The 115,343-nt window shown below is 71.3% G+C and carries 106 protein-coding genes, 1 tRNA gene, 1 pseudogene and 1 riboswitch (2 of these 109 only partly in view); of the genes and pseudogenes, 49 read left to right on the top strand and 59 right to left on the bottom strand.

Annotated elements, in window-relative coordinates; genetic code table 11:
- From ABZ795_RS02220 to ABZ795_RS02260, 9 genes are all read left to right on the top strand, one after another.
- Positions 1-710: the 3' portion of a cyclase family protein gene (locus ABZ795_RS02220; protein WP_327025925.1), read on the top strand. It extends 154 nt beyond the left edge of the window; the window shows 710 of its 864 coding nt (coding positions 155-864); its start codon lies beyond the left edge, outside the window; its stop codon occupies positions 708-710.
- The gene (locus tag ABZ795_RS02225; protein WP_327025924.1) at positions 703-2,127 is read left to right on the top strand and encodes an MmgE/PrpD family protein; all 1,425 of its coding nucleotides are present in this window, start codon (positions 703-705) and stop codon (positions 2,125-2,127) included. Before ABZ795_RS02220 ends, ABZ795_RS02225 begins: the two co-directional genes overlap by 8 nt.
- Positions 2,128-2,185: 58 nt before the next feature.
- Entirely contained in the window at positions 2,186-3,631 is a 1,446-nt protein-coding gene (locus ABZ795_RS02230) for a dihydroorotase family protein (RefSeq protein ID WP_357528125.1), read from the top strand.
- On the top strand, positions 3,628-4,503 hold the full coding sequence (locus tag ABZ795_RS02235; RefSeq protein ID WP_357528127.1) for a CoA ester lyase: 876 nt from the start codon (positions 3,628-3,630) through the stop codon (positions 4,501-4,503). The genes ABZ795_RS02230 and ABZ795_RS02235 overlap by 4 nt, the downstream gene beginning before the upstream one ends.
- A 110-nt stretch (positions 4,504-4,613) precedes the next feature.
- Positions 4,614-5,480 (top strand): FAD:protein FMN transferase, encoded by an 867-nt coding sequence (locus ABZ795_RS02240; protein ID WP_357528128.1) that lies wholly within the window; start codon positions 4,614-4,616, stop codon positions 5,478-5,480.
- The gene (locus ABZ795_RS02245; protein WP_357528129.1) at positions 5,477-5,995 is read left to right on the top strand and encodes a flavin reductase family protein; all 519 of its coding nucleotides are present in this window, start codon (positions 5,477-5,479) and stop codon (positions 5,993-5,995) included. The genes ABZ795_RS02240 and ABZ795_RS02245 overlap by 4 nt, the downstream gene beginning before the upstream one ends.
- A 20-nt stretch (positions 5,996-6,015) precedes the next feature.
- Positions 6,016-6,861, top strand: a complete 846-nt coding sequence (locus ABZ795_RS02250; protein WP_357528131.1) for an alpha/beta fold hydrolase — start codon at positions 6,016-6,018, stop codon at positions 6,859-6,861.
- The gene (locus ABZ795_RS02255; protein WP_357528132.1) at positions 6,858-7,604 is read left to right on the top strand and encodes an alpha/beta hydrolase; all 747 of its coding nucleotides are present in this window, start codon (positions 6,858-6,860) and stop codon (positions 7,602-7,604) included. The genes ABZ795_RS02250 and ABZ795_RS02255 overlap by 4 nt, the downstream gene beginning before the upstream one ends.
- Positions 7,601-8,812: an LLM class flavin-dependent oxidoreductase gene (locus ABZ795_RS02260; protein ID WP_357528134.1), complete on the top strand. Its 1,212-nt coding sequence runs from the start codon at positions 7,601-7,603 to the stop codon at positions 8,810-8,812. Before ABZ795_RS02255 ends, ABZ795_RS02260 begins: the two co-directional genes overlap by 4 nt.
- A 7-nt stretch (positions 8,813-8,819) precedes the next feature.
- Here the strand turns inward: ABZ795_RS02260 and ABZ795_RS02265 are convergent, their stop codons facing one another.
- Positions 8,820-9,572 carry an FCD domain-containing protein gene (locus ABZ795_RS02265; protein WP_327025916.1) on the bottom strand — a complete coding sequence of 251 codons (753 nt, stop codon included), beginning with the start codon at positions 9,570-9,572 and terminating at the stop codon, positions 8,820-8,822.
- Between the two features lie 184 nt (positions 9,573-9,756).
- Here ABZ795_RS02265 and ABZ795_RS02270 point away from each other — a divergent pair, with 184 nt between their 5' ends.
- The 4 genes from ABZ795_RS02270 (at position 9,757) to ABZ795_RS02285 (ending at position 14,226) form a co-directional block, all read left to right on the top strand.
- Positions 9,757-10,158 carry a hypothetical protein gene (locus ABZ795_RS02270; RefSeq protein WP_357528135.1) on the top strand — a complete coding sequence of 134 codons (402 nt, stop codon included), beginning with the start codon at positions 9,757-9,759 and terminating at the stop codon, positions 10,156-10,158.
- Between the two features lie 228 nt (positions 10,159-10,386).
- Complete coding sequence (locus ABZ795_RS02275; RefSeq protein WP_357528137.1) at positions 10,387-10,914, top strand: SigE family RNA polymerase sigma factor; 528 nt, start codon at positions 10,387-10,389, stop codon at positions 10,912-10,914.
- Positions 10,911-12,311, top strand: coding sequence for a hypothetical protein (locus ABZ795_RS02280; protein ID WP_357528138.1), 1,401 nt, complete (start codon positions 10,911-10,913; stop codon positions 12,309-12,311). The genes ABZ795_RS02275 and ABZ795_RS02280 overlap by 4 nt, the downstream gene beginning before the upstream one ends.
- A 913-nt stretch (positions 12,312-13,224) precedes the next feature.
- Positions 13,225-14,226, top strand: coding sequence for a tyrosine-type recombinase/integrase (locus ABZ795_RS02285; protein ID WP_357528139.1), 1,002 nt, complete (start codon positions 13,225-13,227; stop codon positions 14,224-14,226).
- 158 nt (positions 14,227-14,384) lie between these two features.
- Here ABZ795_RS02285 and ABZ795_RS02290 read toward each other — a convergent pair whose 3' ends face one another.
- Together ABZ795_RS02290 and ABZ795_RS02295 are read right to left on the bottom strand one after the other, a co-directional pair.
- On the bottom strand, positions 14,385-14,705 hold the full coding sequence (locus tag ABZ795_RS02290) for a MerR family transcriptional regulator (protein ID WP_327025911.1): 321 nt from the start codon (positions 14,703-14,705) through the stop codon (positions 14,385-14,387).
- A gap of 771 nt (positions 14,706-15,476) precedes the next feature.
- A complete protein-coding gene (locus tag ABZ795_RS02295; RefSeq protein WP_327025910.1) occupies positions 15,477-16,250 on the bottom strand; it encodes an endonuclease/exonuclease/phosphatase family protein in 774 nt (257 codons plus the stop codon).
- A gap of 185 nt (positions 16,251-16,435) precedes the next feature.
- On the opposite strand from ABZ795_RS02295, the gene ABZ795_RS02300 reads away from it, so the two are divergent.
- Genes ABZ795_RS02300 through ABZ795_RS02310 form a run of 3 tightly spaced genes read left to right on the top strand, consistent with a single transcriptional unit; the run spans position 16,436 to position 18,612 of the window.
- Positions 16,436-17,215, top strand: coding sequence for a TSUP family transporter (locus tag ABZ795_RS02300; RefSeq protein ID WP_327025909.1), 780 nt, complete (start codon positions 16,436-16,438; stop codon positions 17,213-17,215).
- 12 nt (positions 17,216-17,227) lie between these two features.
- A complete protein-coding gene (locus tag ABZ795_RS02305; protein WP_357528141.1) occupies positions 17,228-17,998 on the top strand; it encodes a GNAT family N-acetyltransferase in 771 nt (256 codons plus the stop codon).
- Between the two features lie 47 nt (positions 17,999-18,045).
- Positions 18,046-18,612: a GNAT family N-acetyltransferase gene (locus tag ABZ795_RS02310; RefSeq protein WP_357528143.1), complete on the top strand. Its 567-nt coding sequence runs from the start codon at positions 18,046-18,048 to the stop codon at positions 18,610-18,612.
- Here the strand turns inward: ABZ795_RS02310 and def are convergent.
- Both def and ABZ795_RS02320 read right to left on the bottom strand, forming a co-directional pair.
- On the bottom strand, positions 18,598-19,101 hold the full coding sequence (gene def / locus ABZ795_RS02315) for a peptide deformylase (RefSeq protein ID WP_357528144.1): 504 nt from the start codon (positions 19,099-19,101) through the stop codon (positions 18,598-18,600). The genes ABZ795_RS02310 and def overlap by 15 nt on opposite strands.
- Before the next feature lie 32 nt (positions 19,102-19,133).
- Positions 19,134-20,345: a chorismate-binding protein gene (locus ABZ795_RS02320; RefSeq protein ID WP_357528146.1), complete on the bottom strand. Its 1,212-nt coding sequence runs from the start codon at positions 20,343-20,345 to the stop codon at positions 19,134-19,136.
- A 96-nt stretch (positions 20,346-20,441) separates the two neighbouring features.
- Here ABZ795_RS02320 and ABZ795_RS02325 point away from each other — a divergent pair, with 96 nt between their 5' ends.
- On the top strand, positions 20,442-20,642 hold the full coding sequence (locus ABZ795_RS02325) for a DUF5999 family protein (RefSeq protein ID WP_327025904.1): 201 nt from the start codon (positions 20,442-20,444) through the stop codon (positions 20,640-20,642).
- A 129-nt stretch (positions 20,643-20,771) separates the two neighbouring features.
- On the opposite strand, the gene gcvP is transcribed toward ABZ795_RS02325, so the two are convergent.
- The 12 genes from gcvP to ABZ795_RS02385 all read right to left on the bottom strand — a co-directional run bounded on the left by gcvP (position 20,772) and on the right by ABZ795_RS02385 (position 32,352).
- Positions 20,772-23,594: an aminomethyl-transferring glycine dehydrogenase gene (gcvP, locus tag ABZ795_RS02330; RefSeq protein ID WP_357528147.1), complete on the bottom strand. Its 2,823-nt coding sequence runs from the start codon at positions 23,592-23,594 to the stop codon at positions 20,772-20,774.
- Positions 23,595-23,674: 80 nt separating this feature from the next.
- Positions 23,675-23,773: riboswitch (glycine riboswitch) on the bottom strand.
- Between the two features lie 103 nt (positions 23,774-23,876).
- Positions 23,877-24,734, bottom strand: a complete 858-nt coding sequence (locus tag ABZ795_RS02335) for an NAD-dependent protein deacetylase (RefSeq protein WP_357528149.1) — start codon at positions 24,732-24,734, stop codon at positions 23,877-23,879.
- Between the two features lie 48 nt (positions 24,735-24,782).
- Positions 24,783-25,370, bottom strand: coding sequence for a MerR family transcriptional regulator (locus ABZ795_RS02340; protein WP_327025901.1), 588 nt, complete (start codon positions 25,368-25,370; stop codon positions 24,783-24,785).
- A gap of 195 nt (positions 25,371-25,565) precedes the next feature.
- Complete coding sequence (locus ABZ795_RS02345; protein ID WP_013733914.1) at positions 25,566-26,030, bottom strand: bifunctional nuclease family protein; 465 nt, start codon at positions 26,028-26,030, stop codon at positions 25,566-25,568.
- Positions 26,031-26,204: 174 nt separating this feature from the next.
- A complete protein-coding gene (locus ABZ795_RS02350) occupies positions 26,205-26,900 on the bottom strand; it encodes a MerR family transcriptional regulator (protein ID WP_357528328.1) in 696 nt (231 codons plus the stop codon).
- A gap of 50 nt (positions 26,901-26,950) precedes the next feature.
- On the bottom strand, positions 26,951-27,403 hold the full coding sequence (locus ABZ795_RS02355; RefSeq protein ID WP_013733916.1) for an FHA domain-containing protein: 453 nt from the start codon (positions 27,401-27,403) through the stop codon (positions 26,951-26,953).
- 216 nt (positions 27,404-27,619) lie between these two features.
- Positions 27,620-28,000, bottom strand: a complete 381-nt coding sequence (gene gcvH / locus ABZ795_RS02360) for a glycine cleavage system protein GcvH (protein ID WP_327025900.1) — start codon at positions 27,998-28,000, stop codon at positions 27,620-27,622.
- Positions 28,001-28,054: 54 nt separating this feature from the next.
- Positions 28,055-28,981: a DUF881 domain-containing protein gene (locus ABZ795_RS02365; RefSeq protein ID WP_357528151.1), complete on the bottom strand. Its 927-nt coding sequence runs from the start codon at positions 28,979-28,981 to the stop codon at positions 28,055-28,057.
- Between the two features lie 9 nt (positions 28,982-28,990).
- Positions 28,991-29,323 (bottom strand): small basic family protein, encoded by a 333-nt coding sequence (locus ABZ795_RS02370; protein WP_327025898.1) that lies wholly within the window; start codon positions 29,321-29,323, stop codon positions 28,991-28,993.
- Positions 29,320-30,255, bottom strand: a complete 936-nt coding sequence (locus ABZ795_RS02375; protein ID WP_327025897.1) for a DUF881 domain-containing protein — start codon at positions 30,253-30,255, stop codon at positions 29,320-29,322. The genes ABZ795_RS02370 and ABZ795_RS02375 overlap by 4 nt, the downstream gene beginning before the upstream one ends.
- Positions 30,252-30,878: a CDP-alcohol phosphatidyltransferase family protein gene (locus ABZ795_RS02380; protein ID WP_327025896.1), complete on the bottom strand. Its 627-nt coding sequence runs from the start codon at positions 30,876-30,878 to the stop codon at positions 30,252-30,254. The genes ABZ795_RS02375 and ABZ795_RS02380 overlap by 4 nt, the downstream gene beginning before the upstream one ends.
- A gap of 307 nt (positions 30,879-31,185) precedes the next feature.
- Positions 31,186-32,352: a PP2C family protein-serine/threonine phosphatase gene (locus tag ABZ795_RS02385; RefSeq protein ID WP_327025895.1), complete on the bottom strand. Its 1,167-nt coding sequence runs from the start codon at positions 32,350-32,352 to the stop codon at positions 31,186-31,188.
- A gap of 356 nt (positions 32,353-32,708) precedes the next feature.
- On the opposite strand from ABZ795_RS02385, the gene ABZ795_RS02390 reads away from it, so the two are divergent.
- The 3 genes from ABZ795_RS02390 to ABZ795_RS02400 all read left to right on the top strand — a co-directional run bounded on the left by ABZ795_RS02390 (position 32,709) and on the right by ABZ795_RS02400 (position 34,340).
- The gene (locus tag ABZ795_RS02390; protein WP_357528153.1) at positions 32,709-33,587 is read left to right on the top strand and encodes a universal stress protein; all 879 of its coding nucleotides are present in this window, start codon (positions 32,709-32,711) and stop codon (positions 33,585-33,587) included.
- Between the two features lie 70 nt (positions 33,588-33,657).
- The gene (locus ABZ795_RS02395) at positions 33,658-33,870 is read left to right on the top strand and encodes a phosphatidylethanolamine-binding protein (RefSeq protein WP_357528155.1); all 213 of its coding nucleotides are present in this window, start codon (positions 33,658-33,660) and stop codon (positions 33,868-33,870) included.
- A complete protein-coding gene (locus ABZ795_RS02400; RefSeq protein ID WP_357528157.1) occupies positions 33,867-34,340 on the top strand; it encodes a hypothetical protein in 474 nt (157 codons plus the stop codon). Before ABZ795_RS02395 ends, ABZ795_RS02400 begins: the two co-directional genes overlap by 4 nt.
- On the opposite strand, the gene ABZ795_RS02405 is transcribed toward ABZ795_RS02400, so the two are convergent.
- Entirely contained in the window at positions 34,337-34,543 is a 207-nt protein-coding gene (locus ABZ795_RS02405; RefSeq protein ID WP_327025891.1) for a hypothetical protein, read from the bottom strand. The genes ABZ795_RS02400 and ABZ795_RS02405 overlap by 4 nt on opposite strands.
- Before the next feature lie 127 nt (positions 34,544-34,670).
- On the opposite strand from ABZ795_RS02405, the gene ABZ795_RS02410 reads away from it, so the two are divergent.
- Positions 34,671-35,309 (top strand): hypothetical protein, encoded by a 639-nt coding sequence (locus ABZ795_RS02410; protein WP_357528158.1) that lies wholly within the window; start codon positions 34,671-34,673, stop codon positions 35,307-35,309.
- A 7-nt stretch (positions 35,310-35,316) separates the two neighbouring features.
- Here ABZ795_RS02410 and ABZ795_RS02415 read toward each other — a convergent pair whose 3' ends face one another.
- The 8 genes from ABZ795_RS02415 to fdh form a co-directional block, all read right to left on the bottom strand.
- Positions 35,317-35,502 carry a hypothetical protein gene (locus tag ABZ795_RS02415; RefSeq protein WP_327027482.1) on the bottom strand — a complete coding sequence of 62 codons (186 nt, stop codon included), beginning with the start codon at positions 35,500-35,502 and terminating at the stop codon, positions 35,317-35,319.
- 72 nt (positions 35,503-35,574) lie between these two features.
- Positions 35,575-35,772: a hypothetical protein gene (locus ABZ795_RS02420; protein WP_327025889.1), complete on the bottom strand. Its 198-nt coding sequence runs from the start codon at positions 35,770-35,772 to the stop codon at positions 35,575-35,577.
- A gap of 51 nt (positions 35,773-35,823) precedes the next feature.
- Positions 35,824-37,581, bottom strand: a complete 1,758-nt coding sequence (gene selB / locus ABZ795_RS02425) for a selenocysteine-specific translation elongation factor (protein WP_357528160.1) — start codon at positions 37,579-37,581, stop codon at positions 35,824-35,826.
- 2 nt (positions 37,582-37,583) lie between these two features.
- The gene (gene selA / locus ABZ795_RS02430) at positions 37,584-38,888 is read right to left on the bottom strand and encodes an L-seryl-tRNA(Sec) selenium transferase (protein ID WP_357528162.1); all 1,305 of its coding nucleotides are present in this window, start codon (positions 38,886-38,888) and stop codon (positions 37,584-37,586) included.
- A 21-nt stretch (positions 38,889-38,909) separates the two neighbouring features.
- Positions 38,910-39,005 (bottom strand) — tRNA-Sec (locus ABZ795_RS02435).
- Between the two features lie 53 nt (positions 39,006-39,058).
- A complete protein-coding gene (gene nrfD / locus ABZ795_RS02440) occupies positions 39,059-40,099 on the bottom strand; it encodes an NrfD/PsrC family molybdoenzyme membrane anchor subunit (protein WP_357528164.1) in 1,041 nt (346 codons plus the stop codon).
- Positions 40,096-41,013 (bottom strand): 4Fe-4S dicluster domain-containing protein, encoded by a 918-nt coding sequence (locus ABZ795_RS02445; RefSeq protein WP_357528165.1) that lies wholly within the window; start codon positions 41,011-41,013, stop codon positions 40,096-40,098. The genes nrfD and ABZ795_RS02445 overlap by 4 nt, the downstream gene beginning before the upstream one ends.
- Positions 41,013-44,345, bottom strand: a complete 3,333-nt coding sequence (gene fdh, locus ABZ795_RS02450; protein ID WP_357528330.1) for a formate dehydrogenase — start codon at positions 44,343-44,345, stop codon at positions 41,013-41,015. Before fdh ends, ABZ795_RS02445 begins: the two co-directional genes overlap by 1 nt.
- Before the next feature lie 678 nt (positions 44,346-45,023).
- Here fdh and ABZ795_RS02455 point away from each other — a divergent pair.
- The gene (locus tag ABZ795_RS02455) at positions 45,024-45,365 is read left to right on the top strand and encodes a hypothetical protein (protein ID WP_327025884.1); all 342 of its coding nucleotides are present in this window, start codon (positions 45,024-45,026) and stop codon (positions 45,363-45,365) included.
- Positions 45,362-46,021: a nucleotidyl transferase AbiEii/AbiGii toxin family protein gene (locus tag ABZ795_RS02460; RefSeq protein ID WP_357528167.1), complete on the top strand. Its 660-nt coding sequence runs from the start codon at positions 45,362-45,364 to the stop codon at positions 46,019-46,021. The genes ABZ795_RS02455 and ABZ795_RS02460 overlap by 4 nt, the downstream gene beginning before the upstream one ends.
- Before the next feature lie 86 nt (positions 46,022-46,107).
- Here ABZ795_RS02460 and ABZ795_RS02465 read toward each other — a convergent pair whose 3' ends face one another.
- Positions 46,108-47,010: an SDR family oxidoreductase gene (locus ABZ795_RS02465; RefSeq protein ID WP_357528169.1), complete on the bottom strand. Its 903-nt coding sequence runs from the start codon at positions 47,008-47,010 to the stop codon at positions 46,108-46,110.
- A gap of 145 nt (positions 47,011-47,155) precedes the next feature.
- Positions 47,156-48,301, bottom strand: coding sequence for a geranylgeranyl reductase family protein (locus tag ABZ795_RS02470; protein ID WP_357528170.1), 1,146 nt, complete (start codon positions 48,299-48,301; stop codon positions 47,156-47,158).
- 135 nt (positions 48,302-48,436) lie between these two features.
- On the opposite strand from ABZ795_RS02470, the gene ABZ795_RS02475 reads away from it, so the two are divergent.
- The 17 genes from ABZ795_RS02475 (at position 48,437) to ABZ795_RS02555 (ending at position 69,722) form a co-directional block, all read left to right on the top strand.
- Positions 48,437-48,673, top strand: coding sequence for a hypothetical protein (locus ABZ795_RS02475; protein WP_327025880.1), 237 nt, complete (start codon positions 48,437-48,439; stop codon positions 48,671-48,673).
- Positions 48,670-50,145, top strand: a complete 1,476-nt coding sequence (locus tag ABZ795_RS02480; RefSeq protein ID WP_357528173.1) for an MFS transporter — start codon at positions 48,670-48,672, stop codon at positions 50,143-50,145. Before ABZ795_RS02475 ends, ABZ795_RS02480 begins: the two co-directional genes overlap by 4 nt.
- 316 nt (positions 50,146-50,461) lie before the next feature.
- The gene (locus ABZ795_RS02485; protein WP_357528175.1) at positions 50,462-53,545 is read left to right on the top strand and encodes a BTAD domain-containing putative transcriptional regulator; all 3,084 of its coding nucleotides are present in this window, start codon (positions 50,462-50,464) and stop codon (positions 53,543-53,545) included.
- Between the two features lie 158 nt (positions 53,546-53,703).
- Positions 53,704-56,226 carry a RiPP maturation radical SAM C-methyltransferase gene (locus ABZ795_RS02490; protein WP_357528176.1) on the top strand — a complete coding sequence of 841 codons (2,523 nt, stop codon included), beginning with the start codon at positions 53,704-53,706 and terminating at the stop codon, positions 56,224-56,226.
- Between the two features lie 92 nt (positions 56,227-56,318).
- Positions 56,319-57,038, top strand: a complete 720-nt coding sequence (locus ABZ795_RS02495) for an SDR family oxidoreductase (RefSeq protein ID WP_327025877.1) — start codon at positions 56,319-56,321, stop codon at positions 57,036-57,038.
- Positions 57,035-58,006: a hypothetical protein gene (locus tag ABZ795_RS02500; protein ID WP_327025876.1), complete on the top strand. Its 972-nt coding sequence runs from the start codon at positions 57,035-57,037 to the stop codon at positions 58,004-58,006. The genes ABZ795_RS02495 and ABZ795_RS02500 overlap by 4 nt, the downstream gene beginning before the upstream one ends.
- Positions 58,003-59,124, top strand: coding sequence for an AMP-binding protein (locus tag ABZ795_RS02505; RefSeq protein ID WP_357528179.1), 1,122 nt, complete (start codon positions 58,003-58,005; stop codon positions 59,122-59,124). Before ABZ795_RS02500 ends, ABZ795_RS02505 begins: the two co-directional genes overlap by 4 nt.
- On the top strand, positions 59,121-60,473 hold the full coding sequence (locus ABZ795_RS02510) for a hypothetical protein (RefSeq protein WP_357528181.1): 1,353 nt from the start codon (positions 59,121-59,123) through the stop codon (positions 60,471-60,473). The genes ABZ795_RS02505 and ABZ795_RS02510 overlap by 4 nt, the downstream gene beginning before the upstream one ends.
- On the top strand, positions 60,473-61,774 hold the full coding sequence (locus ABZ795_RS02515) for a hypothetical protein (protein WP_357528183.1): 1,302 nt from the start codon (positions 60,473-60,475) through the stop codon (positions 61,772-61,774). Before ABZ795_RS02510 ends, ABZ795_RS02515 begins: the two co-directional genes overlap by 1 nt.
- Positions 61,771-63,438 (top strand): prenyltransferase/squalene oxidase repeat-containing protein, encoded by a 1,668-nt coding sequence (locus tag ABZ795_RS02520; protein WP_357528185.1) that lies wholly within the window; start codon positions 61,771-61,773, stop codon positions 63,436-63,438. Before ABZ795_RS02515 ends, ABZ795_RS02520 begins: the two co-directional genes overlap by 4 nt.
- Before the next feature lie 5 nt (positions 63,439-63,443).
- The gene (locus tag ABZ795_RS02525) at positions 63,444-63,830 is read left to right on the top strand and encodes a hypothetical protein (protein WP_357528187.1); all 387 of its coding nucleotides are present in this window, start codon (positions 63,444-63,446) and stop codon (positions 63,828-63,830) included.
- 14 nt (positions 63,831-63,844) lie between these two features.
- Positions 63,845-64,129 carry an acyl carrier protein gene (locus tag ABZ795_RS02530; protein ID WP_327025870.1) on the top strand — a complete coding sequence of 95 codons (285 nt, stop codon included), beginning with the start codon at positions 63,845-63,847 and terminating at the stop codon, positions 64,127-64,129.
- Complete coding sequence (locus ABZ795_RS02535; protein ID WP_357528189.1) at positions 64,126-65,142, top strand: class I adenylate-forming enzyme family protein; 1,017 nt, start codon at positions 64,126-64,128, stop codon at positions 65,140-65,142. The genes ABZ795_RS02530 and ABZ795_RS02535 overlap by 4 nt, the downstream gene beginning before the upstream one ends.
- Positions 65,132-66,355, top strand: a complete 1,224-nt coding sequence (locus ABZ795_RS02540; RefSeq protein WP_357528191.1) for a 3-deoxy-7-phosphoheptulonate synthase — start codon at positions 65,132-65,134, stop codon at positions 66,353-66,355. Before ABZ795_RS02535 ends, ABZ795_RS02540 begins: the two co-directional genes overlap by 11 nt.
- The gene (locus tag ABZ795_RS02545) at positions 66,352-67,629 is read left to right on the top strand and encodes an MFS transporter (RefSeq protein WP_327025867.1); all 1,278 of its coding nucleotides are present in this window, start codon (positions 66,352-66,354) and stop codon (positions 67,627-67,629) included. Before ABZ795_RS02540 ends, ABZ795_RS02545 begins: the two co-directional genes overlap by 4 nt.
- A 13-nt stretch (positions 67,630-67,642) precedes the next feature.
- Positions 67,643-68,974, top strand: coding sequence for an ATP-grasp domain-containing protein (locus ABZ795_RS02550; RefSeq protein WP_357528194.1), 1,332 nt, complete (start codon positions 67,643-67,645; stop codon positions 68,972-68,974).
- 7 nt (positions 68,975-68,981) lie between these two features.
- Positions 68,982-69,722, top strand: a complete 741-nt coding sequence (locus tag ABZ795_RS02555) for an MBL fold metallo-hydrolase (protein WP_327025865.1) — start codon at positions 68,982-68,984, stop codon at positions 69,720-69,722.
- 66 nt (positions 69,723-69,788) lie between these two features.
- Here ABZ795_RS02555 and ABZ795_RS02560 read toward each other — a convergent pair whose 3' ends face one another.
- The 11 genes from ABZ795_RS02560 to ABZ795_RS02610 form a co-directional block, all read right to left on the bottom strand.
- Entirely contained in the window at positions 69,789-70,478 is a 690-nt protein-coding gene (locus tag ABZ795_RS02560; RefSeq protein WP_357528196.1) for a hypothetical protein, read from the bottom strand.
- 255 nt (positions 70,479-70,733) lie between these two features.
- Positions 70,734-71,777, bottom strand: a complete 1,044-nt coding sequence (locus ABZ795_RS02565; RefSeq protein ID WP_357528331.1) for a DUF3626 domain-containing protein — start codon at positions 71,775-71,777, stop codon at positions 70,734-70,736.
- A gap of 180 nt (positions 71,778-71,957) precedes the next feature.
- On the bottom strand, positions 71,958-72,587 hold the full coding sequence (locus tag ABZ795_RS02570) for an MBL fold metallo-hydrolase (protein ID WP_357528198.1): 630 nt from the start codon (positions 72,585-72,587) through the stop codon (positions 71,958-71,960).
- Positions 72,587-73,672 (bottom strand): S-(hydroxymethyl)mycothiol dehydrogenase, encoded by a 1,086-nt coding sequence (locus ABZ795_RS02575; protein ID WP_327025862.1) that lies wholly within the window; start codon positions 73,670-73,672, stop codon positions 72,587-72,589. Before ABZ795_RS02575 ends, ABZ795_RS02570 begins: the two co-directional genes overlap by 1 nt.
- Positions 73,669-75,081 carry an MFS transporter gene (locus tag ABZ795_RS02580; protein ID WP_357528200.1) on the bottom strand — a complete coding sequence of 471 codons (1,413 nt, stop codon included), beginning with the start codon at positions 75,079-75,081 and terminating at the stop codon, positions 73,669-73,671. The genes ABZ795_RS02575 and ABZ795_RS02580 overlap by 4 nt, the downstream gene beginning before the upstream one ends.
- Positions 75,078-75,740 (bottom strand): GntR family transcriptional regulator, encoded by a 663-nt coding sequence (locus ABZ795_RS02585; RefSeq protein WP_357528202.1) that lies wholly within the window; start codon positions 75,738-75,740, stop codon positions 75,078-75,080. The genes ABZ795_RS02580 and ABZ795_RS02585 overlap by 4 nt, the downstream gene beginning before the upstream one ends.
- A gap of 50 nt (positions 75,741-75,790) precedes the next feature.
- On the bottom strand, positions 75,791-76,663 hold the full coding sequence (locus ABZ795_RS02590) for an SDR family oxidoreductase (RefSeq protein ID WP_357528204.1): 873 nt from the start codon (positions 76,661-76,663) through the stop codon (positions 75,791-75,793).
- Positions 76,656-78,143 carry an NAD(P)/FAD-dependent oxidoreductase gene (locus ABZ795_RS02595; protein ID WP_357528333.1) on the bottom strand — a complete coding sequence of 496 codons (1,488 nt, stop codon included), beginning with the start codon at positions 78,141-78,143 and terminating at the stop codon, positions 76,656-76,658. The genes ABZ795_RS02590 and ABZ795_RS02595 overlap by 8 nt, the downstream gene beginning before the upstream one ends.
- A 91-nt stretch (positions 78,144-78,234) precedes the next feature.
- Positions 78,235-79,101, bottom strand: a complete 867-nt coding sequence (gene ygiD / locus ABZ795_RS02600; RefSeq protein WP_357528206.1) for a 4,5-DOPA dioxygenase extradiol — start codon at positions 79,099-79,101, stop codon at positions 78,235-78,237.
- A 93-nt stretch (positions 79,102-79,194) separates the two neighbouring features.
- Positions 79,195-79,797 (bottom strand): MBL fold metallo-hydrolase, encoded by a 603-nt coding sequence (locus ABZ795_RS02605; protein WP_357528208.1) that lies wholly within the window; start codon positions 79,795-79,797, stop codon positions 79,195-79,197.
- Positions 79,798-79,807: 10 nt separating this feature from the next.
- Positions 79,808-80,377 (bottom strand): MarR family winged helix-turn-helix transcriptional regulator, encoded by a 570-nt coding sequence (locus tag ABZ795_RS02610; RefSeq protein ID WP_357528209.1) that lies wholly within the window; start codon positions 80,375-80,377, stop codon positions 79,808-79,810.
- A gap of 93 nt (positions 80,378-80,470) precedes the next feature.
- Here ABZ795_RS02610 and ABZ795_RS02615 point away from each other — a divergent pair, with 93 nt between their 5' ends.
- From ABZ795_RS02615 to ABZ795_RS02625, 3 genes are all read left to right on the top strand, one after another.
- Positions 80,471-81,364 (top strand): LLM class flavin-dependent oxidoreductase, encoded by an 894-nt coding sequence (locus tag ABZ795_RS02615; RefSeq protein WP_357528211.1) that lies wholly within the window; start codon positions 80,471-80,473, stop codon positions 81,362-81,364.
- 127 nt (positions 81,365-81,491) lie between these two features.
- Positions 81,492-82,070: a DUF1772 domain-containing protein gene (locus tag ABZ795_RS02620; RefSeq protein WP_357528213.1), complete on the top strand. Its 579-nt coding sequence runs from the start codon at positions 81,492-81,494 to the stop codon at positions 82,068-82,070.
- Between the two features lie 80 nt (positions 82,071-82,150).
- Positions 82,151-82,984, top strand: a complete 834-nt coding sequence (locus ABZ795_RS02625; RefSeq protein ID WP_357528215.1) for a pentapeptide repeat-containing protein — start codon at positions 82,151-82,153, stop codon at positions 82,982-82,984.
- 69 nt (positions 82,985-83,053) lie between these two features.
- Here the strand turns inward: ABZ795_RS02625 and rnhA are convergent, their stop codons facing one another.
- The 3 genes from rnhA to ABZ795_RS02640 all read right to left on the bottom strand — a co-directional run bounded on the left by rnhA (position 83,054) and on the right by ABZ795_RS02640 (position 85,739).
- Positions 83,054-83,521, bottom strand: a complete 468-nt coding sequence (rnhA, locus tag ABZ795_RS02630; protein WP_327025852.1) for a ribonuclease HI — start codon at positions 83,519-83,521, stop codon at positions 83,054-83,056.
- A gap of 52 nt (positions 83,522-83,573) precedes the next feature.
- On the bottom strand, positions 83,574-84,863 hold the full coding sequence (locus ABZ795_RS02635; RefSeq protein ID WP_357528334.1) for a lycopene cyclase family protein: 1,290 nt from the start codon (positions 84,861-84,863) through the stop codon (positions 83,574-83,576).
- Positions 84,864-85,151: 288 nt separating this feature from the next.
- The gene (locus ABZ795_RS02640) at positions 85,152-85,739 is read right to left on the bottom strand and encodes a hypothetical protein (RefSeq protein WP_357528217.1); all 588 of its coding nucleotides are present in this window, start codon (positions 85,737-85,739) and stop codon (positions 85,152-85,154) included.
- 901 nt (positions 85,740-86,640) lie between these two features.
- On the opposite strand from ABZ795_RS02640, the gene ABZ795_RS02645 reads away from it, so the two are divergent.
- Entirely contained in the window at positions 86,641-87,132 is a 492-nt protein-coding gene (locus ABZ795_RS02645) for a hypothetical protein (RefSeq protein ID WP_327025849.1), read from the top strand.
- Between the two features lie 91 nt (positions 87,133-87,223).
- A complete protein-coding gene (locus ABZ795_RS02650) occupies positions 87,224-87,643 on the top strand; it encodes a YchJ family protein (protein WP_327025848.1) in 420 nt (139 codons plus the stop codon).
- On the opposite strand, the gene ABZ795_RS02655 is transcribed toward ABZ795_RS02650, so the two are convergent.
- The gene (locus ABZ795_RS02655) at positions 87,619-88,887 is read right to left on the bottom strand and encodes an MFS transporter (RefSeq protein WP_357528220.1); all 1,269 of its coding nucleotides are present in this window, start codon (positions 88,885-88,887) and stop codon (positions 87,619-87,621) included. The genes ABZ795_RS02650 and ABZ795_RS02655 overlap by 25 nt on opposite strands.
- A 619-nt stretch (positions 88,888-89,506) precedes the next feature.
- Positions 89,507-90,223: pseudogene (locus ABZ795_RS02660) on the bottom strand (hypothetical protein); the annotation flags it as partial.
- Between the two features lie 127 nt (positions 90,224-90,350).
- On the opposite strand from ABZ795_RS02660, the gene ABZ795_RS02665 reads away from it, so the two are divergent.
- On the top strand, positions 90,351-91,925 hold the full coding sequence (locus tag ABZ795_RS02665) for an FMN-binding glutamate synthase family protein (RefSeq protein WP_357528222.1): 1,575 nt from the start codon (positions 90,351-90,353) through the stop codon (positions 91,923-91,925).
- A 3-nt stretch (positions 91,926-91,928) separates the two neighbouring features.
- Here ABZ795_RS02665 and ABZ795_RS02670 read toward each other — a convergent pair whose 3' ends face one another.
- The 11 genes from ABZ795_RS02670 to ABZ795_RS02720 are packed head-to-tail and all read right to left on the bottom strand — an operon-like array spanning position 91,929 to position 106,014.
- Positions 91,929-93,221, bottom strand: coding sequence for an MFS transporter (locus ABZ795_RS02670; protein ID WP_357528224.1), 1,293 nt, complete (start codon positions 93,219-93,221; stop codon positions 91,929-91,931).
- Positions 93,222-93,273: 52 nt separating this feature from the next.
- A complete protein-coding gene (locus ABZ795_RS02675; protein WP_357528226.1) occupies positions 93,274-93,624 on the bottom strand; it encodes a hypothetical protein in 351 nt (116 codons plus the stop codon).
- Positions 93,625-93,673: 49 nt separating this feature from the next.
- Positions 93,674-95,074, bottom strand: a complete 1,401-nt coding sequence (locus ABZ795_RS02680) for an FAD-binding oxidoreductase (RefSeq protein ID WP_357528228.1) — start codon at positions 95,072-95,074, stop codon at positions 93,674-93,676.
- Complete coding sequence (locus tag ABZ795_RS02685) at positions 95,071-95,832, bottom strand: alpha/beta hydrolase (protein WP_357528230.1); 762 nt, start codon at positions 95,830-95,832, stop codon at positions 95,071-95,073. Before ABZ795_RS02685 ends, ABZ795_RS02680 begins: the two co-directional genes overlap by 4 nt.
- A gap of 26 nt (positions 95,833-95,858) precedes the next feature.
- The gene (locus tag ABZ795_RS02690) at positions 95,859-99,203 is read right to left on the bottom strand and encodes an amino acid adenylation domain-containing protein (RefSeq protein ID WP_357528231.1); all 3,345 of its coding nucleotides are present in this window, start codon (positions 99,201-99,203) and stop codon (positions 95,859-95,861) included.
- On the bottom strand, positions 99,200-100,237 hold the full coding sequence (locus tag ABZ795_RS02695) for a methyltransferase (protein WP_357528232.1): 1,038 nt from the start codon (positions 100,235-100,237) through the stop codon (positions 99,200-99,202). Before ABZ795_RS02695 ends, ABZ795_RS02690 begins: the two co-directional genes overlap by 4 nt.
- Positions 100,234-101,583, bottom strand: a complete 1,350-nt coding sequence (locus ABZ795_RS02700) for an ATP-grasp domain-containing protein (RefSeq protein WP_357528234.1) — start codon at positions 101,581-101,583, stop codon at positions 100,234-100,236. Before ABZ795_RS02700 ends, ABZ795_RS02695 begins: the two co-directional genes overlap by 4 nt.
- Positions 101,580-102,737 (bottom strand): FAD-dependent oxidoreductase, encoded by a 1,158-nt coding sequence (locus ABZ795_RS02705; protein WP_357528236.1) that lies wholly within the window; start codon positions 102,735-102,737, stop codon positions 101,580-101,582. Before ABZ795_RS02705 ends, ABZ795_RS02700 begins: the two co-directional genes overlap by 4 nt.
- Before the next feature lies 1 nt (position 102,738).
- Complete coding sequence (locus ABZ795_RS02710; protein WP_357528237.1) at positions 102,739-104,361, bottom strand: class I tRNA ligase family protein; 1,623 nt, start codon at positions 104,359-104,361, stop codon at positions 102,739-102,741.
- 1 nt (position 104,362) lies between these two features.
- Positions 104,363-104,728, bottom strand: a complete 366-nt coding sequence (locus ABZ795_RS02715; protein WP_357528239.1) for a cupin domain-containing protein — start codon at positions 104,726-104,728, stop codon at positions 104,363-104,365.
- Positions 104,728-106,014, bottom strand: coding sequence for a SidA/IucD/PvdA family monooxygenase (locus ABZ795_RS02720; protein WP_357528240.1), 1,287 nt, complete (start codon positions 106,012-106,014; stop codon positions 104,728-104,730). The genes ABZ795_RS02715 and ABZ795_RS02720 overlap by 1 nt, the downstream gene beginning before the upstream one ends.
- A gap of 445 nt (positions 106,015-106,459) precedes the next feature.
- Between ABZ795_RS02720 and ABZ795_RS02725 the strand changes: the two genes are divergently transcribed.
- A complete protein-coding gene (locus ABZ795_RS02725) occupies positions 106,460-107,647 on the top strand; it encodes a GNAT family N-acetyltransferase (protein WP_357528242.1) in 1,188 nt (395 codons plus the stop codon).
- Between the two features lie 41 nt (positions 107,648-107,688).
- On the opposite strand, the gene ABZ795_RS02730 is transcribed toward ABZ795_RS02725, so the two are convergent.
- On the bottom strand, positions 107,689-108,654 hold the full coding sequence (locus ABZ795_RS02730; protein WP_357528244.1) for a LuxR C-terminal-related transcriptional regulator: 966 nt from the start codon (positions 108,652-108,654) through the stop codon (positions 107,689-107,691).
- Positions 108,655-108,853: 199 nt separating this feature from the next.
- Between ABZ795_RS02730 and ABZ795_RS02735 the strand changes: the two genes are divergently transcribed.
- Entirely contained in the window at positions 108,854-111,706 is a 2,853-nt protein-coding gene (locus tag ABZ795_RS02735) for a BTAD domain-containing putative transcriptional regulator (RefSeq protein WP_357528246.1), read from the top strand.
- 134 nt (positions 111,707-111,840) lie between these two features.
- Entirely contained in the window at positions 111,841-112,137 is a 297-nt protein-coding gene (locus ABZ795_RS02740; RefSeq protein ID WP_357528247.1) for a hypothetical protein, read from the top strand.
- Positions 112,138-112,149: 12 nt separating this feature from the next.
- Here ABZ795_RS02740 and ABZ795_RS02745 read toward each other — a convergent pair whose 3' ends face one another.
- From ABZ795_RS02745 to ABZ795_RS02755, 3 genes are all read right to left on the bottom strand, one after another.
- Positions 112,150-113,970, bottom strand: a complete 1,821-nt coding sequence (locus tag ABZ795_RS02745) for a RiPP maturation radical SAM C-methyltransferase (RefSeq protein ID WP_357528249.1) — start codon at positions 113,968-113,970, stop codon at positions 112,150-112,152.
- Between the two features lie 200 nt (positions 113,971-114,170).
- On the bottom strand, positions 114,171-114,824 hold the full coding sequence (locus ABZ795_RS02750; RefSeq protein ID WP_357528251.1) for a hypothetical protein: 654 nt from the start codon (positions 114,822-114,824) through the stop codon (positions 114,171-114,173).
- Between the two features lie 383 nt (positions 114,825-115,207).
- Positions 115,208-115,343: the final stretch of a M50 family metallopeptidase gene (locus ABZ795_RS02755; RefSeq protein WP_357528253.1), read on the bottom strand. It continues 1,052 nt past the right edge of the window; only the last 136 of its 1,188 coding nucleotides appear in the window; the start codon falls outside the window, past its right edge; it ends in the stop codon at positions 115,208-115,210.

Consider the following 115,343-nt stretch of genomic DNA (forward strand, 5'->3'; position numbering starts at 1 on the left):
TGCCCCGTCGTCACGGCGACAACGTGCGCGCCGACGGCGGTTCCGCCGCCAACGACATCATCACCATGGGCACCCACGTCGGCACCCACATCGACGCCTTCGCCCACGTCTCCCAGGACGGCCGGCTGGTCGACGGCTCCGACGCCGCCGTCGCCGGCCGCGGCGGACGCTTCGCCGAGCTGGGCGCGCACACCATCGCCCCGATGGTTCGCCGCGGTGTCCTGCTCGACGTCCCGGCCGCCCTGGGTCAGCCCGAGGGCTGCCCGGCCGGCTACGAGATCACCCCCGAGGACCTGGCGGCCACGGCGCAACGGCAGGGCACCCCGATCCGCCCCGGTGACGTGGTGCTGATCCGCAGCGGCTGGGGACGGTTGTTCGACCACGAGGACCGCACCCGCTACGTCGGCCACTCCAGCGGGGTGCCCGGGGTCGGCGAGGCCGGCGCCACCTGGCTGGCCGACGCCGGGATCCACGCCGCCGGCGCCGACACCATCGCCTTCGAGTGCCTGCGACCGGGCGCCGGACACAGCGTCCTGCCCGCCCACCGGGTGCTGCTGGTCGAACGCGGCGTCTACATCATCGAGACGATGGCGCTGGAGGAACTGGCCGCCGACGGCGTCCACGAGTTCCTGTTCATGCTCTCGCCGCTGGCCATCTTCGGCGCCACCGGCTCCCCGGTGCGCCCCCTGGCGGTGATCGCCAATGACTGAGCAGACCCTGGCCCGGCAACTCGCCGCCTTCGCCGCCGCCACCCGCGCCACCGAGCTGCCCGACCGGCTCGCCGCCAGCGTGCGCCAGCGGATCCTCGACATCCTCGGGCTGTGCGTGGCCGCGCACCGGCTGCCCACCAGCCACGCCGCCCTGGACTACGTCGCCGACCTGGGTGGACGCGCCCAGGCCCATGTCGTCGGGTTGCCCGACCGGGTCCCCGCCGCCCAGGCCGCCTTCGGTAACGGGGTGCTGGCCCACTCCCTGGACTACGACGACACCCACCTGCCCTCGGTGCTGCACCCCAGCGCCGCCGTGGTCCCGGCCGCCCTGGCCGCCGCCCAGGCCGCCGGCGCCGACGGCGCCGCCCTGACCAAGGCGGTCGCGGTCGGCATCGAGGTCACCGTACGGCTGGGCATGGCCGGTTTCGACCCGGTCCTGAACAACTCGGTGTTCTTCGAACACGGCCAGCACGCGACCTCCATCTGCGGTGCGATGGGTGGTGCGGTCGCCGCCGGCATGCTGCTCGGACTCGACTCAGACCAGCTCACCGACGTGCTCGGGGTGACCGCCTCGATGGCCGCCGGGCTGATCGAGGCCAACCGCACCGGCGGCACGGTCAAGCGGCTGCACTGCGGCTGGGCCGCGCACAGCGCCGTCACCGCCGCCGACTTGGTCCGCCGCGGCTTCACCGGGCCACCCACCGTGCTGGAGGGCCGGTTCGGTTTCTACACCGCCTTCCTGCGCGGGGAAGCCGACTACGACCAGATCACCGACGGACTCGGCGAACGCTGGTCGGTGCCGGACATCTTCTTCAAGCCGTACCCGGCCAACCACTTCACCCACGCGGGCATCGACGCCGGCCTGGCCCTGCGGGCCCAGGGTGTGCCGCTGGACCGGATCACCGCCATCGAACTGCGGGTACCCGCTGCGGTGATCCGCACCATCGGGGAACCGATCGCCACCAAGCGGACCCCCGAGACCGGCTACCAGGCACAGTTCAGCGGCCCGTACACCGTCGTCGCCGGACTGCTCGGCGGCGGTGGACTCGGTCTCGGCCTGGGCGACTTCACCGACGAGCTGGCCCGTGACCCGCAGCGCCGGGCCCTGATGGCCCTCGTCGAGGTGGTCCCCGACGACGAGTGCGACAAGATCTTCCCGTACCAGTTCCCGGCCATCGTCACCGTACGCACCGACGACGGCCGCACCTGGCGCGAGGAGGTGCTGGCCAACCGCGGCGGCCCGCAGCGACCGCTGTCCGACGCCGAACTGGCCATGAAGTTCCGGGACAACGTCGCCGGACGGCTCTCCCCGGAAACCGCCGACCAGGTGGTCTCCACCGTGCTCGGCCTCAACGAGGTCAACGACGTCAGCGACCTGCTGCGTCCCCTGACCCGCCTGCGTCCCGACGCCGACTGACAACGGCCCCGCTGCCCGCCAACCTCAGGAGCACATCGTGGAACCCTTCGATCTCGTAGTGACAAACGTCAGAGTGGTGCGGCACGACCAGCCCGAGCCGGCGGCGCTGGACATCGGTGTCCGCGACGGCCGGATCGCCGCCCTCGCGCCGCAGCTCGACACCACCGGCGCGAAGAGCGTCGTCGACGCCGGCGGCAAGCTCGCCTTCCCGGGGGTCGTCGACGCCCACCAGCACTGGGGCATCTACCACCCCCTCGCCGAGGACGCCGCCACCGAGAGCCGCGCCTGCGCGCAGGGCGGTGTCACCTCCGCGATCAACTACATCCGTACCGGGCAGTACTACCTCAACCGCGGCGGACCGTACCGCGAGTTCTTCCCCGAGGTGCACCGCGCCACCGACCAGAAGTCGTATGTCGACTTCGCCTTCCACGTGGCCCCGATGACCACCGAACACATCGACGAGATCCCCGAGCTGATCCGCGACCACGGCGTCACCTCGTTCAAGATCTTCATGTTCTACGGTGGTCACGGGCTGCACGGCCGCTCGGCCGACCAGAGTTCCTTCCTGATGATCCCGCCGGACGCCCGGTACGACTACGCCCACTTCGAGTTCGTGATGCGCGGGGTGCAGGCCGCCCGGGAGCAGTTCCCCGAGCTGGCCGACGAGATCTCCCTGTCCCTGCACTGCGAGACCGCGGAGATCATGCGGGCGTACACCCGGCTGGTCGAGGAGGACGGCAGCCTCAAGGGACTGGCCGCCTACAGCGCCTCCCGGCCCCCGCACTCCGAGGGCCTGGCGGTCACCATCGCCGCCTACCTGGCCCACGAGACCGGCCTGCCCACCATCAACCTGCTGCACCTGACCTCGGCCAAGGCGGTCGACGCGGCGCTGCGGATGGCCAAGGCCTTCCCGCACGTCGACTTCCGCCGCGAGGTCACCGTCGGTCACCTGCTGGCCGACATCGACACCGCCTACGGCCTCGGCGGCAAGGTCAACCCGCCGCTTCGTCCCCGCGAGGACGTCGAGGCCCTGTGGGGTCACCTGCTCGACGGCACCATCGACTGGGTGGTCAGCGACCACGCCTGCTGCAAGGCCGAGGTCAAGTTCGGTGAGCCGAAGGACGACATCTTCGTCGCCAAGTCCGGCTTCGGTGGCGCGGAGTACCTGCTGCCCGGCCTGATCAGCGAAGGCGTCAAGCGGGGCCTGTCCTACGGTCGGGTCGCCGAGCTGACCTCGTGGGCTCCCGCCCGCCGGTTCGGCCTGGCCACCAAGGGCGCCATCGCCGAAGGGCTGGACGCCGACTTCTGCCTCGTCGATGCGAACCACACCTGGACGGTGCGGGCGCAGGACTCGCTGTCGACCCAGGAGTACACCCCGTTCGAGGGCATGGAGCTGACCGCCAAGGTCACCGACACCTTCCTGCGCGGTGAGCAGATCCTGCGCGCCGGCAATGTGGTCGGCCAGCCCCGCGGCCGCTACCTGGCCCGGCCGACCCGGCCGTGACCGCCCTGGGACCCACCCCGGCCGCCGCCCGCAGCTACCTGTACGTGCCGGCGGACCAGCCGGACAAGCTGGCCCGGGCCGCGGCCCGGGGGGCCGACGCCTGCATCCTCGACCTCGAAGACGCGGTCGCGGCGACGCACAAGGCCGAGGCCCGCAAGGCCCTGGGCGGGTACCTCACCGACCCGGCCCAGGGCCCCCAGTGGTGGGTACGCATCAACGCCGACACCCCGGCCGCCGACATCGCCGCGGTGGCCGGGCCGCACCTGACCGGTGTGGTCGTACCGAAGGCCGACGTCGAGTCGGTGATCGAGGTGCACCGGCTGCTCGGCGAGGCCGAACGGCAGCACGACCTGCCGGCCGGTCACCTGGCGGTGTTCGCCCTGCTGGAGACGGCAGAAGGGGTCCTGCGCGCCGAGGCCGTGGCCGCCGCCCCCCGGGTGGTGCGCCTCGGCCTCGGCGAGGCCGACCTGGCCGCCGAGCTGTGTCTGCAACCCGGCCCGGACAAGATGGAACTGTGGCCGCTGCGTTCCCGGGTCGTGCTGGCCTGCGCGGCGGCCCGGATCGCCCCGCCGGTGGGCCCGACGGAGACCGCCCTGCGGGACCTGGAGCGGCTGGAGGCCACCAGCCGGCTGCTGCTGCGGCAGGGCTACCGCAGTCGCACCGCTATCCATCCCGCCCAGGTGCCCGTGGTCAACCGGGTGTTCTCACCGACGCCCGAGGAGGTCGCCGCGGCCCGGGACATCGTCGACCGGCTGACCGCCGCGGAACGCGACGGCTGCGGGGTGGCGGTCTCCGCCGACGGGCGGATGATCGACGCCGCGGTCGCCCGCAGCGCCCGGGAAGTGCTCGGCCGGGCCGTCACGGGCGACTGAAAGCCCAGGCCAGTCGGCCTGTCGGGCGGGTGAACCGGGTACGGTCAGACCCTTGCCGCTAAAACATCATCATGTTTAGCATGTTAAACCTGGTGGTGAAGGGAGACGGCATGAACCTCGCACCCGCCCGACAGCGACCCACCGTGCAACAGCACACCAGCCAGATGTTCACCTGCACGGTGACCCTGGCCAGCTACGGACCACCGGTCACCCCGTTCACCGAGGTCCAACGACGCCTCCACGCCCTGGACCGCCGCTTCTCCCGCTTCCGCCCCGACAGCGAACTCAGCGGACTCAACGCCGCCGCCGGGCACTGGCACCCCATCTCCGACCAACTGCACGCCATGCTGCGGCACGCCCTCACCGTCGCCACCGCCAGCACCGGCCTGGTCAACATCGCCGTACTGCCGCAACTGCTCGCCGCCGGCTACCGCCGATCCTGGGCCACCGGCACCCCCGCCACCTCTGCGGTGGCCGACCCGGTCGCGGCCGTGCCGCCCCTGGCCGACATCCTGGAACTCCGCGGCCACACCGCCCGCCTGGCCCCCGGCCACAGCCTCGACATCGGCGCCCTCGCCAAAGGCGCCTGGGCCGACGACATCGTCACCTGGCTAGGCCCCAACTCAGCAGCCAGCATCGGGGGAGACGTGGCCTGCCGCGGACCCGGCCCCGACGGCGACGGCTGGCCCGTCGAACTACCCCACGGCGAAACCCTGCACGTGCGCGACGGCGGCGTCGCCACCAGCGGCACCGGCAAACGCCGCTGGGGCACCGACGCCCACCACCTGATCGACCCCCGCACCGGACGCCCCGCCACCTCCGACATCACCCAGGTCACCGTCCACGCCACCACCGGCGCCACCGCCGACTGGGTCGCCTCCGCAGTGGTCATCGGCGGCCGACCGACAGCCCAACACCTCACCCACCGAGCCGACGTACACCACCTCTGGCTCAACCAGACCGGAGCGCCCCGATGACCCACCACACCGGCCCCGACCGCCTCGTCGAAACCGCCCGCTTCCGGGCCGCCTTCCGGCAGGTACCCGCACCGGTGGCGATCATCCTCGTCCCCGGCGGCCCCGCCGGAATCACCGGCCTCACCTGCACCTCCGCCACCTCACTGTCCGGCACACCCCCCATGGCCATGGTCGCCATCGACCGGAAAACCGGCCTGGCACCCCTGGCCGAACAAGCCGGCCGGTTCAGCATCAACTACCTCGCCGCCGACCGCGCCGCCTGGGCACAGGCCTTCGCCACCCGCGGCCGCCACCTCGACGAACTCGCCGCCGCCGTGGTCGCCGGACACACCACAGTGCCCACCCTCGCCACCGGCACCACCGCCGTACTCGAATGCCGCACCACCACCATCCACCCCGGCGGAGACCACCTGATCCTCTGCGGCGAGGTCCTGCACGCCCGCGCCCAGACCGACGCCCCACCCCTGCTCTACCTCGACGGCCGCTACGGCACCTTCCAACCCACCCCCCACTGACCGCACCCGGAGACCGCACCATGACCCCACCACGCCCACACACCATCAACGCCGGCGGATTCACCACCCGCTACTGGGAAGCCACCCCACCCGGACAACCACGAGGCACCGTCGTCCTCATCCACGACGGCGCCTTCGGCGGCGACGCCATCGGCAGCTGGTCTGAGGTCATGCCCCTGCTAGCCCAGCACTACCGGGTCCTCGCACCCGACCTGCTCGGCTACGGCGACACCGACAAAGTCATCTACCTAGACCGCTCGCCGTACTCCTTCCGCACCGCCCACCTCGCCGCCTTCTGCAAAGCCCTGAACGTCGACGCCGCACACTTCGCCGGCCAGTCCTTCGGCGGCTCCCTGCTGCTACGCGCCCTGGCCACCCCCAACCCCGAACTACCCGCCCTGTCCGGGGTCAGCATCTGCGGCACCGGCGGCCCCTGGCGCTCCACCAAAGGCCTCACCGAACTCGGCAACTTCGACGGCACCGAAGACGACATGCGCCGCCTGGTCGGCCTCATGACCGACGACCACCCCGGCTTCGAGGACACCGTCGCCCTGCGCTACGCCAACACCCGCAAACCCGGCCACGTCACCTCCTGCCTGGCCCCCCGGCTGCGCCACCCCAACCTCCCCAAGCCGGAAAACCGCGACGACTGGCCCACCCCACTGCGCGACAGCCCCGTCCCCGTACTCGTCGTCGAAGCCACCCGCGACGACCTGCTCGAACCCGACTGGGGCCACCACTTCGAAAACCTGGCACCCCAGATCCACGTCCACCGCATGGACGCCCGCCACGCACCCAACCTCGACCAACCCGAAGCCGTCGCCGACCTGCTGCTGACCTTCTTCGACCAGGGGAGCACACCATGAGCACCCTGCTGTTCCTCCACGACGCCGACGTACTCCCCGGCCCCGTCGGCGCCCTCAGCCGACTCGCCGACGACCACACCGTCGTCGTACCCCGCCACCCCGGCTTCGGCACCCCCCTGGACACCACCGCCGAAGACTGGGACAGCGTCGCCGACCTGGCCCAACACCACCTCACCGACACCCTCGCCAACCTGCCACCCGGCCCCGTACACCTGGCCGGCGCCGGCTTCGGCGGCTGGATCGCCCTGGAGATGGCGGTACGCGCACCCCACCGCTTCACCTCACTGCTGCTCGTCTCCCCGTACGGCGTCAAACTCTCCGGCCCCACCGAACCCGACTTCGCCGACATCCTCCTGCTCGACCCCACCGAAATCGTCGAACTCGGCTGGGCCGACCCCGCCGCCTGCCACGACCTGCGGATGCCCGGATTCCCCACCGGCCTGACCGACAGCGAATACGAACGAGCCTTCACCGACCGGGCCGCCCTGTCCCGCTACGCCTGGAAACCCTTCCTGCACGACCCACGCCTACGCCGCTGGCTGCACCTGGCCACCATGCCCACCCTGGTCCTCGCCGGCAGCCACAACCGACTCGTACCACCCCGCCACAGCGCCGCCCTGGCCGACCTGCTGCCCGCAGCCCACTTCGTCGAAATCCCCGACGCCGGCCACTACCCGTACCTGGAACGTCCCGACGAGTTCCACCGGATCGTCCGGTCCTTCCTGAACGGAGAGACCCCGTGAGGCTCTACCACTTCACCGAGATGCCCTACCCCTTCGTCTCACCCGAGGCGGAAGAGGCCAACCGGGGACTCAAGTACTTCATGCCCAACCAGTACTACGACCCCAAACTCGGCCACCAGCTCTACCAGCGCTACCTCGACGAGTACGAACTCGCCGACGAACTCGGCTTCGACCTCATGGTCAACGAACACCACCAGTCCGCCTCCACCCTCCAGGTGTCCGCCACCCTCAGCGCCGCCTCCGTACTGCACCGCACCCGACGCGGCCGCGTCCTCGTCCTGGGCACCCCACTACCGCACCGGGAAAGCCCCATCCGCGTCGCCGAGGAGATCGCCTACCTAGACTCCGTCAGCGGCGGACGCATCGACTGCGGCTTCGTCCGCGGCGTCCAAGGCGAAACCTTCCCCTCCAACCAGAACCCCGTCCACAACCTGGACATGTTCATCGAAGCCCACGACCTCATCAAAAAGGCGTGGACCCACGGCGACGTCTTCTCCTGGGAAGGCCGCCACTACCACTACCGCTACGTCAGCGTCTGGCCCCGCCCCTACCAGCAACCCCACCCGCCGATCTGGATCAGCGGCACCTCCACCCGCCTGGTCGAATGGACCGCCCGACACGGCTACACCCTGTGCAACCTGCTCGGCACCTACGAGGACACCGCAACCTCATTCCGGCTCTACCGCCGCACCGCCGTCGCCGACGGCCAACCCGAACCCGGCCCGGACCGCTTCGCCTACATGGCCCTGTGCCACGTGGCCCCCACCGAAGCCAAGGCCCGCGAGATCGGCCGCAAACTCATGTACTACCTCAAGCCCGGCAAACTCCGCCAAGGCGCCGCCAGCCCACCCGGCTACTTCCCACCCGCCGCCGCAGTCGCCGCACTGCGCGGCCGCCTCGGCGCCGTCCGCCGAATGAGCTACGAAGACCTCATCGACGCCGGCATCCTCCTCGTCGGCACCCCCGACCAGGTCACCGCACAAATCCGCCGACTCTACAAAGAGACCGGCGCCGGACACCTCATCCTGATGAACCACGCCGGCGACATGACCAGCAACGAGGTACGCGACCACCTCACCCTGTTCTCCCGCGAGGTCATGCCCGAGGTCTCCACCATCGGCGACGACTGGCGCGACCAGGACACCACCTGGCGCGTCGACCAGGACACCACACCCGTACGCCCCGTACTCTCCAGCGCACTGTCCTGACCCGACCTCACCACCAGCCGACCACCTCGTCGTGCAACCCCGCATAGTCACGATCGAGGTGGTCGGCCAGGGCCAGCATGTGCTCCCGCATCAACCGCTCCGCCAGCGCCCCGTCCCCATCCACGATCGCCGCGGCCACCGCCTGATGCTCACGCCGCACATCCTCCCACCGCTCCGGACGACGCTCCGCCGCCACCACCCGCTCGGTGTAGATCTCCTTCAACCCCCGACCGAACAGATCCAGCACCCCGTTGCCCGACAACCCCGCCACCACACCGTGGAACCGCTGCATGACCGCCAGATAACTGGCCTCGTCACGCTCCTCCAAGGTGCTGTGCTCCCGCATCGACTCGGCCAACTCCCGCAACCGCGCCGCATCCCGACGCTCCGCCGCCAGCCGAGCCATCAACGGCTCCATGACCACCCGGGCCTCGACCAGCTCACCGAACCGGGTCCGCCCCATCTGCAGAAACAACGCCATCGTCCGACCGAAGGTGTGCGGATCCACCGCCCCGACGATCGGCCCACCACCACGACCCGGCCGCACCCGTAGCAGACCGTTGTGCTCCAGAATCCGCAACGCCTCACGCAACGTGCCCCGACTGACCCCGTACGCCTGCAACATCTGCGCCTCGGTCGGCAACGCCGCACCAGGGGAGAGCCCCTGCTCGACGATGTCCTCCAGGATCTGCCGAGCCACCAGCTCACCCATCTTCGCCGCACGCTGACGAAACCGCGGAGTCGGCTGGGTCTCGGACATGACCCGAGTCTACGGGTGCCACGATCTTCGCCCCCGCGCCCTCAAAGCCAGCTCACCCCACCCGAACCCGGCAGGCGAGGGGAGTGGTGAACAACCCCCACCCATCGACGGCATTGCCTGTCCCACACCACGGATGCCACAGTGTGGCGGCGAAACCGACAGCCGGACCGAACAGGTGGGAGCGATGGGCACCATTCACCACGAAGCGAAACTCACGGTGCCGGCCGACGTGGCCTGGGACTTCCTGGACCGCTACACCCGCGCCGAGGTCCACATCTTCTCCGCCTGCGTCAGCGAACGCCGCAAGGACGACCACCGGGTCGTCACCCTCATCGACGGCACCGAACTCTGGGAACGCAACGTCACCGTCGACCCGACCCGCAGACGAGCCGTCTACGCGATACCCGGCTTCCCCGGAGCAGAGCACCACCAGGCCGAAATGCGGATACTCACCGACGACGAAGGCACCGCGACCCTGCTCTGGACCACCGACCTCCTGCCGCACGAACTGGCCACCCACCTCACCGACACCTACGCGGTCATGTTCAGCGAACTACTCGCGGCGGTCAACGACCACCGCACATGACTCAATCCGGCGGCATCGGCGGTACCCCACTCGCATCGACCGTCCGACGCCGTCACCCGGTACCGACCGCCGTCCAACGGCTCAACCCAGGGACAATCATCGCGGTACGGGGAGCCGGCCGTTCTCCTGAAGCTCAACAGCAACTCGCCGCCACCGCTCAACCTGCCCCCGGCAAGAAGCGTCTACCTTCCATGCGAACAGGAAAACGGTGGACGATATGGGCAACTCATGCCGGATGACGACGAGGAACGATTCCGCGAGTTCGTGTTGCAGCAGTGGGGACCGTTGACCCGAACGGCATATCTGCTCACCGGTGACCGGGGCGTCGCCGAAGACCTGGTGCAATCAGCGCTGGAGAAGACCCACCGGCGGTGGAGTCGGATTCTCCGCAAGGACGCGCCCGGGGCATACGTCCGCCGCGCGATGATCAACACCGCGGTGTCGTGGCGACGACGCCGCCGACCAATCGAGGTACCACTACTCGACGCCGACACCATCGCCACCCCCGACGCCTATCAGCACGCGGAGAACCGGCATCAGTTGCTGGGGGCGCTGCGCCGCCTCCCGCCACGAATGCGGGCCGTGCTCGTCCTGCGGTACTTCGAGGATCTCAGCGAGGCTGACATCGCCCGACTACTCGACTGTTCACCTGGAACGGTCAAGAGCCAGGCGTCACGAGGACTGGCCCGGCTACGAACTGACCTGGAGCCGCCGCCCACGATCATCGAGACCAGCCTCCAGGAGGATCCAGCATGACCGAGAACGTGGAAACCAGACTCCGGGAAGCCCTCCGCAGCGAGGCTGACACCATGACAGTGACGGCGGATCCCTGGCCACGGTTCACCCGGCGGGAGGCAGGTCACCGCCGCGCACGTCGGGTCCGTACCGGTGTGATCGCCGCTTTCCTGGCCGCCGCCGTCGCCATTCAGACCAACCTGATTCCCCTGCCCGGTTGGGTACCCGGCATCGCCGTCGCCTCGTCGCCGTCACCGCTCGCGGACGGACCCGCACGGGGCGATCTCGCCGCCGACCGCAACTGGACGGACGGCCTGCTCAGGCAGGTTGTCGACCTGCAGAATCCGGGGGAATGGTGGAGGATCACCGACCGCAGCGACATCCGGATCGTGTACGCCGACGACATACCCGGTCGCCGAATCGCGCTGCTCTTCGTCCCTCTGCGTCTGGGCCTGCTCACCGACTCGACGCTTGTCTGGTTCAGCGGCCCACCCGGAGCCGAACCGGAACAGATGCAACAGGGCGGCAACGAAACCGCCGACACCGCAGTGGCGACCTGGATGGAAAGCGACGCCGAAAACGGGGGTGCGGCAGTGGTCATCGGCCCCGCGGGTTCCACCGTGACGATCAATGGGTTCTCGGGCTATTCCGCAACGGGCGTCGTCGAAAACCACCAGCTCTCCTCATCCCTCGGTACGGGCATCGGCGTCACCTCGCTGCCACCCACCGATCTGGTCGGAGGGCCCGCGCTCGCCGCCCGGGTCACCAACGGCGACACCCTCATCTACGAAGGTCCCGTATACGGCGGGTGGAGCGGGTCAGACACCGGCCGCCAGGAGCTGACCGACGAGATGCTCACTGCCGCCCTCCGCCACACCCGAGGAGCCGTCATAGACCGAGCCGTCCTCGCACGGTTCATCGGTCACGCGTTGCGAGACAGCCGACTGTCCGCCCAGGACGTCACGATCCGGGTGCGCTGGTGCGGCACCATCAACGACAAACCCGCCGCACTGTTCACCATCCAACCCACGGACGGCGGAGTCATCGCCTACGCCATCCACGGCGACACCACCGGCTGGCGAACCGACCTACGGCTGCTGCTGCCCGCGGACGGTGCTGAGCAACGCCCCATCGCATGGCGGATGCGCGCCGAGGGTGGGGACGCCCGGACGGACCGCGTCAACCTGGTAGCCCCACCGGGAGCAGCCACCGCAGCCGTCACCGCCCTGGACAACACCCCGACCCCGGTCGCCCTGGACACCTCCGGCTTCGGCAGCACCACCATCCCGCAGGACATGCCCGCGACCGTCAGCGCCAGCACCGCCGACGGGACCACTTTCAGCACACCCGTGCCGGCCTTCGAAGCCAACAGCGGCGGTCTACCCGGTGCCTCCCGGAACACCCGAATCACCGACTGACACCTGAACAGCCGTGGGGATCCGGGGAAGGGGCCGGATCCCCACGGCTGTTCAGGCGCACGCCAGCGGGCACGCCGTCATGACGCATGGGTGCGCGGACGTGTTCGACTGCCGTACCCGTGCGTGTGCGACGGTGGCTCACCGCGACCGCACGCCGTCGAGGTGACGGGTGCGCCGTTGAGCGGGTCCTGCCCGCAAAAGGAGCACCCGCTGGAACCCGGAGTCCGATTCGATAATTGACATTATGTAAAGTTCAGTCTGAGCGGGGCTCCCCGACAGGGCGAGCGGGTCCGTCGCCGCCACCGGCGGCACACCACTGCGAGGTACCGTCCGTACGCCGACAGCCCACGGGCGGCTCGCAGCGGGTCGCCGCGCAGGGGTCGACCCCGGATGCATCGGCGGCTGCGGGGCGGGCCGCGTCATGGCAGCCTGCCCAGCACCGGCACAGGTCGACACCGATGGCGGCAAACGGAAGCTCGCCATCGCCGCGCGGGCGCCACCACAGGTGGGCGCGTTTGTCCTGATCGCGCCTCACGCGACCTCGGGCACGCCCCCCCGAAACACCCTGTTGATCATGAGGTTGGCGGCACCGTTGAGATCAGCGACTGCCGTCAACCTCATGATCAACAGGGTGGAGGCACCTCGGGCATGCACTCGCTGCGCGGCCCGGTTCCCGGGCTGCACCGAGCGGCGATGGTCGGGCCGCCCCGCCCTCAGGCTGCGTTGATCACGCTTCGACGGAGGCAGGGACGGGCGTCAACCGCTCGCCGCGCCCCGGTGCGGTCGCACCGGTTTCCTGACGGGCACCTTCTGACTGCCAGCTGGGATCCCCGCTAGGCACCTGGCTGTTCTTCCAGGGGCTACTCCCCCTTTGACTTGCCAGTCAATGCGAAGAACATGCATAATATGCCTTATGCATGACAAATCGGGCGGCAGGGTTGTGGGGCTGATCGAGGCGTTTCTGACGGCACGGGCCACCCGCAAGCCTTCTGCCCACACTCAGGCCGCGTACCGGCGGGATCTGATCGCAGTGGCGGGTCTCGTCGCGGAGCTGGCCACCCCTCCCCTCCCCCTCGCCGAGCTGCGGATCGGTGCCCTCTCCCCCGGCCTGCTGCGGGCGGCCTTCGCCCGGTTCGCCGCCGACCGGGCCGCCGCCTCGGTGGGTCGGGCCTGGTCCACCTGGAACAGCTTCTTCAACTTCCTGGTGGCCGAGCAGGTGGTGCCGGGCAACCCGATGCCGGCGGTGGGTCGTCCTCGCACCCCGCTCCCCCAGCCGAAGCCGCTGCGGGGTGAGGACACCCCGGAGCAGTTGCTGGCCTCGATGGCGCGGGGTGAGGGGCGGCAGCGTGACCCCTGGCCGGAGCGGGACGTGGCGGTGCTGGCGCTGGCGTTGTGTGCGGGGTTGCGGTTGTCGGAGCTGTTGGCTCTGCGGGTCGGTTCCCTGGGGGGTAGGCCCGGTGAGCGTCGGGTGGAGGTGGCCGGCAAGGGTGGGCGGCCTCGGGTGTTGCCGGTGGAGCCGGGCCTGGACGAGGTGCTGTCGGCCTACCTGGACAGCCGGGTACGTCGTTTCGGTGCGCGTACGGTGCGCCCGGATGCGCCGTTGTTGGTGGACCGGCGGGGTGAGCCGCTGCGCCGGGGTGGTCTGCAGTATCTGGTGGAGTCCTGTTACCGGCGGGCCGGGATCGGTGACCGGGTGCCGCGTGGGGCGCGGTTGCACGCGTTGCGGCACACCTTCGCCACCCGTCTGGCGGAGGACGGTGCCGGGGCGGCGGAGATCATGCGGTTGCTGGGACATGCCTCGTTGGCGTCGTCGCAGACCTACATCGAGGTGACCGCGGCCCAGCAGCGGGAGGCGGTACGGGCCAACCGCACGAATCGGGCCCTGGTCGGGTTGGTGCGGTCTCAGGCAGGTTGAGTGGTCAGGATCGCCGGCAGGACGGTGGCGGTGCTCGGGGTCTCCGACGCGCTCGACGGACTGTTGGGCACCGAGACGCACCTACCGATACTCACGGGGTGATCCGGGCACGACAAACGGTCCCCCTCAATGACAGAGAAGGACCGTGAGGCGTGGGGTCAGGCGGCGCCGGATTGCCGACGGCGCTGGTGGTTCCGGTTCTGCTGGAGGGCTTCTTCCAGCTGGTCTTCGAGGATGATGATCCGGCATGCGGCTTCGAGGGCCGTGCCGTGGTCGACCATCTCCCGGGCTCGTGCGGCCAAGCGCAGTTGGTAGCGGGAGTAGCGGCGGTGTCCGCCGGCGGAGCGGAACGGGATGATCAGCTTTGCCTCGTCGAGGCGGCGCAGGAAGTCCTGCGAGGTGCCCACGATCTCCGCAGCGCGGCCCATGGTGTAGGCGGGGTAGTTGTCGTCGTCGAGCACGTCGTCGGGTTGGGCCATGCATACCTCTCCATGACGAGGGCCCCGGCGAGGGAATCGCCGGGGCCCGGGGTTACGGGTTGAATACACCATCTACCGACGAGTTCGTCGGGTTCTCGTTTCCGCACCGTGCGACTGTCAGCGACAGGCGGTGCGAGGATCGCATAAGCGTGACCGGAGACCACCTCACATTCGATGGGACTACGGTGTCCGCCGCAGAACTGCGACTGCATCCTGGCGGCGGGCGATCCAACGGCGTCCAGCCCTCCCTTTCCTCTTCTTCCGATACCTGTGGTGCTGTCCGCCGGTGTCGGAGCCCACGCAACTACACGGCCCAGACACGGACGGCGGATCTTTTCTGCGTCAGGCGGAGCCCTGAACCTGCATCGGCCCTGCTTGCGGTTGCCTTGACCTGGAGTTACGTCAAGGTCTTGACCTGCACCTACCTTGCTGTGTGCGGTGATGTGTTTCCACCGCTGGTGCCGAGCGAGCCGCGAGAAGTTCCGGGCCCTGCTTGATGCTCGGTCTGTTTCGTCGGCGTCTTTAACCGATCTTCGTTGTCAACGAGGCAAACCTTACCCAACCCCACCGGGAATATCTAGCTACTTGGGACCAGATTTTCTCGGTGAGCCGACCAAGGCTCAGTAGAGGCGGTGGTGTCCTCGGCTTCGGCGGGTTACGGCGGCGCGGTAGGCGCCTCTGCGGACGGTGGCGACCATCGGCTGATTCCCCAGTTCCGTGAGCAGGTGGGCTCCGGGTCCGATGACGTCTGTGCGGTCACCTGCAGGTGGGTCAGCCGAGGTCGACCAGCAGGGGCCGGTGGTCGGAGATGGTCGACAGTGGGGTGCGTACCGCGGTGACCGGGGGCAGGTGGGTGAAGCCGCGCCGGTCGGCGATGGCGTGGTCGAGTTGGACGCGGGGTGCGGCGGCCGGGTAGGTGGGTCGGCGGCCGAGCAGGTGCCAGCCGGTGGTGAGTCGGGTGGCCCAGGCGGGCAGGTTGAGGTCGCCGAGCAGGATTCGGGGGGCGGGCAGGGTGCGTAGGGCGCGGACGACCTGGCGGAGTTGGTGGATGTTCCAGCCGGGGACGAAGGACAGGTGGGTGGCGGCGACGGTGAGTTGTCCGTGGGGGGTGTCCAGGACGGCGGCGAGCAGGACGCGGGGTTCGTCGCGGAGCAGGATGAGGCCGGGGCCGGGTGCGTAGACCGGGGAGCGTACGGGGGCGGCTCGTAGGCGGGTGACCTGCCAGGTGGTGACGGGGTGGCGGGAGATCAGGCCGACGCCGTAGCAGGGTTCGCCGTGGCCGTCGTCGTCGTGGGTGAGGGGGCGGAAGGCGATGCCGGGGGTGCCGACGACGGCGGCGGCGAAGCGGTGTTCGTCGGCGTTGAGGGCTTGGGCGGCGATGGCGGTGAGGTCCAGGTTGCCGCTGCGGGACTGGTCGCGGTCGACTTCCTGGAGGGCGAGGACGTCGGCGTCGAGGGCGGTGACGGCGGCGGCCAGGCGGTTCGGGTCGACCAGTCCGTCGGTCAGTGATCGGCCGTGCAGCAGGTTGAACGTGGCCAGGCGCACGGTGTCACCTTAGCTACGGGGGTGGCACATTTTGGAGATGGCGAGGGGTCTGTTCTGTTCGATGGTGGTTTTTGTGGTCGTGGGGGTGCTGGGGGTGCTGGGGGTGTGGGTGCGCAGGTGGCGGGGCCGGTGAGGCTGGCCACAGGTGCCCACGTCAGGGGGGTTGTGGTGGGCAGAATGCGCGCGTGGAGCTTGATCCTTTGACCGTGTCGATCCTGCTGACGGCTGCTGCGTTGGCCGGGTGGGTGGATGCGGTGGTCGGTGGCGGTGGGTTGTTGCTGTTGCCGGCGTTGTTGGTGGCGGCGCCGGGGATGCCGCCGGCTACCGCGTTGGGGACGAACAAGTTGGCGGCGATCGCGGGTACGGCGACGGCGGCGTTGACCTTCGCCCGCCGTACGAAGATCGACTGGGCGGTGGCGGGTCCGGCGGCGGCGGTGGCGGTGGTGTGTGCGGGGGTGGGTGCGGCGTTGGCGGGTGCGGTGCCGCCGTCTGCGTACCGGCCGGTGGTGTTGGTGGTGTTGTTGCTGGTGGCGTTGTTCGTGTTGTTGCGGCCCCGGTTGGGGGTGGTGGCGGTGCCGCAGCGGCGGACCCGTAAGCGGATCGTGGTGGCGGTGTTGGTGGCGGGGTTGGGTATCGCCACCTATGACGGGTTGATCGGTCCGGGTACGGGGACGTTTCTGGTGTTGGCGTTCACCACGTTGGTGGGGGCGGATTTCCTGCAGGGTTCGGCGATGGCGAAGGTGGTGAACGCGGGTACGAACGCGGGGGCTCTGGCGGTGTTCGCGGTGACCGGGAACGTGTGGTGGTTGTTGGGTGCGGCGATGGCGGTGTGCAACATCGCGGGGGCGATGGTGGGGGCGCGGATGGCGGTGCGGCGGGGTGCCGGGTTCGTGCGGGTGGTGTTGCTGGTGGTGGTGGTGGCGTTGGTGGCGAAGTTGGGGTACGACCAGTGGCTGGCCGGCTGAGGGTGGGTGCGGGTGCGCGCGGAGCATGATCGCCGGGTGTTGGCGGGGTTGTTGGGTCGGGATCCGCGGCTGCACGCCTACGAGTTGGGTGACCTGGACGAGTTCTTCTGGCCGTACACCTCGTGGTATCGGCGGGGTGAGGCGGTGGCGTTGCTGTATCACGGGGCGCGTCCGCCGACGTTGGTGGTGTTGGCCCGGCCGGAGGGGGTCGGGGAGTCGGCGGCGTTGGTGGCGGAGTTGGCGCCGGTGTTGCCGGCCCGGGTGTGGGCGCACCTGTCCCCCGGTGTGGAGCAGGGGTTGGCGGGTGCCTTCCGGGTGGTGTCCTCTGGTGCGCATCTGAAGATGGCGTTGACGGAGCCTGACGGGTTGGCGGGGGTGGTGGCGGCCGGTGAGGTGTTGGGTCGTGGGCATCTGCCGGCGTTGCGCGAGTTGTACGAGGTGGCGTATCCGGGGAACTGGTTCGATCCGCGGATGGTGGACACCGGCAGGTATGTGGGGGTGTGGGCCGAGGGCGCTCTGGTGGCGGTGGCGGGGGTGCACGTGTACTCCCCCGCTTTTCAGGTGGCGGCGTTGGGCAATGTGACCACTCATCCGGCCTGGCGTGGTCGGGGGTTGGCCTCGGCGGTGGTGGCCCGGTTGTGTGGGTTGCTGCGGGCCGAGGTGGAGCATGTGACGTTGAACGTGAAGGCGGACAACGGTGCCGCGGTGCGGTTGTATGAGCGGCTGGGTTTCCGTCGGGTGGCCGAGTACGGGGAGTTCGATCTGCGGGCGGTCGGCTGCTGAGGGGTTTTCGGTAGCGTCGGCGGCCCGGGGGTGGGCAGAATGCGCCGGTGACTCAGGCGATGTTGCGGACGGCCCGGTTGGTGTTGGTGCCGTTGGCGGATGAGCATCTGGCCGGTGAGATCGAGTTGGACGCCGATGCGGAGGTGATGCGGTTCCTGGGGCCGGTGCGCTCGGCCGAGCAGGTGCGTGAGGTGCATCGGCGGCGGTTGGCGGTGGCCGGGCAGGTGCCGGGGTTGGGGTTCTGGGCCGGTCTGGTCGAGGGTGAATTCGTGGGCTGGTGGTTGTTGGAGCCGCCGCAGCGGGCCGATCAGGGGCCGGTGGCCGGGCAGGCGGAGCTGGGTTACCGGTTGGCGCGTCGGTGGTGGCGGCGGGGGTTGGCCAGTGAGGGTGCCCGGGAGTTGATCCGGCACGGTTTCGTGGAGCTGGGGTTGTCGCGGGTGTTCGCGGAGACGATGGCGGTGAATGTGGCGTCGCGGGCGACGATGGCGGCGGTGGGGATGCGGTATGTGCGGACCTTCCACCAGTCGTGGCCGGATCCGTTGCCGGGTTCGGAGCGGGGTGAGGTGGAGTACGAGATCACCCGCCGGCAGTGGGAGGCGTCAGCGGCGGGGTGAGTGGAAGCGTCCGGCGCGGATCTCGCGTAGGGCGCGGCGGCGGGTTTCGCCGTGCAGGGTGTCGACGTAGAGGCGACCGTGCAGGTGGTCGGTTTCGTGTTGCAGGGCGCGGGCGAGGAAGCCGCTGCCGGCGATGGTGAGGGGTTCGCCGTGCTGGTCGTAGCCGTGGGCGGTGGCGTGCAGGGCGCGGGGGGTCGGGAAGTAGAGGCCGGGGATGGACAGGCAGCCCTCGTCGTCGTCCTGGAGTTCGTCGGACAGTTCGAGGGTGGGGTTGATCATGTGGCCGCGGTGGCCGTCGGCGTCGTAGACGAAGACCTGGGCGTTGACGCCGATCTGGGGGGCGGCGACGCCGGCGCGGCCGGGTTTGCCGAGCAGGGTGTCCATCAGGTCGGTGACCAGGGCGCGTAGTTCGGTGTCGAAGCTGGTGACCGGTTCGCTGGGGGTGCGGAGTACCGGGTCGCCGATGATGCGGATGTCGCGCAGGGTCATGGGCGAAAGGCTAGTCGGTGGGTGCCGGCTGGTCAGTGCAGGGCGGCGCGTACGGGGGTGGTCTTGGCGGCGGCTTCGGCGACTTCGGCGTGGGGGTCGCTGTCTGCGGTGATGCCGCCGCCGGCCCAGACGTGGACGGCTTCGCGGTCGACGGCGGCGGTGCGGATGGTCAGGCCGAGGTCGATGTGTCCGGGGCTGATCCAGCCGAGGCCGCCCATGCTGGCGCCGCGGCCGACGGGTTCCAGGGTGGCGATCTGTTGCAGGGCGGCGAGTTTCGGGGCGCCGGTGACGGAGCCGCCGGGGCAGACGGCGCGGAGCAGGTCGGCGAGGCTGAGGCCGTCGGCGGCTTGGGCGCGGATGGTGGATTCGGCTTGCCACAGGTCGCACCAGCGGCGTACGGCGAACAGGTCGTCGACGCGGACGCTGCCGGTGGCGGCGATGCGGGCCAGGTCGTTGCGTTCCAGGTCGACGATCATGATGTGTTCGGCGCGTTCTTTTGCGGAGGCGAGCAGGTCGGCCCGGCCGGCGCGGGTGGCGGGGCGGGTGCCTTTGATGGGGCGGGTGGTGAGGGTGCCGTGGTGGACTTCGATGAGGGTTTCCGGGCTGGCGCAGCCGATGGCCCAGTCGGGGCCGGTGAGGACTCCGCCGTAGCGGGCGCCGGGTAGTCGGCCGAGGCGGGCCAGGGCGGGTAGGGGGTTGCCGGCGTAGGGGGCGGCGGCGTGGCCGACGAGGTTGACCTGGTAGACGTCGCCGCGGGCGATGGCGTGGCGGACCTGTTCGACGGCGGTGGCGTGTTGATGTGGGGTCCAGCTTTCGGTCCAGGGGCCGCGCCACCAGCCGGTGGTGGGGGTGGCCGCCGGTGGTGGGGTGTCGGTGTGGCTGTAGACGACGACGGCGATGTCGGGTAGGTCGGCGGGGCTGGGTGGCCCGGGGGTGCCGCCGATCATGAGGGTGCCGGCGGTGGCGGAGACGTAGAGGGCGGCGCCGCAGACGGTGTGGCTGTGGCGGCCGGGTGTGGGGCGGGCGAGGTCGTGCAGGGGTAGGCCGTGGTCGGTGAGGAAGTCCTGGATTCCGGTGGCGGGGTCGCCACCGTCGGCGGGTCGCCACTGCCAGCGGGCACGTTCGGTGAGGTGGCCGCGACAGGCGGTGGGGGCGGCCGGTGGATCGATGACCATGCGTGGGAGCGCTTCCACGACGTCCGGGTGAGGGGTGTTCATCCGTTCAGTGGATTTCCCACGCACCACGCGGAGATCTGCTCGATACCGCATGCTTTCGCTTGGTACTGTGCGTCACTGGTCATGTGAACCATGACACAGTGCCCCCACAGTCCGGAGAACCCGATGTGCCAGCACCAACCCACCTGCCCCTCCGCCGAAGCCACCGACCGGGAAGCCGCCAAGGCCATCGCCGGTTTTCCTGAACAGGGCTGGAGCCTGCTCTGCAACGGCGTCATCGTCTTCGAGGACACCGGCGAACTACTGCCCGACGGCAGCAGCATCGCACCGCACCGCGGCCCCGCCCGACACGCCCTCGCCGCCTGAACCGACCACGATCCGTCACGACCTTTCCCGCGTCGCCCCAGGCTAGTCCCCCACCCCGGCGCCGGTCACAACCAGGTCGGCGTACCGCCGGGGGCGGCACCAGCCCGCCCCCGGAGCACACCCCGCCCGTCAGTCCTCGTAGGCCTGCGGTGACGGGCACGAGCAGACCAGGTTCCGGTCGCCGTAGCCGCCGTCCACCCGACGCACCGGCGGCCAGTACTTAGCCACCCGGTCCACCCCGGCCGGATAGCCGCCCACCGACCGCGGGTACGGATGCGGCCACTGGTCACCTGCGACCATCGCCGCCGTGTGCGGCGCGTTGACCAGCGGATTGTCACCGGCCGGCCACTGCCCCGCCGCCACCGCGTCGACTTCCGCCCGGATGGCGATCATCGCCTCGCAGAACCGGTCCAGCTCGGCCAGATCCTCACTCTCCGTCGGCTCCACCATCAAGGTGCCGGCCACCGGGAACGACATCGTCGGGGCGTGGAACCCGTAGTCGATCAGCCGCTTGGCCACATCGTCGACACTGATCCCGGCCGCCTTCGTCAACGGCCGCAGATCCAGGATGCACTCGTGCGCCACCAGCCCCTTGTTGCCGGCGTACAGCACCGGGAAGTGTGCCCGCAGCCGCGCCGCCACATAGTTGGCCGCCAGTACCGCCATCCCGGTCGCCCGGGCCAGCCCCTGCGCGCCCATCATCCGCAGGTACACCCACGGAATCGGCAGGATCCCCGCCGACCCGTACCGGGCCGCCGAGATCACCGGCCGCCCCGGCACCGGCTCACCGACCGGATCACCGGGCAGGAACGGCGCCAGATGCGCCCGTACCGCCACCGGACCCACCCCCGGGCCACCCCCGCCGTGCGGAATGCAGAAGGTCTTGTGCAGGTTCAGGTGCGACACGTCCGCCCCGAACCGGCCCGGCTTGGCGAACCCGACCAAGGCGTTCAGGTTCGCCCCGTCGACGTACACCTGACCGCCGGCGTCGTGAACCTTCGCGCACAGCGACGCGATGCCGGTCTCGTACACCCCGTGGGTCGACGGGTACGTCACCATGATCGCCGCCAGGGTGTCGGCGTGGGCCTCGATCTTCGCGTCCAGGTCGACCAGGTCGACGTTGCCGTCGGCGTCGCAGCCGACCACCACCACCCGCATCCCGGCCATCACCGCGCTGGCGGCGTTGGTGCCGTGCGCCGACGACGGGATCAGACACACCTCGCGGTGCCCCTGGCCCCGGCTGTGGTGGTAGGCGCGGATCGCCAACAGGCCCGCCAACTCCCCCTGCGAACCGGCGTTGGGTTGCACACTGACCGCGTCGTAGCCGGTGACCTCCGCCAACCAGCCCTCCAACTGGGCGATCATCGTCCGGTAGCCGGTGGTCTGCTCCGCCGGGGCGAACGGATGCAGATGCGCGAACTCCGCCCAGCTGATCGGCTCCATCTCCGTGGTCGCGTTGAGTTTCATGGTGCACGAACCCAACGGGATCATGCCCCGGTCCAGGGCGTAGTCCAGGTCGGCCAGACGCCGCAGATACCGCAGCATCGCCGTCTCCGAATGGTGGCTGCGGAACACCGGATGGGTCAGGAAATCGGAGGTACGGGCCAACCCGGCCGGCAACGCCGTGGCCACCTCACCCTCGACGCCGGGCACCCCGAACGCCGCCCACACCTGCGCCAGATGCGCCTCGGTGGTGGTCTCGTCGCAGGCAATCCCCACCCGGTCCGCGTCGACCAGCCGCAGGTTCACCCCCCGCTCGGCCGCCGCCGCGACCACCCGCCCCGCCCCACCCGGCACCGTAGCGGTGACCGTGTCGAAGAACGGCACCTCGGCCACCTCGACCCCACCGGCACGCAGACCAGCCGCCATCCGGGCGGCCATCTCATGGGTACGCCCCGCTATGCGCCGCAGCCCGTCCGGGCCGTGGTAGACGGCGTACATGCCGGCCATCACCGCCAGCAGCACCTGCGCGGTGCAGATGTTGCTGGTCGCCTTCTCCCGCCGGATGTGCTGCTCACGGGTCTGCAACGCCAACCGGAACGCCGGAGCCCCGGCGACGTCCCGGGACACCCCGACCAGCCGGCCCGGCAACATCCGCTCCAGACCCCGCCGGACCGCCAGATACCCGGCGTGCGGCCCACCGAAGCCCATCGGCACCCCGAACCGTTGGGTGGTGCCCGCGGCGATGTCCACCCCGATCTCCCCCGGCGGACGCAGCAGCGTCAACGCCAGCAAATCCGCCGCGACGGTCACCAACGCCCCCACCGCATGGGCGGCCTCCACCAGCCCGGCATGATCACGCACCGCCCCGGAGGCCCCCGGATACTGCAGGTGCAGGCCGAAGAACTCCGCCGGCAACTCGTCCCGATCCACATCGACGATCCGCACCTCGATACCGAGCGGCTGCGCCCGGCCGAGGATCACCGCGATGGTCTGCGGCAGGGTGTCGGCGTCCACCACGTACACGGCACTGCGACTCTTCGACGCCCGCCGCGCCAAGGTCATCGCCTCCGCCGCCGCGGTGCCCTCATCCAGCATGGAAGCGTTCGCGGTCGCCAGACCGGTCAGGTCCGACACCATCGTCTGGAAGTTCAGCAGCGCCTCCAACCGGCCCTGACTGATCTCCGGCTGATACGGGGTGTACGCGGTGTACCAGGCCGGGTTCTCCAGCACGTTACGGCGGATCACCGCCGGGGTGTGGGTACCGTGATACCCCAACCCGATCATCGACACGGCGACCGTGTTGCCGGCCGCCAGGGCCCGCAGCTCGGCCAGGGCCTCCGGTTCGCTGGCCGGCTCCGGCAGATCCAACCGGCCATGCCAGCGGATCACCTCCGGAATCGCCGCGTCCATCAACTCGTCGATCGAGGCGTACCCGACGGTCTCCAACATCCGGCGCTCGTCGTCCGGGCCGGGACCGATGTGACGGTCGGCGAACAGGTCCGTGGTCATGGGTGAGGCTCCCGCACAGGTGGGGGGTCGACAGGGCGGCCCTCCCCCTCTGTCGCACCCACGGGGCGCTCCACAGTGCCTGTCCCGACGCGGTCCTTTTGCCTGAGAGGTTCCGGGGAGGATTTGCCCCTTCGGCGCCGACCCGGCCACGCCAGGACGGTCTCTCCCACGCGGGTACTACGGCACGATCAACGCTACCAGCGCCCTCCTCACCCGCACACACCGGCGGGATCGGTCAGCCGCAGGCCACCGCCACCGGCGGCACCGTCACCGGCGGCACCGTCAACCCGGCAGCGTCACCCCGGCGCCGGCGGCCAGCCGATCGGCCAGGGCCGGCAATACCCGCCCCAGCGGGGCGTCCACCCGCAGCAGGGCCAGCCCGTCGCCGCGCGTCGCCCCCTGGTTGACGATCACCACCGGGATGCCGGCCCGCGCCGCCGCAGTGACGAACCGACGCCCCGACAGCACCGTCAACGACGAGCCCAACACCAGCAGCAGCCGGGCCTGCGCCACCATCGCGAAACACCGCCGCACCCGCCCCACCGGCACGGTCTCCCCGAAGAACACCACGTCGGGCTTGAGCAACCCACCACAGGTCACACAGTCGACCGTACGGAACCCGGCCACCTGCGCATCATCGAGATCCACATCACCGTCGGGGTTGATCGCGGCAGCCCGGCCGGCGAAGTCCGGATTCACCCGACGCAGCCGAGCATCCAACTCCTGCCGGGTACTGCGGTCCCCACACCCCAGGCAGATCACCGCGTCGAGCCGCCCGTGCAACTCCACCACGTCCTGACCACCAGCCGCAGTGTGCAGCCCGTCCACATTCTGGGTGATGATCCCGCTGACCAGACCGGCCTGCTGGAGGCGGGCCACCGCCCGGTGACCGTCGTTCGGCGCGGCCTGCGTCATCAACCGCCACCCCAGATGACTACGCGCCCAGTAGCGGCGCCGAGCCTCCGGGTCGCCGACGAACATCTGGTAGGTCATCGGGGTGTGCCGCCGGGCCACCCCACTGGGCCCCCGATAGTCCGGAATACCTGACTCGGTGGACAACCCGGCCCCGCTGAGCACCACCGCCCCGCCGCCGGACACCAGCCGGGCCACCGGGTCGATCACATCCTCCACCCGACCCATGCTGCCCCAGACCGGCAGGCCACGACCAGCCGCCGCCCCCGGAAGGGGTCAGCCGGCCCGTCGGCGTGCCCGCCGGGCCGCCAACTCGTCACCCACCGCCGGTTCCTGCGGCTGCTCCGGCTCCACGGCCACCCCGGCCGGCTCCGCCGGCAGATGCGACAACGAACCCTGGATCTCCTTGAACGCGCCACCGATCGCGATGCCGAACACCCCCTGGCCGCCCTGCAACAGGTCGACCACCTCCTCCGGCGACCGGCACTCGTACACCGTCGTCCCGTCGGAGATCAAGGTGATGCCCGCCAGATCCTCCACCCCACGCGACCGCAACGCCTCGATCGCCTTACGGATGTTCTGCAACGACACCCCGGCGTCCAACAGCCGCTTCACGACCTTCAACACCACCAGGTCCCGGAACGAGTACAACCGCTGCGTGCCCGAACCCGAAGCGTCCCGCACACTGGGCACCACAAGCGTCGTACGCGCCCAGTAATCCAACTGCCGGTAGCTGATGCCCACCGCGTGGCACGCCGTCACACCCCGGTACCCCACCGCACCGTCACTGTCAGTCGCCGAACCGGGCGTCCCACCCGACTCGTCCAGCCCCGTAACCGGATCGGAATCCTGCGGCTCGTGCATCCGGACAACCTCCCCGTCAGTGCGGCGACACGCCTTCCTAGACGCGCGCCCCTCGACACGGGCAACCCTATAGCGACCTTCCAGGGTTACCACGGAGAAACCATCGCGACACGCCGCGCATCGACAGCGATCAGCGTCACCATCACCGACAGTCACCAGGATTGGCCGTCAACGGCACCACCGGCGAAGGGGCACTCAGCCGGCGAAATCCTCCGGACGAACCTGCTCCAGGAACTCCCGGAACTTCTCCACCTCGTCCTCCTGCTCATCGGGAATCACGATCCCCGCCTCACTGAGGACCTGCTCCGCACAACGAATCGGCGCACCGACCCGCAACGCCAAAGCGATCGAATCACTCGGCCGCGCCGAGACCCGCACCCCGTCACCGATCAACAGATCAGCGAAGAACACGTTCTCCTTCAGCTCAGTGATCTCCACCGCCCGCAACGGCGCCTTCAACGCCGCCAACACATCCCGCAGAAGATCGTGGGTCAACGGCCGGGCCGGCTTGACACCCTGCTGCTCGTAAGCGATCGCCGTCGCCTCGACCGCGCCGATCCAAATCGGCAGATAGCGGTCCCCCTCGACCTCCCTGAGCAGGACGATCGGCTGGTTGCTGGGCAGCTCCACCCGAACCCCGACCACGCTCAGCTCGCGCACCGCCGCCTCCGTGTCGTTGTCACCTACGCCGCACCGCGCCCTTCCTAGCACGGTACACGGACCGCGACACGGCCGTCCCGTGCGCTTCCCGCACCAACAACCGCGCCAGAAGAGGGGTTACCCCCGCAAGCCTACGCCACGCACGGCCAACCGATCCGGCCCCACACGGCCACCTCAACGCCCCAACGTCGAACGCAACCCCACCCGCACCAACGCCGCATGCAACTGCTGAGACAACGCCACCAACTCCCGCGCCGTCTCCGCCGCCCGCGCCCGCGCCGCCGGATCACTCTGCCGCACCAACGGCGTCACCAACTGCGCGAACAGACCGACCTCCCGATCCGCCGCCGTCCGATAACCCCGCAGATGCCGCGGCTGGAACCCGTACGCCGACAACCCCGCCACCGCACTCGCGATGATCAACGCATCGCCGTCGTACCAACCCGGCGGATCCGACACCACCAGCCCCAGCCGCTCCAACTCCCCCAACGTCGCCTCGTCGATCCCGCTGCGCGACACCAACTCCGACCGGCCCAGCCGCACCTGACCCGACTCGTGACCAGCCTCCCGACCCGGCAACTCACCATCCGGGCCCACCGCCACCAAGGCCGGCCGGGACCGCTCCGGAAACTCCCCCGAAGCCTCCCAACCCGCCAACTGCTCACGGATCACCCGCAACGGCAGATACTGGTCCCGCTGCGCCGTCAACACGAACCGCAGCCGCGCGACATCGTCCCAGCTGTACTTCCGGTAACCCGACGCCGTCCGCTGCGGCTCCACCAGGCCCTCAGCCTCAAGAAACCGCAACTTCGAAATGGTCACATCGGGAAAATCCACCCGCAGCTGCGCCAACACCTCGCCGATACTCATCAACGGCTGGGCGCGACCCGCCCCGGACGGCGTCGAGGCCGCAGGCTCGTTCACCCCCGGCCGGCCTCGCCCTCAGGGCGCGGACCGGCGATGAACACCACCCGGAACTTGCCGATCTGCACCTCGTCACCGTTGGTCAGCGTCGCCGCCTCGACCCGCTCCCGGTTCACATACGTGCCGTTGAGACTGCCCACGTCCCGCACCGTGAACGTCCCACCATCCCGGTGGAACTCCGCATGCCGACGCGACACCGTCACATCATCGAGAAAAATGTCACTGTCCGGGTGCCGCCCACTGGTCGTCACATCGTGATCCAGCAGGAACCGCGCACCCGCATTCGGACCCCGACGAACCACCAGCAGCGCCATCCCCGGCGGCAACGAACCGGACATCCGGCTCGGCACCACATCGGTGTCCGGCCCCTCCAACGCTTCTTCGAGCGAACCGAGATTGAGCGTCGACGTGACGTCGAGCGGGGGGAACTCGTCGCCTGGGCGAGTCATTGGACCACCTCACGGATCAGTTTCGGTCGGCGTCGGGGAAACGGCGGGTCTGGCCGCCGGGCGTACACCCACCCGGCGGCTGGCTCTCCGTGCCCCTGAAGGCTTGTCCACGACGCACGACACATGGATTCTCGGTCGACTGGGCGAGCCTAGCCAGCGCCGAAAAACAGGGCAACCGGACGCGCGGCACACATACCAACCCGCCGGCACAGCAACTCAGCTCTCCGTCAACTCGCGATACGCGTCCGCGGTGAGCAGCCCGTCGACCGCCGCCGGATCCGCCACGATGATCTCCACCAACCAACCCGACCCGTACGGATCCGTGTTGATCACCTCCGGGGTGTCGACCAACGCCTCATTACGCGCCGACACCGTCCCAGCCACCGGGGCGTACAACTCCGACACACTCTTGGTCGACTCGATCTCACCCAACGACTCACCGGCCGCCACCGTCGCACCCGGCTCCGGCAACTGCACATACACGATGTCGCCCAACGCATCCTGCGCGAAATGAGTGATGCCGACCCGCAAGGCCCCACCCTCGACGGCAGCGACCCACTCGTGCTCAGCGGTGTAACGCAGATCCTCAGGAATCACCAGCGTCCTCATCCATCGCGACACCGGACCTCACCGATGCCGGCCCACCGACCGCTAACCGACCGGACGGGCGTGTTCCAGCCTTGCGGGTACGTGCAGCGCCGAAACCTCGGCAACCTCACGATCCTCAACGATCACGTTACCGCCGTCCTGCGCCACCGACGCCACCACCCCACCAGGAATGTTCAGCCCCGTACGCATCGTCGCCGGATCACCGATCACCGTGATCGTGAAAGGACCCGCCAACGGACGTCCGTCCACGATCAACGAACCGTTCTCCCCGTCCAGGAAGTACGTCGAGGCCACGATCCGCACCGACGCCCGATCCCCACCGGAGATCTGCATCGCCTCCGCGCCCGCACCCCGCAACTCCTGCACCGCGTCCAACACCCGGATCGCCGAGATCGGCTTGGCCCCCGCCTGGAACCGCACCGCCAGACCCGGCCCCCGCGCCGGCAGAGTCCCCGCCAGGATCCCCAGCTCATCCGCCCGCCGGGTGGCCTCCTCCAACGCCGCCTGACGCCCCTGCTCACCCGAACGCAACTGCCGCTGACTCTCCTCCAACGCCGAGATGTCCTGCCGCAGCCGGATGTCCCGCGCCTCCAGGTCGTACAGAATCCGGACCAGGTCCTCCTGACGGGCCGCCGCCAACGACGAATCCGTCGAGGTGGTCTTCAACTGCACCGCCAGGGTGAACCCCAGCAACCCCAGCAACACACCGATCATCACCGTCGCGGACCCGAATCGCCGCCAACCCGCCGCCGCCACCGCACCCGAAGGCTGCTCGCCGTCGACCGGCCCCTCATCCCCGGCCGGCCCCGGCACCTCCTCGGGCGGCTGACCCTGCGGCGACAACGGACTCAGCTCATCCGGATCCGGCGCATCAGGCCGCGGATCCGGCTCACCCGCCGGACCATCCGGCCGCCCCGGACCCGCCGGCCTCGGCCACCCCGTACCAGTCTCGGTGTGCTCGTCACTCACGCCACAAACCTACGCCCGGAACAGGTGCCGGCGGATCGCCGCCACGTTACTGAAAATCCGCACACCCAACACGACCACCACACCGGTCGACAACTGCCCACCCACACCCAACTGATCACCCAGATACACGATCAACGCGGCCACCAGCACATTCGAGATGAACGACACCACGAACTGCTTGTCATCGAAGATCCGGTCCAGCTTCGCCCGGACCCCACCGAACACCGCGTCCAGCGCCGCCACCACCGCGATCGGCAGATACGGCTGCAACGCCGCCGGCACCGTCGGGTCCAACCACAGACCGAGCACCACACCGGCCAGCAGAGCCAGCACCGCGATCATCGACCACCTCCGGAGGGACTGGGGGACGTACCCGAGCCGGACGACCCGTCACCCGACGGCGAGGAACTCGAACTCGGACTCACCGCAGGCTCCGCGTAGCGTAGCCGCGGCTCCGGCGCCGCCGGCAACGTGAGGTCATCGACCTCCCGCACCCCGAACGACAACCCGGTGTCCTGCGCCACCTTGCGCATCGTCAACGCGCTGCGACTGGACTCGTACTGCCTACGCATCGACCCCGGACCGATAGCCGACACCTCGTACGGCCCGGTCACCGGCCGGAAATCCACCAGAATCGCCTGACCCGCGTTGCGGATCGTCGAGGTCGCCGTCAACCGCTGCCCGTTGATCGCGATCGCCTCCGCCCCGGCACCCCACAGATCGTTGGCCACCCCCTGCAGGTCGCTGTAGAGCACCTGCGACGGACCCACATTGGCCCCGCTCAACGAATCCTGACCAGCCGGCCCGTCCGCCAACCGCACCACCAGACCATCCCCGCGCACCCGCCCCAGGCCCGTACTGGCCTCCAGGTTGCGCAGCCGCGCCGCCCGCGAACCACCCAGCGCCGCCTCCCGCTGCCGGTTCACCTCCTCGCGCAACTGGTCGGCCCGCAGCGACAACGCATCCGTGTCGGCCTGCCGCTGCTTGATCTGCGCCACCAACCCGGAACGGGCCTGCGCCCGACCCGGCTCCTCGGCCGTGGTCTGCCGGTACGCCACCGCGAAGAGAAACCCCAGCAGCACGACCACCACCAGACTGACCGGCCCCACCCGCCAGCCGGGCCGGGCCGCACGCCCACTGCGCGCCCGGGCCGCCGCCGCATCCGCGTAGCCCGCGTCCAGCGGGTTACGGAACAGCTCGGTGAGGAAGTCGGGAGTGAAGGTCCGCACGCCGCGCTGACCGGAGCCGGCGTCGTCACCCACGCGTTCGCTCATGCCTCTCCTCGACCACGTACCGCCCGCACCAACTGCCGCGCCTGGATCACATAGAAGGCGCCGGCCACCCAGTAGAGCACCAGACCCCACCACGCCAGGCCCCAGCCCACCGGGCCGGCGACCGCCGTGGTGGCCGACACGGTCGCGGCCAGCAGCAGGATCGGGAAGGCCGCCAGCAGCAGGAAGGTGGCGGTCTTGCCGACGTAGTGCACCGGCGGCGGCCCGTAGCCGTGCCGACGCAGCACCCCCAGCGACACCAGCAGCAGCAGCTCCCGGGCCAGCAGGGCGGCGGTGAACTGCCAGGGCACCACGTCCCGGACGGTGAAGGCCACCAGGATGGCGAGGATGTACAGCCGGTCGGCGAGCGGGTCCAGCAGCTCACCCAGGCGGCTGACCTGACGCAGCCGGCGGGCGATCCAACCGTCGACCCAGTCGCTGGTGCCGCCCACGGCCAGCACCACGATCGCGGCCACGTCCGCCCGGGCCACCAGGAACAGGTAGAGGAACAGCGGGACGCCGAGCAACCGGGCGAAGCTGATCAGATTCGGCACGGTCAGCACACGGTGCTCACCACCGGGTTCGGCGGCCTGGAGTTGCTCCGTCTGAGCGGGCCGACGCGACACCGAACCTCCCCTGTGCGGCACACCCGGCCACCGCGGGCCCTCTGGTCCGCCGGCAGTCGTGCGTGCTGTCGGCGTCGGCTGACGCCGCCGCCCCCTGCGATCCCGGATCGGGATCTCCCCTGGTCCTGCCGCCCGTCCTCGATGATCACGGGCCGGCTGAATGCGCTGCCACTATATCGGGCCCCGGTGGCCGTCCTGCTGTGTAGCGGCCGCGGGGTGGGCGCCTGGTGTCGGTGTGAGGGTGGTCACCACCCGTGGTGCATCCTAGGATGATGGGATGACAGGGTGGGTGGACGGCAGAGCTGGCTCAGGCGTCGGCACCGTGCCAGTCCAGGCACACCACGACCGCGTCGTCGCGCAGATCCGTGTCGGCGTGGAAGGCCTGCAACTCGCGCATCACCGTGCCGACCGCCTCCCCCGGAGGCTGCAACCGGGTGGCCCGCATGGACCGGGCCATCGCCCGCTGCCCGTAGCTCTCCCGGCCACTAGGGTCGGCGCCCCACACCCCGTCGGAGACCACGAACAGCCGGTCCCCCGGGTCCAGGTCGAACTCCTGCAGGTCGTACCGGGTCTCGGCGAACATGCCCAGCGGCAGCTGCTGCTCCAGGTCCAGCCGGGTGATCGCACCACCCCGCAGCCGCACCAGGTGCGGCGAACCCGCGTCGACCGCCCGGACCCGGCCCGTCACCCAGTCCAGTTCCAGCAGCACGGTGGCCACGTGCCGATGCCCCCGATGCTGGTAGTAGACCGTGTCGGAGGCCAGTTCGGCCTGCTCCACCAGTCCACCGCCGGAGCGGCGGGCGTTACGCATGGCGTTGACCGTCACCGCGGTCAGCAAGGCGGCGGCCAACCCGATGCTGTCGCCGTTGAGCACGGTGACGGTCAGCCGGTCGTCGTTCAACGACCAGTCGAAGTGGTCGCCGCTGACCGTGTACGCCGGTTCGAGCTGGCCGGCCAGCTGGAACGCCTCGTGGCGCAGCCCCCGCCCGGGCAGCAGCTCCCACTGCAACTCGGCCGCCATGCTCAACCGCTCCCGGCGGCGGGCCCGCCGGTAACGGTCGGTCTCCCGGTCGGCCGCCCGCAGGGCCATGGCCACCTCACCGGCGATGTCCACCGCCCCGGCCAGGACCTCCTCCACCGGGGTCTGCGGCAGTTCGACCATCAGCACCCCCAGCCGCTCCCCCCACACCGTCAACGGCAGATAGAGCTGGCAGCGGCCCTCGGGGTCACCGCCGCGTACCGGCTGCTGACTGCGGAAGCAGCGCCGCAGCAGGCCCTGCCCGGCGTGCCCCGCCACCTGTGGCTGTCGGGAGTCGAACACCGGCCACAGACCCTCGATCCGGTAGTCGGCGACGAAGACCGCGGTGGCGCAGGCGCCGAGCACGGACCGGATTGCCCGGTCGGCGGCCTCGACCACCCGGTCGGGCGGAGCCTCGCGCAGGGCGCGGGTGATCCCCGTGAGCGCATCCGCCATGACCATCCTCCGAAACTACTTGCCTTGGGGCAAGCATCATACGGAGGTGGGGGGTGCCGCAGTCACCCGGCCGACCACACCCGCATCGACAGAAGGGATCCCGGCCGCCGGTGGAAGACACCGCGGGGATCCGATGTGGACCCGCGCCGACGACGGCCCGGGTCCATGATGGCCGGGGCAGGAGGTGAGGCCCGCGCGTCGATCGGCCACGGGCGTACCCGGTCGGGCTGTGCCATCGACAACCCTGCTCCCCCGGGAGTCGCGGTCAGCGTAGTGGACGACGGGCCTTTGACCCGTATCGCCGCCTCGACCGGCGGCGGCCCGCGATACTGGCGGAGACCAGCACGCGGACGGGGGTGGCGGTGGACTCGGTCGGCTCGGCGGTGGTGGTCGGCGTGGACGGCTCGGAGTCCGCCCTGGCCGCGGTGCGTCTGGCCGCCGCGGAGGCGGCCCGCTGGCACCGGCCCTTGCGGGTGGTGCACGCCTTCATCTGGCCCACCCTGCACTCCCCCGTCACACCGGGCACCGAGGGACCGGCCGACGGCGGGCTTCGCGGCCAGGCACGACAACTCGTCACGGCCGCGGTCGACCAGGCGCAGGCCGTCGCACCGGGACTGGAGGTGACCGGTGAGATCGTCGACGGGGCCCCGGCCGCGGTCCTGCTGGACGCGAGCACCGACGCCGCGCTGGTCGTGCTCGGCGACCGGGGAATGGGTGGCTTCACCGCCCTGGTGGTCGGTTCCGTCGCGGTCACCGTGGCGGCGTACGCCCGATGTCCGGTGCTGGTGGCCCGCGGCGCGGTGGATCCGCACGGGCCGATCGTGGTCGGGGTGGACGGCTCCGAGGTGTCCCGCCGGGCGGTGGAGTTCGCGGTGCGGACCGCGGCCCGCCGCGGGGCCACGGTGCTGGCCCTGCACGCCTACCGGCACCCGGTCTCCACCGGTCCGGGCGACATGCAACCCCTGGTGTACGACGAGTCCCAGCTGCACGAGGAGGAACAGCGGGCCCTGGCCGAGTCCGTCACCGGGCTGACCGCCCGCTACCCGGAGGTGTCCATCCGCCGCGAGTCCGTGCACGCCCGCGCCCCGAAGGCCCTCACCGAGGCCTCCCGAACGGCTCAACTGCTGGTCGTGGGGGGCCAGGGCCGCGGCGAGCTGACCGGGCTGCTGCTGGGCTCGGTCAGCCGGTCGATGCTGCACCACAGCCACTGCCCGGTGGCGGTGGTCCGGGCCTGAGCGGGGTTGGCGCCCGTGCAGGCGGGTAGACGGGGCGCGTACGTGACCGCGACCACCAGAGGAGACAGCGATGCCTGGACCCAGGCCCGGCAGCAACGCCTACGACAAGCAACGCGCCCGCCTGCGCAACGCCCTGGACAACTCCGGTCGGGGCGTCACGGACGATCGGGCCGACGAGGCCGCCAACCGGATCCTGCAGGACGAACGGGGTCAGCGCGGCGTCGCCCGGGGCGACCGCACCTACGGCCCGAAGGGCAACCGGGAACCCGGAGATCCCAAGTGAGGGGCGCCGCGCTGGCCGACGGGCTGATCGCCGGGGCGGTGGGCAGCACCGCCCTCAACGTCGCCACCTACCTGGACATGGTGGTGCGGGCCCGGCCGGCCAGCCAGAGCCCACAGGAGAGCGCCGAGCGGGTCGCCGAGGTGACCCATCTTGATCTGGGGGCCCAGGAGCGGGCGGCCAACCGCCGCTCCGGCCTGGGCGCCCTGATGGGGTACGGGCTGGGGGTGGCCGCGGCGGTGGGTTTCGCGGCCCTGACCCGGGGTCGGCGGCAGCCGGTGCTGCGGGCCGCCGCGCTGCTCGGCGGCGGAGCGATGACCCTCTCCGACGGGGCGCTGACCGTGCTCGGGGTCACCGACCCGCGCACCTGGCGGCGCACCGACTGGCTGGCCGACCTGCTGCCGCATCTGGCATACGGGCTGACGGCCGCAGCCACCTGGAACCGGCTGCGGCCGTCAGCGAGGCAGGGCTAGTCCTGGTCGCTGCTCTCGTCCTGGGCGACCGACTGCCCGGTCGGGCCGTACGGTGACACCTGACCTCGGGGCACCGGACGTCCGGCGTCCGCCCGGGAGGTGCCCCGGTTACGCGGATGACCGGCCGGGCCGGGTCCCTTGTTGTCCTGACTGGTGGCGCCCAGGGCGTTGCGGCGCAACTCCTGCTGCTGCGGGTTGGTCACGGTCGTCTCCCCTCTGTCAGGGTGACGCGGCAGTCGACCACGTCCACCGGTCGGCTTACCCGCCGCCGGCGGCGGCATTCCGCCCCGGCCGGGGACTGGTGGGGCCCAGGCTGGGTATCACCGGAGGATGGGTGACCAACGGGCTGTCGCGCGGGCCCTGCTGACCCGCCGCACGTACGCCGAGGAGGCCGGGATCTCCCTGGCCGACCGGCCCGCACCGCTGTACCAGTTGCTGGTGCTGGTGACGCTGCTCAGCACCCGGATCCGGGCCCAGGTGGCGGTGGCCGCCGCCCGGGAGTTGTTCGCCGCCGGGTACCGCACCCCGGCCGCGATGGAGGCGGCTGGCTGGCAGCAGCGGGTCGACGCCCTGGGTCGCGGCCACTACCGCCGCTACGACGAGCGGACCGCCACCATGCTCGGCACCGGGGCCCGGCTGTGTCTGGACCGGTGGCACGGGGACCTGCGTCGGCTGCACCGACAGGCCGACGGGGATCGGAAGCGGCTGCGGGAACTGCTCGTCGAGTTTCCCGGCATCGGCCCCACCGGCGCGGACATCTTCCTGCGCGAGGTGCAGACGGTGTGGTCGCAGGTGCGCCCGTACGCCGACCGGCGCACCGTGGCCGGAGCCAGGCGACTGGGCCTGCCGGCCACCCCGGACCGGTTGGCCGGGCTGGTCGAGGAGGCGGAGTTCGGTCGACTGGCCTCGGCGCTGGTGCGGGTGGCCCTGGGTGAGGAGTCGGCGGAGCAGATCTCCCGCGCCGGCTGAGACCCCTTCACTTGGCCGCATCGCCGCCTGGCTTGGTCAGGTGCCACACCAGCAGCGCCGCGAGCAGCGCCAGCACCACCAGCCCACCGGAGAGTCCACTGCCCTCTTCGGGGGACCGGCCGGTGGTGCCGAAGTAAATCACCGCCAGGCCCGCCAGCACGGCGGCCAGCTTCCGGATGCCTCGGTCCTTCACAGCTCGCACCGTAAGCCGCAAAATGGAGTCATCACGGCAAACCGCGCGCTGTCCCTCGACCGGGCGACCGGATCAGTCGGACTCCAGGTCATCCAACGAGATCTTGTGGCTCATCAGCCACCGGGCCAACGCGGACATGCCGAACAACCACAGCGGCGCCGACTCAGTGGTTCCGTTGGTGGCGAAGACGGCGAACCGCAGATCCGGAGCCCGGTACGCCTCGATCCGCCACCGGTGCTGCCGGTCCCGCCAGACCGCACTCGGGTCCATGCCGTCACGGTAGGCGCTGCACCGGCCCGACGGCCCACGGATGGCGTCAACTCAGGGGCCGACCACCATCCGGGTGTCATCCGGCAGCCGCCGGGTGGCCCCCTGCCGATCCAGCAACTCCAGCAGCGGCACCGCCACCCGACGGGTGGTGTCCAGGGCCTGCCGGGCCGCGCTGAGGGTGAACGGTTGCGGCAGGGTGGCCAGCACCCGCACGGCCTGCTGCGGGGCGCCTGCCGGCAGCAGCACGTTGCCGGTCAGCCGCAGCAGCACCCCGGCGCGTACCGCGGCACCGATCTCCCGGTCACCCAACCCGACCGCGGCCAGCCGATCGGCCTCCGGGGCCCGGAAGGGGCGGGCGGTGAACTCCTCCCGCAGCAGGGCCACCGCCCGGGCCACCGGCTCGGGCACCGGGTCGAGGTCGGCGGCGGCCACCCTACCGGCGACCAGCCGCAGGGGGGCGGCCACCAGCGCCTCCACCAGGGCCCGCTCCGGCAGGCCGAGACGTTGACGCAGCACCCCCACCGGGGCCCCCGGCTCCAACGGATGGGTACGGGCGTACTCGGTGACCGCCTCGACCAGCCGAGCGCCCAACCGTCGCCAGTGATCCGGATCGGCCAACCAGTCCCCGCACACCGGCGACCCGGTCACCGGCACCCCCGCCCGACGCAGGTCGGCGGCGCGGACCAGGCCCCGACGGCGCAGCTCACCGGCCAGATCCGGCCGCCCGTCCATGGTGGCCAGGACGGCCGCGCGGGCGGCGGCGGCACCACGGCGGCGCAGCGGCGGCGGAGCCACATCCAGCACGCTCACCCCACCGGCGATGTGGTGGCGGCCGGGATCCCGCAGCAGGGCCCGGTCACCGACGAGCAGCGGCAGGGGCCGGGCCAGTCGCAGCCGCACAGTGTCGACCCCCAGCGGACGGACCCGCACCGGCACCGCGGCCGCACCGACATGCAGGGTCAGGGTCGCCGGCAGGTCGGCCACCGGGTCACCGGCCAGCCGCACGTCCACCAGGTCGACCATGCCGAACCGGCCCTCGGTGAGCAGGGCATCCCCGCGGGCGATCCGGTCCCGGGCCACCCCCCGCAGGTTCACCGCCACCCGGGCCACCGGCTCCACCTCCCGGCAGGGCTGACCCAGCCGGTGCAGGCCCCGTACCCGCACCGGCTCACCGCTGTCGGCCAGCACCAGTTCGTCGCCGACCCGCAGCCGACCGGACCCCAGGGTGCCGGTGACCACCGTGCCGCTGCCCCGCACGGTGAAGCTACGGTCCACCCACAGCCGTACCGGGTCCTCGGCCGAGGGGGTGGGCAGCCCGGCGGCCAGCCGATCCAACGCGGCCCGCAACTCCGGCAGCCCGGCACCGGTGACCGCGCTGACCGCCACCGCCTCCACCGCCCACAGGGAGGTCGCCGTCAACTCGGCGCGGGCCCGGTGCAGGGCGGGCCCGGGGTCGGCCAGGTCCGCCCGGGTCACCACCAGCAACCCGTGGCCGACCCCCAGGGCGTCCAAGGCGGCCAGGTGCTCGGCGGACTGCGGCATCCAGCCCTCGTCGGCGGCGACCACCACCACGGCGGCGGGCACCGGACCGACACCGGCGAGCATGTTCGGTACGAACCGTTCGTGGCCCGGCACGTCGACGAAGGCGACCGTGGCGCCGGAGGGCAGGGTCGTCCAGGCGAAGCCCAGGTCGATCGTCATGCCCCGTTGCCGTTCCTGCGCCCACCGGTCGGGTTCCATCCCGGTCAGGGTCCGCACCAGGGTGGACTTGCCGTGGTCGACATGCCCGGCGGTGGCCACCACCAGCATGGTCAGTCCTCTTCCGGCACAGCCAGCACGGCGGCCCGTACGGCCTCGTCGGCGTGCGGCGGCACACACCGCAGATCCAGCAGCAGGCGTCCCTGGGCGACCCGGCCGAGCACCGGCGGCACCCCGGTGCGCAGCGGCCGAGCGTAGCGTTCCGGCAGGCTCAACGCCCACGAGTCCAACTCGACCCCGGGAGCACCCCCACCGCCGACGACCGCCACCGACGGCACCACCTCGGCCTTGTGGCCGTCGGCCGCGATGGCCTCCCGTAGCCGCTCGGTGCGCTCCCGCAGGCCGGCCGGGTCGGTGTGCAGGGCGGCGCGGGTGGGAGTGTGCGGGTCCCCCAGGGTGGCCGCCAACCCGGCCAGGGTCAGTTTGTCCACCCGCAGCGCCCGGGCCAGGGGATGCCGGCGCAGCCGCTCGATCAGCCCGGCGCGGCCCAGCAGCAACCCGGCCTGCGGCCCGCCGAGCAGCTTGTCCCCGCTGGCGGTGACCAGGTCCGCCCCGGCGGCCAGGGTGCTCGCCGCGTCCGGCTCCTCCGGCAGCAGCGGATCCGGGGCCAGCAACCCGGAGCCGATGTCGACGACCACCGGCACCCCCAGGCCGGCCAGATCCCGCACCGGCACCGCCGAGGTGAAGCCGGTGACCCGGAAGTTGGAGGGGTGCACCTTGAGCACGAAGGCGGTGTCCGGGCCGATCGCGGCGGCGTAGTCGGCCAGGGTGGTGCGGTTGGTGGTGCCGACCTCCCGCAGCCGGGCCCCGGTGCTGACGATCAGGTCCGGCAACCGGAACCCGTCACCGATCTCCACCAGCTCGCCTCGGCTGATCACGATCTCCGCGTCGACGGCCAGGGCGGCGGCCGCCAGCAGCAGGGCGGCGGCCCCGTTGTTGACCACATGCACCGCCTCGGCCTGCGGCACGGCCGCGGCCAGGGCCTCCATGGCCTCCCGGCCACGCCGGGCCCGACGCCCGGTCACCAGGTCCAGTTCCACATCGGTGTGCCCGGCGGCGGCGACCACCGCGGCCACGGTCGGCTCCGACAGGGCGGCCCGTCCCAGGTTGGTGTGCAGCACCACCCCGGTGGCGTTCAGCACGGCCCGCGGTGTCGCCTGCGGCAGGGCGGCCAGCGCGGTGTCGCGTACCTGATCGGGGTCGATCTCGCCGCGACGGGCCTGCTCCTGGGCCTGCCGGACGGCGGCCTTGACCCGGTCCCGGCCGAGGATGAGCATCGCGGTGGCCAGCCGCGGCTCGGCCAGCAGCGCATCGGTGCGCGGCACCCGGCGCCGTGGGTCAGCGCAACCGTCACCCATCGGGTCATCCCCTCGCCAGATTGGCGGAGACGGACGGGAATCGAACCCGCCTGGCCCGGATACCGGACCACACCGGTTTTGAAGACCGGGAGGGGCACCAGCCACCTGAACGCCTCCACCGAGCATTTGATCACAGCTGGTCGGCGGCCACGTCGGGAGGTGCCGCACCGCTACCGGTCCGCGGGCTCCCCGCCGCCGCGTCGGGCCAGGCGCTCCCGCTGCGGCAGCACCGTGTAGCGGGGGTCGCGGGCGGAGGCGACCCCGGCGTGGAAGACCCCGAACCGGGTGGCCACCGAGGCGGCCAGCAACGCCGCACCGGACAGCGCGGCCACGATCCGGTTCCGGCCGCCCAGCACCGCACCGGCCACCCCCACGGCGGTCAGCCCCCGCCCGGCCCGCAACAGCCGACCCGCCCGACCGGTCCGGTACGGCTCACTGAGCAGACCCAGGGAGCTCTCCACCTGATGGGCGCCGTACAACTCCAGGGCGGCCCCGGCCACCGCCATCCGACGGGCCGGGCCGTTCTGGGTCGGCGGCACGGCGATCAGCCCCACCCCGGCGCCGCTGGCCAGGGCACTGCCCGCGAACACCACCGGCAGATGGGGGTACGCCTCATGCCACGACGGCACGGCCGTGTCGGCCAGCAGCACCGCGGTGTACGTCCCCAGGGCCGGTGCGGTGGCCGCCGCCGCCAACCCGGCGACCTGCCCCACCGGCGGCAGCACCCGACGGGCCCACCCCAGCGGACCCCGGCGGGGCAGCAGGGGCGCCGCCTCGGCGATGGCCGCCAGCCCGGCCAGCGGGCCGTAGGCGGTCAGGATCCAGGTGCCCACCGACATCGGGGAGGTCGGCTTGGCCACCCGCAGCATGTGGTGGAACCGCTCCGGTCGACCCAGGTCCTTGACCAGCAGCCCGGCGCTGGCCGTCACCGCGGCCAGGGCGGCGACCCGCCCGGCGCGGCGCAACGCCGGCCGGCCGGTGAGCTGCCCACCGGCGGCCAGCAACGACGACCCGGCGGCCATCCCACCGGTGGCCAGGTAGGCGGCGATCTCCCAGGTCCACACCGGCGGCTTCAGGATGGGCCGCCCGTAGTACGAGGTGAACTCGGCCGGCGGCACCGCCAGCCCGGCCTCCCGACGGTCCCGGCCGCCCTCCCTACGGTCCCGGAAGCGGCGGAACCGCTCCCCCGTTGGCGGACGCTGACTGCTCACCGTTTTCCTCCGAGGAACGCCACGACCGCCCCGGCCGCCATGGCCAACGCGGCCACCCCGGCCCGTTTCCACATCTTCGGCAGGTCCCGGGTGGGCACCTGCGGATCCGGCGGCAGACCGTACACCTCCGGCTCGTCGAGCAGGAGGAAGAAGGCACCGTCACCCCCGACCCCGTCGGTCGGGTCGTGGCCGTACAGCCGGGCCTGCGGCACCCCCCGCTCGTGCAGGGTGGCGACCCGGGCGGCGGCCCGCTCCCGCAACTCCTCCAGGGGGCCGTACTGGATCGACTCGGTCGGGCAGGCCTGCGCGCAGGCCGGGGTCAGGCCCGCGCCGATCCGGTCGTAACACAGGGTGCACTTCCACACCCGGCCGTCGTCGACCCGCCGGTCGATCACCCCGTACGGGCAGGCCGACACGCAGTAGCCGCAGCCGTTGCAGATGTCCTCCTGCACCACCACCGTGCCGAACTCGGTGCGGAACAGCGCCCCGGTCGGGCAGACGTCCAGACAACCGGCCCGGGTGCAGTGCTTGCACACGTCCGACATCATCAGCCAGCGGAAATCGCTGCGCCCCTCGGCCGTGCCGGTGCGCCCCGGCGGCCCGGACTGCGGCATCCCCAGAAACTGGGTGCTGGTGTCGGGCTGCTCGATTTCCTGGGTCGGCCGGGGCTGCTCGATGAAGGCGACATGCCGCCACGAGTTCGCGGTCAACGCCCCGGTGTTGTCGTACGACATGCCGAGCAGGTCCAGCCCGGAGGTGGGCACCCCGTTCCACTCCTTGCAGGCCACCTCGCAGGCCTTGCAGCCGATGCAGACGCTGGTGTCGGTGAAGAACCCCATCCGCGGTGGCGCGTCGACCCAACCGGCACCCGAGGCCGGATCCGGCGGCGCGGACCGGTCATCCCCGTCGACCATCACCGGTCCTCCTCCGCCTCGCCGGACCGCTCGGCCGCCGCCTGGTCGGACCGCTCGGCCGCTGTCTCGCCGGGCCGTTCGACCGGCACACCGGGGGTGAGCGCCGACGGCACCGTGCCGGCCACGATGCCGGCCCGGGTACGGTACTCCGCCACCAGCCGCCGCAACGCCGGTCCGGTGGGGCGCCGTCCCGGCCGCACATCACAGGTGCCGATCTTGCTCTCCTGGATCAGCACGTTCGGGTCCAGGGTGATGCCGAACAGGTCGTTGGCCGAATCACCGGTGACCAACCCCTCGAACCCGAAGTGGTACGGCAACCACAGCTGGTGGATCACCCGACCCTCCACCCGCAACGGCACCAGCCGGTCGGTCACCAGCACCTTCGCCTCGATCACCGCCCGGGCGCTGACCAGATGCGCCCACCCCAGATGAGTCAACCCGGCCAGGGCCGCCAACTGCGGAGACACCTCGACGAACATCTCCGGTTGCAGCTCCGCCAACGGCGCCACCGTACGACTCATCCCACCGGCGGTGTGATGCTCGGTCAACCGGCTGACCGTGAACACGTACGGAAACACCTGACTGTGCTGCTGCGGCGGACTCGGATTCACCGAGTTCACCGGATGCCGGTAGATCTTGCGGGTCGGGTTGCCCTGCTGGCCGTAGAACGAGTTGCGCACCGGCGACTCCGCCGGCTCGTAGTGGGTCGGCAACGGCCCGTCCAACACCCCGCTGGGCGCGAACAGCCACCCCTTGCCGTCGGACTGCATCACGAAGGGGTCATCACCGGCCAACGCCGCCGGACCGGTGGCACCCTCCGGAGGCCGATACGACGGGGCCTTGGTCACCTCGAAGTCCGGCACGTCGTGGCCGGTCCACCGGCCCGCCGCCTCGTCCCACCACATGTAGCGTTTACGTTCGCTCCACGGCCGGCCCTGCGGATCGGCCGAGGCCCGGTTGTAGAGCATCCGCCGATTCGCCGGCCACGCCCAACCCCACTCGGCGGCCACCCAGTCCTGCTCGTGGCCGGGACGACGCCGCGCCGCCTGGTTCACCCCGTCGGCGTACACCCCGGTGTAGATCCAGCAGCCGATGGCGGTCGTACCGTCGTCGCGGGCCTCGGCGAACCCGGCGAGGGGGCGGCCGGTGGCCACCTCGTACCCGTTGATCTCCCGCAGCACCGCCTCGGCGTCCGGCTCCGCGTGCGGACCGTGGGTGGGATAGTCCCAGGCCAGGTCCAACAGCGCCCGGTCACGCGGCAGGGTCGACCCGGCCAGCTTCTCCCGCAGCCTGAGCCCCAGGTGGTAGAAGAACCACAACTCCGAACGGGCGTCGCCCGGCGGATCCACGGCCTTCTCCCGCCACTGGAGCACCCGCTGGGTCTGGGTGAAGGTGCCCTCCTTCTCCACATGCGAGGCCGCCGGCAGGAAGAACACCTCCGTACGACACTGCTGCGGCACGATCTCACCGGTGGCCACCTCGGGGCCACGCTGCCAGAAGGTCGCACTCTCGATCATGAACAGGTCCCGGACCACCAGCCAGTCCAGGTTGGCCATGCCGAGCCGCTGCGCCCTGCCGTGCGCCGAGCCGACCGCCGGATTCTGACCGAGCAGGAAATAGCCCTTGATCTTCCCGTCGATCATGTCGAGGACCTGCTGATAGGTGCCGTGGTCCCCGGTCAACCGAGGCAGATAGTCGTAGCAGAAGTCGTTGTCCGGGGTGGCCGCCTCCCCCCAGTACGCCTTCAGCAGACTCGCCGCGTACGCCCGGGCATTGCCCCAGAAACCCTTCTGGCCGGGGTGCCGGATGGCGTCCACCCAGTCGTCGAAGGTCGGATGCTTCGCGTGGTGCGGCATCGGCAGATAGCCCGGCAGCAGGTTGAACAGGGTGGGGATGTCCGTGGACCCCTGGATGCTGGCATGCCCCCGCAGCGCCAACACCCCACCACCGGGCCGCCCCACGTTGCCCAGCAACAACTGGATGATCGCGCCGGTGCGGATGTACTGCACCCCGACGCTGTGCTGGGTCCAACCCACCGAATAGATCAGACACCCGGTCCGCTCCCGGCCCGAATTCTGCGTCCAGGCCCGAGCCAACTCCAGGAACCTCTCCTGCGGCAGACCACAGACCCGCTCCACCATCACCGGGGTGTAGCGGGCGAAGTGCCGCTTGAGGATCTGGTAGACGCAGCGCGGATGCTGCAACGTCTCGTCCCGCTCGACCCGCCCCGACACCGGGGCACCGTGCGACTCGTGCCGCAACCCGGCGGCCGTCTCCCGCTCCATGGCCGTGTGACCGCTGCCGGAATCCCGCTCGTGCCCGGCGTACTGCCAACTGTCCTGCACGTACGCGCCGGTGGCCGGATCGAACCCGGAGAACAGGCCGTCGGCGTCCTCCGCGTCGACGTAATCCTCGCTGACGATCGTCGCCGCGTTGGTGTACGCCAGCACGTACTCCCGGAAGTCCAACTCGTTGCTCAGGATGTAGTTGACCACCCCGCCGAGCAGTGCGATGTCCGTACCCGCCCGAATCGGCAGATAGGTGTCAGCCGAGGCGCTGGTACGGGTGAACCGGGGATCGACATGGAACACCTTCGCCCCACGCCTACGCGCCTCCATCACCCACTGGAAGCCCACCGGGTGGGCCTCGGCCATGTTCGACCCCTGGATGACGATGACGTCAGCGTTCGCCACGTCCTGTTGGAAGACCGTCGCGCCGCCGCGACCGAAGCTGGCCCCCAGACCGGGGACGGTGGCGGAGTGTCAAATGCGCGCCTGGTTCTCGATCTGAATCGCCCCCATCGCCGTGAACAGCTTCTTGATGAGGTAGTTCTCCTCGTTGTCCAGCGTCGCCCCGCCGAGACTGGAGATGCCCAGGGTGCGGTTCAGCGGACGCCCCTCGGCGTCGACGTCCTCCCAGGTCTGCGCGCGGGCGGCCAGGATCCGGTCGGCGATCATGTCCAACGCCGTGTCGAGGTCCAGGTCCTCCCACTCGGTGGCGTACGGCCGCCGGTAGCGCACCTTCGTCTGCCGCAGCGGACTGGTCACCAGACTCTTGCTCGCCGAACCCTTGGGACACAGCCGACCACGGGAGATCGGGCTGTCCGGGTCGCCCTCGATCTGAGTCACCCGGTTGTCGGAGACGAAGACCCGCTGCCCACAACCGACCGCACAGTACGGGCAGACGGAACGGGCCACCCGGTCGGCGTCCTCCGTGCGGGGGGTCAGCCCGGCCGAACGGGCGGACTGCGCCGCCGCACCCCGGCCCAGCGGATCGGTGCCGGTGAGCTGACGGTAGACCGGCCAGCCCAGCAACACGTCCCGCAGCCCCACGCTCGTCACCTCCGCCCTTGATCCTTCCCCCTGACCTTAGGGCAGCCGGGCGTCGTCGGACAGCCGGGCCTGCAGAACTCCGGAAACAGCACACCGCCCCCAGCCCGTTGTCGGGGCCGAGGGCGGTGCGTGGGTGTCGGTGTGCAGGTCGCCTCTCGGCGAGTGGCGCGACGCGGCTCCAGCCGGACGGTATTCCGCGACGGCGAAATTAGGTGAGGCCCGGGGACACTGGATCACACCGACGCTCGGTACAACCGACCCACGGTCGTCCTTGTTCCCACTTGGCCTCGGCTCACTCCCACTGATTTTGGTTGCGGTCCGGGGTTGGGCGATCGTGCTCGGTTGTGGGTGGTCGCGGTTGAGGGCTGGGGCGACCGTGCCCGGCTTCGGGCGGTCAGGCTTGATCCCTACGCCGGGCACGGTCGCCCCAGCCTGACCTGGTCGGTCTTCGTCTACCCGGTCGGCACGTCGGAAGGCGGGCGGGGTGTAGACGGCCGTTGGCCGGCGCCCGGGGTTCGGGTGCCGGCCGTTACGGCGGAACGGTGGGGTTCGGGGTGGTGGGAAACCGCCACTTCGGCGTGATGGAGTCGATGTTTGCGGTCGGGGGGTGGGGGTGGATTTGGGTGGGGTGGATTGGGGAGAGTCCGGTTCCGGGGGGTGTGGGGTTACCCTGGCAGGATGCAGGCCGTCTTCGGAGTCACTACCGGTGTGGCGCACCTCGCCCGGCCGGGGCGGCCCGCCGTGGTGGCCCGGACGTTGAGCGAGCTGCGTGGGCCCACTCGTGGGGTGGTGGAGCTGCCGGTACGACTGATGTGGTGCAGCGACCGCGCCTTCGATCTGGCCGACCCCGACCAGCTGCTCTGGATGTACGAGAACGTGCTGCGGGAGTCCACCAGCCTCGACGACCTGCGTCGGTTGGTCAACGGCCGGACCCTGCCCCGGGTGTGGCGGCTGCTGAACCTGCCCCGAGGCGTACGCGCCGCCTGGGAGAGTCGGCACCGGGGTCTCCGGTCGGCGTGACCCAGCCCCATCCGCACGACTTCTACCGCGAGGTGGCCCGGGTCGCGTTGACCGTGGCCGGGCCGTACCGTTTCGTGCTCGGTGGCGGGGTCGCGTGGGCCGCGCACGGGTTGGTGACCCGGCCCACCGAGGACGTCGATCTCTTCGCCGACGTGGAGGGTGCCGCCGCCGCGGCGGCCGCCGGAGTACGCGACGCCCTTCAGGCGGCCGGGTTCGAGGTGACCGACGCGGACCAGGACAGTGACCTCGGCGACCTGTTCGACGGCTTCCACGCGGACATGCGGGACTTCGTGGTCGCCCGGGACGGCCGGCAGATCCGGCTCAGTCTGGCCCGACTCGACCGGCACCGCAGCCCGGTGGTGATGGACCTCGGGCCGGTCATGGACGTCCGCGACCTGATCGCCAACAAGACCGCCGCCCTGGTCAACCGGCGCGAGGTACGCGACTACATCGACGTGGCCGCCGCCCTGGCCGACCGGTCGGTGGCCGAACTGCTGGAGCTGGCCCGGCAGCTCGATCCGGCATTGGAGGACGAGGACGTCCGGGCCGCCGGCCGCTACCTCGACCGGATCCCCGACGGTCGCTTCGCCCGCTACGGCCTCGACCCCGCCGACATCACCCGGGTCCGTCGGCAACTGGCGGCCTGGCCCCGCTGAGCACCGGCAGACAACCCGTGGGGGTACGTGTTAACAAGGGACCCCTCCTCTACCGGAGGCGTTAAGAAGGGGCCCCTCCTTGCAGGTCATTTGGTGAAGCGGCCGCCGGTGACGCCGAGCACCTCGCCGGTGATGAAGCTCGACTCCTGCGAGGCGAAGAAGACGTAGGCGGGGGCCAGTTCGGCGGGCTGACCCGGCCGACCGACCGGGGTGTCCGTACCGAACTGCTCGACCTTCTTCTCCGGCATGGTGGCCGGGATCAGGGGGGTCCAGATCGGGCCGGGGGCCACCGCGTTGACCCGGATGCCTTTGTCGACCAGGTCGGCGGCGAGGGACTTGGTGAAGTTCGCGATCCCCGCCTTGGTGGTGGCGTAGTCCAGCAGCTGCGGCGAGGGGTCGAAGGCCTGGATCGACGAGGTGTTGATGATCGCCGACCCTTCCTTGAGGTGCGGCAGGGCCGCCTTGCACAGCCAGAACATGGCGTACAGGTTGGTCTTGAGCACCCGGTCGAACTGTTCGGTGCTGATCCCGGCGATGCCCTTGTCCTGGGCCATCTGGTAGGCCGCGTTGTTCACCAGGATGTCGATGCCGCCCAGGTCGGACAGCGCCCGGTCGATCAGCTCCTGGCAGGTGGCCTCGTCGGTGATGTCGCCGCGCACCGCGACGCCCTTGCGGCCGGCGGCCTCGATCAGCCGTACGGTGTCCTGCGCGTCGGCGTCCTCCTCCTCGCTCAGGTAGGAGATCAGCACGTCGGCACCCTCCCGGGCGTAGGCGATGGCCACCGCCCGACCGATGCCGGAGTCACCGCCGGTGATCAGGGCCTTCTTGCCCTCGAGTTTGCCGGCGCCCTGGTAGGTGTCCTCGCCGTGGTCGGGCCTCGGGTTCATGTCCTCCGTACGCCCCGGTGGGGTCTGCTGCTGGGCCGGCTGTCCGGACTGCTGGCCGTACTGCTCGGTGGGGTCCTGCTGGGTGTGCTGGTCGTGGCTCACGGGGGTCTCCTTCGTCGGTGGGATGTGGTCCCGGAAGGCCCTACCCCGACCGGCTGTGGGGAAACAGGCCGTGACCTGCCGCACCACCCGTAGGGCATCCTAGGATACTGGGTGGCAGCGGGAGGGCCGGACGACAGCGGACGGGTCAGGGGCGGTGGGTGCGGGGGCCGGGCAGGTGGGCGGCCAGGGCCAGGGCGGCGCGTACCGGCAGCCCGTCGACCAGTTGGCCGAAGTCGCCGTGGCCCTGGCAGAACCGGGTGAAGGCCCGCCAGCCCGGCGGGGTACCGACCGTCAGGTGCAGGATCTCCGGCCGCCGGGAGAAGACCTCCAACAGCCGGTACCCGGCCCGGATGGAGGGCACCAGTCGCTGCTGCACCGCCCGTTCGTAGCCGGCCAGGTCGGCCTCGGCGACCGCCTCACCGGCCAGTTCACCGGAGCGCAGGGCGTAGCTGATCCCCTCCCGGCTCCAGGGTTCCAGCAGGCCGGCGGCGTCCCCGGCGACCAGGACCCGGCCCCGGCGCAGCGGTGAATCCTCGGCCCGGCAGCGGGTCAGATGCCCGGTGTCGTGGGTCGCCGGCAACCCGGCCAGGCCCAGCCGCTGGACGAACCCCCGCAGATAGTCCCGGGTCCGCTCCCCCTCACCCCGAGCGGCGATCACCCCCACGGTCAGCCGGTCGCCCTTGGGGAAGACCCAGGCGTACGAGCCCGGCAGGGGTCCCCAGTCGAGCAGCATCCGCCGCCGCCACCGGGCCTGCTGCTCCGGCGGCACCGGCAGTTCCAGTTCCAACCCCAGATCCACCTGCCGGTACCGCACCCCGACATGGCGGGCGCTGACCCCGGAGGAGCCGTCCGCGCCGACGACCGTCCGCGCCAGGACCGTGGTGGCGTCGGCCAGCCGCAGTCGTACGCCGTCGGGGGTCTGCTCCAGGGCCCGCACCGTGACCCGCTCGCGGACCTCGGCTCCGGCGGCCACCGCGGCGGCGCGCAGCCGATCGTCGAACTCGTCCCGGCGCACCATGCTGACCAGCCGACCGGGCCGGTGCCGCCGGGTGATCGGACGGCGCCCGCGCAGGGTGAAGGTGACCTGGTCGACCACGTCCTGCACGGGCACCTCGATCCGGGTGGCCACGGCCGCCACGGAGGTACCGGTCAATCCGCCACCGCAGGTCTTGTAGCGCGGATGGGCGGCCCGTTCCAGGACCAGGGTGCGCACCCCCCGCCGGGCGGCGGCGTAGGCGGCCGACAGTCCGGCGGGACCACCACCGATCACTGCGAGTTCCCAGACGGTCACCGAAGCAGCGTAGGTCACCGTGGGTGGTCGCGGGGACGGCGAACCACCGGCCGGAGTGGGGGCATCATCGGTCCCGCAGCGGGTATCCGCGCGGCGCACACCGCCTGGCAGGCGGATCGGCGTGAGGAGGACACCATGCAGCAGGTGCAGCTGTCGGACGTCGAGGCTCGGGTGTACGACGCGGTGGCGGCCCTGGAGGCACGCGGACAGGTCCCGTACCCGGACATGATCGCTGCGGAGTGCGGCCTGACCGAGGAGCAGTTGCAGACCCCCCTGCATCTGCTCACCGAGAAGAACCTGCTGCACCGGGAGGATTCGCCGATGGCCGGATTGGACTTCGGTCCCCGGTTCTGCGCCCAGCAACTGAGGTGACCGAGGCCGTCGGAGGGCACCATCGGCGGGCCGGGTCCGACCGGCCTTCGACGGTTGAGGAGTCGTACCAGGGGCCCCGGCGTTGGCAGGCCCTCGGGGTCGGACTGGTCGCGGCCTTCATGACGCTGCTGGACGTCAGCATCGTCAACGTGGCCCTGCCCTCGCTGGACCGGGCCCTGAACGCCAGCCCGGCCGACCTGCAATGGGTGCTGTCCGGGTACGCCCTGACCTTCGGCCTGGTGCTGGTGCCGGCGGGCCGGTTCGGCGACGTGCACGGCCGCCGCACCGCCTTCGTGTTCGGCATCGCCCTGTTCACGGCGACCAGCGCGGTGGCCGGGCTGGCCCAGTCCCCCACCTGGCTGGTGATCGCCCGACTCCTCCAGGGGGCCGCTGCGGGTCTGGTCAACCCGCAGGTGACCGGCATGATCCAGCAGCTGTTCCAGGGACCGGAACGGGCCCGGCCCTTCGGCCTGCTCGGGGCCACCATCGGCATCTCCACCGCGGTGGGTCCCCTGCTCGGCGGCCTGTTGATCGCCGCCGGTGGGCCTCAGCACGGCTGGCGGTGGGTCTTCTTCGTCAACGTCCCGGTCGGGGTCATCGCGATGATCCTGGGCTGGCGGCTGATCCCGCACCGGCCGGTCGGCCAAGCGGTCCGCCGGCGGGCGGACCCGGTCGGGGTACTGCTGCTCGGCACCGGGGTGACCCTGGTGCTGCTGCCGTTGGTGCAGCGGGAGCAGTGGCGGGGGGCGGCCACCTGGCTGCTGCTGCCCGCCGGCCTGGTCACCCTGGCCGGCTTCGCCCTCTGGGAGCGCAGGTACGCCCGGCAGGGCCCGCCGCTGTTCGACGTGGGCCTGTACCAGGTCCGGTCGTACGCCCTGGGCTCGCTGATCGCCCTGCTCTACTTCGGTGGGTTCACCGCGATCTTCTTCATCTTCACCCTGTACCTGCAGACCGGGCTCGGCTACAGCGCCCTGGTCGCCGGTCTGGCCATCACCCCCTTCGCCCTGGGCTCGGCCGCGGCTTCGGCGATCGGGGGTCGGATCGTCAACCGGTTCGGCCGGCCCCTGGTCGCCACCGGGCTGCTCGCCGTGGTGGTCGGGCTGGCCCTGGTGGCGCTGGTGATCGAGCTGGCCCCCCGAGCCCCGGTGCCCTGGGTGACGGCCGCTCCCCTGCTGCTGGCCGGGCTCGGCAGCGGCCTGGTGATCGCCCCCAACCAGACCTTGACCCTGTCCCAGGTGCCGGTGGCGCAGGCCGGCAGCGGGGCGGGGATGCTGCAGACCGGTCAGCGCATCGGAGCGGCGGCCGGCATCGCCGTTGTCGGGGCGGTCTTCTTCTCGGTCGTGGGCAGCGACGACGCCTGGGCGACGGCCTTCGAACGCTCCTTGTTGGTCTCCGCCGGGATCATCCTGTTGGCTCTGCTGGCCGCCCTGGTCGACATCTTCCGCCACCACCGCCGGGGCCCGGTCAGATGACGCAGTGCCTCCTGACCCGGCCGGGCGGTCGACGAGTTGTTGAAGTGCGGGCGACAATTGTCAGGCAGTAAGTTGAAATCTGGCGGTACTCCCGACTAATGCGATATCGCCGGTTGATCGGCTCGTGTCGTGGCGCCACAGTCGACCCACTCAGCAATGCACTAAGGGTACCCAGGCATTATGTGCGGCAACTCGTCGTACATTGGACACGTTGAATTGCTGACTGTAGAGTCGCCAACAGGTCCAGTAGCGCCGCCGCCCGGGGCATGCATATCCAGACTGACGGTCATCCATTATGTCTCGGAACGCAGGGGAAATGCTCGAATTCCGTGTGCTCGGCCCCGTAGAAGTATGGCGTGACGGTGAGGCGGTAGAGCTTAGCGGCCGCAAGATGCGGGCCATGCTGGCCACCCTGCTGCTGTCCGCCAACAAGGTGGTGGTGACGGAGCGGCTGGTCGCCATGCTCTGGGGCGAGCGACCCCCGCCCACCGCCGTCGCCCAGCTGCACAAATACGTCTCCCAGCTACGCACGAAGCTCGGCCCGGAGTGCGTGGTGCGCCATGGCGCCGGTTATCAACTGCGCATCGGGCAGAACGTGCTCGACCTGCACGTCTTCGAGCGTCTGGTACGCACGGCGCGGGCGGCGCTGGAGGCCGGTCGGCCGGCGGAGGCGGCCGGGGAGATCGGTGCCGCACTGGCCCTGTGGCGCGGTGAGCCGATCGCCGACGTCACCGAACATCTGATCGGCGCCGAAGCGGCAGCCCTGGCCGAGAAACGGCTGGCCGCCATGATGGACAAGATTGAAATCGACCTGGCCCAGGGACGGCACGCCGAGGTGATCGGCGAGTTGCAGTCGCTGTTGCCCCGGCATCCGCTCAACGAGAACCTGCGCCGATATCTGATTCTGGCCCTCTACCGGGCCGGTCGGGTCGGTGAGGCGCTATCGGCCTACCATGAGGCGCGCACCTGCCTGGCCGAGGAGTTGGGCCTGGATCCGGGGCCGGAACTTCAGGCGTTGCACGAGGCCATGCTGATCGGGGACTCGGGGCTGCACCAGGCCGGCCGGGTGACACGGCCCGCTGCCGCCGCCTCCCCGGCACAGTTGCCGCTGTCGATAGCGGACTTCACCGGCCGGGCGGACACCCTGCGACAGATCTGCCGACAGCTCACCACGGGCGACGACGAGGCCGTGGTGATCGTCGCGGTCAGCGGCAAGGGTGGTGTCGGCAAGACCACGGTGGCCGTGCAGGCGGCACGCAAGATCGTCGACTCGTACCCGGACGGTCAGCTCTACCTGTGGCTGCGCGGCACCGACCCCCGTCCCCTGGAGCCACTGTCCGCCCTCCAGCGGTTCCTGCGGGCCCTCGGGGTGGAGGACTGGACCATCCCCGACACGGTCGACGAGTGCGCCGAGATGTACCGCAGTTGCCTGGCCGGCCGACGGGTGCTCATCGTGCTCGACGACGCTGCGGACGAGGCACAGATCCGCCCGCTGCTACCCGGCTCACCCACCTGCGCGGTGCTGGTGACCAGCCGGCCCCGGCTGGTCGGCCTGGAGGGGGCGCACTTCCACAACCTGGACGTGTTCACCGCCGCCGAATCGGTGGAACTGCTCACCCGCATAGCGGGTGAGCAACGACTGGGCGAGGACCATCGGACCGTACGACGGATCACCGCGCTCTGCGGCCACCTGCCGCTGGCGGTACGGATCGCCGCCGCCCGCATCGCCCAGAACGGACACGGTGATCTGACCCGGTTCGCCCGGCGGCTGGCCGACCGCCGCCGCCGGCTCGACGTGCTCGTGGTCGGCGATCTGGAGGTACGCGCCAGCCTGGCGATCGGATACCAGGGGCTGGGCCCCGCGGAGAAGAAGGCCTTCAGCCTGCTCGGCCTGCTCGACGCTCCGGACTTCGCGGCCTGGGTGGTCGCACCCCTGCTCGGGGTCACCCTCGACGAGGCCGAGGACCTCGTCGAGGAACTGGTCAACAGCCAGTTGCTGGACATCGTCGGCTACGACGCCGCCGGTCAGATCCGCTACCGATACCACGACCTGGTGCGGTTGTACGCCCGCGAACGGGCCGAGGCCGACCTACCGGACGAACAACGCAAGGTGGCCCTGTCGCGGGCCCTGGGGGCCTGGCTCACCCTGGTCGCCGAAGCCGACGAACGCTTCCACGGCACCCGGTTCCGGGGCTGGTCACCACGCCCCTTCGCGGACACGGCGTACCACGACCCCTTCGACCCGGGGTACATCGACCAGTTGCTGGCCGACCCGTTGGCCTGGTTCGAGACCGAGCGGGCGGCGCTGGTCGCCGGGGTGGCGCAGGCACACCTGGCCGGGCTCAGCCCGCTGGCCTGGGCGTTGGCCGAGTGCATGACGGAGTTCCTGGAACTGCGCCATCAGTACGCCGACTGGGAATCGGTGCACAGTCGAGCGCTGGACGCCTGCGTCGCGCAGGGCAACGAGATCGGCACCGCGATCACCCTGATGCGCCTGGCCCGGCTGCGCTTCATCCGCATGGACCGGCCCACCGCCATCACGCTGGTGCAACGGGCCGGCGGGATCCTGCAACGCATCGGGCACAAGGCGATCGAGGCGGAGGCCCATGTCATCCATGCCGCCGTCCGGCGGGCCAGTGGTGATCACGAAGACGCGCTGGACCTGGTGGAGCAGGCCATCGAACTGGCCCGGGCCGCCGACAACGCGGTGGCCGAGGCCCGCGCCACCCGGGAACTGGGCGAGATCCACTACGAGCTGAGTCACTGGGACGAGGCCGCCGAGGCCTTCCGGGTGGCGATCAAACTGGCCCGCCGCCTGGACAATCGGCGGGAGGAGGCGCTGTCCCTGCGCTGCCTCGCGATCGTCCTGCGTCATCGCGGGGAGTTGGAGGCCGCCCGGCGTACCGCCGAGGCGGCGCTGACCATCTTCCACGAGCTGGGCGACCGACCGTACGAGGCGTTCAGTTGTCTCACCCTGGGGTTGGTCCTGCTGCGGATGGGTGATCCCTCGGCGCGGCGCATCATCAGCGGGGGTCGGCGCCTGCTCGGCGAGATGAATCTGGGGTTCGGGTCCGGGGAGGCCCTCTGCGCCCAGGCCGCGCTGGACCTCGCCGACGGGCGTACGGCCGAGGGCCTGGACCGGCTGATCGAGTCGATCTCGATCCTGCGCAACGATCCCGTGCATCACGTACTGATCTCCGCCGTCGGCCTGCTCGGCCAGGCACTGGAGCGGATCGGTGAGGTCGAGACGGCGGCGGTCATCCGGCGCCGGGCCGAGGAACTGCCCGCCATGATCGGCGAACGGATACCGGCCGGGATCCTGGAGGTCGGCGCGTTACGTCCCCAGGAACGAGGGGGAAGCGCAGCGGAAGAATTCAGGGAAGCGGCGCACCTAGGGTGAGCCGACCAGCCAGTGGACCCAGGAGGCAGGCATGAAGAAGAAGACGATCCTGATCGACTACCGAGCCCGAGCCCGGGCCCGGCAGAGCCCGATGGCGATCATCGCCATCCAGACGGAGCGCAAGACCAAGTAGTCGTACGGCCGAAAGCACCTGGCGGATGGATCTTCTGCTCGTCACCATGCCGTGGGCGGCTCTCGACACCCCGTCGCTGGCCCTGGGGATTCTTCAGGTCGCGGCCCGGGACGCGGGGGCGACCGTCCACACCCGCTACGCCAACCTCGACTTCTTCGACTGGGCCGCACAGACCCTCGGACTGGACACCGAGGTCTACGACCAGTTGGCCACCCATTCCTACTTCGAGGGACACGGCGACTGGGTGTTCTCCGCCGTGCTGCACGACCGCCCGCACCATCGGGTGGCCGAGTTCCTGCGCCACGCGGAGGATCTGGACCAGCGGCAGCGGGACCTCGCCGTCGAGCTGCACCGGCGCAGCGGCGACTTCCTCGACGACCTGGCCGACGACATCGCCGCCAGCGGGCCTGCGGTGGTCGGTCTGACCACGACCTTTCAGCAGAACACCGCCTCCCTGGCGCTCGCCCGGCGGCTCAAGGCACGGGCACCGGAGATCACCATCGTGTTCGGGGGTGCCAACTGCGACGGCCGGCAGGGTGCGGCCCTGCACCGCAACTTCCCCTACGTGGACTACGTCGTGCGGGGGGAGGGCGATCGGGCCCTGCCCCTGTTGCTCGAGGTGATCGGCGGCACCGGTGACCCGGCCGGGGTGCCGGGGCTGTGCTGGCGCGATCGTGACGGGGCCAGCCGGGCAAACCCGCAGGCCCGGGTCCCGTTGCCCGCCCATCAGCTACCCGACCCGGAGTTCACGGCCTACTTCGACCGGCTGGAACACTCGGCGGTGCGACACCACATCGAGCCCAAGCTGGTGCTCGAAGGCTCCCGCGGCTGCTGGTGGGGCGAGAAGCACCACTGCACCTTCTGCGGACTCAACGGCTCCCTGATGCAGTTCCGCAGCAAGGATGCCGAGCGGTTCCTGCGGGAGATCCTCGACCAGGCCCGGCGACATCACCTGCTCGACGTGGTGGCGGTCGACAACATCCTGGACATGGGCTTCCTCCAGACCCTGCTGCCCGCCCTCGGCGACCACGACTACGACCTGCGCATCCACTACGAGATCAAGTCCAACCTCAGCTACCGCCAGCTACGGCTGCTAGCCGAGGCCGGTCTGGTGCAGGTGCAGCCCGGCGTCGAGAGTCTCAGCACCCGGGTGCTCAAGCTGATGGACAAGGGGGTGACCGGCTGCCAGAACGTCCGGCACCTGCGGGACGCGCAGTCGGCCGGGATCTGGGTGTCCTGGAACTACCTGTATGGCTTCCCCGGGGAGCACGAGAACGACTACCACCAGGTGATCGACCAGCTGCCGGCCCTGCATCACCTCGTGCCGCCGGAGGCGGTAACCCGGCTGGCGATCGAACGGTTCAGCCCGTACTTCGACCAGCCCGATCTGGGGTTCAGCGAGCCACGTCCGGCCGGGCACTACGCCCGGGTGTACGACCTGCCCGAGGCCGAGCTGCACGACCTGGCGTACCTGTTCGACGCCGCGCCCGCCGGCATCGCCGAGCCGACGGTCGAGCGGCTGCACCAGGCTGTCGCGCAGTGGCGCGCGGCGCACGACAGTGGACGGTTCACCCACTGCGACCTGGGACACAAGATCGTGCTGGTCAGCCGGCGGCCCGGTTTCGACTGGTCGGTGCACACCATCCACAACCCGGTCGAACTGGCCGCGTTCCGGCTGCTGGCCGATCCTCGCAGCGTCGCCTCGCTGGCCCGTCGCCTCACCGCCCAGGTCGGCGCGACCGTCACCGAGAGCCGGGTGGAACGACTGCTGGCGGACTGGCGGGAGGCCGGCATCGTCTACCACGACGCCGACCGCTGGGTCCATGTCGCCACCCTGGCCACCAACGGGGAACTGACCCGGCTGGCGCACCGCTCCCCCGGCCTGGTCCCGGCCGGCGTAGCCCCCGGGTCGGCGCCGGCCGGTACAGGCATCACCCTGCACCGGTGGCGCGACTACCACGGCCGGGCCGGGCGGCTGCCCGGCATGGACCTGGGCCGGATCCGGATCACCGGCAACGCTGCGGCGGAAGCGGCCGAGCTGTACCGGTCCGGGGTGCGGCGGGTGGCCCTGGTCGAGACGACCGACCTGACCGCGCAGGCCGATCCGGCGACGGCGGTACTCGCGCTGGAACTGGTGCGGGAGCTGACCGCCTGGGGCGTGGTGGTCGACTGGCGGCTGCACCTGGACCCGGGCGGACCACCGGCCGCGCTCACCCATCTGCATCCCCCGGCGGAGATCGTCGGCGCCGCCACCGAGCAGCGTGTGAGCTGGGTAGACGGCTTCTTCCTCGGCCGGCTCTCCTACCGGCAGGGGCCGGGCTTCCTGGAGATCCGCGACCATCGCGAGGGGGTGCTCAACCGCATCATCGTCGACGATCCGGCCTACCTCGACGCCATCGGCAGGCTGGTGCGTGACCCGGCCGCCCGGGTGTCCGCCCCAATCCTGTCCGAGCTGGCCGCCGAGTCCCTGATTCTGGCCGTCGGTGACCGGCACTGGTGGGCGCCGTACCGGCCGCGCCGCTGGCCACAGCCGCCCTTCCAGGTCTGATCCGCGCCCGGAAGCGGACCGGAAGGTTCTGGGAAGCGCCCCTCACAAGCCTGGTTCCCGACACCAGCGATGACCGGTGAAGGGATTCGGGGATGCCCAGGGTTGTGGTAGTGAGCGGCGGCGGTACCGGCATCGGGCGGGCGATCGCCAGCCGGTTCGCCGCGGACGGTGACGAGGTGTACGTGCTCGGCCGCCGCCGGGAACCGCTCGAGAAGCTGGCCGCGGAACACCCCAACGTGCGTGCCGTACCGGTGGACCTGACCGTGGCGGCCGACCTGCTGGAGGCCGCCCGGACCATGCCCACCGCGGTCGACGTTCTGGTCAACAACGCCGGTGGCATCGTCGACGACCCGGGGCCCGGTACCGAGGGGGTGTTCGCCGGCTACCAGCTGACCATCGAGGCCAACCTGCTGTCCGCGATGATGCTCACCGACGCGTTGTGGCCGGCGCTGCGCCGCCCCGGCGGCCGAGTCGTCAACATCAGTTCGATCGCCGCCCACCGGGGTGGCGGGGACGCCTACGCCGCGGCCAAGGCCGGGCTGCTCGGCTGGGGCTTCGGGCTGGCCCGCAAGGGCGGCCCGGACGGCATCACCGTCAACGCGGTGGTGCCCGGCTACGTGCAGGACACCGAGTTCTTCAACGAACGCGGTCGCTCCGCCCGACACGACCAACTGGTCGCGGAGACCCTGCTGGGCCGGGCCGGCACCCCGGAGGACATCGCCGCCGCCGTACGATTCCTGGCCGGCTCCGAGGCCTCCTGGATCACCGGGCAGGTCCTCGGGGTCAACGGCGGCGCCCTGTTCGGGCGATGAGCATGATCCGCAAGCGGATCCTCTACCTGTTTCCGGACCGTTCCTCCGCCCAGGCCCGGCGCTGGGAACACGAGGAATTCTGGCCCACCTACCGACGGGCCGCCGCCGAGGCCGGCATGGACTTCGCGGTGGCCGACCCGGAACACGTACTGATCGCCGGCGACACGGCGTACTGGCGGGACGAGCCGCTGGACCCGGCCCGGGACATCGTGGTCTACGACGCCCGTACCGAGCCGGTGCACGAGCCGGCGTTGTGGTGGGGGCTCAGCCTCACCCGCTGCCTGCAGGCCCTCGGCTTCTGGCTGGCCATCCCCCTGGACCAGGCGGTGCTCACCAACGACAAGTTCGCCACCGCCCGGGAACTGGCCGACTCCCCCGTGCCGGTCATCCCCTCCGTGCGGGTCAACACCGGTCGTGACGTGGATCGGCTAGGGCACCAGAACCTGGTGCCGGACTCCTGGTTCCCGGTCTTCGTCAAACCGGTGTCCTGGGGGCGGGGCCTGGGCTGTGTCCGCTGCCCGGACCGGGCCACCCTGGACGCGGTGCTCGGACTGGCCTCCGGCAGCGCGGCGAGCATGCTGGTGCAGCCGTCGGTCGGCACGGTCGTCGCCGACCTGCGGGTGGTCGCCGTGGAGGGCGAGATCGTCGCCATGTACGACCGCATCCCCGGTTCGGACTCCCATGTCGCCAATGTCAGTCGCGGGGCCCGGGTCCAGGAACGCGACACCGTCGAGCAGTCCGTGCACGACCTCGTCGCCCTGGTGCACCGCAGGTTCGACCTCGCGTACGTCTGTGTCGACCTGCTCCGCACCGACTCCGGTCAGCTCTGGTTCTCCGAGCTGGAGGCCGACGGGGCGGTCACCGGCCTGTTCGGCGACCCCGAGGCGATCAAGCGGGTCGTCGGTGGGCGGTTCCGGGCCTACGCCGCACGTCATGACCGTCACTACCGCCAAGGAGCTGTCAGGTGACCCCGATCGGCAATTCACCCGTCGCCCTCACCGGCGACGACTCCCCGTGGACCCACACCGAGTTGGCCGCGCAGGCCGCAGCCCGGGCCCGGCGCGACGGCGGCCTGCTGGTGTGCAGCGGCGGCACCACCGGCACTCCCAAGATCACGGCCCTCTCCCCCGACCTCGGGGTGACCCGGGTGCTCGCCAGTTGGCAGCCGCTGGGCCCGGGTGACGTGCTGCTCAACCTGTTCTCGGTCGGCAAGATGTGGGGCGCCCAGTACTTCTACAACGCCTTCGCCCTGCGAAGTCGGGCCGTGGTGGCGCCGATGGGTGCGCTCAACCCCGCCGAGGTACGGCAATGGGCACCGGATCTGATCAACATGGGGGTCACCGCGATCGCCGGTGCCCCGAACGTGCTGGCCCACTTCGCCGACGCGGTGCGGGAGATCGGACTGTCCCTGCCGGTACGCGCGGCCCTGTGGTCCGGTGAGCCGATGACCGCCGCCCGGCAGCGGGCCATCCGCGCCGCCTTCCCCCAGGTCGGCTTCTGGGGGAACTACGGCTCGATCGAGACCTTCGTGATCGCCACCAGCGGCCCCCGATGCCGCCTCGGCGCGATGCACCTGTTGCCCGATCAGGTCATCGAGCCCGACGAGGGGGGCGCCCTGCTGACCCGCCACGGGGAGGGCTGGCCGACCGACGCCCGCCGGTTCCGGCTCGGCGACCGGATCGCCGCCACCGGTTGCCCCTGCGGGGAGGCCGATGCCATCGAGGTGCTGGGCCGGGCCGACGACAACTTCAAGCTGGGCGGCGGCATGATCTCGGCCGGGGTGCTGCTGCGCAACGCCGCCGGCCTGGACGGTGTGGAGGACGTCCAACTGGTGCTGTACCGCGATCCCCGGGTGCCGGCCGCCGTGGTCGGCCTCCGGCTGCGCTACACCGGCCCCAACCCCGACGCCGAGGGCATCCGTGAGCAGCTCGTTCAGGGGTACGAGGACCTGGAGGTGGTGAACCGGCACAGCCCGGAGGCGGTGGTCGTCGAACGGGTGAGCGCGGTGACGCGGCATCCCGCCACCGACAAGGTGGTGCCGGTGCTCTGGGAGAACGCCGAGGATCTGGCCGGGGTGGCGTCGTGATCGACAATGCGCCGACCCGGGCCTTCCTGGCTCCGCACCGGGGGGCCAGCCGCGCCCTGGACACCGAACTGCCCGGCTACCAGCGCTTCCGATCGTGGTTCACCCGGCCCCTGCTGACCCGACCGGTCTTCCTGGACGCCGAACAGACCCGCACCCTCGATCACGACCTGCGCACCCTGCTGAGTGCCCTGCATGCGCTGCCTCAGCGACTGTTCGACGGCGACGAGACGGCCTTCGCCCGGGCGCTGGGCTGGCAGCAGCCCGGCGCGGCGCAGGCCCTGGCCTGCCTGTCCGGTCCGCCGGTGCCACTGGGCCGCGCCGACCTGGTGCGTACCCCGGAGGGTTTTCAGCTGGTGGAGTTCAACACCTCCAGCTCGCTGGGGTCCTTCGAGTTCGGCGAGCTGTGCCGGGCCACCCTCAGCGACCCCTCCTTCCAGGACTTCGCCGCGGACGAGCTGTACTACCTGGACCCCTTGGTCGAGATGAGCGACACCCTGACCCGGCTGGCCGGGCTGAGCCTCGCCGACCGACCCACGGTGGCCCTGGTCGACTGGGTCACCTCCCCGGTGGCCGTGAACGCCTCGCTCTTCATCGACCTGATGGTCGACCGGGGTTTCCGGGTGCTCAGCTGCACGGTGGACGACCTGGAGCTGACCTCGGCAGGGTTGACCGCGCGGGGTGAGCGCATCGACGTGGTCTACCGCACCTTCCTGCTCAAGACCGCCGCCGAGGATCCGGAGGCCGGGCGGCGGCTGGCCGTGCTGGAGCAGGCCGTACGCACCGGCGCGGTCACCGTCTTCACCCCGCTGAACGCGGACCTCTACGGCGCCAAGGCGGCCCTGGCGATGCTCGGCGACCCGGTCCACGCCGACCGGTTCACCGATGCCGAGCGGGAGGTGATCGACCGGGTACTGCCCTGGACCCGGTCGATGACCGACGCCGAGAAGACTCCGGCCCCGGATTCGGGTTCGCTGGCGGACTTCGTCCGCAAGCACCGCGGGGACCTGGTGCTCAAGCCGAGCATCGGGCACGCCGGGCAGGGGGTGGTGGCCGGTTGGCTGGTGTCGCAGGAGCAGTGGGAGTCCCTGGTGGAGACCGCCGACGCCGGTGACTACATCGTGCAGCGTAAGGCGGAGTCGGTGGCCGAGTTGTTCTATCCCAGGTCCGCCGAGGGCGATCCGTCGACCTGTCACCTGCACTGGGGCATGTTCGTCACCGGTTCCGGGCTCAGCGGCGGGTTCGTCAAGGGCCTGCTGGACCGGCCACAGGACATCCGGTTCCTCGGTGACGGCTCGCATGTCGGATGCATCTTCCATGCCACCTCGCACACAACCGGAGCCTCCTCATGATGATCAATTCGGAACAGCGGCTGGCCACGGTGCTGACGGCCACCCGCGAGCTACGCGAGCGGGGTGGGACCATCCCGGGAGCCGACTTCTACAGCGACAAGATCGCGGCGGTGTGGACCCGGGCACGCAACGCCCCGGCGTACGCCAAGCTCGGCGACTTCAGCTGGGAGGCCTTCACCGCCCTGGAGGTCACCCCGAAGAACCGGCTGAAGGAGGACCCCTGGGAGTTCTTCGCCGCCACGGTCGACGACGGCATCAAGTACTACGAGACCACCGGCACCACCGGGCAGGCCACCCCGACCCCCCGGCTGGTCGACGACCTGGTGTGGAACACCGTGTCGGTCGCCCAGGCCTGGCAGGGCATGTTGCGCGAGGACGATCGGGTGCTCAGCCTGCTGCCCTCGGACATCGTTCCGGTCGGCGACCTGGTCGCCACCGTCTGCGAACACCTCGACCTGCTGCACGCCCGGGCCTACCCCTTCGCCACCGGGATCTCCGACTGGGACCGGCTGGCCAGTCTGTGGACCACCCTCCGACCCACCGTGCTGTTCCTCGCACCCGGGGTGGCGTTGCAGCTCACCCGGCTGTTCAAGCAGCGCGGGCTGCTGACCGAACTGCGCGCCTCGGTACGCACCATCATGCTGCTCGGCGAGGTCAGCGTGCCGGCCATGCGGGCCCGGCTGGGCCAGTGGTGGGGTGCCACCGCGTACAACGCCAGCTACGGCAGCACCGAGACCGGCACCCTGGCCGCCGCCTGCCGGCACGATCGGCTGCACCTGCTGACCGCGGCCAACTACTGCGAACTGCTCACCGCCGAGGGCCTGACCGACGCGCACCGACCGGGCACCGGTCGGCTGGTGGTCACCCCACTGAACCTGCACGCCCGCCCCCTGCTGCGCTACGACACCGGCGACGACGTGGTGATCGGCACCGACTGCCCGTGCGGCACGGCCACCCCGGACGTGACCGTGCTCGGGCGGGGCACCGACGGCATACAGATCCGGGACGTCACCATCACCCCGCACCTCGTGGAGCAGGTCGTGTACGGCCAGACCACGGCGACGGGCTACCTGCTGGAGGTGGCGCCCGACCGGCTCCGCCTGCTGCTGGAACGGGACGTCGACGCCGACCGGGAGACCGAGCCGGAGCGGGCCGCCGCCGTACGCGAGGCCTTCCGGGACCGGTTCGGACTCGACGACACCGAGGTGCTGTTCCTCAACTCGCTACCCAGCACCACCAAGAGCGGCGGATCCCAGAAGAGCTGGAAACGCTCCAACATCCGGATCCTGGAGGCCTCGTGACCGCCCCCGCGACCACCTGGGCCCCGCCGGTGACCGGCGACCCCGACCTGTGGTGCACGTACGCCGCCGTACGCACCCTGGCCTGGCTGGGGCGGGCCGGACAGACCCCCGCAGCGGCGGGCACCGCCGACTTCGTACGCGCACGCCGCAACCCGGACGGCGGCTACGGGTGGAGCAAGGGGATGCCCTCGGACGCCTGGGCCACCTTCTACTGCACCTCCACCCTGACCGATCTGGGCCAGCCCCTGCCGGAGATGGCCGACACCGCGCGCTGGCTGACCGGCACCTGGTCCGGGGAGGCGTACGCGATGACCCCCGGGCAGGAACCGGAGGCGTGGGCCACCCACTTCTCGACCCGTACCGCCATCGAGGTCTGTGGCGGCGTGCCGGACGCCCGGCGCCTGCTGTCCTGGCTGGCTGCCCTGCAGACCCGCGACGGAGGGCTGGGCTGGACCCCGGGGCACGCCGCGGCGGGTGAGGCCGACGTGCGGGCCGTCTACTACGGGGTGGCCGCCTGGCGGGCGCTGCACACCCGACACCCGAACCCACCACCGTGGGATGTGCCGGCCCTGCTGAACTGGCTGCAGCGGCGGCAGTCCCCCTCCGGGGCCTTCCGGTTCGACGCCGAAGCGGACACCGACTGCATGTGGGCGACCTACCGGGCGGTCGCGGCGCTGGGCATGCTCGACGCCCGTCCGAGGATCGACCCGGTCGGCTGGATCACCGGTCAGCGGCTGCCGGACGGGGCCTTCACCCGGTGGCCCGGCTACCCGGTGGCGGACGTCTGGGCCTCCTTCTGCGCGGTCGGTGCCCTGCGCCAACTCGGCCCCGTGCCACCCGGGACGGCCGAGGCGGTGCACCGACGTATCGCGGAACTGAGCTGCCCCGGCGGCGGCTTCACCTACCGGGAGCCGCGCCTCGCCGCGGACGCGTTGACCGTCGCGGCGACCGCACTGACCACGGACGACGACGCCGACGCCGCCGAGCTGCGCCGGTGGTTGGAGAGCTGCCGACTGCCCAATGAGGGCGGCATCATGTACATGCCCGGCCGAGGGGCGGAGATCCGCTGCACCATGTGGGCCCTGGCGGCCGGCGCCTTCGCCGAGGACCCGGTCACCCGCACCCGGATCGGGGACTGGCTGGCCGGCCTGCAGAACCCCGACGGTGGATTCGGATTCTGGCACGGACGCGGCTCCGACCTGGTCTCCACGGCCGCCGCGGTGGGCATCGCCGAACTGACCGGCGCCGGCCGGGTGTCGGTCGAACGGGTCGCGGGGTACGCCGCCGCGGCACCGGCGCAAGGGCTGCGTCCGGGGTTGCAGCAGGCCCGCATCCTGGCCTGGGCCGGGCACCCCGAGCCGCACCGGGTCCAGGCGCTGCTGGACACCCACCGGGTACGCGGGGGCGGCTGGGCCGGGCAGGGCAACCGGATGCCGGACCTGCTCTCCACCTACGAGGCGGTCCTCACCGCCGGGCGGTTCGGTATCGGGGTGGACCCCGGGCCGCTGGCCGCCTTCCTGGACCGCACCACCAGCGCCGCCGGGGTGGCCTGGAGTCCACTGGCCCCACCCGGACCGGACCCCTTGGCCCGCTGCCTGCACGGGTTGCTCCGCCGCCGGCTGGCCGATCCGGGGTTCCGCCTGCCCGCCCTCACCCTGTCGTAGCCGACATGCCGACCATCATCATCGACACCCCGGCCACCGAGGTCGCCGCCCGCCGCTCGGTAGCGATCCGGTTGACCCGCTGGTTCGCCCAGCGGGGAGTGACACCGGCCCATGTGGTGCTGCGATTCACCCAGACCCCGCCCGGCACCGTGTTCAGTGGCGGCCTCCCGGTGGAGGCGCTGCCCGCCGAGGAGGGACCCTTCCGGCACGCCGCGGTGACCTGCTGTCTGGGTCCGGAGCGTGACGACGACTTCCGGACGGACCTGGCCACCGAGATAGCCGCGGCCCTGGGCCCGGTGTCCTTCCTGTACATCGAGTTCCGCCCGACCTCCCCCAGTCACGTATTCGTCCAGCGTGCCGGGCAGTTGACCCGTGCCGACCGGGCGTCCTAGCGAGAGAAGGTCCGATGAACACCGACGAGTTGCAGCAACAGATTCGGGCGGTCCTGCGGCGGACCATCGGCGAGCCGGTCGACAACCTGGGCCCGGACGACGACCTGGCCACCGCCCTGGGTAGCCGCTACGACAGCCTCACCGCCCTGGAGTGCATCAGCGCCATCGAGAGCAGCTTCGACATCGAGGTCGACTTCGTCGGCCAGGACGTCCGCTACTGGTTCGCCACCCTCGGCCGGATGACCACCTTCGTCCGTGACCAGTTGGAGGATCGGGCGTCACTGGGCGGTGTGAGATGACCACCGCCGCGGTGCCGCAGACGGCCTTCGCCACCTCCGGGCAGTCCGGGCAGCCGGGCGTCTGGTGGCGTACCCAGGAGCAGTTGCAGGCCGAGGTGGAGCTGCTGGCCCAGGTCATCGGCGCACCGTTCGACCGGGTGGTCACCTACGCCCCGACGGAACACCTCTACGGTCACCTCTTCGGGGTCCTGCTGCCGCAGCACCTGGGGGTACCGGTGCGGCACCTGTGGCAGAACCCCCTGGAACCCCCGAGCCTCGCCGACGACGAGCGGACCCTGCTGGTCTGTCTGCCCGCCACCTGGGTGCTGCTGCGCAGCCTGGTCGGGCGGCTGCGGGCCGCTCCGGCGGTGACCGCGGTGCACAGCAGCGGACCGATCACCCGGCACACCCGGCAGGTGCTGCGCGAGGTGGCGGGCGGCGCCTTCCAGGCGGTGGAGATCCTCGGCTCCACCGAGACCGGCGGGGTGGCCCACCGACGGCTCGCCCCCCGGCCGGCCACCCCCACCACCTGGACCCTGTTCGACGACGTCACCCTGGTCGGTGCGGGGACCGGAGAGCAGCCCCTGCGGGTGGCCAGCCCTCGGCTGGCTCGAACCCCCGCACAGACCCGGCCGCCGGCAACGCACACCATGGAGGATCTGGTGCGCCCGGTGGGAAGCCGACAGTTCGACCTGGTGGGCCGCGCCAGCCGCATGATCAAGGTGAACGGTCGGCGGGTCCGGCTGGAGGAGATCGAGAACAGCCTGCGGTCCGAGCTACCCACCACCGAGGTGGTCTGCGTACCCCGGGTCGACGACGTGCGGGCCGAACACTACGACCTGTACTACGCCGGCGGCTCCAGCCCGGAGACGGTGCACTCCGCGCTGCGTGCCGCGCTGCCCGGGGTGCCGCCGCCGCGGCTGGTGCAGGCGGTCGGACACATCCCGCGCGGCGTCACCGGCAAGGTCCGCCTGGACCGGCTGCTGGCCGAGGCCCGCAAGGAACCAGCGATTGGACGACCCGATGACCGATGAGCCCGGCACCTCGCTGCTCGAGGCGCCTCGCCCTCTCCCCGCTCAGCAGCCGCCCTGGGATCCCGGCACCGGGCTGCCCGCCGTACTGGACCGGTTGCGCGCCGAGGCTCCCCTGGTCACCTCGGCCTCCTGCTGTTCGCTGCACCGCGAGCTGGGTCGGGTGGCCGCCGGGGAGGCCCTGGTCCTCCAGGCCGGCGACTGCGCGGAACGGTTCGCCGACGCCACCGAGGAGCGGACCGCCGCCCGGATCGACCTGGTGGCGGCCCTGGCGGACATCATCGAGTACGGCACCGGCCGCCCGGTGGTCCGGATCGGACGGATGGCCGGCCAGTACGCCAAGCCCCGCTCCCAGGACTGGGAGCGCACCCCCGACGGGCAGTTGCTGCCGGTCTACCGGGGTGACGCGGTCAACTCACCGGAGCCGACCCCGGCCGCCCGGGTCAGTGACGCCCGTCGGCTGCTGGCCGCGTACGAGCACGCCGCCCGCACCCTGGACCACCTGTTCCTGGCCGATCTTCTGCCTACCCTGGGCGACGCCGACAGCGCCTTCTCCCTGACCTACACCGGGCACGAGGCGCTGCTGCTCGACTACGAGCAGGCCCTGGTCCGCGACGACGACCACCGTGGCGGCAGGTACGCCTCCTCCGGCCATTTCCTCTGGATCGGCGAGCGCACCCGACAGGCCACCGGGGCGCACATAGAGTTCGCCGAACAGATCAGCAATCCGGTCGGGGTCAAGGTGGGCCCGGACGCCGCCGGTACGGAGATCGCCGCCCTGACGGCACGACTCACCCGGGGACACGACCCGGGTCGGCTCAGTCTCATCGTCCGAATGGGCGACCGGGTCGGCACGGAACTGCCCCGCCTGTTGAAGGTGCTCGGCCCCGCCGCAGAGCGGGTGCTGTGGGTCTGCGACCCGATGCACGGCAACACCCGACGCAACCGGCACGGGCAGAAGACCCGGGTGGTGGCGGAGGTGATCCACGAGGTGCGGACCTTCCTCACCGTGCTGGGCGAGCACCGGCTGACCATGTCCGGGCTCCACCTGGAGACCACCCCGGAGCCGGTGGGCGAATGCGTCGACTCCGCCACCGAACTGGACGGGTACCTCGACCGGTACACCTCGGCCTGTGATCCCCGGCTGAACCCGAGTCAGGCCGAGCGGGTGGTCAGCGCCGCCGTCGAGGCCGGTTGGGGAAGGGGGGCGCGGTGACCAGCACCCTGCTCAACCCGCCCACTCCCAAGGGTGGCGGGCTGTGGCGGCACGCCGACTTCCGCAGGTACTGGGTGAGCCAGACCGTGTCGCGTACCGGCACCAATGTCGCCGAACTGGTGCTGCCGCTGGCGGCCATCACGATGTTCGACGCCAGTGCTCAGCAGCTCGGCTGGATCAACAGCGCCGCATTCGCGCCGTACCTGCTGATCTCCCTGTGGGCCGGGGTGTGGATCGACCGGCGGCGCAAGCGGTCCCTGCTGGTCACCGCCGAGATCGGCCGGGTCCTGGCGCTGGCCGCCATCCCGGCGCTGGCCCTGGCCGGACTGCTCCAGGTCAACATGCTGATCGTCGTAGCCTTCCTGCTGGGCGTCTGCGCCGTGCTGTTCGACGTGTCCGGATCGGCCTACCTGCCCTCCCTGGTCGGCCGGGACCAACTGCTCGACGGCAACAGCAAGCTCCAGGCCAGCATCGTGGTGACCAACTCCGGTGGGCCGGCCCTGGGCGGTGTGCTGGTACAGGTCCTGGCCGCACCGGTCGTGCTGGCGATGAGCGCGGTGGCCAGTCTGGTGTCGCTGGGCGCCCTGGCCGGCATCCGGCAGACCGAGCAGGCCCCGGCCAACCCGGAGGGCAGGCGCCGGACCCTGGCGGAGATCGGCGAGGCGTTGCGGTTCATCGCCCGCGACCGCTACCTGCGCTTCCTCACCGTACGGTCCGGGGTGAACAACCTGTTCTTCATCGCCCGCAACACCCTGCTGCCGCTGTTCATCATCCAGGTCCTGGATCTGGGCAGCGCCGTGCTCGGCCTGATCCTCGGGGTCGGCGCGATCGGTGCGCTGATCGGCGCCGGCCTGGCCAAGCGGCTCGCCGACCGGCTGGGCCCGGGACGGGTGATCGCGGTCGGCTACGGCGTGGCCTCGGTGGTGCAGATCCTGTTGCCGGCCGCCGGCGGCCCACCGGTGGTGGCGTTGGCCATCCTGCTGCCGATGTTCTTCGTCAGCGGCATGTTCATGACCGTCGGCAACACCAATGTGGCCACCCTTCAGCAGATGCTCATCCCGCGTCGCCAACTCGGTCGGGTGATCGCCGGGATGCGGACCGTGACCTGGGGCAGCATGCCGATCGGTGCGCTGCTCGGCGGCACCCTGGGCACCCTCATCGGGATCCGCGAGACCTTGATCATCACCGCCGTCGGCTTCTGCCTGTCCGCCCTCTGGATCGCCCTGTCCCCGATCGCCAAGCTGCGCGAGATGCCCGCCGCACCTCAAGACTGAATGGAGAGCCACCATGCCGCCGACGCGCCCCCTGTCGCCGCGCGCCTTCGTGCTCACCGGAGCGTTCCGGGTCATCTGCCGCAACCACCGTCTCCTGACCGAACTGGCCCGGCGGGACCTGCGCATCCTCGTGCTCTGCCCGGACACCTCGCGGGCGCAGGTCGAGGCGGTGCTCAGCCGGCCGGGCCCGGCCGCCGACCTGATCACCGAGGTCGCCTACGCGGCCGGGGCCATGGACCGGGAGTCCTCCTTCAACCCCGATGTGCTGGCGGTGCTGCAGGACTGGCGGGAACGCTACGAGGTGACCGGCCTGTACGCCATGGAGGAGACCCTGGTCGAACCCAGTGGCCTGGCCGCCGACATGCTCGGTCTGCCCTCCCCCGGGCTGCGCGCCAGCCGGGCCTGCCGCAGCAAGTACCTGCAACGCTGCTATCTGCCCGAGTTGAGCCCACCCTCGTTGACGGTGCCCGCGCACCGGCGGGCCACCGTCGACCTGCACGCCCTGAAATATCCGGTGGTCGTCAAGCCGACCGCCCGGCACGCCAGTTCGGGGGTCCTCGCCGCATACTGCCCGGAGGCGGTCGCCGACCTGCTCGGCGACTATCCCTCCCACGAGACCCTGCTGATCGAGCAACGGGTCGAGGGCCAGGAGTTCTCGGTGGAGTCGCTGGTGCAGCACGGCCAGGTGCGGTTCGCCGCGGTCACCCGCAAGGAGACCACCGAGACGCACGGACGCACCTTCGTGGAGCTGTCCCACACCATCCTGGCCGGTCCGGTGCGCATCGCCGGCCGGGAGGTGGGTGACCTGCTCACCGAGGCCAACCAGCGGATCCTGACCGGCCTGGCCTTCGCCGACGGCGTGACCCATTCCGAGTGGCGGGTCACCGAGGCCGGGGAGCCCGTCCTGATGGAGATAGCGGCCCGTACCCCGGGCGACGGCATCTCGTTGCTCTACCACCTGGCCTGCGGGGTCCCCCTGGAGGCACCCATCATCGGGATCGCGCTCGGCGAACAGGTCGACTACCCCCGGCCCCGGCGCTGGGCCCGCCAGGTCTACCTGGAACACCAGCCGGGGGTGCTGCGGGACGTCACCGTCGACTGGCCGGGCGAGCGGGTGCGCTGGATCGGCGAGGCCGACCTGTGGCCGACCGTGCGTCCCGGTGAGCCGGGTGACCCGCCGACCTTGCGGGCGGTGCTGGCGCTCAAGCCGCCCGGCGCCGAACTCGGCCCGCTGACCTGCTCGGACGACCGGGCGGTGACCTTCCTGATCGATGCCGACGACGAGGCCGGCCTCAACCGACTGGAGGAGCAGGTTCGGGCCGCGATCACCCTGACCGTCGAGTAGGAGCGACATGTTCATCACCACCGTGGTGGCGGACGCCTTCGCCACCAAGTGCTATCTGGTGGCCACCGCCGAAGGGGGCGACTGTGTCGTCGTGGACCCCGGCTACGGGGTGGCCGAGCGCCTCGGGCAGGCCCTGGACCGGCACGGCCTGACCGCCCGGGCGGTGCTGCTGACCCACGGCCACCTGGACCACACCTACTCGGTGCCGGCCGTCGAGGCCACCCACCGCCTGCCGATCTACCTGCACCCGGCGGACCACCACATGCTGGCCGATCCGTTCAGCGGACTGGGCGACGAGTTCGGTCCCCAGTTCGCGCAACTGCTCGGCCCGGAATGGAGCTGGCGGCAGCCCCACGATGTGCACACCCTCAACGACGGTGACCTGATCACGGTCTCCGGTCTGGAGATAAGGGTCGATCACACCCCCGGCCACACCCCCGGCTCGGTGATGTTCAACCTGCCCGGCGACCGGCATGGCGAGTCGTACTGCCTGGTGGGTGACACCCTGTACGCCGGCACGATCGGGCGCACCGACATGCCCGGCGGCAGCCGGGCCCAGACCCTGCGCTCGCTGCGCGGCCTGCTGAGCAAGGCGGACCAGACGGTGCTGCTGACCGGGCACGGGGAGGACACCACGGTGGGCCGGGAACGGTTCGCCAACCAGTTCATGGTGCAGGCCTCCGTCTGGGACGGCACCGGCGAACCTCCCCGGACCATCATGGGCTGGAAACCCGGGCAACGAGTCTGACGACCCGGAACACGAACCGGCCGACCCCGCGGGTCGCGGGGTCGGCCGGGAAACGGTCGTTCGGGGTCACCAGAGCTGGGAGACGACCTCCGCCGCCTGCTCCTCCCACTGGGCGTAGTGGAACGGGTAGGCCGAGACCTGCACCGTCTGCGCCGCGGCGGTCAGCGGCATGTCCCGCCAGCCGTCGACGTTCTTCAGCGCCTGGAAGAAGGCGTTCGAGGAGTACTCCGGGTCGGTGATCTGCGCCTCCGTGCCCCAGCCGCTGGAGGGCCGCTGCTGGAACAGCCCCTGCGAGTCGTGGTCGTTGTACGCACCCAGGTGACCCAGGTTGTACAGCTTCGACTCCTGCAAGGCGGTGGCGATGCCGATCACCGCGCCTCGTTCGCCGACGCCGGTCCGCTTGGCCACCTCGATGATGGTCTTGGCGTTCTGCCGCTGGGCGTCGTCCAGCGGCACCCGCGACTGGAGGCCCTGTACGCCGTGCGGGATCAACTCACTTCGGCTCGGCTTGCTGGAGGAGGCCCGGTCGGCGCGCTCGGTGGCGGACTCCGCCGTGGTGACGGCGGTCTCCTGGCCGGTGGCCTTGTCGATCGCCGCCACGGCGCCCTCGTGCGGGCTGTTGGCGAGCGGTGCGGCGACGGCCGTCGGGCCGAATGCCAGCCCGGCGAGGGCGGTTACGCCCACCACACTCAGCGTGGTCTTGCGATTCGGGTTCGTCGCGATGGCCGGGAGCCATCGAGTGAAGTCGAACTTCACGATGGTTGCCCTTTCGATCGTTACGAGCCGCTCGGGGTTGAGCCGCTCTCGGGGGAACTGCCGACGCCGGTGGGGTGCCGGCGCCTTGGGGAGGACAACCAGGGCGATGTTTCGGTCATTCCGGAAATGCCCCCTGACCTGCGGGTTGAGATCCGGCTCACCGCACCGATCCGGACATCCCTACCCGGGCCGCCCGGAACCGGACGTGCCGAGCCGCCCACCGCCAACCCCCGGCGCTCTCGCGCCACCGGTGGGTCACCCGCCGGCGGCGGGGAGACCGAAGCGCACCAGTACGTGCCACAGTTGCTTGAGGTGTTGCAGGGTGTCCGTGATCGGGCCCCGGTCCGCCCAGCGCTGCGGCTCGGTGACCACCGAGGCGGCGGCCCGGCCGATCAGGGCGGCGTGCAGGGGTTCGCCCGGCCGGGCGAACTCGGCGTGCACCCGGGCGGCCAGGGGTGGGATGGCCGGCCCCCGGAACTCCGCGTCGACCTGGTCCACCGGCAGGGTGAAACCGGCGTGCCATCGCAGCCGGAAACCGTGGCGTTGCGCGGCGGCGGCCAGGGCCGCACCGACCGGGGTGCCCTGGAACGAGGGATCGGCGACGAGTTCCCGCACATCCCGCCCCAGCCGCACCTCTCCGTGCACCTGGGCCTCGATGTAGTCGTCCAGGGCCCGCCCGGCGGGTGCCGTGGCGAGATCCTGCTCGTGGTGGCGCAGCAGCCGCTCGGTGAGGACGATCAGGTCCAGACCGGTACGACCCAGACACCCGCCGGTCGTCACCGCGGCGGCGAGCAGGGCGGCCACCACGGGGTCGCAGACCTCCGGGGTGCCGAACACGGAGGGGCCCAGATGGCTGTCGCCGAAGCAGAAGGTGGTGCGGTGCAGCACCTCCGGGTGCAACCGCAGATGGCAGGAGCCGAAGCGGGCAGCCGCCCCGTCCGGATGATCGAGCAGGTTCAGGCCCCCGTATTTGGGCCGCTCCGCCGGGCGCACCCCCGGCCGCTGGTACGCCCCACCGAACATCCGCTGCTCCCACCGGTCCCGGTCACCGCCCGGGTAGGCGGTCAACCCGCCGTTGGAGACTCCGGTCTCGAACTGGCTGCGGTAGACCCCCTCGGTGGCCAGGGCCTGCGCGACCGTGCGGCCGTCGGCCAGCAGCCGGTCGGGGTGGAAGTTGAGGGTGATCAGGCCCTGTCGGCCGATCGCCGCGACGAGTTGCCGCGGGTCGACGCGGATCCCGGCGGCCTCCAGCAGCCGGGTGATGGTGTCCAGGGCGGCGGGTCGGTCCCGCAACGCCACCCCGCGCACATGTCGCAGGGCATGACGCTGGGCCGGGGTCAGGGATGGATTCGGCTGACGCGGGACGGCACCGGCGGCGGGTGGACCCGCCGCCGGTGCGCGTTCAGGATCGGTCACGGATGCCACCGCGACAGGGTCACCCGACCGGTGGTACGGACGCATCCGGATTAACGGCCGAGGTCAGTGCCCCCGGGCCAGCCACTGCGGCAGCTGCGGCGCCTCGGCGCCGATGGTGCTGCTGTCGCCGTGGCCGGGGTGCACCACGGTCTGCGGCGGCAGGGTGAGCAGCCGGTCCCGGATGGAGTCGATGATGGTGCCGAAGTCGCTGTAGGAGCGACCGGTGGCACCCGGCCCGCCCGCGAAGAGGGTGTCGCCGGTGAAGACGACCTCTTGGGCGGAGTCGTGCAGGCAGCACGCGCCGGGGCTGTGCCCGGGGGTGTGCAGCACGGTCAGGGTGCTGCCGCCGACCTCGATCCGCTGGCCGTCGTGCAGCTCCCCGCCGGGCGGCTGGTCGGGGTGCACCATGTCCCACAGCACCCGGTCGGCGGGGTGCAGCAGCACCGGCGCACCGGTGGCCTCGGACAGCTGCGGGGCTACCCGGACGTGGTCGTCGTGGGCGTGGGTGGCGACGATCGCGGTGACCCGTCGGCCGGCGACCACCTTCAGGATGGCCTCCACGTCGTGGGGGGCGTCGATGACGAGGCACTCGGTGTCGTCGCCGACCACCCAGACGTTGTTGTCGACGTCGAAGGTCTGCCCGTCCAGGGAGAAGGTGCCGGAGGTGACGGCGTGGTCGATGCGGGCGGCCATCAGAAGACCACCACCGAGCGCAGCACGTCGCCGTGGTGCATCCGGGCGAAGGCCTGCTCGACCCCGTCCAGGCCGATCTCCTCGGTGACGAAGGCGTCCAGGTCCAGGCGGCCCTGCAGGTAGAGCTCGGTGAGCATGGGGAAGTCCCGGCTGGGCAGGCAGTCGCCGTACCAGCTGGACTTCAGCGCCCCGCCCCGGCCGAAGACGTCCAGCAGCGGCAGCTCGACCCGCATCTCTGGGGTGGGCACCCCGACCAGCACGACCGTGCCGGCCAGGTCGCGGGCGTAGAAGGCCTGCTTCCAGGTCTCCGGCCGACCGACCGCGTCGATGACCACGTCGGCGCCGAACCCGCCGGTGGCGGCCTGGATCTCGGCCACCGGGTCGCTCTCGGAGGCGTTCACGGTGTGGGTGGCGCCGAACTTCCGGGCCCAGTCCAGCTTGCGGGAGTCCGTGTCCACCGCCACGATCGTCGTCGCCCCGGCCAGCAGCGCACCGGCGATCGCCGCGTCACCGACCCCGCCGCAGCCGATCACGGCCACGGAGTCGCCCCGGGTCACCCCGCCGGTGTTCATCGCCGCGCCGAGGCCGGCCATCACCCCGCAGCCGAGCAGCCCCACGGCGGCGGGCCGGGCGGCCGGGTCCACCTTGGTGCACTGGCCGGCGTGCACCAGGGTCTTCTCGGCGAACGCGCCGATGCCCAGGGCCGGGGTGAGGACGGTGCCGTCGGTGAGGGTCATCTTCTGGGCGGCGTTGTGGGTGGCGAAGCAGTACCACGGGCGGCCACGGCGACAGGCCCGGCACTCGCCGCAGACGGCCCGCCAGTTGAGCACCACGAAATCGCCCGGGGCGATTCCGTCGACCCCCGCGCCGACCTGCTCGACGATGCCGGCGGCCTCGTGTCCGAGCAGGAAGGGGTAGTCGTCGTTGATGCCACCCTCGCGGTAGTGCAGGTCGGTGTGGCAGACCCCGCAGGACTGCACCCGGACCACCGCCTCGCCCGGCCCCGGGTCCGGCACCACGATGTCGGTGACCTCGACGGGTGCGCCCTTGCTCCGCGAGATGACGCCCCTGACCTGCTGGCTCACACTTTCCTCCTCCTCCGCGCCGACGCACCGCGCCGACGCACTGCGGCCACCCCGGAGAACCGGCGGTGCCGACGATCATTCCCGGAGGCGAACCTACCGCCGCCACCGCCCACCAGCACAGCTTCCGGGCGATCGAGGGACGCCTGCGGCCCGTCGTACCGACGTCGGGCGGCGTTACGCCACCGCAGCACCTGCACCACACCCACCGCCCACAGTACGTACTGCAACGCGAAGGCCCACCGGTAAGCGTCCAGGTCGGGCACGTTCTGTCCGGCCGGGGTGGCCAGGTCGAGCACCACCCCTACGGCGAGCACCAGGATGATCGCCGCGACGAAGCCGCCGACGTTGACGATCCCGGTGGCGCTGCCGATGCGGTTCACCGGGTTGAAGGTGCGGACGAAGTCGAACCCGATCAGCGAACCGGGACCGTTGAAGGCCAGCACCAGGGCCAGCACGACAAGCAACCAGCCGGGGGCCCGTCCGGGCCAGGCCAGCACCACCGCCCAGGTCGCCGCGGTCAGCCCGACGATGGCGAAGACCAACACCGAACGGTGTCGGGGGAACCGGCCGCACAGATAGGCGACCGCCGGCCCGGTCACCAGCATCCCCAGGGTCAGCACGGTGAGCAGGGTGGCCGCCGCGGTGGGGGTGAGCCCCTGCCCCTGCACCAGGAACGGAAAGCCCCACAGCAGGGCGAACACGCTGCCGGAGAACTGGCAGACGAAGTGGGTCCACAGCCCCAGGCGGGTGCCGGGCTGGGCCCAGGCGGCGGCCAGCAGCCCACCCGGCGGTGTCGTGGCGGCGACGGTCACGGCCACCCGGCCCGGGCTGTCCCGGATGGTGGCGACGACCACCAGCAGGATCGCCGAGGACACCCCGGCGACGGTCAGGAAGGCCGTGGTCCACCCGGTGTGCTCCAGCAACAACACCAGGGGTACGGCGCCGAACACCGCGCCGAGTTGCCCCAGGGTGCCGGTCAACTGCACCAGCAGCGGATTGCGGCGCCCCGGGAACCAGTAGGCCACGATCCGCAGCACGCTGATGAAGGTCATCGCGTCGCCGAGGCCGACCAGGATCCGGGCCGCCACGGCCAGGCGTACGTCCGTGACGAGGGCGAAGCCGAGTTGACCGGCGATCATCAGGGCGCCGCCGGTCACCAGCAGGCGACGGGAGCCGTACCGGTCCAGCAGCATCCCGACGGGCACCTGCATCAGCGCGTACACCCCGAGTTGGGCGACCGTGAGGGTGGCCAGGGTCGCGGCGCTGATCTCGAAGCGCTGCGTCGCCTCCACCCCGGTGACCCCCAGGGAACTGCGGTGGAACACCGAGGCGACGTACGCGCTCAGCGCCACCCCCCAGACCAGGATCGCCTGCCGGCGCGGCACGGACGGCGGGGCGGTCGGGCTCATCGCAGGCCCCGCAGCGCGCGGGCGGCGTTGTCGATGTGGTCGGCCACCGTGGCCAGCCAGGGCCTGGGGTCGTCCCCGTCGAGGGCGGCCAACTGGGCGGCGTGGTCGGTCAGCGCCATCTGCGCCCAGCGGGGTGAGAGCCGGAAGGTGGTCTCCCCCATCCGCAGTTGCCGGTCCCGCAGCCGCTGGTACAGCTCGGCCAGGATCTCGTTGCCGGCCGCGTCGACCACGGTGGCGTGGAAGGCCCGGTCGGCGGCCATCAGGGCGGTCAGGTCACCGGCGGCGTGGGCGGCGCGCATCTCGGCCAGCCGGGCGGCCAGGTCGGCGCGGATCTCCGCGCGTCGGGGCCAGATCTGCTCGGCGGCGTGCACCTCGACCAGCCGGCGGGCCTCGATGACATCGGTGATCTCGCGGGCCGAGACCGGCAGGATCAACGCCCCCCGCTTGGGATAGAGCCGCACCAGCCCCTCGGTCTCCAGCCGCAGCAGCGCCTCCCGCACCGGAGTACGCGACACCCCGGTCGCCTCGGCGATCTCGCCCTCGCTGACCAGCGACCCGCCCGGGTGGACCTGTTCCAGGATGGCTCGCTTCAGGTGTCGGTAGGCGCGTTCGGCGGCCGAGGGCACGGTGGTCCGGCCACTCGGCGAGGGATGCGTCATGTATCTATCATCCGCCCCACCTGTTTCAGCAGGTCCGGCGGGGGTGTGCGCTACTTCGGCAGCGCGGCGGAGCGGGGACCGGTGGCCGGCTCGGTGCCTCGGGCCTCGGCCCGGCCCAGGGCGGCCAGCAGGTGACCATGCCCGGCCGGCGCCACCCGGGCCAGCAGATCCGGCAGTCGGGCCGACCAGCCGATCAGGACCCGACCCCGACGGCGGGCCACCCCCCGCAGGATGGCCTCGGCGGCGATGGCCGGGTCGATGCTCAGCAGCCGTTCGAAGCGTCGGCGGCCGTCCTCGAACCGGGCCCGGTCCACCCCGCTGCCCACCCGGGCGTCGCGGGCGATGCGGGTCCGCACCCCACCCGGATGTACGCAGGTGACGCCGATGCCGTCGGCGGCGAGTTCGTGGCGCAGCGCCTCGGTGAAGCCGCGCACCGCGAACTTGCTGGCCGAGTAGGCCACCTGGCCCGCCGGGGCGATCAGCCCGAACAGGCTGCTGACGGCGACCAGATGCGCCCCGGGCTCGGCTTTCAGGGTCGGCAGCAGGGCGTGGGTCAGTTGCGCCACCGCCCGGAAGTTCACCTCCACCACCCAGCTGAACTCGTCGAAGGTCACCTCGTCGAAGCGGCCACCGAGGGCCACCCCGGCGTTGTTGACCAGTAGTCGCAGCCGGGGGTGCTCAGCGCGGATCTGCTCGGCCACGGCGGCGGTGGCCTGCGCGTCGGCCAGATCGACCTGGTGGGTGTGCACCGTCCGCCCGGCCGCGCGCAGTTCGGCGGCGAGGGACTCCAGGCCCTCGGGGTCGCGGTCCAGCAGGACCAGGTCGCTGCCGCGGCGGGCCAGGCCCCTGGCCAGGGCGGCGCCGATGCCGCCGGCCGCCCCGGTGACCACGGCGGTGCCGCCGGTGAAGTCGAACCTACGCATCGACAGACCTCCGTGGTGCCGAGTCGACCCGGCTGAATCGGACTCCGGGATCGGTGAGCCGCCCGAAGCGCAGCAGCAGCAGATCCCGCAGGTAGTTCTGGTGCGCTCGCCACGGCGCCCGGTGTCCCTGGCGGGGCAGGCGCTCGATTCCCCGGCGTACGTACCCGGAGCTGAGCCCGATCAGGGGTGCCCGACGGTCGTCCGGCGGGGCCGAGGGGGTGACGACCTGGGTGCCGGTGCGCTCCAGGTGACGCAGCAGCCGACACACGTACTCGGCCACCAGGTCGGCCTTGAGGGTCCAGGAGGCGTTGGTGTAGCCGAGGGTCAGGGCGAAGTTCGGCACCCCGGAGAGCATCATGCCCTTGTACGCGACCGTCTGGGCCAGGTCGACCTCGACACCGTCCACCCGCAGGGTGATTCCGCCCAGGGCCAGCAGGTCCAGCCCGGTGGCGGTGACCACCACCTCGGCGGGCAGTTCGGTGCCGGAGGTCAGGCGGATGCCCGTAGCGGTGAAACCCTCGATGGTGTCGGTGACCACCCTGGCCCGTCCCTCGGCCAGGGTGGCGAAGAACTCCCCGTCGGGATCCACACACAACCGCTGGTCCCAGGGGTCGTAGCGGGGGCGGAAATGCCGGTCGACGTCGTAGCCGGCCGGTAGCCGGCGGGCCACCCCCCGACGCAGCAGTCGACGCATCAACCCGGGGGCCCACCGGCTGAACTGGTAGGTCAGGGTGACCCCCAGGAGGTTCTTCCAGCGGATCAGGGGGTGGGCCAGCCGCGCCGGCAACCGGCGACGCAGGGCGTCGGCGAATCCGTCGCGGGCGGACAAGGCCAGCACGTAGGTGGGTGAGCGTTGCAGCATGGTCACCTCGGCGGCCTGCCGGGCCAGCGCCGGGACCAGGGTGACCGCGGTGGCGCCGCTGCCGATCACCACCACCCGACGGTCGCGCAGGTCCAGGTCGACCGGCCAGTGCTGCGGGTGCACGATCCGTCCGGTGAACCGGTCCTGCCCGGCGAAGTGGGGGGTGTGCCCGGCGTCGTACCGGTAGTAGCCGGTGCAGGCGTACAGGAAGGCGCAGGTGAAGGTGATCGGGTCGGCGGTGTCGGGGCGGCGGACCAGCACCGTCCAGCGGCCCTGCCGGCTGTCCCAGTCGGCCCGCACCACCCGGTGCCCCAACCGGATGTGCCGGGTGACGTCGTACTCCTCGGCGGTACGGCGCAGGTAGTCGAGGATCGTCGCGCCCTCGGCGATCGCCTTCGGGGCCCGCCAGGGGGCGAAGGAGTAGCCGAGGGTGAACATGTCGGAGTCGGAGCGTACGCCCGGATAGCGGAACAGGTCCCAGGTGCCGCCGACCTCGTCGCGGGCCTCCAGCACGGCGAAGGTCTTGTCCGGGCGGTGCCGACGCAGCTGGCAGGCCGCCCCGATGCCGGACAGCCCGGCGCCCACGATGAGCACGTCGAGGTGGTCCGGGGCCATCAGGTCTTCCTCCAGGTACGCGAGATGCTGCCCGGGGACCCTATCCGGTGGGGCGGACCAGGGCGGCCTGGCGGGCGGCGGTGACCAGGGCCGCTCAGATGTTGGCGGAGTCCGCCGGCACCGCCTCGGGCAGGGTCGGCGCGCCGGCCAGGGGCTCGGTGGCCCGGCCGGGAAGACCCAGGGTGTACGCGGTCATCGACAGCGACCCGTAGGCGTACCCGTCGACCAGCACCTCGGTGCCCTGCCCGGCCGCCCCGGCCAGACCGGCCAGGTAGAGCAGCGGGATGAAGTGGTCCGGGGTCGGCACGGCCAGCCCGAAGTCGCGGTGGGCGTCGAGGCGCCCGGCCTCGGTCGGGTCCTCGAGCATCGTCGCCTTGGCCGCCTCGTCGAAGCGTCGGGCCCAGTCGAAGCCCTGGTCGAGCAGGCGGCGGTCGACCCCGCCCAGGTTGTGCACGACATTGCCGCTGGCCACCACCAGGACGCCCCGCTCCCGCAGCGGGGCCAGCTTCGCGCCCAGCTCCAGGTGGTAGTCGAGGCCCTTGAAGGCGTTGATGCTCAGTTGTACGACCGGGATGTCCGCCTGGGGGAAGGCGTGCACCAGCACGGACCAGGTGCCGTGGTCGATGCCCCAGGAGTCCAGGTCGGCTCCCACCCAGGTCGGGTGCACCACCTCGCTGACCTCTTCGGCCAGCTCGGGCAGGCCCGGGGCGGGATAGCGGATGTCGAACAGTTCCTGCGGGAAGCCGTAGAAGTCGTGGATCGTTCTCGGGCGGGGCATCGCGGTGACCGCGGTGGCGCCGATGTACCAGTGGGCGGAGACCACCAGGATCGCCCGGGGTCGGGGCACCGACTGCCCGAAGGCCCGCCAGGCGGCGGTGTACCGGTTGACCTCCAGGGCGTTCATCGGGCTGCCGTGGCCGAAGAACACGGCCGGCATGGTGGACACTGTCTCGTCGCTCATCGCACGTCTCCTGCTGTGGCCCTCGCCGAGGGTATCCGGCCCGCCCGGCGGTGGGCGGGCCTGCGCCGATCCCGTACGCGACCGGGGTTTCTCTCAGGCGGTCTCGCCCGGGGCCAGGTAGCGGTAGCCGGGGACGGTCTCGGCGAACCAGCCGTTGACGCTGGCCAGGCCCCGGTCGTTGAGCTGGGCGTCGTGGATCGGGAACACCTCGGCGGCGCCGACCGCGGTGGCGAAGTCGATCGCCTCGGTGAGCTTGAGCCAGGAGGCCTGCGCCGGGACCAGCAGGGTCCGCACCGGTCGGCCGGGCGGGTGCAGCGAGTCGCCCGGGTGGTAGACCGCCTCGTCGACCAGATAGCCCAGGTTGGCGCAGTCGGGTTGCCCGCCGTGGATGGTGGCGTGCCGGCCACCGACCGCGGTCACCTCGAACCCGGCGGCGGTGAACCCCTGCCCCGGCCGCACCCGGGTCACCGGCAGGTGGACCGGTTCCGGCAGCACGGCACCCTCCGGTACGAAGACCGGCACTCCCAGACCGGCCAACCGCAGCACGTCGATGTGGTCGATGTGTTCGTGGCTGACCAGTACGGCGTCCGCGCCGGCCAGGGCGCGGGGCTCACTCCAGGTGCCGGGGTCGATGACGAGCACCCGGCCGTGGTGTTCGAGCCGGACGCAGGAGTGGGTGTACTTGGTTATCCGCACCTCGTGCAGGCTACGGCGAAGTGGGGCGGCGGGTGGTCCCGCTGCGCGGGGTGGAGCGGGCCGCCGGACGACGCCGCGCCGGTGCCCGGTCGGCCGCCTCCTCGGCCACCGCGCACAGGTCGGTCAACGGGTCGACCGCCTGGGCCGCGCACGCCGCCCGGCGCAGCAGGGCCCGCAGGGTGGCGCCCTCCTCCTCGGTCAACGCCGCCATCAGGCGATTCTCGACCTGACACAGCGCCTCCCGCCGCTGCCGGGCCGCCGCCCGACCGGCCTCGGTGGGGACCACCAGCCGACTACGCCGATCGGCCGGGTCGGGGCGGCGCGCCACCAGCCCGTCGCGCTCCAGGTCGTCGATCAGGTACGTCAGCACGGTGCGGTCGATGCCCAACTCCTCGGCGATCGCGCCCTGGTTACGGGCCGGCTTCCGGTCGGCGGCGACGAGCACCTGGTAGCCGCGTGGCCCACCGGGCAGGTCACCGAGGGTGTGCTCGGCACCGCGCAGGTGGGCCCGGAAGAGGACCCCGAGCATCCACCCGAGGTCGTCGGTGATCAGGTCGGGGTGGGGGTCGTCGCCGGTCATGCCCACAGTTTAGTCCAGATCACAGATTTTATTGCACACACATGTTCTATCCGGCATAGCATTGGCGGTCCGCTCTCAGGAAGGACGACCGCGATGAGCGACTACGGACACGACCTGATCTTCGGATCGTTCCTGACCCCCGGCAACGCCGACCCGACACAACCGGTCCGGCTCGCCGTGCTCGCCGAGGAGGTCGGGCTCGACCTGGTGACCTTCCAGGACCATCCCTACCAGCCCGCCTTCCTGGACACCTGGACCCTGATGAGCTTCGTGGCGGCCCGGACCAGCCGGATACACCTGTCCGCGAACGTGACCAACCTGCCGCTGCGGCCACCGGCGGTGCTGGCCCGTGCCGCCGCGAGCCTCGACCTGCTCAGCGAGGGTCGGATCGCGCTCGGCCTGGGCGCGGGAGGGTTCTGGGACGCCATCGAGGCGATGGGTGGGCGGCGGCTGGCCCCCGGTCAGGCGGTACGGGCCCTGGAGGAGGCGATCGAGGTCATCCGTCAGATCTGGGACACCGAGACCCGGGGCGGCGTACGGGTGGACGGCGAGTTCTACCGGCTGATCGGCGCCAAGCGCGGCCCGGCCCCGGCCCACGACGTCCCCATCTGGCTCGGGGCGTACAAGCCTCGGATGCTCGCGCTGACCGGACGCCGCGCCGACGGGTGGCTACCCTCGCTGCCCTACCTGCAACCCGGCGACCTGGCCAAGGGCAACGCCATCATCGACGAGGCCGCCACCGCCGCCGGCCGCTCCCCCGCCGAGGTACGCCGCCTGCTCAACATCGACGGACGGTTCACCTCGACCGGCCAGGGCCCACTGCACGGCCCGGCGGAGCAGTGGGCCGAGGAACTGGCCGACCTGACCCTGACCGAGGGAATCAGCACCTTCATCCTGAGCAGCGACGACCCCGAGGACCTGCGCCGGTTCGCCGCCGAGGTGGCACCGGCCACCCGAGAACTGGTCGCCGCCGAACGGGCCAGGTGATCACCCCGGTCCCCCATCTACCGTCGGGTACGCCCGGCGGCGTGCCCGACCGGGGCCGGCGTACGTCGACAGGCGACAGGTGTTCGGGTCGACGGACGGCAGGCGCCACCCCCGATTCTCCCTAGCGTTGGCCACGCAGCAGCTCGATGTGCCCGGCAGGGCACCGGAACGCGGGGAGGATGCGGTGCGCGGCAAACTCATCTGGTCGGCCCTCGTCGGCCTGACCTGGGCGGCCATGATGTCGTTCGGCGGGGTGGCGGCCGAGACGGTGATGCTCTACCCGAACGTCTTCCACGACCCACCGGCCTCCCTGGACCGGGCCCGCGAGTTCCTCGCCGTCAGTGGCCCCAGCGACTACTTTCCCCCGCTGGGCGCCTCCGTGGTGCTGCTGAGCGTCGCCGCCACGGTGCTCACCTGGCGTCAGCGAGGTCTACGGTGGTGGATAGTCGCCGCGACCGTGGTCTTCGTCGCCTGCGAGTTCCTGTTCTCGGTGGTCTTCTTCTGGCCCCGCAACGAGATCATGTTCGTCGACCCGGCCGGCACCCACTCACCGGAGTACCTGCGCCAGGTCGCCGACGAGTTCGTCGCCGGGCACCGGGTACGGCTCGCCGGTGGGGCGGTGACCGCCGCACTGTCCTTCGCCGCCCTGCTGCGCTGGGCCCGTACCGGTCAACGCCCCTTGGTCGACACCGATGCCCGCAGCTGACCCGGCGGGTGACCGGGCTGGTCCGGCGAGGACAATTGGTGGCGGCGTTCAGCGAGCGAGGGCGGGCAAGGGTGGCGGGGATGACGGTGGCGAGTGGGTTGCGGGCCGACTGTGCCCGCTGCTTCGGGCTCTGCTGCGTCGCCCCGGCCTTCGCCGCGTCGGCCGACTTCGCGGTCGACAAACCCGCCGGGCAGCCGTGCCGCAACCTGGACGCCGACTTCGGCTGCGGCATCCACCCCCAGCTACGCGAGCGCGGCTTCGCCGGGTGCACCGTCTTCGACTGCTTCGGCGCCGGTCAGCGGGTGGCCCAGCAGACCTACGGCGGACGGGACTGGCGTTCCGCACCGGAGCAGGCCGCCCAGATGTTCGACGTCTTCGCGGTGATGCGGTCCCTGCACGAACTGCTGTGGTACCTGACCGAGGCACTGCGGTTGGGGCCACCGGCCGAACTGGCCGCACAGTTGTCCGCCGCACAGGCCGAGACCGACGCCCTGGCCGCCGGCAGCCCGCAGGACCTGCTGGCCCTCGACCTCGACGAGCACCGCGCGAAGCTCAACGTGCTGTTGTCGCGTACCGCCGAACTGGCCCGCGTCCGCGGCGGTGCCGACCATCGGGGTGCCGTGCTGGTCGGCCGGGACCTGCGCCGGGTGGACCTGCGGGGGGCCAACCTGCGCGGCGCGACCCTGATCGGGGCGGACCTGCGCGGTGCGGACCTGGCCCGAGCCGACCTGACCGGCGCCGATCTGCGCGGGGCGGACCTGCGGGGCGCGGACCTGTCCGAGGCTCTGTTCCTGCACCAGGCCCAGGTCGACGCGGCCCGCGGTGACCGGCAGACCCGGCTACCGGCCGGGCTGGACCGGCCCGCCCACTGGTCGGCCCTGCCGTTGACCCCCCGCCGCACCCGGCGACGCTGACCCTGCCTTCTTGCGCTGGCTGCGGCCAGTGTCGACCGGCAGCGCGACAAGCCTGCTAGGGGCGGCGGGTCACACCCGGGCGGCCCGGGCCTCGGTCATCCCCTGGTTGGCCAGGGCGTCCGCCCGCTCGTTCTCCGGATGCCCGTTGTGGCCCTTGACCCACAGCCAGGTGACCCGGTGCCGGGAGCAGGCCGCCTCCAACTGCTGCCACAGGTCGGCGTTCTTCACCGGCTGCTTGCCCGCCGTCAGCCAGCCGTTGCGCTTCCAGGAGGCCAGCCAACTGGTGATGCCGTTACGCACGTACGTGCTGTCGGTGTGCAACTCGACCGTGACCGGCCGAGTCAGGCTCTCCAGGGCCTTGATGGCGGCGGTCAGCTCCATCCGGTTGTTCGTGGTCGGGGCGGCCTCCCCGCCGCAGATCTCCCGCTCGTGGGTGCCGTAGCGCAGCACCGCGCCCCAGCCACCCGGGCCGGGATTGCCGCTGCACGCGCCGTCGGTCCAGATCTGCACGACCCGGCCGGTCCCCTCGTCCGCCATGACGCCCAACCTACCGAAGCCGCCCGCGCCGACGAACGACCGGCCGCGCGGGTCAGCGAACCGGCGAACCCCGCTCGCCCTCACCGGCGGCCTCCTCCGCCGACCGGCCCGGTGGAGGGTCGGATCCGACGACCGGCGGCGGCACCGTCCAGGCCGGTCGAGGCGACCGTACGATCCGCTGGCCCAGCCGGTCGCCGGCATCGCCCACGGTGGCGGTCAGCATCGGCAGCAGCCGGGTCGACCGCATCACCGCCAGATCCTCGGCCACTGTGGTGTCCCCGTCGAGGAACCGCAGCACCCGCGAGGCCGGATTGCGGTCGAACAGTCGACCGAAGAACTCCGGCCCGTCGACCAGGTCACGGTCCAGGGCCCGCAGCGCCACCGCGTCCATCCAACGATGCCGAAGGGGGTACGCCGGGGCCGGAACCGGTGGCCGCCCGGCGGCCAGTGCCCGGGCCACCTGGTCGGCCTGCCGGTACATGGCCGCGAAGGTGAACCCGGTGGACGGGCGGGTGGCGCCCCCGGCGGTGCCCAGGCGCACCACCCGAGGCGAGGGCCGGGCGACGAAGGGTCCGTCGGTCATCGGGATGACCCCGTTCTCCACCTCCGCGACCGTGAACCGGGCCGGGTCCAGACCGAGCAGGTCGCAGTAGCCGGCCAGGGCCCGGTCGTAGGCCGCCCCGGTGAGCAGGTGCGGGGAGAACTCGGTGTACTCGACCAGGGCGTACCGGTCGCTGACCGGCAGCACGTACCCGAAGGACACCCCCCGGGTCGGCTGCGGGGTACGGAAGTCCATCAGCACGGCCCGGGCCGGGTCGAAGGTCGGCCGGTCGGTCTCCAGCCACCAGCCCCGGAAATGCTGCAACCAGTTCGTCCGCCCGGGTCGCTCCGGAGGCCGGGGCCGGGAGTCCAGCACCCAACCGGCACGCAACACCGGCCGATCCGCGTCGCCGCCCACCAGCACCCCGTCGCCGTGGTCGGACAAGGTGTCGGCACTGGCGAGCACCCGGGTGACCCTCAGGCGCCGTTCGGCCTCGGCAGCCCGGTCGTAGATCGGGGCGGACCGCAGCATCGCGTACCGCAGCGGGGCCACGTCCAGGGTGCGGTGCGTCTGGGCGGTGACCACCTCGACCCGCGACCAACTGGCGCTGAGCAACTCGTCCAGGTCGTTGCCCGGCCGGTCCCAGAAAGCCCAGGTCCGGTCCTGGCCGCGCCGATGGACCGGATCGACGACCGCGACCCGCAGATCCTGCACCCCATGCCGGGCCAGGGCGGCCAACACGAGCGACGCGGCGCCACCTCCACCGACCAGGGCGAGATCAACCTCATCCAACCGGCCCACCTCCCCCACCCACGCTTCCACACCCCCACCGAGGTGCAAGGAAGGGCCCCCGGTTAACGCCTGCGGTAGGGAAAGGGTCCCTTGTTAACACTTCACCGCTGCAGCTATCCGCTGGCCCGAGGTGTTGCAGAACCGGCCCGCGCGGCGGCTTCGTGGATATCGGCGGGCTCTGTGAATGTCGGCGGGATCGATGGCGTCGGCGGGGTGTAGACGGCCGTTGGCCGGCGCCCGGGGTTCGGGTGCCGGCCAACGGTTTCCTGCTCCCCCTGTGGAGGAATGTCTGTCGGGTCAGCTGTTCCAGTGCTGGGCTACCAGGTCAGCGGCCTGCTGCTCCCACTGGGCGTAGTGGTCCGGATACGCCGACACCTGCACGGTCTGCGCGGCCTTGGTCAACGGCATGTCCCGCCAACCATCAACCTGCTTCAAACCCTTCAGGAACGCGGTCGTGGAGTACTCCGGATCGGTGATCTGCTCCACCGTGCCCCAACCACTGGACGGACGCTGCTGGAACAAACCCTGCGAATCATGATCGTTGCGGTCACCCAGATGACCCAGGTTCTCCAACTTCGACTCCTGCAACGCCGTCGCGATCGACACCACCGCGGCACGCTCGTCCATACCGTTCTTCTTCGTGGCCGCGATGATCGCCTTCGTGTTCGCGACCTGCTCAGCGTCCAGATCGATGCGAGACTGCCTGCCCTGCACACCATGCGGAATCAACTTGCCCGTGTCCGGCTTGTCAGCCTGCACCGCGGCCACCGGACTCGACTTCACCGGAGTGGCGTCCGCCTGAGCAGCCACCGGGCCGGCGAAGACACCACCGGCGAGGGCCACACCAGCAATACCGAGCACACTGTTACGGAAGATCGAAGTCATGACCAAGCTCCATTCGGGGGTAGACACACACCACGAAAGGGGGATCGGGTGCGTGCAAACGCCATCAGGCGCTGAAAGAACAAGGGGAAAGAATCACCGGCTGACACACGAGACCGGGGCACTTCACGCACGAGACCCCGGGGGGCCTTCACGAGGGCGGGGCCCTTCACGGACCTAAGGGCCCTCGCACGAGGCATTGGCCCTTCGCGGCGCCGGGACCATGTCCAACGACCGGCCGCCCGCCACCATTCCCGCCGGGCCAGACACTCACGGAGCCATCTGCCCAGCTCAGGCGGCCTACATCGGCCGGTCAGGGATGTCCAACCACCCGCCAGCCGCCACCATTCCCGCAGGCCGGGGGGCGGGGCCCGGTCGGTTCGAATCGGGGTCCGGTCGGTTAGACCTGTGAGGCCGAGGCCGGTTGGCCCGTCCTACTCGATTCGTCGGTGGGCACAACGCCCCCGGCCCGTCGTGGATTCCGCCGCAGGCGGGCCGATCCGACCGCAGAACCGGACATCGGGGCGGTCAGCGGGCAGACGATACGAGCCCGCAGGCCCGGCGACCCATGCCAGGCGGCCAGGATCCTCCTCCGGGCGCGGATCGACGGTGGCTGGGCGGACGCCCCGTGCAGCGACGGGACGGCAACTGGCCCACGCCGTTACGCCGAAACGGCGGGGTCCGTGTCGCTGGGAAACCGCCATCTCGGCGTAACGGAGTCGATCAAGGCGTCAACCGGGCGGAGGGCGGGACGGGGACGCGCGGCGGCTCTGCCGACAGAGGCGAGAGGCGGCGATGTTCTGGCCGAGTCAGAGGGCCGGGGCCAATAGTGTTGGTGAAAGCGGAGGTGGCCCCCCGAACAGCGTCTCGTGCAGGCAGCGGACGAAAGTGAGGGAAGAGGCGGATGAAGGCGACCACAGTCCTCGTACCGGCAGCGGTTGGTCTAGCGCTCGGGGCCCTGATCCTGCCGGGTGCCGCGCTGGCCGACACCACCGTGTCGCCGGCGACCACCCCGGTCGGTGGCACCGCCGTGCTCACCGCGACGACCTGCGGCCCGAATTCCGGTGACGCGCTCTTTCATGTCACCGGCCCCGATCGTGACCAGAATGTCCGGTCCACCACCGCCAGGGCAGGCGGCGGGTTGAGCGCGGACCTGTTCACGGCCGGTTTCACAGTGGGTACGTACACCGTGGCGGCCACCTGCGGCGACGGTACGCCGGGCGGCAGGGCAACCTTCACGGTGACCCCGATCGGCGGCGCGCAGGCCGGGGGTCGGGCCGACGACGGCGGGGTGGGCATCCTGGCGGCCGGTGCCACCTTGTTGCTCACCTCGCTCGGCGGGGCGGTCATCCTGGCCCGACGCCGTCGTCACGCGGCCGAGGCCGCGACCCTCTAGGCGCCGGGATCCCCGACGGAGACCAGGCCGGTGGGGTGCAGGGGTGTACCCCGGCGGATCCGGGTTCGGCGGGCCCGGCGAGGATGGGGCCATGGCCCGACGTGACAGCAGATCAGCGCCCCGACCCGATCCGGTGGGAGTGTGCCCGTGTGGGCAGGGTCTGCCGTACGGGGACTGCTGCGGACGACTGCATCGGGGTGCGGCGCAGGCACCGACCGCGGAGGCCCTGATGCGTTCCCGGTACGCCGCCTTCGCCGTCGGTGACCCGGACTACCTGCGGCACAGTTGGCACAGCAGCACCCGGCCGGCGCGGCTGATCCTGGATCCCGGCCAACGGTGGACCGGCCTTGAGATCGTCGGCACCGAGCAGGGCGGCTTGTTCGACAGCACCGGCACGGTCGAGTTCCGCGCCCACTACCGCGACAATGCTGGCGCCGCCACGATGACCGAGCGCAGCCGTTTCGTCCGCGAGGACGGACGCTGGGTCTACCTGGACGTCGACCGGCCCTGACCCCGACCGCCCTCAGGCCGGCAGCCGCGGGAAGGCACCAGGCGCCACCGACCGCCCCCGAGGATCAGCACCGCGATCAGCAGGTACGGCAGGGCGGCCAGGGCGAAGGCCGTGCCGTTGCCGCCCACGGTGGCCAGCACACCGAACCCGATGTACGTGGCGATGGTGATCACTTCGGTGGCCATTCCGGCCAGCGAGGTGACCGTGGCCCGGCGGGTGCCGGTGATCCGGGCCTGCAACCGGGCCTCGGCCAGCACCGAGGCGAGCTGGAATCCGCAGAACGCCCCGGCCAGCAGCAGAAAGCCGGCCGGATGCCGCAGCAACGCCCCGCCGGCCAGGGCCGACGCCGAGGCGGCCAGCAGGACGGCGTACCCCCGGGTGCTCAGCCGTTCGCCGACCGGGGCCAGCAGCCCACCGGCCACCTGGCCGACCGTCAGCAGCAGAAGCAGCAACGGCACAGTGGTCAGGGCGACCCCGGTGTCCCGGGCCAGCAGCGGGGTGTACTCCTCAAGCGCACCCCAGATCGCGGTCACCGCCGCCACCAGCAGCACCCCTAGCCGTACCCCTGGATCCTGTCGGGCCTCGACCAGGCCGCTGCGCAGGCCCTGCCACCAGCCGGGCTCGTCGGCGGACCCGGCCTGTGCCTGTTGCCCGGTCGACGCGGCGGCAAGGTGCCGGTGCTCGGGGAAGCCGACGGCGACGGCGGCGGCCGCCAGGCAGGCCACCACACTGGCCAGGCCGACAGCGGGATAGCCACCCTGCCCGAGTACCGGCCCGGCCAGCAGGATCGAAGCCAGTACGCCGAGGGTGCCGGCCGTGCGGGCCCGGCCGATGACCCGGGCGTAGCGGTCCGCCAGTCCCAGATGGTCGAGTTCGTCGTAGACCAGGGCTTCCAGGGCACCGGAGGCCAGGGCGGCACCGGCTCCCCAGAGGACGAACCCGAACGCGAAGGCCGGATAGGAGGGCAGGGTCGCCCACAGGGCGAACCCGGCGGCGGTGCAGAGCGGCCCCAGGCAGAGCATCAACCGCCGGGAGGTGGCGTCGGCCCACGCGCCGGAGGGCACCTCCAGGAGGATGCCGGCCACCGACCAGATGACGAACAGCGAGGAGATCTGCCCGACGGAGAGCCCGGTGTCGGCGAACAGCAGGGCGTACACCGGGTACAGCAGGACCAGGTCGGTGAGGAACGCGTACGCGTAGAGGGTGGACGCCAGGCGGCGGCCCCCGGCGGTGCTGGGGATCATGAGGCCTTCCGGGTGGGACGGGACGACGGATGGGCGGGTACGGCATCCGTCGGCGGCCCACGGCCTCGATCAGGGCATCAATGTCGCCGGTTCATGGCGGCGATGGTAGTCGGCGGCGCGGCTCGCCGCTGCCCCCTGTGGACACGGGGGCGGGGCCCCACCCGGGGCCCCGCCCTGCGCGTGGGTCTCAGCGGCGGGTCTCGTCGTCCGGCCGGGGCAGGATGATGGTCGACTCGCTGTCGTCGGCGGTGCGCTGGGTCGGCACCTCCGGCGCGGGCGTGGTGACCTGGGTGGCCTCCGGGTCGTCCTGCCGGGGCAGCGGGGTCGTCGGGTCACTGTCGCCGCCCGGGAGGCTGACCACCTGGGTGGCCTCCGGGTCGTCGTAGGCACCGACCTCACCGGCCCGGTCACCACGCGAAGCAGCCGCATCGGTCGGGGACGACGCGGGCGGCGCGCTGAAGGTCGGCTCGGTCGGTACACCGGCGGCCGGGGTGACCGGGTCGGGGTGGACCGGAGCGGCCGGGTCCGGGTGGGCGGAGGTGACCGGGTCGGGGTGGACCGGGTCGGGGTGGACCGGGGCCGCCGACCCGGTGCCGACCGGGGTGGCCGGGGCGGTCGGACGCTGCTCGGCTTCGCGGCGGGTGGCGGAGTAGGCGCGGGCGTGCTCGGCGATGGTGCGCGACTCCTGCTCGGCGCGGGACAGCCAGGACTCCCAGCGGCTCTGCATCGGCCGGACCAGGCCCCCGCCGACCCCGACGACCAGGATCCCGCCGACGGTGGCCAGCACGGCGATCAGCACCGGGGTGGTCACGGCGGTGGCGACACCGATCTGGTTGAGGGCGGCGATGATGCCCAGACCGAGGATGAAGGCGGAGGCGATGGTGGCCAGCAGTCGGCCGTAGGACAGGCCGCCGAGGGCCCCGGAGATGATGTCCCGCACCGCGCTGGCGATCGCGGCGGCGACGACCACGATGACGATCGCGACGAAGGCGCGCGGCAGCCAGGCGATGACCCCGGCGATCAGGTCGGAGATCGGGTTCGGCCCCCAGATGCCGAAGGCCAGGTAGAGGGTGAGCAGCAGCACCCCGTAGTAGGCCAGTCGGGCGACGATGTCGCTGGCGTCGTACCGGGAGTCGGCCAAGGCCCGGCGGATGCCGCCGCGTTCGACGGCCCGGTCGAAGCCGACCCGTTCCAGCAGCCGGTCCACCAGTTTCAGGACCGCCTTGGCGATCAGCCAGCCGGCCACCAGGATCGCCACGAAGGCGACGGCGCGGGGCAGGAAGAGCAGTATCGAGCGGAGGGTGTCCCCCACCGCGTCACCGAAGTTGTCTCGCATCGAAAGGTCCTCCACGGGGGCGGGTGAAACGTCCGGCCCGACCTACCCGGGTGGCTGAGTCAGGAAACGTGGCCGGCCTGAGCTCGGTGGACGTTTGATCCGGCCCGGCGGCGGAAAGTGTGCCGAGATGAGATGGGCCCGCCACGCCGTACCGGCAGCCGTCGCCGCGCTCGCCGCCGTCGCCACCCGTGACCTGCTGCAACGCGAACACGCGTTGCGGCGCAACTTTCCCCTGCTGGGCCGAGCCCGCTACCTGCTCGAATCGATCGGGCCGGAGTTGCGGCAGTACATAGTGGCCGGCAACAACGAGGAGCGGCCCTTCACCCGGGACCAGCGACGCTGGGTGTACGCCTCGGCCAAACAGCAGAACAACTACTTCGGGTTCGGCACCGACAACGACATCGAGTTCACCCCCGGCTATCCGATCATCAAGCACCGGACCTTCGGCCGGGCGGTACCGCCCTCCGCCCCGGCCCTCGGGCACGAGGTACGGCTGCCGTGCGCGAAGGTGCTCGGGGCGGCCCGGGGACGGGCCCGCGCCTTCCGACCGGAGTCCGTGGTGAACCTGTCCGGGATGAGTTTCGGCTCGCTGTCCGGGCCGGCGGTGGAGGCACTGAACCGGGGCGCGGCGCTGGCCGGGTGTCTGCACAACACCGGTGAGGGCGGGCTGTCGCCGTACCACCGGCACGGCGGGGAACTGATCTTCCAGCTCGGTACGGCGTACTTCGGCTGCCGGGACGAGCGGGGCCGCTTCGACCTGGCCCGGCTGAAGGACCTGGTGGCCGAGGCCCCGGTACGGGCGCTGGAGATCAAACTCAGCCAGGGTGCCAAGCCCAGCCTGGGCGGGCTGCTGCCGGGGGCCAAGGTGTCCGCGGAGATCGCCGCCACCCGGGGCGTCCCGGTCGGCCGGGACTGCGTGAGCCCGTCCCGGCATGCCGAGTTCTCCGACTGCGACAGCCTGCTCGACTGGGTGGAGTTGCTGGCCGCCGAGACCGGCCTGCCGGTCGGCATCAAGTCCGCCGTCGGTGACCTGGACTTCTGGACCGAACTGGCCGATCTGATGCGGGACACCGACCGTGGGATCGACTTCGTCACCGTCGACGGCGGCGAGGGCGGCACCGGTGCCGCCCCACTGATCTTCACCGACTCCGTGTCGTTGCCGTTCCAGCAGGGCTTCACCCGGGTCTACGCCACCTTCGCCGAACGTGACCTGCACGAGCAGGTGGTCTTCGTCGGCTCCGGCAAGCTGGGCCTGCCGGACAACGCCACCGTCGCCTTCGCCCTCGGCTGCGACATGGTGGCCGTCGGCCGGGAGGCGATGCTGGCGATCGGCTGCATCCAGGCCCAGAAGTGCCACACCGACACCTGCCCGACCGGGGTGGCCACCCAGAACGCCTGGCTGACCCGGGGCCTGCACCCGGCCTCCAAGGCGGTGCGCGCCGCGCACTACGTCAAGACCCTGCGGCGGGACCTGATGAAGGTGGCCGAGGCCTGCGGTGTCGAACATCCCGCTCTGATCGACACCGATGCCGTGGAGATCCTCGGCGGCCGGACCACCTCCACCCCACTACGGGAGGTGTACGGGTACCGCCCGGGCTGGGGTCTGCCGTCGACCGCCGACCGGGCGGCCATCGCGGAGCTGATGGCGTACGAGGCGCCCCAGGGCGGCAGCGCCACCCCCTCACCGACCGCCCAGCACTGACCGCTACCAGCGGCGCTTGAGGACCACCCCCCGGACCGACCTGGGCGGCCCGGACAGGGCGGAGTCGACCTTCGGCTGCTCGGCGGTGGCGCTGAAGGGGCGCCGGACGCCGATCGCCGCACAGGCCGCGGAGAACACCCCGGTGACCGCACAGAGGAGCCAGACCCCGACCCCGATCCGGTTCCAGGCCAGCAGGCCCACCGCGGGGCCGAGGGCGAATCCCAGGCCGTACATGGTCTGGGCCACCCCGATGTAGCGGCCCTTGACCGGGGCGGGTGCGGTCGCCGCGTGGGCGAACATGGTCGGCCCGCTGATCATCATGCCGGCGACCAGGGCGAAGGTGCAGATGCCTACCAGGGTCAGCGACCCGCCGGGCAGGCCGTACCCGGCGATCCCCCCGGCGAACAGCAGGGTGCCCAGGCCGCCGGCGATCCCCGGTGGCCAGCGCCGCACCACCGTGGTGACCTTCAGCTCGCAGGTGATCAGGATGACCGAGGCCAGGGTGAGCACGGCGCTGTAGATGACGGCGGGATGACCGGCCGCCGCCAGGCTCAGCGGCAGTACGGCGGTGAACTGGGCGTAGATCATCGAGCTGAGCAGCATCGCCGCCAGGTAGACCAGGAACCGGGTGTCACGCAGCATGGTCAGGTACCCGGCCGCCGGGGCGCTAGCGCCCTCAGCCGAGTCCGGCCGCTCTGCGGGGCGGCTCCGACCGGGCAGCAGGGTGATGGCCAGTACGGCGTACGCCAGGGCGGTGAGGGAGTTGATCCAGAACAGCAGGTGCCAGTTGACCGCGATCGCCGCTGCGGCCAGCAGCGGACTCACCGCCGTTCCGGCGTTCATCGCGATCCGCATCATCGAGAAGGCCATCACCCGGTGCTGCTCGGGCATCAGGTCGCTGAGCATCGCGGCGGCGGCCGGCCGGTAGGCGAGGGTGGCCATCCCGGCCAGCGCGGTGACCGTCAACAGCGCCGGATAGCGGCCCGGCGTACTCACCCAGGGCATGAGCCCGATCAGCAGGGCGGAGCCGACCATGGTCACGGCGATGGTGGCGCGGCTGCCGAGGCGATGGGTCAGCTCACCCCCGAGCACCGTGCCGGCCACCGCCCCGATGCCGAAGACACTCAGGCTCAGACCGGCCTGATTGACGGACAGGCCACGATGCACCAGGTAGAGCACGAGGAACATCTGGACGAAGGCGCCTAGCTGGTTGACGAAGACGCCCGCCAGCAGATACCGGACCGAGCGGGGGGTGGCCCGGAAGGACTCGATCACCCCGGGTGCCGTACCGGTCATGCCGGCCTCCTGTAGCCGTACACAGTGGATGGATGTGGGAGGGCGGTCGGGCTCAGCAGGTCGCCTCCTCGATGGCGGAGGTGCCGGCGCTGGCGCGCGGCGCGAATCGCTCCCACTCCTCGTGCAGCCGGATGCGCCCGTCGGCGAGGATCTCCGGCCGGCTGACGCTGCGGCCGGAGATCACCTCCCCGCCCTGAAGGACCATGCTGTACGAGAAGGCCAGGGTGCCGTCCTCGGCGCACCGGCCGACCAGGGAGCCACGGCGTACCTCGCCACCGGCGACCTCCGCCCAGACCAGGTCGCCCTGCTGGTGGTAGACCGCCGTCGGCGCGCCGCTGTCGGTGACCTCCTCGGGTCTGCGGAAGCGCCGACCGTCGTAGCTGATGCGGGGGTTGGTGGCCATGCCGTTCCTCCTTCGGGTGACCTGCTGTGGGGCTCTGCGGCAGCCGCTGTCAGGAACCGATGCTCTGGTCGAACCGGAACAGGTCGTCCGGGTCGTGGCGGCGCTTCACCTCGACCAGCCGCGGATAGTTGACTCCGTAGTAGGCCGTCTGCCAGTCCCGCAGATCGGGGTCGGTGAAGTTCTGGTACGCGGCATGGGGCAGGTGCCCGCCGGTGGCCGCGTACGTCTCCGCCAGCCACCGCTGGTTGGCGGCGACCTGATCGGGGGGGTCCTGTCCGGTCCAGGAGGTGTCCATACAGACCAGGAAGAGGGCGTCGCGGTGGACGAAGGCCGTGTCCGTGGCGGGGATCCGGTTCATCGCCCCGCCCCACGAGAACAGCCCCACCCCGGCACCGTCCGGGTTGCCGCTGCCCGGCCAGTCCCGTAGCCGGGACACCAGGATCTCCAGCACCTGCGCGGACAGCGGTTCGCCGGTCACCCGGGTACGCGCGGCGAACCGGTCGGCCGAGGTGTCGTGCCGGAGGAACTCGTCGCCCGCCCAGTAGTCCATCTCGGCGATGTGGCATCGGTCCGGGGTCGCCACCTCCAGGGCCGGCGCCAGGAGCTGCCGCAGCTCGTCGGCCGGGCCCAGGAACATGCCCACCGCGGAAACTCTGAGGTTCTGCCCGGCCTGGCCGGGTTCCGAGCCGCTGGTGTCCAGGCCCAGCCGGGTGGAGAACTCCTCCGGGGCCTGCGCGACGATCCGTTGCAGCACGGTGAGCAGCTCGATCGGGTCGGACGCCGACCAGACCAGGGCGAACACGGAGACGTCCCGGACCTCCCGCGCCTGGAAGGTGAAGGAGGTGTTGATCCCGAAGTTGCCGCCGCCACCGCCACGACAGGCCCAGAACAGGTCGGCGTTCTCGGTCGCGTCGCACCTGAGGACCTCGCCCTGCGCGGTGACCACGGTCGTCTCGACCAGGGAGTCACAGGTCAGGCCGAAGGCCCGGGAGACCGCGGCCACTCCCCCGCCCAGGGTCAGCCCGCCGATGCCGACCGTAGGGCTGTTGCCGGCCGGAAAGGCCACCTGATGCTGTTGCAGCACCGGGTACAGATCCGCCATGGTCGTGCCGCCGCCTACCGTCACCAGACCGGTCGTGGCCTGCACGGTGACCGTGTTCAGTGCCGACAGGTCGATCACCAGGCCCTCGTTGACCGAATAGCCCGCGTAGCTGTGGCCGGAGGATCGGGCCACCACCGGCAGGCTCATCTCCCCGGCCCACCGCAGGCAGTGTCGGATGTCCTGTACGGTCCGCACGGAGGCCACCGCGGCCGGGCGGACATCGGCGTAGCGCTTGTTGAACAGGCTCCGCTTGGTCTCGTACGGTGCCTGGTTCGGCAGCCAGAGCCGACCGGTCAGTTCCTCGGCCAGTCGGCGCCAACTGCGCTCGGCGATCGGGGCGGCGGTCACTGGTCTCGCTCCTCTCCGGTGGCCAGCGAGGCGGCCCGGTCGACCAGACCGGCGAACTCGCGGGCGTGGCTGACATGCGCCGCGTGACCGGCCCCGGCGATGCTGACGAACTCACCCCGGGGGATGAGCACGGCGATCCGGTGGGCCACCTCGCGGTGGTGGGGCAGGGAGCGGGTGCCGGCGGCGACCACCACCGGTACGGACAGCTCCGCCGGCTCGAAGGCCACCTCGTCCTGGCTGGGGTCACCCATCTCCACCAGCAGGGTCGGTCCCTGCCGCTGGAGGTCGGCCCGCGACTGCGGGCTCAACCGGGCCCAGCCCGCCTCACCGAGGATGTGCCGCAGCACGGACTGCACTGCCTCGGCAGGATCGGTGCTGCCGCTGCCGCCGGCCTCGACCTCGGGCTGCCACCAGGGCAGCCAACGGATCGGTGGTTCGAAGGCCACGACGGCCGCCGGCAGATCCGGCCGCTGGGCCGCCGCGCAGAGGGCGACGAGACCACCGTAGGAGTGGCCGGCGACGACCGCACCCGGCATCTCGGTGAGGATCTCGCAGAGGTCCTCGACATGGTGCCGCAGGGTGGTGTGCTCGTCGCCGAGGTCGCGGGAGCCGGCCCAGCCCCGCCGGTCCCAGCCGACCACCCGCCAGTGGGGCAGGTGACGGGCCACCGTACGGAAGTTCGCCGCCCGATCCAGGGTGCCGTGCACCAGCACCACCGTCCCGGTGGTGTCGGTGTTCGGCGGCTCGTGCAGGGTCACCAAAGATGGTCGTACCGCTACCGGGCTCATGTCGGTGCTCCGATCCTGGGTCGACCGATGAGCTGGGTGGCGATGCCCTCCGGCGTCGGTTTGATCAACAGGTCCTCCACGTCGAGCAGCAGTCCTGCCTCGGCTTCCAGGGCGGCCAGCAGCTCGGCGCCGGCCAGGGAGTCCCCGCCGAGGGAGTAGAAGTCCGAGTCCGCCCTGATCCGGTGCTGCGGGACCTGAAGGCTGGTCGCGAAGATCCGGGCGATCCGCCAGGTGAGTTGGGTCAGCCGGGTGAAGGTCTGCGGGTCGGCCGAGGGCGGCACGGCAGCCGGCGGCGTCGGCGTCGAGTCCGCCGGTGCTGGGGCCGCAGGGGTCGGGACTCGCGGAAGTGCCGGGGGGTTCGCGGTGGTGGGTGGGAGAGGCTCGCGGACAGCGGGATCCCGCTGCTCGTGGCTGGTCTTGCCGGTAAGGGTCCGGGGCAGTTCGTCGAGGAACTCGAATCGAGACGGGATCATGGCGCTGTGCAGCCGGCTGGCCAGGTGGGCGGTGATCTTCTCCTGCCGACCGGGTACGGGATCCCGGCCCCCGGTCGAGCCGTCGAGCACGACCAGGGCGGTCAGTTGCCCGTCCCGCTCCACCACACTGCACTGCAGCACCCCGGGGGCGTCCTGGAGAACCCGCTCGACCTCGTCCAGTTCGACCCGCTGGCCTCTGATCTTCGCCTGCCGGTCCCGTCGGCCCAGGTACTCCAGGGTGCCCTCGGGACGCCAGCGGCAGATGTCCCCGGTGCGGTAGATCAGCCGCCCCGGCCGGGTGTCGAAGGGGTCGGGCCGGAACCGCTGCTCCATCAGCTCCGGCTGGCCGAGGTAGCGCCCCACCCCGAGGCCGCCGATGCACAGTTCGCCGGGCTGCCCGACCGGCACCGGCCGCAACGCCTCGTCGAGGAGGTACACCCGCTTGTTCGGCACCGGTCGGCCGATCGGCGGCTCCTCCTCGGCCGGGTCGCACTCGTGCCAGGTCGCCCACACCGCCGTCTCGGCCGGACCGTACAGGTTGAGGAACCGTCGACCGGGTGCCGCCCACCGCCGCAGCACCCCCGCCGGCAGCCGCTCCCCGGCTGCGGCGGCGATTCGCAGGTCGGGCAGGGGGTCCGGGGCCAGCGCCGCCCACACCGAGGGGGTGAGGGTGGCCACCGTGATCCCGTACCTGCGCATCGTGCGCAGCAGGGGCGGCCCGACGGTCAGTTCCGTCAGCGGCACGGTCACCAGGACCGCCCCACCCAGCGCGGCCATGGTCAGGTCGAACACGCAGCCGTCGAAGTTGGGCGACAGGAACTGCAGGATCCGATCCGAGGGACGGATGCCGAACACCCGCCGCTGCGCCAGGTGCAGGTTCACCACCGCCTCGTGGGAGATCGCGATGGCCTTCGGCTTTCCGGTGGTTCCGCTGGTGAAGACGACGTACGCGGTGTTGCCGGGCGCCACCCCGGTCACCGGTGCCGTCGGTGCCCGACCGGTGCCCGGGACGACGAGCAGATCGGCCGCCAGTTGCCGCGCCGCCAGCCGGGCCGCCGAGGCGGGATCGGTCAACACGATCCCCACCGAGGCCTCCTGGAGCATGACTCGCAGCCGCTCCGGCGGGCAGGTGTGTTCCGCCAGCAGGAAGGCGCCCCCCGCCTTGCCGATCGCCAGGGTGGCGATCAGCAGTTCGACGGAGCGATCCAGGACCACCCCGACGACCCTCTCCGGTTCCACCCCCCGGGTACGCAGCTCCCGGGCCAGGGCGTTGGCCCGCTCCTCGATTTCCCGGTAGGTGTGCGGCACCCCCCGGTCCAGCACCGCCACGGCCTCGGGATCGAGCCCGGCCCGGTGCGCGAACACCTCATGCCAGAGGCGCAGGGTCCCCAGCGGCGCGGCAGTGTCGTTCCAGGTGACGAGTTGCTCGTACCACGGGTCAGCGCTCTGCCCCGGGGTCGCGGGCGCGACCGGGGTGACCGGGCTGACCGGCGCGACTGCGGTGACCGGACAGCCGGAGGGCTGCGGGTCCGTGGTGATCCGGGCGACCGGTTCCGGCCGTGGGAAGCGGTCGAGGCCGGCACCGGCGGCCGGGGCCGGTTCGTCGGTCGGGTGCAGCGTCGTCCAGGCGTGGGCCGGGCAGCGGGTGTTGACGTGCGGACCCCACTGCAGGGCGTCCGGTCGGTCGGCCAGCCGGTAGTGGGGGAACCGGTCCAGGAAGGCCAGGATCGCCCAGCCGGCCAGCCGCTGCGCGTAGGGTGCGCCGATGCAGTGGTGCCGGCCCATCCCGAACCCCAGGTGTCGGCCCTGCTGGCGGGTGATGTCCAGCCTTCGGGGGTCGGTGAACCTGCGGGGGTCCAGGTTGGCGGCCCCGGGCAGCACGACGACGGACTGTCCGGCCCGCAGGGCCACTCCGGCCAGCTCCAGATCCTCGGCCACCTGGCGGGCCAGGTACTGACTGGAGCCGTCGATCCGCATGAACTCGTCGATGGCCTGGTCGATCAGTTCTGGGCGGTCCCGCAGCAGGGCCTGCTGGTCGGGGTGGGCGGCCAGGTGCAGCAGCCCGGTGCAGACCAGGTGGGTGAGGGTCTGGTAGCCGCCGGCGGTGAAGACGACACAGTTGGCCGCGACGGTCTCCAGACCGTACTCGGTGTCCCGGTTCGAGCTGCGGGGGCGACCGGCCAGGGCCTGCGCCAGGGAGCTGACCAGGTCCGGTCCGGGTTCGGTGAGCCGTCGCTGCGCCTCGGCCCGGAAGTAGGCCATGGCCTCGTCGAGGACCGGCAGCACCGCACGGTCCCGCAGGTTCGGCAGGGTGGAGAGGCTGCCGATGAGCCGACCGTAGGCGTCGGCCCAGGCGACCAGCCGCTGCGGCTGACCGGTGACCGCCAGCAGGGTCTCCGCCAAGGCGACATGCAGCCGCTGGGCGAAGTCCTCGACCAGGTCCACCTCACCACGCTCCGGCAGGGCCTCGACCATCGCGGTGGCGATGTCCCGCAGCTCCGGGTCGCGCTGGCGCACTCTGGAGGGGGCGAACTGGTCGCGTACCGCCGCTCTGATCTCGACCTGATCGGGCGGATCCATGAAGATCATCTGTTCCAGCAGCATCCCGCCGACTCCGGCGAATTCCGACAGCCCGCGCGAGGTCAGGGTCTGCGCGGAGTGGATCCGGGCCGAACGGAACCGCCGGTGATCGGAGAGGATCTCCGCGGCCTCGGCGTACCCGGAGCACACCCACACCCGGGCCACCGTGTCGTAGAAGAGGGGACCGAGTTCGGCGACGGCGTCGAAGTAGCCGGTGGGATCGGCGATCACCTCGGGCCGACCGAGCAGGTGGATGCCGTGTCGCCGCGGGTCGAAGGTCGGTGTCATGCCCCCTCGTCTCCCCCGGACCGGTCGCGCGGGTCACCGGCCTTGTGACCGATGATCAGGTGCTTGTCGCCGGTGGACCGTCGCACCGTGCAGTCGGTGAAGCCGGCCGCCGTCAGCAGGGCGAGGTACTCGGCCACCGTCCGGTGCCGTCCCCGGGTCTCCAACTGCATGAGCAGGTTCATCACCGAGGTCGCCAACGGACCGGTGTGATCGTCGGCGAACAGTCGATCCATCACCAGGACCCGACCGCCCACGGCACACGCCCGGTAGGCGTTGCGCAGGATGTGCAGGCACTCCTCGTCCGGCCAGTTGGACATCACGTAGCCCAGCGAGACCAGATCACCGGGCGGCAGGTTCTCGGTGAAGAAGTCACCGGCCACGAAGTCCAGCCGGTCGGCCACCCCGGCGGCCAGCCCCGCCCGGATCAGGTGGGGACGTACCGGCGGCAGGTCGAACACGACCGCCCGCAGCCCGGGAGACTGCTGTAGCGCGGCGGCCGCGAAGGGTCCGTTGGCGCCTCCCGCGTCCACCAGCAGGCCGGCGGCGGGCAGGGCGGCCAGGGCGGCCAGTTCCTTGGACACCCCGTGGCTGAGGTGCCACATGGCGTCCATGAACTCCCGGGTGGACTCCTCGTCGCGGTAGAAGATGTCGTACGGGCCCTCCCGGGTGGCGTCCACCTCGGCCTTGCCCCGACGCAGGTACTCCTCCAGCCGCTGCATCCGTTCGGCTGCCCCGATCGTCAGGTGCTCGACGAAACCGCCGATGTACCGGGGGTTGCCCCGGTCGAACAGCGGAAGGGCCTCCTCGGTCAGGCGGTACGCACCGGCCGGGTCACGTCGTACGACCCCGAACGCCACACAGACCAGCAGCAGCCGCTGGACGGTGTCACCGTCGAGACCCAACTGGTCGGCGACCGCACCGGCGGGCAGGGGTCCGTTCTTGATCAGGCAGGTGAGGATGTCGTGCCGGTCGACGAGGTGCAGCACGGGGGTGGAGACCAGGCCGTAGATGGCCTGCTCGATCTGGGGGGTCACAGTCGCTCCCGGACAGCGTCGGTCAGTGGTTCCGGTGCTCCGTCGTCCTCGACGTCGAGCAGTCCGGCCGGCATCTGGAATGGGGTCCCCTCCGGCGGTGGGGGCAGGGGTTCGGCCGCCAGCCGCACCCGGTCGATCGCCTGTCCCAGCCGGGTGGTGCAGGTGTCCGGATCGGCCGCCGTGCAGACCACGAAGGAGTGCCGGGCGATGTAGCCGCCGGGTGGCAGGCGAAGTTCGGTGCCGGGTCCGACCATGGCCACGGCGGAGACCAGGCCGGCCGCCGGGTCCGGTTGCGGCAGGGACAGCTCGGTGACCCGGCAGTCGTACGGGGGGTAGCCGAACCGGATCCCGGCCGCCCTGTGGTGTTCGACGGTGAACTGGGGCTGGTTGCCGGTCGCCACCTCCACCAGCACCTCACCGGGGTCGATCCCGGTCGCCAGCTTGCCGAGGTACGGGATGAGGTCGCCACCGAGGCGCCCGTTGACCTCGACGATCACCGGGCCCCGGCGGGTCAGCTTGACCTCCGTGTGGGTCATCCCGTAGCCGATGCCGAGCACCCGGTGGCTGACCGCCAGCAGTTCCCGCAGCGCGGGATCGGCCAGCAGCGGGTCGGCGGGGTCGACGACGTGGCCGATCTCCTCGAAGTACGGCTCCCACCCGGTCTGCTTACGGGCCAGGTACATCGGACGGTAGTCGCCGTCGACGACGACTCCGTCGATGCTGACCTCGGGACCGTCCAGGTACTCCTCGATCAGGGCGCCCCCCTGGTAGGGCTGGTCACCGGCGAGGCTGGTCTGCGCCGCCACCTGGTAGGCGCGGTCCAGTTCGGCCTGGTCCTGCGCCAGCACCACCCCGATGCTGGCGCCCAGGGCCCGGGGTTTGACCACGACCGGGTAGCCGATCGAGGCGGCCAGCTCGCGGGCCTGGGCCGGGCTGGTGGCGTACCCGTGCGCGGGTTGGGTCAGCCCGGCTGCGTGCAGCAGTTGGCGGGTGCGGTGCTTGTCCCGGCAGCCCAGGACTCCGTCGATGCCCAGGCCGGGCAGGCCCAGCTCGGCGGCGATCATGGCGCTGGGCAGCACCAGGGGCTCGTCCCAGCAGAGCACCCCGACGACCCGATGGGTGGCGGCCAGCTTCCGGGCGGTGGCGGCCAGGTTGTCATGGTCGTGGACGTTCGTCACCGTCCAGCCGGCCAGGTAGGGCCGCTGCCAGGTGGGGGTGGTGCCGTTGATGAGCCAGAGGTCGTAGCCGGCCTCCCGCGCCCGGCGGGACGCCGAGGAGACCAGGTACTCCCGGTAGACGCTCAGTCCGCTGCCAACCACGAGCAGCATCCCGTCATGGGGTTTCATACCGCTTCCTTCCGATGATGTGCCGTGCCCCGTCTGCGGGAGGTGTCCAGGCCGGGTGGGGGTGCGCGCAGCCCGGCGACCTTCTCGGCGATCAGGGGTGCGGCTTTGAATCCGCCACCGCCGCAGGCCGCGTACGCCCAGGTCGGCGACGAGGAGGGGCCCAGAGTGGCCAGGAGGGCACCGCCGGTGGCCTGGTCGGCCAGGTAGTAGCACTCCCGGGTTCGCAGGGGTGCGGGTCCCGTCCCGCCGGCCACCATCGAGCTGAGCAGGTGGCTCAGCACCCGGCGCCGCGACGGCGGGGTACGCCGGGAGCCGATCCGCTCGACCGGCCGGCACACCGCCTGAGTGCTCACCTTCAGGTCGGTGTCGGCCCCGGGGGGCAGCAGCCAGCCTCCGGCCTGCGGGCCGGTGCGCAACAGCACCACCGGGGTCGAGTCCCAGGCGGTCGACTCCGCCGGGTCGGGCCGCCGGTAGAGCATGCTCTGCCGGTACAGGGTCACCGGTGTCGGGAGCAGCCCGGCCAGCAGCGACCGGGACCAGGCCCCCGCCGCCACGAAGAGCAGGTCACCGGCGAGGCTCGACCCCCCGGCCAGGGTGACCGTGGCGGCGGCGGGATCCACCTCGACCACCCGGTGGTACGGCAGCAGCCGCACCCCGTGGTGCTGCCGCAGCCACCGGGTCGTCCCCGTCAACACCCGACGGGCCAGCAGCACCCCGGCCTCCGGCTCCAGCAGACCGGCGGCCTGCGCCGGGAAGATCAGATGCTCGAGCCGTTGCCGCAGTTGCCGGGGCCCCAGCAGTTCGCCCTCGATCCCGGCGGCATGCATCAGGCGCAGGTTGTCGGTCGCCTCGGTGAGCGACTGGACGACCAGGACACCCACCCGGCGATAGATCGGGGTGGCCAGCAGACGTTGCAGTTCCGTCCAGCGTGCGGGCAGGACGGCCGCCGCCCGGGTGGCCGCCGGGTCGCCCAGGTGCAGGGCGCGAACGACCCGGTGCTGGTCGAAGGAGGCCGCCGCCGGGTTGGGGATGGGGCCCTGGTCCAGCACGGTCACCTCGTCGCCGCGACGGGCGCACTCCAGCGCGGTGAGGAGCCCGACCACACCGGCCCCCACGATCAGCACCCGCCGTCCGGTCGGGGTGGCGGCCGGCATCTCAGGCCGCCGGCGGGGCGGGCCGCTGCGGGGCGGCCACCTCCAGGTCGGCCAGCCGGGGCAGCCGGCGGGGGTGCACCTGCCGGGCCTCGGCGGCCCCGTCGAGCAGGTGGGGTGCGGTCGCGCCCAGCACCTCGTCGGCGAGGTCGATCAGGACCGGCGCGGCGGCGCGCAGGAAGGTCTCCACCTCGTGGTAAAGGTCGCCGGCCCGCTCCGATGTGGCGGGCTGGTCGCCGGACTCGAATCGGGCAGCCAGTTCGGCCAGGCGGGCCAGTTGGGCGGTGATCGTCTCGGCGATCCGGTTCAGGCTGTAGTGGGACAGTTCGGCCTGCCCGGTGCACCGGCTGATCATGGTGGCGGCGGCGGTTCGGCCGGCCGGACTGACCGGCAGCGTCCACCCGGCAGGTGGATTCTGTGCGTCGTACCACCGGTTCAGGGCCTCGGCCAACCGGTTCCAGGGCTGGATCAGTCGGGTGCCGGCCAGGGTGGCCAGGGCGGATCGACTGAAGTTGGTCCGCTGGTGTTCCGGGCTGGTGCTGGCGAGGTAGAAGCGGCCGATGTCACGCGGGGTTTCGGCGGCCAGTTCCTGGGCCCAGACCACATGCCCCCGGCTGGTGGAGAACTTCTCGTGCTCCAACTCGTAGAACTCGTTGGTCAGCATGGTGGGACGCAGGTACCGGTCACCGAAGGCCATCAACAGGGCTACCCCGACCAGGGCGAACGGGTGGGTGTTGTCGAAGCCCATGAAATAGACGACCTCGGTGACACCGTCGGCCAGCCAGAGGTCGTCGACGGCCTGCGGAGGGTGGCCGGTCGCCGCGGCGGCGACCGCGGCGGTGTGGATCCCGGCCGGGATCGCCTCGACGGCGGGGTTGATCGCCTGACCCGGCACCTCCGGGAAGGGGGCGGGCACCCCCCAACCGGTCGGGAAGGTGATCGGGAAGTCCGGCAACGGTCGACTCAGCATCTCCCCCAGGGCCTGCCGCATGTGCGGCCGCATCACCGTCTCCGGCCTGAGGTAGTGGGCCCGCAACCGTTCCCGGTAGCGCTCCAGGGGCAGCACCAGGATCTCCGCCGACCGTACGGTCAACTCCTCGTCGGGGTGTTCGGTGGAGCGCGGTTCCCGCAGTTCCCCGGGGTTGATGTGGTGACCGCAGCTCTCGCAGACTCCGCCGCAGCTGTCCGCCAGGCAGGTCGGGCAGATCCCCTGGACGTACGCCTCCATCAGGTACTCCCCCGTGCGAGGCAGGTAGGGAAAGGACATCCGGCGTAGCTCGAACACCCCCTCGGCGTGCAGTCGGCCGAGGAACTCGCAGAGGAAGTCGCGGAATCCCTTGTCTCCCGGGGCGAATCCGTCGATGGAGATACCCAGCGCGGCCAGTGAGCTGCGGACCTGTTCCTCGGCCCGTTCGGTCAGCGATTCCGGGGCGATCCCCAGCCGGCGTGCGGTGGAGACCACGAAGGTCTGGGTCTCCTGCACCCCGCTGCCGAACAGGGTCCGGACACCGGCCGCCCGGCGGTACCGGGCGTAGACGTCGGCGGCCAGGAAGGGCCCGCAGAGGTGACCGACATGCAGGTCGCCGTTGGCGGTCGGCGCGGGGACGATGACGATGCTGCGTGCCATCTCAGCCCTCCGCCCGGTGCCGGTCGGTGAAGCGGGCGGCCATGTCGGTGTCCCACCAGATGGCGTAGTAGGTGAACTCCCGATCACCGGGATTGGTCACCTGGTGGTGGGATCCGGGGGCCAGGCGGACGATGTCGCCGGCCGTGAAGTCGCTGCGCTGCCCGTCGACGATGATCTCCCCGCGGCCGACCAGACCGATGAAGATCTCGTACTCGTGGTGGGCGTGCGCCGTCGCGGCGCCGCCCGGGGGCACCACGCACCAGGCCCCCTCGAAGGGGGCGTTCAGCTCGGGCCACGGCAGGAGCAGTTCGTAGTTGAGGCCGTACCCGCTGGCCAGTCTGCCCTGATCGAATCGGCGGATCTCCATCACGCCCCCCGACCGGCCGGCTGGGGGGTGCCGAGGCGCTGCCCGGAGGCGGTACGCCGGGCCACCATGTCCTCGACGATCTCCGCCGACCGGTGTGCCAGCACACTGATCAGGGAGTCGGCGATGCCGTGAGTCTCCTCGTTGGTCCCCTGGAGGTAGATGGCACCCCAAGGGGCGTTGTCGATCTCCACCCGGTAGTTCCGGGACACTCCGACGGGATCGATTCCCAACTGCGGTTCGAGCTGCCGGAACAACGGGGAGGGCTCGTTGCGGTAACCGGTGCCCAGCAGCACCAGGTCGCAGCGCAATTCGGTGATCTTTCTGGTCCGTCGGTCGCTCAGTTCGAGGACGATCTCCTCGCCGTCCTGCCGGGCGGTGACGATCTCGGTCAGGGTCATCACCCGGGACCGGTCGTCGCCGTTGAGGCGCTGGCGGTACAGCATCGCGTACAACTCGTCGAGGAAGGGCGGGGCCAGGCCGGCGTAGTTGGTGATGCGCATTTCGTCCAGGATCTGACGCCGTGACTCCTGGTCACAGTCGAAGAACTCGTCCACGAAGGACGGGTAGAACAACTCGTTGACGAATTTGCTGGTCTGGTAGTTCTGGAAGCCGACCGACCGCAGCAGGATGGTGGGTCGACTGGCGGGCAGATCCTCGTGCACGGCGTAGAACATCTCGGCGGCGCTCTGTGCGCCACCGACGACCGCCACCCGGTACGGCCGTTCGCGGTCGAGTTCGGCGATCCCGGCGCAGTAGCGGCTGCTGTGGATGACCTTGTCGGTGGGCAGCTGCCGGAACACCTCCGGCACCTGGGGCTCCCGCCCCACCCCGATGACGAGGTCACGGCAGGTGATGGTGTCTCCCCCGGCCAGGGTCACCGTCCAGTCGTGTGGGGCTCCGTCGGCGTCCCGGTTGACGGCGATGCTCGCGCACCGGGCGTTGTACCGCACCCGGACCTGACGCAGGGAATCCGCCACCCAGGCCAGGTATTCGGAGATCTCGCTGCGGTACGGGTAGAAGGTGGACAGGTTGACGAATTCGTCCAGCCGCCGCTTGCTGTGCATGAAGTTCAGGAATGAGAAATCACTGCGCGGATTCCGGAGGGTGACCAGGTCCTTGATGAAGGAGACCTGACTGCGCGCCCCGGGCAACAGCAGTCCGCGCTGCCACTTGATGTCCGCGTGCTGCTCAATCAGGAGCGTGTTGGCAGCCAGGCCGGTGTGTCCGGACTCCTCGATTGCCACTGCCAGGGCCAGGTTGGCCGGGCCGGCACCAACTGCCAGCACATCTACCTCTTGGTGCGCCACATCTGCTCCCTTTGGTTGCGGGTTGCCGACGGGTGACTCCCGATCACGGGTATCGACGGCCACCAGAGAAACACATCGGCGGGCGGCGCCGATATGGCGAAGTCGGCCAGTGGCCTATCGAGGACATCCGGGCGGAGACCGGCGCCTCCTAATGGCGATTTCGGTGGCCGGTGCCGGTCGGTTGCCGTAACCGGCCGCATCGACAGCCGTATCTCGGTACATGATTTCCGTACCGTTTTCGCGGGGCCGGAATGCCGCCCGCGATGGCAGCAGGAGGAGGCGACATGCCCGCACCAACCGCAGGGCCGAGCGGCCGGCAGGTCGGTCCGGCCACGGCGGAGGGGACGGCCGTGACCGCGGCAGGTTCACCCCGGCCGTACGAGTGGCAGCGGAGCCGCCCCGGTCGGCGACTCACCTGGGACGGGTGCCGGTGAAGATCCGTGAGGTGCTCGGCGACGAACGACTGCGCACCTCCTTCCCGTTGCAGTCGTACGCCTTCGGCCCCTCCCCGACCCCGACGACCGAGGAGCAGCTTCGCGCGGCGTTGCCGTACCACGAGGGCAACTGCACCATGATCGTGGAGGACGAGGGTCTGGTCGCGGCTGCGGCCTCGGCCATCCCGATGTGGCAGAACCTGCGCGGCCGGGTGCTCGACATGGCCGGTGTCGCCTGGGTCGCCACCCATCCCCTGGCCCGGCGCCGGGGTCACAGCCGGGACCTGCTCCACCACCTGCTCGATGAGATGCGCCGGCGGGGGCACGCGGTGACCGCCCTGTACCCCTTCCGGTCCTCGTTCTACGCCCGGTTCGGCTACGTCAACCTGCCGAAACCCCGGACGGTCACCTTCCGGCCGGAGGACTGCGCACCACTGTTGAAGGCGGAACTGCCCGGCGAGGTCACCTGGCAGCCGTACGCCGAGGGGTTCGACGAATACCGGGGGTTCCTGCGCCGGCTGCTGCACCGGCGGCACGGTTTCGCGCTGCCGCCGGAGCAGCAGAGCGCAGCCGGCCGCGACGCCGGCACCCGCTGGCTGGTGACCGCCCGCCGCGACGGTGACATCGTCGGCATGCTGACCTACCGGATCGACGGCCAGGGTGGACAGCTACGCGCGGACGACCTACTGACCACGGATCCCTTCGGGCGGGCCCTGCTGTTGAGGTTCTTCGCCCACCACATCGACCAGGTCTCCGAGGTGGTGCTGACCGTCCCCGCCGATGAGCTGCCCGAACTGTGGCTGGACGACCTGACCGCCCGAGTCGAGACCGTGCTCTCCTTTCCCTGCGCCCCACCCCCGATGGCCCGGGTCCTCAGCGTCGAGGGTCTGCGCGGGCTGGAGGTCGGGGCGGGTCGGGTCGGCATCGAGGTGGTCGACGACCCTTTCCTGGCCGGCGAGTACCACCTCGAGGCCGTCGACGGACGACTGGTGGTGGAGCCCGATCCCGGGCCGGTGTCGGCCGTGCTCACCGCGGCCGGATTCTCCGGGCTGGTCTACGGTGTGCTCGATCCGGTCGAGGTGCTGGCCCGAGGGTTCGGCACCTTCTCCGACGAGGCGGTCACCCAGTTGCGGGCCCTGTTCCCCCGGGCGGTGCCGTGTGTGTTTCCGCCCCGATAGCCGCGCCGACGACCAGGGCCGTCGGTGGCGCGCGGCCGGAGTCAGTCGGCCCAGCCCTCGCGTACGGCCGTGGCGGCCAGGGTCACCCGGTTGTTCGCGCCCAGGCGCTGCATGAGGGCACCGACATGACGGCGTACGGTGCGCTCACTGATGCCCAGGTGCCGGGCGATCGCCTTGTCGATCATGCCGGTGAGTAGCAGCCGCAGCACCTGGTCCTGTTCGGAACTGAGCCGCTCACGGGTGCCGGTCACCGGCACCGCCCGATGCCACAGCAGGTCGAAAAAGGTCCGGAGCGCCGAGGCGATGACCGGGGTACGCACCAGCATGGCGCCTTCCATGCCGGTCGGGCCCAGCGGCAGCAGCGCCGTCTGCCCGTCGACCAGCACCATCTTCATCGGCAGCTCGGGATAGATGCGGCACTGCCAACCGGCCTCGACCGAGGCCCGCAACATCTGCGCGGAGCCGGGCAGGTCCAGGACTCCTCTGGTGTAGATGTTGCGGAAGGTCACCCCTCGGGCCACGGCGGCGGCCGGGGGCCGGCGGACCGACTGCGGGTCGGGTGGCCGGTTGAAGTGCTCCGTCTCGATGCTCATGACGTCCCGGCGGGCCGACAGGCACAGCTCGACCGAGAGGGCACCGATCTCCGCCCCGTCGGTCAACACCCGGATCCGGTCCTCCGGCAGCCGACCCCAGTCCTTGGCGCCGAGATAGTGCTGCTGCAGGGCTTCGACCTCTTCGCGTACCCGCAGCAGGCCCTCGTACCGATCGGTGATCTGCCGTTGGATGAGCAGTATCGCGTTGTCCATGGCCCGCACCGGTTCGACCGGCACCAACTCCGGCCGCCCCACATGCCGCTCCCGGGCGAAGCCCCGCTCGATCAGCTCCCGGGTCGGCCCGGCGTCACGCAGCATGGGCTCCTCGTGCAGAGGCAACGTGCCGGCGGCCAACAGGCGCTGGTAGAGCGCGGCCGCCTCCGCGGAGAGGACTTCCGCCAGACAGGTCTTCATCCATACCCCTTTTCCCCAACAAGCTGACCGGCTTCGTCGCCGCCGTCCGGTCGGGTCCTGGACGGTCCACTTGTCGGTAGGGTAGAAGTTGCCGCTGGAGCTACCCCTGGAGTGACCTCTGGAGTTCGCCCGCGTGGACCAGAATGGGCACCCGGCGAGATCCTCACGGAGGCGGTGACGGGCGATCGCGGATCAGGGCATGCGCTTCGAGGTGCTGGGCCCGTTGCGCGTCTGGTGTGATGAGCGGCGACTCGACCTGGGGCCTGTGCAGCGGCAGGTGGTGCTGGCCGTGCTCCTGCTGCATGCCGACAAGGTGGTCGAACGAGACCGGCTCATCACCGGGATCTGGGGTTCGACCCCGCCAGCGTATGCAGTGAATTTACTACAGAAACACATCTCCGCCCTGCGGCGGGTCCTCGACCCGACACCGCAGAAGCGGGGTCCGTCGACCTTCCTGACCTGGACCGGCTCCGGATACCGCCTGGCGGTGGCCCCCGGCGGACTGGACCTGGTGGACTTCGAGCGGGAGGTGGCCGCGGCGCGGACGGCCCGCGACAGCGGAGACACCTCGGCCGCGGCCACCGCCCTGCACTCCGCCCTGCGCCGCTGGCGGGGCCCCTTCTGCGCCGGGCTGACCAGTCCGGCCCTCGACGCCGAACGCACCCTGCTGGACGAGCGCAGGTTGGCGGCGCTGGAGGAGCGCATCGAGCTCGACCTGAACCTCGGGCGGCACCTGGCCGTGGTCGGGGAGTTACGCCAACTGGTCGCCGACCACCCGTACCGGGAGCGGCTGTGGTGTCTACTGATGGTCGCGCTGTACCGCTCCGGCCGCCAGGCCGAGGCGATCATGACCTTCCATGACGTACGGCGGCACACCCTGGACGGTCTGGGGGTGGAGCCGGGGGCCGACCTGCACCGACTGCACCAGCAGATCCTGGCCGCCGATCCGACACTGGTGATCCACGAGCCGGGGCCCTCGGTCGGCACGGCGGCGCCGTTGACCGGCCTCCGGCTGCCCGTACCGGCCCAGCTCCCCCATCCCGTACCGGGATTCGTCGGCCGACAGGCGGACCTGGCCCGCCTGGACGGACTGCTGTCCCAGGGCTGCGAGACGGCCACCAGGACCAGCCCGGTGGCGGTGATCGCCGGCATGGCGGGGGTGGGCAAGACGGCCCTGGCGGTGCACTGGGCCCACCGGGTACGCGGCCGGTTCCCGGACGGGCAGCTCTACGTCAACCTGCGGGGATACGACCAGTTCGGGGCGGTGGCGGAGCCGGCGGCCGTGCTCCAGACCCTGCTGCACGGACTGGGAGTGCCGCCGGAGCAGGTGCCGGCCGGCCTCGATGCCCGGTCCGCGATGTTCCGGACCCTGCTGTCCACCCGGCGGCTGCTGATCCTGCTGGACAACGCCCGCGACGCCGAGCAGGTCCGGCAGTTGCTGCCCGGCTCCTGCGGCTGCCTGGTGCTGGTGACCAGCCGCAACCGGATGACCGGTCTGATGGCCACCGATGCCGCCACCCTGATCGACCTGGACCTGATGACCGCCCAGGAGTCCCGGAAACTGCTCGTAGGGCGGCTGGGCGCCGGGCGGCTGAGCGCCGAGCCCACGGCGACCGATCAGCTGATCCAGCAGTGCGCCGGTCTGCCGCTGGCGTTGTCGATCGCGGCGGCCCGGGCCGCCAACCAGACCCGGTTCCCGCTGTCCGCGCTGGTGGCCCGGTTGGACACCGCCCGCGACGGCCTGGACGCCTTCAGCGTTCAGGAACGGCAGGTCGACGTACGGGCGGTCTTCTCCCACTCCTACCAGGTGCTGGACCCGGCCACCGCCGGCATGTTCCGGCTCCTCGGTCTGCATCCCGGACCGGAGGTGACCGTACCGGCGGCGGCCAGCCTGGTCGGTGTCCCCCGGGCCCATGCCGACCGGCTGATCGCGACTCTGGTCAACAGCAGCCTGATCAGTGAGCAGGCCCCCGGCCGGCACGTACTGCACGATCTGCTCCGCGCCTACGCCGTGGAGCTGACCCACAGGCACGAGGGTGAGGCGGCCCGCCGGGCCGCGGTACGCCGACTCCTCGACCACCTGGTGCTCAGTGCCCACGGCGCCGACCGACTGCTCAGCCCCTCCCGGGAGCCGATCACCCCGGTACCGGCCACAGCGGGGGTGAGTCCGGAGCGGATGACCGACCGGCAGGCCGCCCTGCGCTGGTTCACCGAGGAACAGACCGTTCTGCTGGCCGCCCTGGAACCGGCGGCCGGCCAGGGATTCGACACTCATGTCTGGCAACTGGCCTGGGCGATGACCACCTATCTGGACCGGCGCGGACGCTGGCACGACTCGGCGGCGATCCAGACCCGGGCGCTAGCGGCGGCCCGCCGGCTCGGCGACGAACGGGCCCTGGCCCTGGCCCACCGAGGACTCGGCCGGGCGGCCGTCCGGCTGCAACGGCCGGAGGCCCGGTCGCATCTGACAGCGGCACTGACGTTGTTCACCAGGGTCGGGGACCGGCAGGGTCAGGCGCGTACCCGGCTCAACTTCGCCTGGCTGTGCGAGCAGCAGGGACGCCATCAGGAGGCCCTGCCCCACGTACGACAGGCGGTGGAACTGTTCCAGCGGTGCGACGACCGGATCGGGCTGGCGGATGCCCTGAACGCCCTGGGCTGGTTCCATGCCAAGCTCGGCGGGTACCGGGCGGCCCTGACCTACTGCGCCGAGGCGCTGGCGTTGGCGCGGGAGACGGGTGACGAGGACGGCGAGGCCCACATCAGGGACAGTCTCGGCTACATCCATCAGCTCGGCGACCAACCCCGCCAGGCCCTGGCCAACTATCGGGACGCCGTGCGGTTGTGGCGGGAACTCGGTGACCGGCACTATGAGGCCGAGGCCCTGCACCAGCTAGGTGATCTTCATCACGCGGTGGCCGAGCCTGCCGCGGCCCGCGCCGCCTGGACGGCGGCGTTGACGATCTTCGACGAGTTCCACCACCCGGATGCCGCGCAGGTGAGAGGGAAGTTGGGCAAGCTCGATAAGGTGCCCGCCCGGTCACGGTGCTGACCGCCGGAGGCCGGCGACCCCGACCACCCCTGGTTGACGGGGCATGACCGGCCGGGCACCCTGACTCGCGGCCTGCGCCACAGGCCAGCCGGGGTGCGGAGACGACACCGTCGCGAGGCGATACGGGAGGGTTCATGTCTGATCCGGGCGACTCGACCGGTACCCCTGATCCGGGCCACCCTCCGGCGGAGGTCGGCTCCGGTCGCCGGGACCGGCCACGCTCGCCGAGGTTGGTGGCCGCTGCCGCCGGGGTCGTCCTGGTCGCCGGGGCCGTCGCGGACCTCGGGCCGGAGGAGTCCTCCCCGGTCGAGATCTCCGTAGAGGCCGGGCCGACCGGATCCGTCCGGGACCAGTTCGCCCGGGCCTTCACCCGGGGCCCGGCCTGGGATCCTCCGGTCGTGCTCAGCATCAAGCCGCCACCCAAGGACTGACCCGCCCCGGGGTCATCTGCCCCCGACGGCCGGCAGGGCCAGCGACAGGACCCGCGGCCCGTCGAGCACCATCAGCCCGCGTCCGGCGAACTCCGTCACCGCCTCGGTGATGTCATCGGCCGGCAGGCGTTCCCCGAACCGCTGGTGCAGGCCCGACCGGGCGACCGGACGATCCACACAGGCCAGATAGATCTCGGCCAGCGGACCCTCGAAGGTGTAGGTGCCCTCCCGACCGGGCTGGCGGCCATCGTAGATCTGCAGGTGATCCGTGCTCGACCGGTAGGTGAGCACCGGAGGTGGGTCCGTCCCGGCGGCCTCGGTCCAGGCCGCCACCTGCCGGGCCAACGGCAGGTACGCCTCGTCGGAAAGGCCGTCCGTCGGTGGCTGCTCGAAGAAGTAGGCGACCCGATCCAGGTCGGTCTCGGCCGGATAGACGTACCCGTAGCTGCTTTCCGGCCGCACACCATCCGTCGCGGCCCGGGCCGCCGCGTACAGCGGACTGAACCGTTCGATCCAGATCCGGGCCGCGCCGCCGGGTGGCTGGAGATGCCACAGCTGGGGCAGGAGGGCGGCCTGCTCGGCGTAGTCGTCGGCGGTCTCCTCCGGGAAACCCCAGAGGATGTTCCACGCCACCTCGATGCCGTAGTAGCGGCACCAGCGCAGCAGGTTGATGTTCTGGGCGGCGGTGACCCCCTTGCGCATCAGCCGCAGCACATGCGAGCTGAGCGACTCGATACCGGGTTGGATGCGGGTCACCCCGGCCTGTGCCAGCAGCCGTATCTGATCACGGGAGAGGTTCGCCTTGACCTCATAGAACAGCTCGTAACCGGTGTCCGCCCCGGCCAGCTGCGGCATGAGTTCCCGCAGGTGGGTCGGGTCGAGGATGTTGTCCACCGCCTCGAACCGGAAGCTGCCGTAACGGCGGGCCTGCAGGTCCAGTTCGGCCCGTACCTGATCGGTGGTCTTGGCCCGGAACCGCATGGTGGTGCCGTTCAGTCCGCAGAAGGTGCAGTGATGCTTGGCCCCCCACCAGCAGCCCCGGGAGGACTCGAAGGGGATCCACACCCGGTGGCGGCCGGCGGCCGGCATCAGGGCCAGGTCGGCCATCCGTTGGAAGTACTCGGCATAGTCCGGCACGGTGGCGTCGGGCAACTCCAGCGGCGGGGCGGGTGCAGCCCCACCGACCCCATCCGCCACCCGGCCCAGCACCCCGGGCACGGTCAACGGGTCCGTACCGGCGGCGAGGGCCCGCAGCAGCCCGGGTAGGGCCCGCTCCCCCTCCCCGGTGACCGCCAGGTCCATGCAGTCCACCGTCCGCACCAGCTCCGGTCCCATCTCGCCGTCGAAGTTGGCGCCACCGAAGACGGTGACCAGCTCGGGCCACTCCTGCTTGAGCCGTCGGGCCAGGGCGATCGAGGCCGTGTTCTGCTGGTAGGTGGAGCTGAAGCCGACTACCCGGAACCGGTCCCACGGAAAGGTCCGCACGAGAGTGTCCAGGTAGGCCGGCACCTGAACATCGCGCAGGTACGCCAGTCGGTCCTGGAGGTCTTTGCCGGATGCGCCCAGGTGCCGCAGGTCGGCGGCGAAGTCGACGGGCAGCCTTCGCCCGCCGTCCGGCGCGGCCTCGCCGAAGGCGGCGACGGAGAACAACCAGTCACCGACCAGCCGGCCCCGGTGCTCCGCCAGCAGGGAGTACTCCTGCGCCCCGATCAGGGCCGCGAAATCGAGATTCGCGTGCAGGGTACGCACCGGAAACCCGGCCTGGGCCACCGTGGCACTGAGCAGCCCTAGCTGGATCGAGGGCCGGTAGATGCCCATGAACGGCATGGACACGAGGACCACCGGCCAGTCCGGGTACCCGGCTGCCGGCCGGTCACACTGATCGACGCCGGACGTATCGACCTCCGCTACTCTGCAGCCACCGCGCGGGCGGTCGAGGTTCGGTGTGGGTACGGGTTGCAGGATGCGCCACCGGCAACCGGCGGTCAAGCCGAGCCGGACAGCGTTCGTACGGCGGACGTCTGCGGGCGGGGTCAGGGCCGGGTCGGGCAGCCGCTGGTCACGGCCTGGCCGGGGTGGGTCGTGGCGGCAACCCGGGTCGCCGGCCTGGGTCGCCAGAGCAGGTCCACGATCGCCCCGTCCGGGCGCGTCATCTGGTGGTGTTCCCGGTAGCCCAGCCGCCGGTAGAGCCGCCGGTCGGCCTCGCTGTGCAGGTCGGCGTAGATCGGCAGACCGTGGGTGTCCATCAGCCGGTGGCTGTCGGCGAGTACGGTCGCGGCCTGGCCCGCCCGGTTGGCGTCCGGCGGCGCCGCCAGGATCGCCAGGTGGTTGTGGGGTTCCTCCGGACGGTGCGCGGCCAGGAACCGGTCCAGTCGGTGGAACCGGACCAGATGCTCCTCGCAGGCCCACCTGATGCGCTCCAGGTAGCGCGTCGGGGGTGGGATCGGACGGTAGCGGTGGAACCAGACCGTAGCCGCCGCGCCATCGGTGAGCAGGAAGGCGTCCCCGAACAGCAGGGCGTGTTCCACCCAGATGCGGGACACCGCGGCCAGCACGGCGGGACGCCGCCGCTCGTCCGGCACCAGCCAGGCCCCCAGGGTGGTGGGGGCCAGGGTGGCGGTCACCAGATCGGTGATCCAGTCGATGTCACGCCAGCGGGCGCGTTTGACCGGCGAGACAGGGCGCATGGAAACTCCTGATGAGACACAAGTCCGAGGGGCGGCCGGGAGTCGCGACCAGCGCTAGCCGGAGGGCGCGATGGGATGCCTAGACACGCCGGACCGGCCGCTGGCGTCCTCGGGCGATGGGATCGCCACCGCCACCGGACCGCCCGAATCAGTCGTTCGCCGGCCCGCCCGGAGCCCGAGCCGCAGCAGCCCAGGATTCAGCCACCCTCGATCCGTCACCGGTTGTCTCCAACTCCCCAGCCAACGATGCGAACGAACCCTAACCCGTCGCAACGAGACAATCACACAGAGTCCGGCGTGTCGCACCCAACACACCCCCACCCCGCCGCCTCACCCTCCCCACCCCGTCGATCTTGCACTTTTGGTCGCCGGTTCGCGGCTTTTCAGGCGTTATGTCCCGGCAGAAAGTGCATGATCGGCGGGAAAAGCAGGGCGGGGCGCGGGCGGGGAGGGCGGGCGGGAGGGGTGTCAGGGGGTGGGGTGGGGGTGGAGCGGCGGCGGCGGGTTAGGTGGGTGATG

The organism is Micromonospora sp. NPDC047134 (assembly GCF_040643455.1).
Taxonomy (GTDB): domain Bacteria; phylum Actinomycetota; class Actinomycetes; order Mycobacteriales; family Micromonosporaceae; genus Micromonospora.

Coding starts and splice junctions, on each gene's coding strand:
- ABZ795_RS02340 (WP_327025901.1), bottom strand. CDS start 25,370: ATGCACGAGCCGCAGGATTCCGATCCGGTTACGGGGCTGGACGAGTCG.
- ygiD (WP_357528206.1), bottom strand. CDS start 79,101: ATGAGCGACGAGACAGTGTCCACCATGCCGGCCGTGTTCTTCGGCCAC.
- ABZ795_RS02270 (WP_357528135.1), top strand. CDS start 9,757: ATGGGCACCATTCACCACGAAGCGAAACTCACGGTGCCGGCCGACGTG.
- ABZ795_RS02485 (WP_357528175.1), top strand. CDS start 50,462: ATGCTCGAATTCCGTGTGCTCGGCCCCGTAGAAGTATGGCGTGACGGT.
- ABZ795_RS02740 (WP_357528247.1), top strand. CDS start 111,841: ATGTCTGATCCGGGCGACTCGACCGGTACCCCTGATCCGGGCCACCCT.
- ABZ795_RS02250 (WP_357528131.1), top strand. CDS start 6,016: ATGACCCCACCACGCCCACACACCATCAACGCCGGCGGATTCACCACC.
- ABZ795_RS02530 (WP_327025870.1), top strand. CDS start 63,845: ATGAACACCGACGAGTTGCAGCAACAGATTCGGGCGGTCCTGCGGCGG.
- ABZ795_RS02750 (WP_357528251.1), bottom strand. CDS start 114,824: ATGCGCCCTGTCTCGCCGGTCAAACGCGCCCGCTGGCGTGACATCGAC.
- ABZ795_RS02525 (WP_357528187.1), top strand. CDS start 63,444: ATGCCGACCATCATCATCGACACCCCGGCCACCGAGGTCGCCGCCCGC.
- ABZ795_RS02585 (WP_357528202.1), bottom strand. CDS start 75,740: ATGACGCATCCCTCGCCGAGTGGCCGGACCACCGTGCCCTCGGCCGCC.
- ABZ795_RS02515 (WP_357528183.1), top strand. CDS start 60,473: ATGATCAATTCGGAACAGCGGCTGGCCACGGTGCTGACGGCCACCCGC.
- ABZ795_RS02290 (WP_327025911.1), bottom strand. CDS start 14,705: ATGGCCCAACCCGACGACGTGCTCGACGACGACAACTACCCCGCCTAC.
- ABZ795_RS02455 (WP_327025884.1), top strand. CDS start 45,024: ATGCAGGCCGTCTTCGGAGTCACTACCGGTGTGGCGCACCTCGCCCGG.
- ABZ795_RS02710 (WP_357528237.1), bottom strand. CDS start 104,361: ATGGCACGCAGCATCGTCATCGTCCCCGCGCCGACCGCCAACGGCGAC.
- ABZ795_RS02670 (WP_357528224.1), bottom strand. CDS start 93,221: ATGACCGGTACGGCACCCGGGGTGATCGAGTCCTTCCGGGCCACCCCC.
- ABZ795_RS02590 (WP_357528204.1), bottom strand. CDS start 76,663: ATGCGTAGGTTCGACTTCACCGGCGGCACCGCCGTGGTCACCGGGGCG.
- ABZ795_RS02555 (WP_327025865.1), top strand. CDS start 68,982: ATGTTCATCACCACCGTGGTGGCGGACGCCTTCGCCACCAAGTGCTAT.
- ABZ795_RS02335 (WP_357528149.1), bottom strand. CDS start 24,734: ATGGGTCGGGTGGAGGATGTGATCGACCCGGTGGCCCGGCTGGTGTCC.
- ABZ795_RS02285 (WP_357528139.1), top strand. CDS start 13,225: ATGCATGACAAATCGGGCGGCAGGGTTGTGGGGCTGATCGAGGCGTTT.
- selA (WP_357528162.1), bottom strand. CDS start 38,888: ATGGGTGACGGTTGCGCTGACCCACGGCGCCGGGTGCCGCGCACCGAT.
- ABZ795_RS02245 (WP_357528129.1), top strand. CDS start 5,477: ATGACCCACCACACCGGCCCCGACCGCCTCGTCGAAACCGCCCGCTTC.
- ABZ795_RS02640 (WP_357528217.1), bottom strand. CDS start 85,739: ATGACTTCGATCTTCCGTAACAGTGTGCTCGGTATTGCTGGTGTGGCC.
- ABZ795_RS02490 (WP_357528176.1), top strand. CDS start 53,704: ATGGATCTTCTGCTCGTCACCATGCCGTGGGCGGCTCTCGACACCCCG.
- ABZ795_RS02410 (WP_357528158.1), top strand. CDS start 34,671: ATGGGTGACCAACGGGCTGTCGCGCGGGCCCTGCTGACCCGCCGCACG.
- ABZ795_RS02580 (WP_357528200.1), bottom strand. CDS start 75,081: ATGAGCCCGACCGCCCCGCCGTCCGTGCCGCGCCGGCAGGCGATCCTG.
- ABZ795_RS02735 (WP_357528246.1), top strand. CDS start 108,854: ATGCGCTTCGAGGTGCTGGGCCCGTTGCGCGTCTGGTGTGATGAGCGG.
- ABZ795_RS02610 (WP_357528209.1), bottom strand. CDS start 80,377: ATGACCGGCGACGACCCCCACCCCGACCTGATCACCGACGACCTCGGG.
- ABZ795_RS02500 (WP_327025876.1), top strand. CDS start 57,035: ATGAGCATGATCCGCAAGCGGATCCTCTACCTGTTTCCGGACCGTTCC.
- ABZ795_RS02730 (WP_357528244.1), bottom strand. CDS start 108,654: ATGAAGACCTGTCTGGCGGAAGTCCTCTCCGCGGAGGCGGCCGCGCTC.
- ABZ795_RS02495 (WP_327025877.1), top strand. CDS start 56,319: ATGCCCAGGGTTGTGGTAGTGAGCGGCGGCGGTACCGGCATCGGGCGG.
- rnhA (WP_327025852.1), bottom strand. CDS start 83,521: ATGGCGGACGAGGGGACCGGCCGGGTCGTGCAGATCTGGACCGACGGC.
- ABZ795_RS02325 (WP_327025904.1), top strand. CDS start 20,442: ATGTGCCAGCACCAACCCACCTGCCCCTCCGCCGAAGCCACCGACCGG.
- ABZ795_RS02420 (WP_327025889.1), bottom strand. CDS start 35,772: ATGGACCCGAGTGCGGTCTGGCGGGACCGGCAGCACCGGTGGCGGATC.
- ABZ795_RS02655 (WP_357528220.1), bottom strand. CDS start 88,887: ATGATCCCCAGCACCGCCGGGGGCCGCCGCCTGGCGTCCACCCTCTAC.
- ABZ795_RS02370 (WP_327025898.1), bottom strand. CDS start 29,323: ATGATCGCGGTGCTGGCTCTGCTGGCCGGTGTGGTGCTCGGTCTGTGG.
- ABZ795_RS02665 (WP_357528222.1), top strand. CDS start 90,351: ATGAGATGGGCCCGCCACGCCGTACCGGCAGCCGTCGCCGCGCTCGCC.
- ABZ795_RS02475 (WP_327025880.1), top strand. CDS start 48,437: ATGCAGCAGGTGCAGCTGTCGGACGTCGAGGCTCGGGTGTACGACGCG.
- ABZ795_RS02645 (WP_327025849.1), top strand. CDS start 86,641: ATGAAGGCGACCACAGTCCTCGTACCGGCAGCGGTTGGTCTAGCGCTC.
- ABZ795_RS02625 (WP_357528215.1), top strand. CDS start 82,151: ATGACGGTGGCGAGTGGGTTGCGGGCCGACTGTGCCCGCTGCTTCGGG.
- ABZ795_RS02240 (WP_357528128.1), top strand. CDS start 4,614: ATGAACCTCGCACCCGCCCGACAGCGACCCACCGTGCAACAGCACACC.
- ABZ795_RS02675 (WP_357528226.1), bottom strand. CDS start 93,624: ATGGCCACCAACCCCCGCATCAGCTACGACGGTCGGCGCTTCCGCAGA.
- ABZ795_RS02275 (WP_357528137.1), top strand. CDS start 10,387: ATGCCGGATGACGACGAGGAACGATTCCGCGAGTTCGTGTTGCAGCAG.
- def (WP_357528144.1), bottom strand. CDS start 19,101: ATGACCCTGCGCGACATCCGCATCATCGGCGACCCGGTACTCCGCACC.
- ABZ795_RS02265 (WP_327025916.1), bottom strand. CDS start 9,572: ATGTCCGAGACCCAGCCGACTCCGCGGTTTCGTCAGCGTGCGGCGAAG.
- ABZ795_RS02255 (WP_357528132.1), top strand. CDS start 6,858: ATGAGCACCCTGCTGTTCCTCCACGACGCCGACGTACTCCCCGGCCCC.
- gcvP (WP_357528147.1), bottom strand. CDS start 23,594: ATGACCACGGACCTGTTCGCCGACCGTCACATCGGTCCCGGCCCGGAC.
- ABZ795_RS02225 (WP_327025924.1), top strand. CDS start 703: ATGACTGAGCAGACCCTGGCCCGGCAACTCGCCGCCTTCGCCGCCGCC.
- ABZ795_RS02375 (WP_327025897.1), bottom strand. CDS start 30,255: ATGAGCGAACGCGTGGGTGACGACGCCGGCTCCGGTCAGCGCGGCGTG.
- ABZ795_RS02650 (WP_327025848.1), top strand. CDS start 87,224: ATGGCCCGACGTGACAGCAGATCAGCGCCCCGACCCGATCCGGTGGGA.
- selB (WP_357528160.1), bottom strand. CDS start 37,581: ATGCTGGTGGTGGCCACCGCCGGGCATGTCGACCACGGCAAGTCCACC.
- ABZ795_RS02715 (WP_357528239.1), bottom strand. CDS start 104,728: ATGGAGATCCGCCGATTCGATCAGGGCAGACTGGCCAGCGGGTACGGC.
- ABZ795_RS02445 (WP_357528165.1), bottom strand. CDS start 41,013: ATGGTCGACGGGGATGACCGGTCCGCGCCGCCGGATCCGGCCTCGGGT.
- ABZ795_RS02395 (WP_357528155.1), top strand. CDS start 33,658: ATGCCTGGACCCAGGCCCGGCAGCAACGCCTACGACAAGCAACGCGCC.
- ABZ795_RS02280 (WP_357528138.1), top strand. CDS start 10,911: ATGACCGAGAACGTGGAAACCAGACTCCGGGAAGCCCTCCGCAGCGAG.
- ABZ795_RS02355 (WP_013733916.1), bottom strand. CDS start 27,403: ATGACTCGCCCAGGCGACGAGTTCCCCCCGCTCGACGTCACGTCGACG.
- ABZ795_RS02350 (WP_357528328.1), bottom strand. CDS start 26,900: ATGAGTATCGGCGAGGTGTTGGCGCAGCTGCGGGTGGATTTTCCCGAT.
- ABZ795_RS02615 (WP_357528211.1), top strand. CDS start 80,471: ATGAGCGACTACGGACACGACCTGATCTTCGGATCGTTCCTGACCCCC.
- ABZ795_RS02570 (WP_357528198.1), bottom strand. CDS start 72,587: ATGGCCGCCCGCATCGACCACGCCGTCACCTCCGGCACCTTCTCCCTG.
- ABZ795_RS02385 (WP_327025895.1), bottom strand. CDS start 32,352: ATGGCGGATGCGCTCACGGGGATCACCCGCGCCCTGCGCGAGGCTCCG.
- ABZ795_RS02705 (WP_357528236.1), bottom strand. CDS start 102,737: ATGCCGGCCGCCACCCCGACCGGACGGCGGGTGCTGATCGTGGGGGCC.
- ABZ795_RS02700 (WP_357528234.1), bottom strand. CDS start 101,583: ATGAAACCCCATGACGGGATGCTGCTCGTGGTTGGCAGCGGACTGAGC.
- ABZ795_RS02535 (WP_357528189.1), top strand. CDS start 64,126: ATGACCACCGCCGCGGTGCCGCAGACGGCCTTCGCCACCTCCGGGCAG.
- ABZ795_RS02540 (WP_357528191.1), top strand. CDS start 65,132: ATGACCGATGAGCCCGGCACCTCGCTGCTCGAGGCGCCTCGCCCTCTC.
- ABZ795_RS02690 (WP_357528231.1), bottom strand. CDS start 99,203: ATGACACCGACCTTCGACCCGCGGCGACACGGCATCCACCTGCTCGGT.
- ABZ795_RS02550 (WP_357528194.1), top strand. CDS start 67,643: ATGCCGCCGACGCGCCCCCTGTCGCCGCGCGCCTTCGTGCTCACCGGA.